We start from the raw sequence: 115,343 nt of genomic DNA on the forward strand, positions 1-115,343 counted from the left end.
ATTAATGTACCTGGATTCCGTAAAGGTAAAGTGCCTCGTCCAATTTTTGAACAACGTTTTGGCGTTGAAGCATTATATCAAGATGCAGTAGACATTTTATTACCAGAAGCTTACGGTGAAGCTATTGATGAAACTGGTATTAATCCAGTTGCTCAACCTGAAGTTAATGTAACTCAAATTGAAAAAGGTAAAGACTTCATTTTTGAAGCTACTGTAACTGTTGAACCAGAAGTTAAATTAGGTGACTACAAAGGTTTAGAAATTGAAAAACAAGATTCTGAACTAACAGATGAAGAATTAGAAGAATCAATTAACCATAGTTTAGGCCACATGGCTGAAATGGTAGTCAAAGAAGACGGCGCTGTTGAAAATGGCGACACAGTTAATATTGACTTCAGTGGTTCAGTTGATGGTGAAGAATTCGAAGGTGGACAAGCTGAAGGTTACGACTTAGAAGTTGGTTCAGGTTCATTCATCCCAGGTTTCGAAGAGCAATTAGAAGGCATGAAAACTGGAGAAGAAAAAGACGTTGTTGTTACATTCCCAGAAGAGTATCATGCTGAAGAATTAGCTGGTAAAGAAGCTACATTCAAAACAAAAGTAAATGAAATCAAATATAAAGATGTTCCAGAATTAAATGATGAAATTGCTAATGAGTTAGATGCAGAAGCTAATTCAGTTGATGAATACAAAGAAAACTTACGCAAACGTCTTGCTGAACAAAAAGCGACTGAAGCTGAAAATACTGAAAAAGAAGAAGCAATTAAAAAAGCAACAGACAATGCTACAATCGACATTCCTCAAGCAATGATCGATACTGAATTAGATCGTATGGTTCAAGAATTTGGTCAAAGAATTCAACAACAAGGATTAGATTTACAAACATATTTCCAAATTTCTGGACAAGATGAGTCTCAATTAAGAGAGCAAATGAAAGACGATGCAGAACAACGTGTTAAAACAAACTTAACATTAACTGCAATTGCTGATGCTGAAAATATCGAAGTTTCTGACGAAGATATTGATAAAGAACTAGAAAAAATGAGTGAACAATTCAACATTTCAGTTGAAGATATCAAAAATACATTAGGTAATACTGATATCGTTAAAAATGATGTTCGCATCCAAAAAGTTATCGATTTATTAAAAGACAATGCTAAATTAGTAGAAGGTAGCAAAGAAGACTAATTATTACTGTTCTATTAAAGCGATAAACAATTTAACATTGTATTGTTTTAGTAATATTGATAGGTAGGATAAATAAGATATATTATCTTGTGGGGTGGGGCCATGAGTTCAATCTGTTATAGTTTGAATTCAGTCCCACTCCTTCCTATTTTCAAGCAAATCAATTGAAATGTGATTATGTTGCATTATAGAATGCTATCTAGTATAGTCTTTATGGAATAGGGGTGTAAAAAAGAATGTTCAAATTCAATGAAGATGAAGAAAATTTAAAATGCTCTTTCTGTGGTAAAGATCAAGACCAAGTTAAGAAATTAGTTGCAGGAAGTGGCGTATATATCTGTAATGAGTGTATTGAATTATGCTCAGAAATCGTTGAAGAAGAGTTAGCACAAAATTCTTCAGAGGAATTAACAGAATTACCAACTCCTAAAGAAATTATGGATCATTTGAATGAATATGTAATCGGTCAAGAAAAAGCTAAAAAAGCTTTATCTGTAGCTGTTTATAATCATTATAAACGTATTCAACAACTAGGTCCTAATGAAGATGATGTAGAATTACAAAAAAGTAATATTGCATTAATCGGACCAACAGGTAGTGGTAAAACATTATTAGCACAAACATTAGCTAAAACTTTAAACGTACCATTTGCAATTGCAGATGCTACAAGTTTAACAGAAGCTGGCTATGTTGGTGATGATGTAGAAAATATCTTATTACGTTTAATTCAAGCGGCAGATTTTGATATTGATAAAGCTGAAAAAGGTATTATTTACGTAGATGAAATTGATAAGATTGCAAGAAAATCTGAAAATACATCTATTACACGTGATGTTTCAGGTGAAGGTGTGCAACAAGCATTACTTAAAATTTTAGAAGGTACTACTGCGAGCGTACCACCTCAAGGTGGACGTAAACATCCTAACCAAGAATTGATACAAATTGATACAACAAATATTTTATTCATCCTTGGTGGTGCTTTTGACGGAATTGATGAAGTTATTAAACGTCGTTTAGGTGAAAAAGTGATTGGTTTCGCTAGTAATGAAGCTGATAAATATGATGAAGAAGCCTTATTAGAACAAATTAGACCAGAAGATTTACAATCTTACGGTTTAATTCCGGAATTCATTGGTCGTGTACCAATTGTAGCTAATTTAGAAACTTTAGATGTTGATGCACTTAAAAATATTCTAACGCAACCTAAAAATGCGCTAGTTAAACAATATACTAAAATGTTAGAGCTAGATAACGTCGAATTAGTATTTAGTGAAGAAGCATTATCTGCTATTAGCGAAAAAGCAATTGCACGTAAGACTGGTGCTAGAGGACTTCGTTCTATTATTGAAGAAGCATTAATCGATATTATGTATGACGTACCTTCATCAGAAGATGTCACTAAGGTTGTTATTACTGAACAAACAATTAATGATGAAGTTGAACCTGAATTATACGATTCAGAAGGAAACTTAATCAACGATAGTAAAACATCTGCATAATTTAATATTTTATGATTTAGGGCCACATATCATTGTGGCTCTTTTTTATGCAGTACTTTTCCTTCAATGTATGTATTTCCTAAAACTAGGATGACATAATGATAAGAGTAATGGTAAAGTGTTAATGTGAGAAATAAGAAAAGTGAGGATCACCAATGAAAATTAATCCTAATAATATAGATTTAATTATAAGTGCTGTACAAGAAGCACAATATCCAGAAACAGATGTACCTGAGGTGGCATTAAGTGGCCGTTCAAACGTAGGTAAATCATCATTTATCAATAGTATGATAGGTCGAAAAAATATGGCTCGTACATCACAACAACCTGGTAAAACACAGACGCTGAATTTCTTTAATATAGATGATCAGCTAGTATTTGTTGATGTGCCAGGTTACGGCTATGCTAAAGTAAGTAAGGTTCAACGAGAAAAGTTTGGTAAAATGATTGAAGAGTATTTAACAACACGTCAAAAATTACAACTAGTCATTCAACTCGTTGATTTGAGACATAATCCAACTGAAGATGATGTGCTCATGTATAATTATTTAAAACATTTTGATATTCCAACTTTAATTATTTGTACTAAAGAAGATAAAATACCTAAAGGTAAAGTTCAAAAGCATTTAAATAACATCAAAAATAAATTAGATTTAGAAGAAGGAGATACTATAGTTAGCTATTCTTCTATAAAAAATAACAAGCAACAACAAATATGGGATATGATAGAGTCTTATTTATAATCATTTTAATTATTCTTAATTATTTTTTGATATTTAGATTAAATCTGCATATTTAAATACAAATTTAACAATTTTGACAAAAAAATGAAGTCAGATTAGAATCATTCTAATTTATTTGAGCAATGAACTTAATAATCAATACAAATGTGTTATACTAAGGTTATTGTAAGTATATGGAGGGCGTTATAAATGCATTTTATTGCAATAAGCATAAATCATCGAACTGCTAATGTAGCACTAAGAGAGCAAGTTGCTTTTAGAGATGATGCCTTACGATTAGCCCATGAAGATTTATACGAAACCAAAGCCATCTTAGAAAACGTCATCTTATCTACATGTAATCGTACCGAAGTATACGCCGTTGTTGATCAAATTCATACTGGACGTTATTACGTTCAAAGATTTTTAGCACGTAAATTTGGATTTGAAGTAGATGACATTAAAGAGATGTCAGAAGTTAAAGTGGGGGACGAAGCTGTAGAACATCTATTGCGTGTCACTTCTGGCTTAGATTCCATAGTACTTGGTGAAACACAAATACTAGGACAAATGCGTGACGCATTTTTCTTAGCACAAGAAACGGGTACAACTGGTACTATCTTTAATCATTTATTCAAGCAGGCAATTACTTTTGCTAAAAGAGCACATAGTGAAACAGATATTGCAGATAATGCAGTTAGTGTTTCATATGCTGCCGTTGAATTAGCTAAAAAGGTATTCGGAAAACTAAAATATAAACAAGCTGTCATTATTGGTGCAGGGGAAATGAGTGAATTATCACTCTTAAATCTGTTAGGGTCAGGTATTACAAATATAACTATTGTTAACAGAACGTTAAGTAAAGCAAAAGTATTAGCTGAAAAACATCAAGTTAAATTCGATTCACTAGATGCATTACCAGCTTTATTAGAACAAACAGATATTGTAATTAGTTCTACAAGTTCAGAGTCATATATCATTACTAATGATTTAATTGATTCAATAGCTAATCAACGTAAATTAGACGCTTTATTATTAGTTGATATCGCAGTTCCAAGAGATATCGAACCTGGTATTGATGCCATCAATAATATATTTAATTACGATGTTGATGACTTAAAAGGACTGGTTGATGCGAACTTAAGAGAACGTCAATTAGCAGCACAGACAATAGCTGATCAAATACCTAGCGAAATAGCTAGTCATAATGATTGGGTTAATATGTTAGGTGTTGTACCAGTTATTAGAGCTTTACGTGAAAAAGCAATGAACATTCAATCTGAAACAATGGATAGTATTGATAGAAAATTACCAGATTTATCAGAGAGAGAAAGAAAGATTATCTCTAAGCATACTAAAAGCATTATCAATCAAATGTTAAAAGACCCTATTAAGCAGGCTAAAGAATTAAGTAGTGATAAGAAAAGTAACGAAAAATTAGAGCTCTTTCAAAGCATTTTTGACATAGAAGCTGATAACCCTTATGAACAGGCGAGACAACATAAAGAAAATAAGGCTAAAGAAATTTCAGCACGTCGAATTTTTAGTTTTGAATAAGCATATTAATATGGTGATGATATGCAAGAAAACCTGTTTATTCGATTTCATGAAATAATATTAATCATATATTTAATTAGCATTGTTTGCTATTTTCTAGATTTTGTACGCAAAAGTCATAAGATTAGAGTATTTGGCATATATACATTGGGGATTGTTTGGGTATTACAAACAATCTCTTTATCTGTTTTTATTATACAAACAAAACATGCTCCATTAGGATCACTGTTTGATGTATTTTTCTCACTTACGTGGATTATAATCTCTTTATCACTCATTTTGAATGTGATAAAAGCATTAAATTTTTCTGTGTTCTTTTTAAATTTAATTGGTTTTGTATTAATGGCAATGAATACATTTCAGCCGGATCGGTATCATAGTCAAGTACAACAAGTGGCAGTTATTAACGAATTGTTACTTGTCCATATTGGTTTGGCTATTTTGAGCTATGCATTCTTTGCTTTAGCTTTCGTAAATTGTTTACTTTATATCATTCAATATCGTAATTTGAAAGAAAAGAATTTTGATCAGAAGTATTTTAGAATAGGCAGTGTAGCTACATTAGAGTCCATTGTCTTTTTCACCACTTTGGCAGGATGGATTATACTTATATTTAGTATTATCCTGGGAGCACAATGGGGTGTATTTTCAGTAGGTCAACAAATATTTATTGATCCAAAAGTTATTTTTTCTTCAGTTATTACACTATTGTATGGTATTTATTTAATATTTAGAGTGAAAAAGATTATCAATCAAAAGAACCTTATATATTTTAATATTATTTTATTCTGTTTATGTATGTTCAACTTATTTTTCACTACACATTTTTCGTAAATTAGCTTGTAGTGTTTATTGATAGGTTGGAAAAGAGAACGAGTGTTTTTCTAGGAGGCAGCAAAACATGCGCAAGTTAGTAGTAGGATCAAGAAGAAGTAAACTAGCTTTAACTCAGAGTCAGCAATTTATTGATAAATTGAAACAGGTACGTCCTGACTTGGATATTGAAATTAAGGAAATAGTTACTAAAGGTGATCGTATTGTAGATAAGCAATTATCTAAGGTTGGTGGTAAAGGTTTATTTGTTAAAGAAATTCAAAATGAATTGTTTGAAAAACAAATTGATATGGCTATTCATTCATTAAAAGATGTACCTAGTGTGATTCCTGAAGGATTAACATTAGGCTGTATACCTGATAGAGAGGTCCCTTTTGATGCTTATATCTCCAAAAATCATACACCTTTAAGAGAATTACCTGAAGGTAGCATTATTGGAACAAGCTCACTAAGAAGAGGCGCTCAAATTTTATCTAAGTATCCTCATCTAGAAATCAAATGGATACGAGGTAACATTGATACAAGATTGCAAAAACTTGAAACAGAAGACTACGATGCTATTATCCTAGCAGCAGCTGGTTTAAGACGAATGGGTTGGTCTGATGATATCGTAACAACCTATTTAGATAAAGATATTTTACTACCAGCTATCGGTCAAGGTGCACTTGGTATTGAATGCAGAAGTGATGATGAAGAATTATTAGAACTATTGAAAGAGGTTCATAATAAAGATGTTGAAAAATGCGTTACAGCAGAAAGAACATTTTTAGCCGAAATGGATGGAAGTTGCCAAGTACCAATTGGTGGATATGCAACAATTAATAGTCAACAGCAAATCGAATTTACTGGACTAATTATGACACCTGATGGAACAGAACGATATGAACATACAGCTATTGGCGAATCTCCAACAGAATTAGGTAAAGAAGTAAGTCGTGTTCTAAAAGAACAAGGCGCATATGAAATTATTAGAAAATTAAATGAAGAACAATAATCTTCGAGGTGACTATTTAAAATGAAACCAGTTGTAGTTATGACGCAAACAAGTAAAATTCAAAGTGATTTGGTTACGATTATTCACAAACCATTTATAGATATAAAACCACTTGAATTTGATTCGCGTTTGTTAAAAGATAACTATGACTGGCTTATTTTTTCGTCTAAAAACGCGGTTAAGTTCTTTTTACCTTATATGCATGTTGTTAATTTCAAAAAAATTGCAGTTGTTGGTGAAAAAACGGCTCAATATTGTCGTGCATTAAAAATTCCTGTAGATTTAATTCCACAAGATTACTCACAAGAAGGGTTGATTAATCAATTTCAAAAATATAATCAAAGAATATTAATACCTTCTAGTAAACAAGCACGGCCTCTATTGAGAGATACATTAGCTCGTAATAATAATGTTGTTAAAATTGATTTGTACGAGCCAGTACCACATTACAAACATATAGATGAAGTTAAATCATTAATTTTTAATAACAAAATTGATGCATTAACATTTTCAAGTTCATCTTCAGTACGTTATTATTTTAATGAAGACCCAATACCTAAGTTTGATTACTATTTTGCAATAGGCAAGCAAACAGCAAATACACTACATTCATATAATCAACCAGCTATTGTTGCAAATAAACAAACGTTAGAGTCATTGATAGACAAAGTAGTAGAAAGTAGGGACTAAAATGAAATTTGATAGACATAGAAGACTTCGTTCTTCTCAAACAATGAGAGACATGGTTCGCGAAACACATGTAAGAAAAGAAGATTTAATTTACCCAATTTTTGTAGTTGAAAAAGATGATGTTAAAACTGAAATCAAATCATTACCTGGCGTATATCAAATCAGTTTAAATTTATTACACAATGAAATTAAAGAAGCGTATGACTTAGGTATTAGAGCAATTATGTTCTTTGGTGTACCAAACGATAAAGATGATGTTGGTTCTGGTGCATATGATCATAATGGAGTAGTGCAAGAAGCAACACGCATTGCTAAAAAAATGTATAGTGACTTATTGATTGTTGCTGACACATGTCTATGTGAATATACTGATCATGGTCACTGTGGTGTGATTGACGACCACACACATGATGTAGATAACGATAAATCATTACCATTACTAGTCAAAACAGCAATTTCTCAAGTAGAAGCAGGTGCAGATATCATTGCACCAAGTAATATGATGGATGGATTTGTTACTGAAATTAGACAAGGACTTGATGATGCCGGTTATCAAAATGTACCAATCATGAGTTATGGTATTAAATATGCTTCAAGTTTCTTTGGGCCATTCAGAGACGCTGCTGATTCAGCGCCTTCTTTCGGCGATCGAAAAACATATCAAATGGATCCTGCCAACCGTTTAGAGGCATTGAGAGAACTTGAAAGTGACTTAAAAGAAGGTTGTGACATGATGATTGTTAAACCTGCTTTAAGTTATTTAGATATCGTTAGAGATGTTAAAAATCATACTAATATTCCTGTTGTTGCATACAATGTTAGTGGTGAATATAGTATGACAAAAGCTGCTGCATTAAATGGTTGGATTGATGAAGAAAAGATTGTGATGGAACAAATGGTTTCAATGAAACGTGCCGGTGCAGATATGATTATTACTTATTTTGCTAAAGATATTTGTCATTATTTAGATAAATAACAAAGAGGATAATAAAGAGGAGGCAACATTTATGGGATATGAAAAATCAATTAAAGCAATGGAAATTGCTGAAGATTTAATGCCTGGCGGTGTAAATAGTCCAGTACGTGCTTTTAAATCAGTGGACACACCTGCAATTTTTATGGATCATGCAGAAGGTTCAAAAATATATGATATTGACGGTAATGAATATATTGATTATGTGTTAAGTTGGGGGCCGCTTATTTTAGGGCATAAAAATAAACAAGTTATCGAAAATCTTCATAAGGCAGTGGATAATGGCACTAGTTTTGGTGCCTCTACATTACAAGAAAATAAACTAGCACAATTAGTAATTGATAGAGTACCTTCAATTGAAAAAGTTAGAATGGTATCTTCAGGCACAGAAGCTACATTAGATACATTAAGATTAGCGCGTGGTTATACTGGACGCAATAAAATTGTTAAATTTGAAGGCTGTTACCACGGACATAGCGATTCATTATTAATTAAAGCTGGCTCAGGTGTGGCAACATTAGGTTTACCTGATTCACCTGGTGTACCTGAAGGCATTGCTAAAAATACAATAACTGTGCCATATAATGATTTAGATTCATTACGTTTGGCTTTTGAAAAATATGGTGATGATATCGCTGGAGTTATTGTTGAACCAGTTGCTGGTAATATGGGTGTAGTGCCACCTGTGGAAGGTTTTTTACAAGGATTAAGAGACATTACTAATGAATACGGTTCTTTATTGATTTTTGATGAAGTTATGACTGGCTTTAGAGTTGGTTATAACTGTGCCCAAGGTTATTTTGGTGTCACACCAGATTTAACATGTTTAGGCAAAGTAATAGGTGGTGGTTTACCTGTTGGAGCGTTTGGCGGTAAAAAAGAGATTATGGACCATATTGCACCAGTAGGCAATATTTATCAAGCAGGTACTTTATCAGGTAATCCATTAGCAATGACAAGTGGATATGAAACACTTAGTCAATTGACACCTGAATCATATGATTATTTTAATGAACTTGGAGATTTACTTGAAAAAGGATTAAAAGAAGTCTTTGCTAAGCATCAAGTTCCTATCACTGTTAATAGAGCTGGCTCAATGATTGGTTATTTCTTAAATGAAGGGCCAGTCACAAACTTTGAACAAGCCAATAAAAGTGACTTGAAATTATTTAGTGAGATGTATAGAGAAATGGCAAAAGAAGGCGTATTCTTACCACCATCTCAATTTGAAGGCACTTTCTTATCAACGGCGCATACTCAAGAAGATATTGAAAAAACAATTCAAGCATTTGATAATTCATTAAGTCGTATTGTAAAATAAAAATTAAATTAATGATATTTTAGCCTGGGATATCTCATTATACCCAGGCTCTTAATTTATATAAGTAAATTTCACATCATTTCACACATTTATAAAAGGTAGTGTGCGTATGAAAATAATAAATAGAAATAACCTAATTATATTAGCATTATCCATTTTTATAAGTTTGCTATTAAAGGTATCACATATATTATTACCTTTTATGTTCGGGCCCATTATAGCGGCTATAATATGTATAAAAATATTTAAATTAAACATTAAATGGCCGTTTTGGATCAGTCAAATTGGGTTGATTTGTTTAGGTGTTCAAATAGGATCAACATTCACTAGAACTGTCATAAAAGATATTCAAGCAAGTTGGTTAACAATTATTCTTGTATCAGTTCTTTTGCTCGTATTAGCACTATTAATCGCATTATTATTTAAGAAGATTGCAGATGTAAATACCGAAACAGCTGTACTAAGTGTCATTCCGGGTGCTTTAAGCCAAATGTTAGTCATGGCAGAGGAAGATAAAAAGGCGAATATTTTAGTTGTTAGTTTAACACAAACATCAAGAATTATTTTCGTTGTTATTTTAGTACCTTTAATTTCATATTTCTTTCAAAATGATCATAGTAGCGGAGAACCAATAGTTAAAGCGAAACCGTTAACTGATATTTTAAACATTTGGCAATTTATATTTCTTGTGTTAGCAATCATTGTAGTTTATTGGATAATGGCTAAGATCAATTTTCCAACAAAACAATTATTGGCACCAATTATAGTCTTAATCATTTGGAATATTACGACTGATATAACATTTGCATTAGATAATTGGTTACTAGCATCAGCACAAGTAGTGTATATGATTCGAATAGGGTTACAGATTGCTCGTTTGCTTTCAGACTTGAAAGGTAGAATAGCCGTAGCGATTGCGTTTCAAAATATAATGCTTATATTAAGTGCTTTCGTAATGGTTTGTATCTTACATTTCTTTACACATGATTCAATCAACGAGTTGTTTTTAGGTGCAGCACCAGGTGGTATGAGTCAAATAGTATTAGTTGCGATTGAAACAGGTGCAGATGTGGCTATGATATCGAGTTATCATATATTTAGAATCTTCTTTATTTTGTTTTTAATCGCACCATTAATTAATTACTTTTTGAAATATAGAGCTAAACGGTCGTAAATATTTAATAGAATTAAAAGACGTATATCAAATGCTTATTGAGAAAGCTATGATATACGTCTTTTAAATTTTAATCATGTTTTGGTTTTTGAGGGCAATCCTTTAAATGCGCATCATATAATCCAGCTGCCTCTAAGAATGAAAATACTGTTACGGGTCCTAGGAATTTAAAACCATATTTTTTTAAATCTTTGGAAATTGCTTTAGCACGGTCATCTACCGTAATACGATCTTCAGGCTTTACATATCCCATGTCGATAGGTTTACCATCAACATAAGACCATAAAAACGTACTGAAACTACCATAATCCTTCTCAATTTCTAAATAACCTTTCGCTTGTGCAATAATAGCTCTAATTTCTTTCTGTGATGGACAATATTAGGAAATGTCATTAAGTTGTCGACATCTTGTTCAGTCATTGCCGCTATCTTTTTAGGTTCAAACTGATAAAATGCCTCTTCATAAGCGGATTTCTTTTTTAGTATCGTAAGCCAAGATAGACCAGCATGTTGAGATTCTAGAGCCAATAGTTTAAATAAATCTTTACTATCGTACATCGGTTGACCCCAAACTTGATCATGATATTCTATATAAATTGGATCTTTGGTACCAAAGGCACAAGGGTTCATAAAATTCCTCCTAATAGATTGACTTATGCGAATTTCCATTATACTATAATTAAGTAAATGAATATAACATTTGGGAAGAGTAGGTTTTAATTATTTTTTAGAGAGTGTATGGTTGGTGAAAATACACAATAATTACTACTGAAGGTAGCCCACTTAGTCCTTTTGCTGATTGAACGAAGAAAAGAGTAGGCAAAAGCGTGTTTGAGCGTTAATCAAATTCTAGAGTGCTCGAAAGTAGAAGGTTGAGACATATACAGACTAACTACTTTCTTGAATATAGGTGGTACCACGGAACATCCGTCCTATGTATATAGGATGGGTGTTTTTTATTTTTGAGGAGGATTTACTTTATGGAAATGAAGCCGAAATATAATCCACGCGAAGTAGAAGCTGGAAGATATGATGAATGGGTAAAAAATGGTTATTTCAAACCATCAGAAGACACTAATAAAGAAACATATACAATCGTTATTCCACCACCAAATGTAACTGGTAAATTACATTTAGGTCATGCTTGGGATACAACATTACAAGATATCATTACACGCATGAAACGTATGCAAGGTTTTGACACTTTATATTTACCTGGTATGGATCACGCTGGTATCGCTACACAAGCTAAAGTAGAAGCTAAACTAAATGAACAAGGTATTTCACGTCATGATATTGGTCGTGAAAAATTCTTAGAACAAGCTTGGGATTGGAAAGAAGAATATGCGTCCTTCATTCGTAAACAATGGGCTAAATTAGGGTTAGGTTTAGATTACAGTAGAGAACGTTTTACTTTGGATGACGGTTTAAGTAAAGCTGTTAAAAAAGTATTTGTTGATCTTTATAACAAAGGTATTATTTATAGAGGCGAACGTATAATCAACTGGGATCCTCAAGCTCGTACGGCTTTATCTGATATTGAAGTGATTCATGAAGATGTACAAGGTGCATTTTATCATTTTAAATATCCATATGCTGATGGAGATGGATATATTGAAATCGCTACAACACGCCCAGAAACGATGTTAGGTGATACAGCTATTGTTGTTAACCCAAATGACGAGAGATACAAAGATGTTATTGGCAAAAAGGTGATATTACCAATTGTTGGTAGAGAATTACCTATATTAGCAGATGAATATGTAGATATCGACTTTGGTTCGGGTGCTATGAAAGTAACGCCGGCACATGACCCTAATGACTTTGAAATTGGTCAACGTCATCAATTAGAAAACATTATCGTTATGGACGAAAAAGGTCACATGAATCATCATGCTGGTAAATATGAGGGACTTGAGCGTTTTGAATGTCGTAAACAATTAGTTGAAGACTTAAAAGAACAAGGTTTGGTTATTAAGATTGAGGAACATATGCATTCTGTTGGTCATTCTGAACGTTCTGGTGCAGTAGTAGAACCTTATTTATCTACACAATGGTTTGTTAAAATGAAACCTTTAGCACAACGTGCTTTAGATAATCAAAAAACCGATGATCGTATTGATTTTTACCCACCTAGATTTGAAAATACATTTAATCGATGGATGGAAGAAATCAGAGATTGGACAATTTCAAGACAACTTTGGTGGGGGCATCAAATTCCTGCTTGGTATCACAATGAAACTGGCGAAGTCTACGTAGGTGAAAATGCACCAGAAGATATAGAAAATTGGACTCAAGATGAAGATGTTTTAGATACTTGGTTCTCAAGTGCTTTATGGCCATTCTCAACTCTAGGTTGGCCAGATGTAGATGCAGAAGATTTCAAACGTTACTTCCCAACTAATGCATTAGTAACAGGCTATGATATTATTTTCTTCTGGGTTGCACGTATGATATTCCAAGGATTAGAGTTCACAGACCGTAGACCATTTAATGATGTTCTGTTACATGGATTAGTTAGAGCGGAAGACGGTAGAAAAATGAGTAAATCTTTAGGTAACGGTGTGGATCCTATGGATGTTATTGATGAATATGGTGCTGATAGTTTAAGATACTTCCTTGCCACAGGTTCTGCACCTGGACAAGATTTACGTTACTCAACTGAAAAGGTTGAATCAGTATGGAATTTCATTAACAAAATATGGAATGCAGCAAGATTTAGTTTAATGAATATTGGGGAAGATTTTAATGTAGAAGATATTGATTTATCAGGAAACTTATCTTTAGCAGATAAATGGATATTAACGCGTCTAAATGAAACAATCGCTACAGTTACAGATTTAAGTGATAAATATGAGTTTGGTGAAGTGGGTCGAGCACTATATAACTTCATTTGGGATGAATTCTGTGATTGGTATATTGAAATGAGTAAAATACCTATGAATGGCGAGGATGAAGACCAAAAACAAACGACACGTTCTGTATTAAGTTATGTGTTAGATCGTATTATGAGAATGTTACATCCATTTATGCCATTTGTAACAGAGAAAATTTGGCAAAGTTTACCTCATGAAGGCGAAACAATTGTTCAAGCATCTTGGCCAACAGTAGATAAGGAACTTATGTTTGATGATAGTAAGCAAACAATGCAACAATTAGTTGAAATTATCAAATCAATTAGACAATCTCGATTAGAAGTTAATACACCATTATCTAAAGCCATTCCTATTATGATTCAGGCTAAAGATAGTAATATTCAATCAACATTAACAGATAATGCTGATTATATTGAACGATTCTGTCATCCTAGTGAATTGACAATCAATGTTGATATAGCCATTCCTGAGAAAGCAATGACATCTGTAGTGTTAGCAGGTAAAGTCATCTTACCTTTAGAAGGTTTAATTGATATGGATAAAGAAATTGCACGTTTAGAAAAAGAATTAGATAAATTACAGAGTGAATTAGACCGTGTGGATAAGAAATTGGCCAATGAAAACTTTGTCAATAAAGCACCTGAAAAAATTATTAATGAAGAAAAAGAAAAACAAAAACATTACAAAGAAAAGTATGATGGTGTTAAAGCAAGAATTGAACAATTAAAAGCATAGGAGTATGTATCATGAATTACCTAGATAGCTTGTATTGGATACATGAAAGAACTAAGTTTGGCATCAAACCAGGCGTTAAACGTGTGGAATGGATGCTAGAAAAACTAAATAACCCACAGCAACATATTAAAGGCATACACGTAGGCGGTACAAATGGAAAAGGATCGACAGTAGCTTATTTAAGAGCCGCATTGGTTGAAAATAACTATGAAGTTGGTACTTTTACCTCTCCATTTATTGAAACTTTTAATGAACGTATTAGTTTAAATGGATATCCCATTTCAAATGATGAAATTGTTGAGTTAGTTTCTCGTGTTAAACCAGTAAGTGAATCGTTAGAAGTTGAAACTGAGTTAGGGAATGCAACAGAGTTTGAAATTATTACTACAATGATGTTTTTATACTTTGGTGAAATACACCCTGTTGACTTTGTTATTATTGAAGCGGGCTTAGGTATTAAAAACGATTCAACCAATGTATTTAATCCAATTATGTCTATTTTAACAAGTATAGGTTTAGATCATACTGATATTTTAGGCAACACCTATTTAGATATAGCCAAAGACAAAGGCGATATCATTAAACCTAATACACCAGTTATTTATTCAGTGAAAAATGAAGATGCTTTAAAATATATTAGAGACTATGCAGTAGAACAAAATGCAACACCTATTGAGTTAGATAGAGAAATTATAGTAGTTTCTCAAGATGATGAATTTACTTATAGATATAAAGATTACGAACTTGAAACAATTATTTTAAATATGTTGGGTGAACATCAAAAAGAAAATGCATCATTAGCTATAACAGCATTAATTGAATTAAACGAAGCTGGAATTATAGAACTTGATTTCAATAAAATGATAGATGGTATTGAGTCAGTCAATTGGATAGGTAGAATTGAACAAGTCAAAGAACATCCATTAATGATAATTGATGGTGCGCATAATAATGAAAGTGTAGACGCATTAATTGATACGATTAAACAATATTATGGTCGTGATCAAATTGATATATTATTCTCTGCAATTAAAGGGAAACCTATTTGTGACATGTTAAACAAATTGGAAGACATTGCGTCTCACTTTTATATCACTGATTTTGATTTTCCAAAAGCCTTATCAAAAGAAGAAATAGCAGAAAATATCAATAGAGATAACGTTGAGCTAGTAGATGATTATGTAGAATTTTTAGAGAATTATGATGGAAAAGGTCTAATTATCACAGGTAGTTTATATTTTATTAGCGAAGTTAAATCTAAAACAAATTTTGATTAACTAATAATATTCAAAAAATAAAGCCAAGGTTTCTAAAAAAATTAGAAATCTTGGCTGTTTTGTTAATTATGGACCTTATTTCACCTATAATCATAAAAAAATGATAATATGTATTTATTTTAATGTTGTGATATAATTCCTTTGAAAGGAGTAGTCATGCTTATTTATACATATGTATCCTCGATATTATTTAGCTTTTTATATCAACTTTCTGCAAATGATCACTTCGATAAGCGATACTTAAAATTAAGATCCAAATGTGATTATTGTAAAAGCAAATTAAAATATTATGATTTCATTCCAATTTTTAGTTTCCTTATTTTAAAAGGTAAGTCGAGATGTTGTAAGCAACCTTTAAAATATAGTTATTTGATAGGTGAGTTACTTGCGATACTTCCAATATTGCTTATTTATTACCAATTAATTAATATCAATCCTCAGTTTTATTTAACGACTTTTCTGTTTTTAATGGTTATGTCAATTAATGATATTGAAGATTATTGTATTAGCTTAATTTTCTTAATGATCTTCACAACTGTTTTATTATTTACGACTCCAATCTTTCTAAATACTTTTCTCCTTACATTTATTATTAGTCACCTATTCTTTATTTTAATGTATCGTTATATCGGTTATGGTGATATCCTTCTATTTAACATTCTATCTTTATTCTTACCAATAAACTTCATGTTTTACCTTTTTCTTTTCACTTTTATGATTGGTGGCATATTAAGCATTATTATTAAAATATTTTTCAACCACAATATTAAATATGTTCCTCTAATTCCATTTATCTTTTTATCTTTTGTTTTTGTTTCATCCTTTTATCCATCATTGACGGAAATAATGGGAGGTGTTCCTTTTTGAGGATTAAAGAAATGGCTAATTCGGAGAAACCACGTGAACGATTAGTGTCCAATGGCGCTGCATCATTATCAAACTCAGAATTATTAGCAATACTTATTAATACAGGTAGAAAGGGATGTTCTAGTATTGAAATTGCCAATGAATTATTAAGTGGTATAACCACGTTGAAAGAATTGAAAAAGTTATCAATTAACGATTTAATCAAAGTCAAAGGTATTGGTTATCATAAAGCTATAACATTAAAGGCTGCATTTGAAATAGGGGAACGGATAAATAGTGTATCTCAACAGGAAGTATTTAAAATTACTTGTCCTGCTGATGTCGCAGATCTGATGATGTCGAAGCTTAAAGATTTACAGCAAGAACATTTTTATGTGCTTTTATTGAATTCCAAAAATATTGTTATCAAACAACAGTGTGTCTTTGTAGGAACATTGAATAGTTCTATCATTCACCCTAGAGAAATTTTTAATGTTGCTATTAAAGAATCTTGTAATTCGATGATTGTTGTTCATAATCATCCATCAGGTGATGTTACGCCTTCAGAAGAAGATATTAATACGACAATTAGATTAAGAGACTGTGGAATGATATTGGGTATTAATGTATTGGATCATATTATTATTGGCGATAATCAGTTTACAAGTTTAGTAGAGTGTGGTTACTTTGATAATGAATAGTTTCCACCTAGAATAAATAGAATTGGAATAGTATAATAGGTGAAAATAGACATCAGGGGGTCATTAAATTGACTATATTTCTAATTATTGGAGTACTCATTCCCATTATTTTTATCATGCGATTAAATGCTAAAAATCAAAAAATGACAATAAAACTTTTTTTATACACTATAGGACTGTCAACTTTAGGGATTGTAGTGACTACTGTCATTGGAACAATAGTATCTCATTCACATGCATCTATTGGTTTAGTTATATTAGGTTCAATAATTGTAGGTGTAATTTGGGGTATTTTACTAGGATTAAGTTATATTTTCTTTAGATTTTTATCTACTACTTTCAAAAAATAAATTTACTAAAAAAGCTATGAGAAATTAACGCATTGTTTTTGCATTGATTCCCATAGCTTTTATATTATTTAATATATGCGATTAATTTATCATAATTATCCATTAGCCAAATAATTCCTTGATAAGCAAGATAAATACATAATAGTATTATACCAACAGATATTAAAAAGCGGATGATAGATATACCTACTCTAAATAGTAAAATAACAAGTAATACAATTAATATAATTGATAATAAACTCATTATGGAAAACCTCCTAACGCCATGAAACTCATATTAATATTATACTAAAGTTGATTATTGAATACATCCGTCTATAGGTACAACTATGATACTTCCTTAGACCTATATATTTTTCACTAATATTTTTATATAATAACTTAAATGGAAAAGGAGGATATATTATGAGGTTCTTATTCAGCATAATAAAAAATATTATAGCAGTTATCGCTATTTTAATCATTATTTATATCGCATTAAAGTATGCGCCTTTTTTAAGAGACCAAGAGTGGAATCCAATTAGCAATCCTCCAAATCAGACTGAGCAAAATATGGACAATCCAAATAACAATACAAAGCAACCACAACATGGAAAAAGATATTCAATAGAAGATAATGATATAATTAAGAACGTACCTACAAGTCAAATTAAAAATGTATTTAATATGATAAATAAAAAAGAATTTATGTCAGTATCAGGAATAGGTAGAATGGGATATAATGATGAATATTTAGCTGGTCAAAGAGGTGATGAATTCATTATTTATAAATTCGGTTCTGATTCAATCAGAGTTTATAATAATGAGTTTGAAATGCAACAGGATTTACATGAACTGGGCCAAAATATTGATTTAAAAAATGAACAGGCATATGAAAATAATTAGATTCACATGTTTGAAATCCTTATTCAAATACGTTAGCCTTTATATATAGAGTAAAATGATAAAGGTTGGTGTGGACAATGGTTGAAAAATCAAAAGAAAAACGTGCCAACGAACAAGCTAAAGCGCAAAATCTATTTGCACGTTGGAGAAAAGAAGAGACACTTTATAGTGAAGATGAGAAAAAAGAGAGAAAGAAACAAGAAAAACTACAAAAAGAGAACGAATAGAGTAACGCACTAAAGACTACCAACTCACGACAAGTTGGTAGTCTTTTACTTATCCTTTATAATATATTAGTAGATCATTACCTTAATAAATATTGATAAATTGCAAGTTGCTTTCTTCAATAGTAAATGATTATGATATAAAATGATTTTATTAAGCGTTAGTGCTTTATTTCATTTCAGCAGTAATATAGAATAGTGAGGAAGAATAAATTTTAAAGTTTTATAAGAGGTGTTCTGGGTGCTTAAATTTTTTAAAAATAACAAACTCATTGTTGTTTTATGTGCAATTATTGTTTTTATTGCATTGATTGGTTTGTCTATTCGCTCTCAAACTCAATCACCTCCCGAGCAATATGTAGGAGATTCTGTTTCATTTGGTCAACGAGTGATGAGTTATCCTGTAAATTTTGTTACTGGAGCAATTGGTAATATTTTTAATATGGGTGAATCGAAAAAAACTAAAAACAAAGTCAAACAATTAGAAGCTAAAAATCAACGTCTAGAGGCTGAAAACAAGAAGTTTAAAAAGGAATTAGATATGAAAGATATATCTAAATATGATCCGATTTCTACTACTGTTATAGCAAGAAATCCAGACCAATGGATGAATACTATAGTGATTGATAAAGGTTCTAAAGCTGGTATCAAAAATAATATGGCTGTTATGACATCTGAAGGGTTAATTGGAAGAACTACTAAAGTAAATCAATTTTCTTCACAAGTCGATTTGATTTCAACGAATACAAGAGCAGGTAAATTATCAGTTAATATACAACATAAATCTAAAAATGTATTTGGTTTAATAGATCATTACGATGCGAAAAACGAAGAATTAGTTATTAGTGATATCAATAATAAAGATAGTATTTCTAAAGGCGATAAAGTTGTAACAAGTGGTTTAGCAGATCAACTTCCAAGTAGTTTATACATAGGTGAAGTGACAAGTGTAGAGAATGATCAATATGGTTTAGCTAAAGAAGTAAGAGTAAAAACAGGTGCAGATTTATCAGATTTAAATCATGTATATGTTGCTAAGCGAGACGCTTCTTCACTTCCTAAAGATGAAAGCGGGGATAACTAATGCGAGGAATATATTATTTCTTGATTGGTATTCTACTTTTTTATATTGATACTATTATTGGTTTAGTCATTCCTATGCACTTTGGTAAAATTTATGTCATTTTTGTACCACACTTAACTTTAATGTATTTGTTAATTTTAACCATTTATCGTAGTTTTGGTGTGGCTTTAGTTCTAGCCATATTTTTGGGTTTAATTACTGATTTATATTATGGAAGCATTTATGGCCTATACATGTTTGGTTATATATTAGCTGTAGTGGTCATGGATAGATGCTTTAAAATATTCTATAAAGATAAAGTCATGATATTTATTATTATTTTGGTAAGTACCATTTTAATAGAAATATATGTGGCGTTAATTTACGGATTGATTGGATTTATACAATTTAACCTAATTGAATTCTTATTGCTTAGATTATTACCAACATTTATAGTTAATTTATTACTGTTAACAATTTTATTTCCTCTCATGTTAAAATTTTTGAGGAAAATACAAATCAAGATTGACAGTAGGATATAAGTAATGGTAAGATGCAGTAGTTGAGTAGTTTCAGGCTACATACAACCGCTCAAATATAGGTCGAAGTACAAATTGTATTTTAATTAATGATGACATTTATTAAAATCACGAATATGTCACCTATATATGGCGTGACTTATTATATAGGAGGTGCAAAGTATGTTTGCTATTATTGAAACAGGTGGAAAACAAATCAAAGTAGAAGAAGGACAAGAAATTTACGTTGAAAAATTAGACGTAAATGAAGGTGATTCTTTCACATTTGATAAAGTATTATTTGTAGGTGGAGATTCAGGTAAAGTTGGTGCGCCAACAGTAGAAGGTGCAACAGTTACTGCAACAGTTAATAAAAACGGTCGTGGTAAAAAAATCACTGTATTCACATACAAACGTCGTAAAGACTCTAAACGTAAAAAAGGCCATCGTCAACCATATACAAAATTAACTATCGATAAAATTAACGCGTAATAATGATTACTGTTGATATTACAGTTAATGATGAAGGCAAAGTAACAGATGTCGTTATGGATGGTCATGCTAATCAAGGTGAATATGGTCATGACATTGTCTGTGCTGGTGCCTCAGCCGTATTATTTGGTAGTGTTAATGCAATTATGGGATTGACGTCAGAAAAGCCGGACATCGATTATAACGATGACGGAGGTCATTTTCATATAAGAAGTGTTGATACAAATAACGATGAAGCTCAATTAATTCTGAAAGCAATGCTTGTATCTTTACAAACTATTGAAGAAGAATATAATGAAAATATCAGATTAAATTATAAGTGAGGTGTCTCCCAATGTTAAAATTAAACTTACAGTTCTTCGCATCTAAAAAAGGGGTAAGTTCTACAAAAAACGGACGTGACTCTGAATCTAAACGTTTAGGTGCTAAACGTGCTGACGGTCAATACGTAACAGGTGGTTCAATTCTTTATCGCCAACGTGGTACTAAAATTTACCCTGGTGAAAATGTAGGTCGTGGTGGCGATGATACATTATTCGCTAAAATCGACGGCGTTGTTAAATTTGAACGCAAAGGTCGCGACAAAAAACAAGTTTCTGTATATGCAGTAGCTGAATAATTTTGTCTAGTTAACACCAGAAGTGAAGGCTTCTGGTGTTTTCTTTTGTTTAAAATCTTATTCTGAAGTAAAAAAGTTATCACATTAAATCATGTTGATTCCTAATGATTCAATTTAAGAACTAAAATTTTTCTACACATAGACTTAATGATATAATTAAACAGATCATGAAAACAAAAATGAGTAAAAGAGGTGAGATATATGTTTGTCGATCAAGTGAAAATATCTCTTAAAGCAGGAGATGGTGGTAATGGTATTACCGCTTACAGAAGAGAAAAATATGTACCATTCGGTGGACCAGCTGGTGGAGATGGTGGCAAAGGTGCATCAGTAATATTTGAAGTAGATGAAGGACTACGTACATTATTAGATTTTAGATACCAAACGCACTTTAAAGCTAAAAAAGGTGAGAATGGTCAAAGTAGTAACATGCATGGAAGAAATGCTGAAGACTTAGTATTAAAAGTACCACCTGGCACAATTGTTAAAAGTGTTGAAACAGAAGAAGTGCTTGCAGACTTAGTAGAAGATGGCCAACGGGCTGTGGTGGCAAAAGGTGGTCGTGGAGGACGTGGCAACTCACGTTTTGCTACACCTAGAAATCCTGCCCCAGACTTCAGTGAAAATGGTGAACCAGGTGAAGAAATTGACGTCACACTTGAATTAAAATTATTAGCAGATGTTGGTTTAGTAGGTTTTCCTAGTGTGGGTAAATCCACTTTGCTTTCAATCGTTTCGAAAGCTAAGCCTAAAATTGGGGCCTATCACTTTACAACAATTAAACCTAACTTAGGTGTTGTATCTACACCTGATAATAGAAGTTTTGTCATGGCTGACCTACCAGGATTAATCGAAGGTGCCTCAGACGGTGTAGGATTAGGTCATCAATTTTTACGACATGTTGAACGTACAAAAGTAATCGTACATATGATTGATATGAGTGGTTCAGAAGGTCGTGACCCTATCGATGACTATCACGTAATTAATAAAGAATTAGTGGCATATAAACAACGTTTAGAAGATCGCCCTCAAATTATAGTGGCAAATAAAATGGATATGCCAGATGCTGAAGATAATTTAGAATTATTCAAAGAGGAAATCGGCGATGACCATATCATAATTCCATTATCAGCTGTCTCAAGAGATAATATCGATCAATTATTATATACGATTGCTGATCAACTTGAAAAAGTTAAAGATATTGATTTCTCTGTTGAAGAAGATGAAAATGTTGGTGTAAACCGTGTTGTGTATAAACATACACCATCTCAAGACACATTCACGATTACAAGAGATGATGATGGTGCATACGTTGTGAGTGGTAATGCTATTGAAAGAACATTCAAGATGACTGATTTCAATAGTGATCCTGCTGTACGTAGGTTCGCAAGGCAAATGCGCTCAATGGGCATTGATGATGCTCTAAGAGCTAGAGGTTGTAGCAATGGAGATATCGTAAGAATTCTTGGTGGAGAATTTGAATTTATAGAATAGGAGTGTGAAAGATGGACAATAAAGAATATAGGAAGTTTTATCTTATACGCGAAGATGTTTTACCTGAATCTGTAATTAAAACTTTGAAAATAAAAGATGCATTAAAAAATAATTCTGAGTTGTCCATCTATGATGCCGTAAAACAATACGGTTTGTCACGTAGCGCTTTTTATAAATATAGAGAAACTATATTTCCTGTAGATGAAAAATTATTAGATCATCGTGAATTCACATTAATTCTATATGTCAATGATATTGTAGGTATGTTGGCACAAGTATTAAATACAATTTCTCAATTACAGTTATCTGTACTTACTATACATCAAAGTGTACCGATGAATGATAAAGCGACAATTACCTTATCGTTAAATGCATCATCTTCAGATTTAATGATAGATGATGTAGTAATTGCTTTACGAGAAATTGAACATGTGTCTAAAGTAGAATTAATAAGCATGAGTATGTAAATGAGGATGTGCTAAAATGTACGCGTATATTAAAGGTAAACTAACGCAATTATTTCCTACTCACGTAGTGGTAGATGTTAATGGCGTTGGTTACGAAATTCAGACACCTAATTCATATCGTTTTCAAAAATATTTGGATAAAGAAGTTCAAATATTTACATCATTAATTGTTAGAGAAGATGCTCAGTTACTCTATGGTTTTATTAATGAAGAAGAGAAAGATATGTTTTTAAGTTTAATAAAAGTAACAGGAATAGGTCCAAAATCAGCATTGGCTATACTTGCAACAAGTACACCTAATGAAGTGAAACAAGCTATTGAGAATGAAAACGATACTTACCTTACTAAATTCCCAGGTATCGGTAAGAAAACTGCAAGACAAATAGTGCTTGATTTAAAAGGCAAAGTTCAAATTACAGAAGAAAATAGTGACACACTATTAAATGTGATGAATGATTCTAATGCTAATGAATCTATGATTAAGGAAGCTATGTTAGCTTTAGAAGCGTTAGGTTATTCAAAACGTGAGTTATCTAAAGTTGAAAAGGTTCTAAAACAATCTAATATGGATTCAGTTGATGAAGCTGTTAAAATCGGATTACAAACATTAGTGTCATAAAAAACCTAACATCAAAATGAAAGGGGGAAATATTATGGATGAAAGAATGGTCGACCAAGCTGCACATAATGAAGAATCTGACTTCGAATTATCTTTACGACCAACTAAATTAAAGCAGTACATTGGTCAATCTTCCATTAAAAATAATTTAGAAGTATTCATTAAAGCAGCTAAATTGAGAGAAGAGCCTTTAGATCACGTTCTCTTATATGGTCCCCCTGGGTTAGGTAAAACAACTTTATCTAATATAATAGCCAATGAAATGGACGTTAACATTAGAACAGTATCTGGCCCTTCATTAGAGCGTCCTGGAGATTTAGCAGCAATTTTATCTGGATTACAACCAGGAGATGTGTTGTTCATTGATGAAATACATCGTTTAAGTAGTGTTGTTGAAGAAGTATTATATCCCGCGATGGAAGACTTTTTCCTAGACATCATTATAGGTAAAGGTGATGAAGCACGTAGTATTCGTATTGATTTACCACCTTTTACACTGGTTGGTGCTACAACACGTGCTGGAAGTTTAACTGGACCTTTAAGGGATCGATTTGGCGTCCACTTACGACTTGAATATTATAATGAAGCAGATTTAAAAGAAATTATAATAAGAACTGCTGAAGTACTAGGAACAGATATAGATGAAGAGAGTGCGATAGAGTTAGCAAAACGATCTAGAGGTACACCACGTGTAGCAAACCGTTTATTAAAAAGAGTGAGAGATTTTCAACAAGTAAATGAAGATGATCAAATCTATATTGAAACTACAAAGCGTGCATTAAAACTATTACAAGTTGACGATTATGGATTAGATTATATTGATCACAAAATGATGAATTGTATATTAAATCAATATAAAGGTGGACCTGTCGGACTTGATACAATTGCAGTGTCTATTGGTGAAGAACGAATAACTATCGAAGATGTTTATGAACCTTTCTTGATTCAAAAAGGTTTCTTAGAACGTACACCTCGAGGTAGAAAAGCAACACCATTGGCGCATGAACATTTTGGCAATTCTAATGAAATGAGGGAGTAAGTTGAATATTGAAGATTTTGACTACGATTTACCTGAATCTCTAATCGCACAAACGCCTTTAAAAAATAGAGACCAAAGTAGATTGTTAGTATTAAATAGAAATAATGGAAATATGGAACATCTACATTTTAAAGATGTGATTAACTATTTTAATCCTGGTGATACGCTTGTTTTAAATGATACTAGAGTTATGCCCGCAAGACTTTTTGGATTAAAAGAAGAAACGGGTGCTAAAGTTGAGATGCTTATGTTGACTCAAATTGAAGGCAATGATTGGGAGGTATTGTTAAAGCCGGCCAAACGTATTAAAGTAGGGAATCAATTGAATTTCGGAGATGGAAAAATTATCGCTGAATGTATTGAAGAGTTAGCCCAAGGTGGTAGAATTATGCGCTTGCATTATGAAGGAATATTGCAAGAACGTCTTGATGAATTAGGTGAGATGCCTTTACCACCATATATTAAAGAAAGACTAGATGATCCTGATCGTTATCAAACAGTTTATGCAAAAGAAAGTGGATCTGCTGCAGCACCTACTGCAGGGTTACATTTTACAGATGAACTTTTAGAGTCAATTAAGGCAAAAGGTGTGAATATCGCCTTTATCACATTGCATGTTGGTCTTGGTACATTTAGACCAGTAAGTGTAGATAATATTGATGATCATGAGATGCATAGTGAGTATTATCAAATGACACAAGAAACTGCAGATTTATTAAATGAAACAAGAAAAAAAGGTCATCGAATTATTTCAGTAGGTACAACATCAACTAGAACACTTGAAACAATACGTAGAGATCATTCAGAATTTGTTGAAAAAAGCGGTTGGACAGATATCTTTATCTATCCAGGTTTTGAATATAAAGCTATTGATGGTTTGATTACTAATTTCCATCTTCCTAAATCAACGCTAGTAATGTTAGTGTCAGCGTTTAGTAGTAGAGAATATATTTTAAATGCATATCAAAAAGCTGTTGAAATGGAATATAGATTCTTTAGTTTTGGAGATGCAATGTTAATTATCTAAAAGAATGTGAGGATTTTAAATATGCCTGCAGTAACATATGAACATATTAAAACTTGTAAACAATCAGGTGCACGTTTAGGAATTGTACATACACCACATGGTTCGTTTGAAACACCAATGTTTATGCCAGTAGGAACTAAAGCAACAGTTAAAACAATGAGCCCAGAAGAATTGCGTCAGATTGAGGCTAAAATTATTTTGGGAAATACATATCATTTGTGGTTACAACCTGGAAATGATATTATCAAACACGCTGGGGGACTGCATAAATTCATGAATTGGAACGGACCTATTCTTACTGATTCAGGTGGGTTCCAAGTTTTTAGTTTAAGTAATCTACGTAAAATCTCAGAAGAAGGTGTCGAATTTAGACATCATACAAATGGTTCAAAATTATTTTTAAGTCCAGAGAAATCAATGGAAATTCAAAATGATTTAGGATCTGACATTATGATGGCATTTGATGAATGTCCGCCTATGCCATCTGAGTATAAATATGTCAAAGATTCAATTGAGAGAACAACACGTTGGGCAGAAAGATGTTTAAAAGCCCATGCTCGCCCTGAAGATCAAGCGTTGTTTGGTATTATTCAAGGTGGCGAATATAAAGATTTACGTGAACAAAGTGCGAAAGAGCTTGTTGAGCTAGATTTTCCTGGCTATGCTATTGGGGGGCTTTCAGTAGGAGAGCCTAAACCTGTGATGTACGAAATGGTAGAACACACTGAACAATTTATGCCAAAAGATAAACCTAGATACTTGATGGGTGTCGGCTCTCCCGATGCATTAATCGAATGTAGCATCCGAGGTATGGATATGTTTGATTGTGTATTACCTACTCGTATAGCTAGAAATGGTACATGTATGACATCCAATGGACGTTTAGTAATCAAAAATGCAAAGTTTGCTGATGATTTAAGACCATTAGATGAAAATTGTGATTGCTATACATGTAAAAATTATTCTAGAGCATACATTAGACACTTAATCAAAGCAGAAGAAACCTTTGGTATCCGTCTTACTACTATTCATAATTTACATTTTCTGCTAAAATTAATGGAAGATATTAGACAAGCCATTCGAGAAGATAGACTTTTAGACTTTAAAGCTGAATTCTTCGAACAGTATGGATTAAATGTAGATAACCCTAAAAACTTTTAAAGAGGAGAATGTAACATGCAATTTACATCATTGATATTACCGATCTTATTGTTGGTTCTAATGTATTTCTTCTTAATTAGACCTCAACAAAAACGTGCTAAAGAGCATCGTGAAATGATAAGTCGTGTAGAAGCTGGACAAAAAATTACTACAATCGGTGGTATTAAAGGTACAGTTAAAGCGGTTGATGAAACAACAGTAGTTGTTACTGTTAATGGTCATGGCACAGAAATGACTTTTGAAAAACCAGCTATTAAACAAGTTGATCCTTCATAATAGTATGTTATTGAAGCCTGGGGCAATATTGTCTCAGGCTTCAATTATATTTACTTGGATTTTTACTTATATGTCTAAACAACTAAAAATTTAAAAATGATGTGATTTAAGCATTAAAGAATTGTTTCCAATAATTAAATGCGGCTAGAGATGAGTTAGTATCTGTATTTAGTTATTATCCATATGCATTAAATTAATTGAAAAAAGTTTTCAATAATTTCACTATAAAGTGTAGTATGTTAATATAGATAGGTCATAGGAGTTATTCTATTGACTCCGACTTGCAAATATAAGGATTAATCGAGTATTCTAGTATCATAAGTAAATAATGAGGTGTTCATGTGAAGAAAAGTAGTAGATTGATTGCATTCTTACTACTGGTGATCCTTCTGTTCGCAGGTATGGGTCTTACGTATAAGAATGTGATTAAGAATGTTAACTTAGGCCTTGATTTACAGGGTGGATTCGAAGTGCTTTATCAAGTTGACCCATTACATAAAGGTGATAAAATTGATAAAAATGCGTTGCAATCTACAGCGCAAACACTAGAAAATCGTGTTAACGTATTAGGGGTTTCTGAGCCTAAAATCCAAGTTGAAGATCCAAATAGAATTAGAGTTCAACTTGCTGGTGTAAAAGATCAGAAAGAAGCAAGAAAGATTTTATCATCACAAGCTAATTTAACGATTCGTGATGCTGACGACAAAGTTAAGTTAAGCGGTGCAGATATTAAGCAAGGATCAGCGAAGCAAGAATTTAAACAGAATACGAATGATCCTACAGTTACATTTAAAGTAAAAGATAAGAATAAATTTAAAAAAGTAACTGAAGAAATATCTAAAAAGCAAAATAACGTTATGGTTGTTTGGTTAGACTTCAAAAAAGGCGATAGCTACAAGAAAGAAGCCGATAAAAAAGATCCTAAGTTCGTATCAGCGGCAAATGTTGATCAACCAATCAATTCAGATAGTGTAGAAATTTCTGGTGGATTCCATGGTCAAGAAGGCGTTAAAAAAGCAAAACAAATTGCTGAATTATTAAATACAGGATCTTTACCGGTAGATCTTAAAGAAATTTATTCAAACTCTGTTGGTGCAGAATTTGGTCAAGATGCGTTAGATAAAACAATCTTTGCATCAGTACTTGGTGTAGCAGTCATTTATCTATTTATGTTAGGATTCTACAGATTACCAGCACTAGTAGCCATCATCGCATTAACAACATATATATATTTAACACTTGTAGCCTTTAACTTTATCTCAGGTGTACTTACATTACCTGGTTTAGCAGCCTTAGTATTAGGTGTGGGTATGGCAGTAGATGCCAATATCATTATGTATGAACGGATTAAAGACGAGTTGAGAATCGGTAGGACGCTTAAACAAGCATACTCAAAAGCCAATAAAAGTTCCTTCTTAACAATCTTTGACTCCAACTTAACAACCGTAATTGCTGCAGCAGTACTGTTCTTCTTTGGTGAAAGTTCAGTAAAAGGTTTCGCAACAATGTTGTTATTAGGTATTTTAATGATATTTGTAACTGCAGTGTTCTTATCTAGATTACTATTATCATTACTAGTTTATTCTAATCTATTTAAGAAAAAATATTGGTTATTTGGTGTTAAAAAAGCAGATAGACATGATATCAGTGAAGGTAAAGATGTCCATGACTTAAAAACATCATTTGAAAAATGGAATTTTGTTAAACTAGCTAAACCATTGATTTCATTAAGTATTTTAATTGTAGTTGTAGGATTAGTTATTCTTTATATTTTCAAATTGAATTTAGGTATAGACTTCTCTGCTGGTACGCGTGTAGACCTACAATCTAAAGAAGCACTTACTCAATCCAAAGTTGAAAAAGTAGTGAAAGATGTTGGTTTAGACCCAGATCAAATTCAAATTAATGGTTCAGGTAATAAAAACGCAACTGTCCAATTTAAACAAGATTTATCACAAGCTAAAGATAACCAATTAAGTGATAAAATGAAATCTGAATTTGGTAACGCACCGCAAATTAATACAGTTTCACCATTAATTGGACAAGAATTAGCTAAAAACGCAATGCTTGCATTAGTTTATGCAGCTGTAGGTATTATTATCTATGTATCATTACGATTCGAATGGAGAATGGGATTATCTTCTGTCTTAGCATTATTACACGACGTATTTATTATCGTCGCTGTGTTCAGTTTACTTCGATTAGAAGTTGATTTAACGTTTATCGCTGCTATCTTAACTATTGTTGGTTATTCTATTAACGATACCATCGTTACATTTGACCGTGTTCGTGAAAACCTTCATAAGATTAAAGTGATTACTTCAGCTGAACAAATTGATGACATTGTTAACAGATCAATTAGACAAACGATGACACGTTCTATTAATACAGTTTTAACAGTTGTTGTCGTAGTTGTTGCAATTCTATTATTTGGTGCACCAACAATTTTCAACTTCTCATTAGCTTTATTAATCGGTTTAATTTCAGGCGTGTTCTCTTCCATCTTCATAGCCGTCCCATTATGGGGAATTATGAAGAAACGTCAATTGAAAAAATCACCTAATCAAAAATTAGTCGTTTATAAAGAGAAAAAATCAAACGATGAAAAAATCGTAGTTTAATCAATTTAAGGTTGAGCATTGATGTTGTATAATCTTTAAAAGATTTTGCAACAAAGTGCTCAACCTTTTTATTTTATTCGATTTTCGATATAATGGCATGTGGAAATGAGGAAGGTTACTTATGATTAAATCTAAATATAATTGGAATTTAAATAACCCAACTGAATATATATCAGATAGTATAGCTAAACGTTTAAAACTATCTCCTATAATCAAGAAAATATTAGAAAGTAAACAAATTATTGAAGAAGAAGACATTCAACAAACTCTAAATGGCATTGATATCAACCATGATATTTCTTTACTTAGTGATATTGATAAAGCGATAGAACGTATCAATCAAGCTATAGATAAAAATGAGCGTATTTTAGTATATGGCGATTACGATGCTGATGGCGTAACTTCTACGACGATATTAGTACATACTTTACAAAAATTAGGAGCCCAAGTTGGATGGTATATACCGAACCGATTTACAGAAGGTTATGGTCCAAATGAAATGGCATTTCAAAATGCTTATGATGAAGGTATTTCATTAATCATCACTGTAGATAATGGTATACAAGGGCATGCTGAAATTAAAATGGCTCAAGAATTAGGTGTAGATGTCATTGTCACAGATCACCACGAAATAGGCAGAACTTTACCTGAAGCATATGCAATCGTACACCCAATGCATCCAGAATTTGATTACCCATTTAAATACTTATGTGGTGCAGGTGTAGCATATAAATTAGCTCAAGCGTTATTAGAAAATGTGCCAAATTATTTTAAAGCATACGCAGCTATAGGCACAATAGCAGATTTAGTTTCATTAACTGATGAAAATCGTTCAATTGTACAACATGGTTTGAAAGTCATGAATGACAGTTGTCCAGTAGCCGTTAAAGCTTTACTTAAACAAGCTGGTTATAACGATGACATTACTGAAGAAACAATAGGATTTATCATAGGTCCTAGATTAAATGCAGTTGGACGTTTAGAAGATGCTTCTTTAGCTGCTGAATTATTAATGTCTGATAGTGAAGATGAAGCTGAATTTTTAGCGGAACAGGTTGAGCATTTCAACCAAGAGCGTAAAGATATAGTTGCTCATATTACAGAAGAAGCATTAGCAATAGCTAAGGATTATGTCTCACAAGGACATCAATTTCTATTATTAGCCAAAGAAGATTGGCATGAAGGTGTTTTAGGTATTGTAGCATCGAAAATAGTGGAGACGTTTAGCTTACCAACATTAATTTTAAATATTGATCATGAACAAAATCATGCTAAAGGTTCAGCAAGATCGATTGAACAAGTATCCATGTTTGAAATTTTAAATGCCCATCAAGATTTAATTAGTAAATTCGGTGGACACCATATGGCAGCAGGGATGACTATGGATATTGATAATGTTGAAGCATTACGAAATGGATTAAATGAATGGATGGCAAAACTAAGTGAAACGACATCTCTTGAACCGAGTAAAAAGGTAGATATTTTACTTGATGAATCAGATATTACAATTAAAAACATTAAAGATATTCAGAAATTAAGCCCCTTTGGCACAGATTTTAATTCACCATTATTTGAAATTCAAAATATGACTATACAATCTTTAAAGGCTATTGGTAAAGAACAAAATCACTTGAAGATGACATTAGGTGATTCTAATTTACCGGCTTTATTTTGGCAAAATGGTGCATATGCTACACAATTAGAAACTGGTCAACCAGTCAACTTAATTGGTAACTTACAAATAAATGAATGGAACGGGAATCAAACACCACAGTTCATTGTTCAAGATATAGCCATGGACACAATGCAAATATTAGATTATCGAAGCAAAAGTAAAAATACTAATTTCTTAAACAATGATCAAACAACAGCGTTTGTAATTCATTCTAAAGTTCAAAAATCTAATGACAATGAGTTCTTCTATGGAGAAGTTATACCAGGGGAATATGATAAAATAGTATTTAGAGATTTACCGAATACGCTTGATGAATTAAAAAACACATTACAACAAACACAAATATCTCAAATTTATCTTGTATTTCAACATAAAACGTCTATTTATTTCGAAGGCATGCCAAGTATCAATTTATTCAAACAATGTTATAAAGCGTTAATTAATAAAAGAAAAATGAATCTAGCGACTGAAGGTATGATGTTGTGTGAATTTCTCAATATTAAAGCTAATTCATTAAAATTTATGCTAAAAGTATTTTTAGAATTAGGATTTATTAACGAAGATGATGGTATAATAACGATTGCGAGTCAACCAAATAAACAAGATATTGAATCTAGCCAATTTTATCAAGCTAGGTTATCAAGAATAGAAGTCGAAAAACTTTTATTATATGATGATTTCAAACATTTAAAACAATGGATTAAAACTCAATTGGGATATAGTAATTAGGAGGAAATAATAAGATGGATTTAAAACAATATGTTTCTGAGGTACAAGATTGGCCAAAACCAGGGGTCAGCTTTAAAGATATCACTACAATTATGGACAATGGTAAAGCATATGGATATGCTACAGACCAAATTGTTGAATATGCAAGAGAAAAAGATGTCGACGTTGTTGTTGGGCCAGAAGCACGAGGATTTATTATTGGTTGTCCAGTAGCATATTCAATGGGCATAGGGTTCGCACCTGTACGTAAAGAAGGTAAATTACCTCGTGAAGTTATTAGATACGAATATAATTTAGAATACGGCACTAATGTTTTAACAATGCATAAAGATGCTATTAAACCAGGTCAACGTGTATTAATCACAGACGATTTATTAGCAACTGGTGGGACAATCGAAGCGGCTATTAAACTTGTTGAAAAGTTAGGCGGTATCGTTGTTGGCATAGCTTTTATTATTGAATTAAAATATTTAAATGGAATTGAAAAGATAAAAGACTATGATGTTATGAGTTTAATTTCTTATGATGAATAATTTACAATTTTAAATTGAGTGAAATAATAATCATGAAGTACTAGTTCTCATTACTGATTAACAATAATGATGTTAATACAGTTTAAGTAGAGAACTAGTTTTTATTTACAAAAAATATTATTGATAGAGTTACAATCTAATTGTGATTCATTTATTTATTCCAAAAGTTGTAGTATCATGTAACTAATATTTAATTTTATTTCATAATCGTTAGCTTATCAGAGTCGTTAAAATTTGATAAACTAATTACAATTAATATTGATTTCACATTGAAACATCAAAAAATATTTTGAAATAATCAAAAGTGATAAAGCTAATCAATTACTATAAACTTTCTTAAGTAATGGGTAATAATACATAACATATGTAAAGAAATTCAAACATGAAAGTATAATCAATGAGTGGGGTGTCATATATTGAACAACGAGTATCCTTATAGTGCTGACGAGGTGCTTTACAAAGCAAAGTCCTATTTAAGCGAAAGCGAATACCAATATGTTTTAAAGAGTTATCATATTGCATATGAAGCGCACCAAGGACAATTTAGGAAGAATGGTTTACCATATATCATGCATCCTATTCAGGTAGCTGGAATTCTAACTGAGATGCGTTTAGACCGTCCCACAATCGTTGCAGGCTTTTTACATGATGTCATAGAAGATACCGCATATACATTTGATGACGTTAAAAATATGTTTAACGAAGAAGTAGCAAGAATCGTAGACGGTGTCACAAAACTTAAAAAAGTGAAGTATCGTTCGAAAGAGGAACAACAAGCTGAAAATCATCGTAAATTATTTATTGCTATTGCTAAAGATGTCCGTGTGATTTTAGTAAAATTAGCTGACCGATTACATAATATGAGAACGTTAAAAGCTATGCCTAGAGAGAAACAAATACGTATTTCTAAAGAAACATTAGAAATATATGCACCTTTAGCACATAGACTTGGTATCAATACTATAAAATGGGAATTAGAAGATACGGCTTTAAGATACATTGATAGTGTGCAATATTTCCGAATTGTCAATTTAATGAAGAAAAAGAGAAGTGAACGTGAAGCTTATATTGACAATGCCATTGGCCAGATAGAAACAGAAATGGATAAAATGAGTATCGTTGGCGAAATAAATGGTCGCCCTAAACACATCTATAGTATTTATAGAAAAATGATGAAACAAAAAAAGCAATTTGATCAAATATTTGATTTACTAGCTATCCGAATCATAGTAAATACAATCAATGATTGCTATGCGATATTAGGTTTGGTCCATACACTATGGAAGCCGATGCCTGGTCGTTTTAAAGATTATATAGCAATGCCAAAACAAAATATGTATCAATCACTTCACACTACTGTTGTAGGCCCTAATGGGGACCCACTAGAAATTCAAATACGTACTTATGAAATGCATGAAATTGCTGAACATGGTGTAGCTGCGCATTGGGCATATAAAGAAGGGAAAACTGTAAACGAAAAAACACAGGATTTCCAAAATAAATTAAATTGGTTAAAAGATTTAGCTGAAACTGATCATACGTCTTCAGATGCACAAGAATTTATGGAATCACTCAAGTATGATTTACAAAGTGATAAAGTATATGCATTTACACCTGTAAGTGATGTCATAGAGTTACCTTATGGTGCTGTGCCTATTGATTTTGCATATGCTATTCATAGTGAAGTTGGTAATAAAATGATAGGTGCTAAAGTCAACGGTAAAATTGTACCAATTGATTATATATTACAAACTGGTGATATCATTGAAATTAGAACGAGTAAACATTCATATGGACCAAGTAGAGATTGGTTGAAAATTGTTAAATCATCTAGTGCGAAAAGTAAAATTAAAAGCTTCTTTAAAAAGCAAGATCGCTCTTCTAATATTGAAAAAGGTAAATTTATGGTTGAAGCTGAAATTAAAGAACAAGGTTTTAGAGTAGACGATATTCTTACCGAAAAAAATATCGATGTAGTGAATGAAAAATATCATTTTGCTAATGAAGATGATCTATATGCTGCAGTTGGTTTCGGTGGCATAACTGCTATCCAAATAGTAAATAAATTAACTGAACGTCAAAGAATTTTGGATAAGCAAAAAGCTTTAAATGAAGCACAAGAAGTGACAAAATCAGTTCCAATCAAAGAAGATATTATTACTGATAGCGGTGTATACGTCGAAGGATTAGAAAATGTACTGATTAAACTATCAAAATGTTGTAATCCTATACCTGGTGATGATATTGTAGGTTATATCACCAAAGGTCATGGTATAAAGGTACATAGAACCGATTGTCCTAATATAAAAAATGAAACAGAACGTTTAATATCAGTTGAATGGGTGAAATCTAAAGACTCAACACAACGTTATCAAGTCGATTTAGAAGTCACTGCATATGATCGCAACGGATTGTTAAACGAAGTATTACAAGCTGTAAATTCTACAGCTGGAAGTCTAATTAAAGTATCAGGTCGATCTGATATTGATAAAAATGCTGTCATTAATATTAGTGTCATGGTAAAAAATGTTAACGATGTATACCGTGTAGTTGAAAAGATCAAACAGTTAGGTGATGTATATACTGTTACAAGAGTTTGGAACTAGAACTTAAGAGGTGCAAAGAAAAATGAGAGTAGTTGTACAAAGAGTTTCAGAAGCTTCTGTTTCAAATAACAACATTCATAATGCTATTCAAAAAGGCTATTGTTTATTAGTAGGAATTGGTAAAAACTCTACAGAAGCAGATGTACAAACAATAGCTAAGAAAATCGCGAATGCAAGATTATTTGAAGACGAAAATGACAAATTGAATTATAATATTCAACAAATTGAAGGAGAAATACTATCAATTTCTCAATTTACATTGTATGCCGATGTAAAAAAAGGTAATCGTCCTGGTTTTTCTGATTCAATGCCACCTGAGGCAGCAAATGAATTATATGAATCGTTTAACGAAGCACTTCGATCATATGGCTTGAACGTTAAAACAGGTGAATTTGGTACTCATATGAATGTAGACATTCAAAATTATGGTCCTGTAACAATCATATATGAGAGTCAGGATGGCAAAATGATATGAATAAAATAAATACATGGTTAACCAAACATGGTCTTATGAATCGACTAACGTTAATCGTTGTTATTTGTTTTGTACTATTTCTCATTTTATTATTTATGTTTTTAAATTATAATGATGAAGATAATGGTACAATCACTATAACTGAAAATGCTGAGTTGAGAACTGGACCTAATGCAGCTTATCCTGTTATTTATAAGATTGAAAAGGGAGATACCTTTGAGAAGATTGATAAATCTGGTAAGTGGATTGAAGTAAAGAATAAAGCTGGAGATGAAAAAGGGTGGGTTGCAGGTTGGCACACCAATTTAAATATCCATGCTGATAATTCTAAAAAATTCGCACCATTAAAAGGTAAAACAATTGTACTTGATCCTGGTCACGGTGGACGTGATCAGGGTGCTTCAAGTAACACGTCCTCAAAGAGTTTAGAAAAAGTATATACATTAAAAACTGCTAAAGAGTTAAAAAGTTTACTTGAAAAAGAAGGTGCTCATGTTAAAATGACGCGTTCTAATGATACATATGTGTCTTTGGATGATAGGAATATCAAAGGAGACGCTTTTATAAGCATACATAATGACTCACTAGATTCCCCAAATGCGAATGGTGTAACTGTGTATTGGTTACAAGATAATCAAGAAGCATTAGCACAAACACTCAGCAGTAGCATCCAAAAGAAATCCCTCCTTACAAATAAAGAAGCCAGACAACAAAATTATCAAGTCTTGAGACAAACAAACATACCAGCAGTATTATTAGAACTAGGTTATATCAGTAATCCTACAGATGAAGTAATGGTACGGGACCAACTACATAGACAAGTTGTAGAGGAAGCTATCGTTGATGGATTAAAACAATATTTCTCATCATAGAACTTGCAAATCAAATGAAAACTCGTTATCATTATAATTGAATTATAAATAGTAAACCGATTGTATTCTTGAAAGAATAGACGAAAGAGGTAGTATATATTTATATACGTAGAAATGTAATCCATGAGGCTGAAAGATTACGCTGAGTAGTTTATTTCTTTGAACACAAGAAGAGGTGCTTTATTTAAAAGTAAAGCCGGCTAACGTACGTTAAACGTTTTGAGTGGATTTGTGACGTTAGTAATGTCCAAATCAATTAGGGTGGCAACACGGATTTTCGTCCCTTGTATAGTATTTAATGCTATGCAAGGGCTTTTTTATTCACATTTTTAAAAAGAAAAAGAAATGAAAACCCTTGAGTATTAGTAAAGGAGATAAAATATGATAAAAATTCCAAGAGGAACGCAAGATATATTACCAGAAGATTCAATCAAGTGGCGATACATTGAAAATAAATTAGACCAATTGATGGAAATTTATAATTATCAAGAAATAAGAACACCTATCTTTGAGAGTACTGAACTTTTTGCTAGAGGTGTTGGTGATTCAACTGATGTTGTACAAAAGGAAATGTACACATTTAAAGATAAAGGTGACCGTAGCCTAACATTAAGACCCGAAGGTACTGCTGGTGTAGTTCGTTCATATATTGAACATAAAATGCAAGGAAATCCTAATCAACCAGTTAAGTTATATTATAATGGTCCAATGTTTAGATATGAACGTAAACAAAAAGGTAGATATCGACAATTTAATCAATTTGGTGTTGAAGCAATTGGTTCTCAAAATCCAAGCATTGATGCTGAGATTTTAGCAATGGTAATGCATATCTATCAATCATTTGGGTTAAAGCACTTAAAATTAGTGATAAATAGTATTGGAGATAGTGACTCTCGTAAAGAATACAATGAAGCATTGGTTAAACACTTTGAACCAGTAATTGATGATTTCTGTCAAGATTGTCAGTCTAGACTACACACTAATCCAATGAGAATCTTGGACTGTAAGGTTGATAGAGACAAAGAAGCTGTCAAAAATGCACCACGTATTACGGACTTCTTAAACGAAGATTCTAAAGCATACTACGAACAAGTAAAAAAACATTTAGATGATTTAGGAATTCCATATGTAGAAGATCCTAATCTTGTTCGTGGTTTAGATTATTACACACATACTGCATTTGAATTGATGATGGATAATCCAAATTATGATGGTGCAATTACAACCTTGTGTGGTGGTGGTCGTTATAATGGCCTACTTGAATTGTTAGATGGACCTAGCCAAACAGGTATCGGTTTTGCATTAAGCATTGAAAGATTATTGTTAGCATTAGAAGAAGAAGGCATTGAATTAGATATAAAAAATGACTTTGACTTATTTATCGTTACTATGGGAGAACAAGCAGATCGTTATGCAGTTAAATTACTTAACGAATTACGAAAAAATGGCGTAAAAGCTGATAAAGATTATCTTAATAGAAAGATTAAAGGTCAAATGAAACAAGCAGATCGTTTAAATGCAAATTATACTATCGTAATTGGTGATCAAGAATTAGAAAACAATCAAATTGATATTAAAAATATGGAAACTGGTGAATCTGAATCAATTCAATTAGACCAAATTGTTGATTATTTTCACAAATAGAGAGGAAGTTTTGAAATGAGTAAAAGAACGACATACTGTGGTTTAGTCACAGAAGATTTATTAAATGAAAAAGTAACATTAAAAGGTTGGGTACACAATCGACGTGACCTTGGTGGATTGATATTCATCGATTTAAGAGATAGAGAAGGCATTGTGCAAATTGTCTTTAATCCAGATTTTTCACAAGAAGCATTAAATATCGCTGAAACTGTAAGACCTGAATATATTGTTGAAGTTCAAGGTGTAGTAACTAAACGTGACGCTGAAACAGTAAATCCTAAAATTAAAACAGGTCAAGTAGAAGTACAAGTTTCAAATATTGAAATTATCAATAAATCAGAAACACCACCATTTTCAATAAATGAAGAAAATACCAACGTAGATGAAAATATAAGATTAAAATATAGATATTTAGATTTACGTCGTCAAGAACTAGCACAAACTTTTAAAATGAGACATCAAACAACACGTTCAATTCGACAATATTTAGATGATAATGGATTTTATGACATTGAAACACCGGTGTTAACTAAATCAACACCAGAAGGTGCCAGAGACTATTTAGTACCTTCACGTGTTCATGATGGAGAATTTTATGCATTACCACAATCACCTCAATTATTTAAACAATTGTTAATGATTAGTGGGTTTGATAAATATTATCAAATCGTTAAATGTTTCCGTGATGAAGACTTACGTGCAGATCGTCAACCAGAATTTACCCAAGTCGATATTGAAATGAGCTTTGTAGACCAAGAAGATGTTATGGCTATGGGTGAAGAAATGTTACGTAAAGTCGTTAAAGATGTCAAAGGTATTGATGTGCCTGGACCATTCCCAAGAATGACTTATGCTGAAGCAATGAGCCGCTATGGTTCTGATAAACCTGATACACGTTTTGACATGGAATTGATTAATGTATCTCAATTAGGTCATGATATGGACTTTAAAGTGTTTAAAGATACTGTTGAGAATAATGGTGAAATTAAAGCAATCGTGGCTAAAGATGCTGCTGATCAATACACACGTAAAGACATGGATGCTTTAACTGAGTTTGTAAATATATATGGTGCGAAAGGTTTAGCATGGGTTAAGGTTACTGATGAAGGTTTAACAGGTCCAATTGCTCGCTTCTTTGAAGATAAAGATACAGAACAATTAAAATCATTAACAGAAGCATCAGCTGGGGATTTAGTCATGTTTGTTGCTGATAAACCAGATGTTGTAGCACAAAGTTTAGGTGCATTACGTATTAAACTAGCTAAAGAGTTAGGCTTAATTGATGAATCAAAATTAAACTTCTTATGGGTAACAGATTGGCCTTTATTAGAATATGATGACGAAAGTAAACGCTATGTAGCTGCACATCATCCTTTCACATCACCTAAAAAAGAAGATATTGAGAAATTAGATTCAGAGCCTGAAAATGCACAAGCGAATGCCTATGATATCGTATTAAATGGTTATGAATTAGGTGGTGGTTCAATCAGAATTCATAATGGAGAATTACAAGAAAAAATGTTTGAAGTACTTGGTTTTACTAAAGAACAAGCACAAGAACAATTTGGTTTCTTATTAGATGCATTCAAATACGGTGCGCCACCACATGGCGGTATCGCATTAGGATTAGACAGATTAGTGATGTTATTAACTAACCGTACAAACTTAAGAGATACAATTGCATTCCCTAAAACTGCATCAGCTACTTGTTTATTAACAGATGCACCTGGTGAAGTTTCAGAAAAACAATTAGAAGAATTATCATTAAGAATTAGACATTAGTGTACCTAAGCGTTAATTTCTTGTGAATATGTCTAAATGTTGTCTGAATAAAAAGGAATTAAAATATACAATGTTGTTTAATTCCTTTCTTTCTAAGTTTGTGATATTATAATGACATAAGATAGTCATCTGTGATGTTCGTATGTTTGCTTTTTATTTGGGCCTAACACTCTTTGATCAGGGAGCCCAATAGGTTTTCATGCAGCGCAAACGCCTCATTAGGAGGACTTGCAAAACATGAAACAGGGCACCCACCTGTATATAGCAGGCCGAATGATCAAGCTATTTATAACTACGGCATCTACGGATTCTATCGGTACGCAAGACTTAGGTCTTGCGTATTTTTATTTTTAAATTAAAATAATACTTAAAATACATATTGATTTGGATTGTTTAGTTAAAGGAGATTAAAATGAAACATCAATTTTCTAGAAATGAGTTAGCAATCGGACAAGGGGGACTTGATTTATTAAAAAGTAAAACTGTAGCTGTGCTTGGTGTCGGTGGCGTCGGATCTTTTGCAGCTGAAGCATTAGCTAGAACGAATATAGGACATATCATTTTAATAGATAAAGACGATGTTGATATTACAAATGTTAACCGTCAAATCCATGCATTAACGTCGACTATCGGACAAAGCAAAGTGACATTAATGGAAGAGAGAATTAAACAAATTAATCCAGACTGTAAAGTAACGTCATTACATATGTTTTATACAGAAGAAACATATGAAGATATATTTAATAACTATGATATTGATTATTTTATCGATGCAAGTGATACCATTATTTATAAAGTTCATTTAATGAAAGAATGCTTAGAACGTGGTATCGATATGATTTCAAGTATGGGTGCAGCTAATAAAATAGATCCTACTCGATTCCAAATTGCAGATATTTCAAAAACACATACAGATCCAATGGCAAAGGTAATTCGTAATAGATTAAAACGTGTAGGTATTCGAAAAGGAGTAAAAGTTGTATTTTCAGATGAAAGTCCAATTGTAATTAGAGAAGATGTAAAAGAAACAGTAGGTGACAAAAACGCTATCAACAGGAAAGGACAAATGCCACCATCTTCCAATGCATATGTCCCTAGTGTGGTCGGTTTAATTTGTTCAAGTTATGTCATCAATGATATTCTTAAAGACATTCCGATTCGTCGAATTAAAGATAAAGGTCAATAATTAAATAGTAAATAAAAAGATAGTTTGTCTATAATGTAATGACTACATTTAGGCAAACTATCTTTTAACTTATTGAGACTTATTCAATAAATTCTCATAAATGGTTTTAAATTGTTGTTCACTTTTAGAGGTCGTTTTAGGTTTATAATAAATACGATTTTTAAGTATATCAGGTAAGTATTGTTGAACTACATGGCCATTTTCATAATTATGTGGATATTTATAACCAATAGCTCGGCCTAATTCTTTCGCACCAGCATAATGACCATCTTTTAAATAGTCAGGTATTTGTCCTACTTTGCCTTGTCTAATGTCACTTAATGCTTTATCGATAGCTGAAATGCCTGAATTGGATTTAGGTGATAAGCACAATTCAATTACTGCTTGGCTTAATGGGATTCTTGCTTCAGGAAAACCTAATCTTTCAGCTGATTGAATAGCTGCTAATGTGCGTTGTCCAGCATTAGGTGAAGCTAAACCTACATCTTCATAGCTAATAACGAGTAAACGTCTGACTATTGTAGGCAAATCACCAGCTTCTATCAATCTGGCTAGATAATGCAATGCCGCATTGACATCACTACCTCGTATAGACTTTTGAAATGCACTCATCACATCATAGTGCATATCTCCATCTTTATCGCTAACGAAAGCGCCTTTTTGCAAGCAATCTTTCGCATCTTGCAACGTAATATGACGTTGTCCATCTTCTTCAGTTGCACTTAAAACAGCAAGTTCTAAGGCATTTAGTGCACTTCTAACATCACCTTGACTTTGAGTTGAGAAATAGGTCATAGCATCATCATCAACTTCAGGTGTATATGATTTAAGACCACGCTGATCGTCTTCTAAAGCGCGATTTAGTGCTAATCTAATATCGTTATCATCGAGTGGATACAATTCAAAGATTTGAGCTCTTGAACGAATTGCCGGATTAATTGCATGATAAGGATTAGAAGTGGTTGCACCTATTAAGACAATTTTTCCATTTTCCAAATGGGGCAATAAAAAGTCTTGTTTCGCTTTATCTAATCGGTGAATTTCATCTAATAACAAGATGACTTGTCCAGACATTTTTGCTTCATCGACAACCATTTGCATATCTTTTTTGGTATTTGTTACAGCATTGAGTTGTCTAAATTTATATTGAGTACTACCAGCAATAGCTTTAGCAATACTTGTTTTACCTATTCCAGGTGGTCCATAAAATATCATTGAGGACAATCTTTTAGTATCTACCATTCTTCTAATAATACCTGTTGGTCCAACCAAATGTTGTTGTGAAATGATTTCATCAATATTAATTGGTCTCATCCTTGACGCTAAAGGTTCAGTATTCACATTTGTCACACCTTTCTAATATTATCTTAACGCAAAAAATGATAGAATGGGAATATATAATTCGAATTAAGTGAGGTTATACAATGAAAATATCAACAAAAGGGAGATATGGCTTAACTTTAATGATTTCTCTTGCTAAAAGAGAAGGCCAGGGTTGCGTATCATTAAAAACAATAGCCGAAGAAAATAATTTAAGTGATTTATATTTAGAACAACTTGTTGGACCCTTAAGAAATGCTGGATTAATTCGAAGCGTTCGAGGCGCAAAGGGTGGGTACCAATTAAGATTGCCTGCTGAAGAAATTACAGCTGGTGATATTATCAGATTATTAGAAGGACCTATTACCTTCGTAGAAAGTATAGAGTCAGAACCACCTGCACAAAAACAATTATGGTTAAGAATGAGAGACGCAGTCAGAGACGTACTCGACAAAACAACACTACAATACCTTGCAGAATACAAAGAAACAGACCAAAACCTAGACGGATACATGTTTTATATATAGGGCCCCAACATTGAAAAATTGGTTCCCCAATTTTTACGGACCATGCAAGTTGGGCGGACCCTTCATAGAGGTTTTCGAAAAGAAAACCTACAAACAATGCAGGAAAGGCAAGGGCCCTTTAAAGAGGTTTAAATCCTAATAACTATAAATTTAAGAAAAAATATGGATTAATTTCCATATTTTTTATTTATTAGCATATCATCTAAAGCTCTGCTATCAAGCCTTTGAATAGTGCTGTGAACAAATCTTAAATTGTATTTTATTTAAAATTTCCTAATTTTATTTGATTGATATGTTTAGTTCCTTGACCAAGTGGTATGAATAGAATATACATCATAACAATTGTTGAATTAATCTTATTCACATGGCAATTGATGTAATAAAGTTAAAATTTAAGTTTTAACAAATACAATTTAGTTTTAAATTTGAAAGGAGCTTATATTTATGGGATTCATGGATAAAGCGAAAGATGCAGCAGAAAAATTCAAAAACAGTGATAACGAGCAAGTAAACAAAGCTAAAGATACAATTAACGAGTACACTGATACTGGTAAAGGCGACAAAGATAAAAAAGAAGATAAAGACGATAAATAATCGTATTCTTATAAGTAATGAGGTAGTGCAATAGCGCTACCTTTTTTTGTATATAAAAAGAACTGAAACGTTAATTTCACGTTTCAGTCTAATATATCAATTCAATTATATTGAATCGATAATGTGTTTAAATTTTTGATATGACTCATGTTGTTTTTGTTGATCATATATATAGCTCACACCCATAATTTCATCGATATCGCCATAATAATCAATAAAAGCTTTAATTTTTTGCTTAACTGTACTTTCAGAGCCGATCATTGATGAGTTGATTCGTTGTTTCGCCATGTCCAATTCCCGTGGTGTTAACACTTGATCTAATTTATCTGTTGGTGGTTGAACAGGTTGCATTTTACCTCTAGTAATACTAACCATAACTTGAGCCATTGAACTTGCTAAATATTTGGCTTCTTTATCTGTGTCTGCAACGATAACATTTAAGCCTATAATAACATAAGGTTCACTTAGAAACTCTGATGGTTCAAATAAATCTTTATATATTTGGATCGCATCTTTCATTTGTTGTGGCGCAAAATGCCCAGCAAAAACATATGGCAAACCACTTCTAGCAGCAACATGTGCCGAATCAGTGGAAGAACCTAATATATATAACGGTACTTGTTTATCCACAGCTGGATAGGCACGAACATAACTTTGTTGATTTGCTGGTCCGAAATATTGTTGTAATTGATCTACTTCATCTGGAAATTGATAAACACCATTATGTTGGTCTCTGCGCAATGCACTTGCTGTCATCATATCTGTACCTGGTGCTCTGCCTAAACCTAAATCTACGCGGTTAGGAAATAAAGTAGCCATTGTACCAAATTGTTCTGCTACTATAAGAGGCGCATGATTGGGTAACATTATTCCTCCAGATCCGACTTTAATCGTTTTTGTATGTTCTAAAGTATGTTGAATTAATAATGCAGTCGCAGAGCTTACTAAATTAGGCGCATTATGGTGCTCAGCAATCCAGTACCTTTCATATCCTACTTGTTCTAAATATTGTGCTAAATCAATCATATCATGTAAAGCGTCGCTATCCTCTTGTCCTTCTCTAATAGGTACTAAATTTAATGCAGATACTTTAAGTTTATTCATATCAATTATTCCTCCATAGTAAAAATAGTATATGAAGTATAACAACGATTAGCAGAAATCAATATTAAATTGCTCATTACACAGAACAATATTACTAATTAAATTTAGAGAAAATAATAGTTAGATTTATAATTCATATTATCAACTATAACAATATAATGTTAAAATTATACTAACTATTTTTGTCAAACAGATAGGTAGAAAAATACGTTTCTAGGTGCTATTATAGGAACATTGATAATTTTGTGAGGAGTGTCAAACATGGAAGTTTATGCAGATTATGCTGCCACAACTCCAGTTAAATCTGAAGTTGTAGAGGCGATGATGGATATATATCAATCTCATTATGGTAACCCATCTTCAATTCATTCAATTGGAAGAGACGCACGTAAATATTTAGATGAATCACGCAGAACTGTAGCCAAATGTTTAGGAGCTAAACCATCTGAAGTCATATTTACAAGTGGTGCTACAGAATCTAACAACACTGCCATTAAAGGTTTAGTTAAAGCTAATGAACATATTGGCAATCATTTAATCACTACTAAAATAGAACATCATTCTGTATTACATGTGTTTGAGCAATTAGAACGTGAAGGTTATGATGTAACATACTTAGATGTAGATGATACGGGTGCCATTGATTTAGATCAATTAGAAGAAGTTATTACAGAAAAAACAATTCTTGTATCTATCATGTTTGTGAACAATGAGGTTGGTACAGTTCAACAAATGTATGATATTGAAGATATCGTTACCTCAACGAATGTATTATTCCATGTTGATGCAGTACAAGCCATTGGTCATTTAGATATAGATTTTGATGATTTTAAATTTGACACTATGAGCGTGACTGGTCATAAATTTGGCGGTCCTAAAGGCATCGGTGCATTACTAGTAAGAGAAAATACACCAATACAATTTACTCAACTTGGTGGTGAACAAGAAACAAAACGTCGAGCAGGAACAGAAAATTTAGCCCAGATTGTTGGTTTTGCTAAGGCGATTGAGTTAGCACAACAACATAGGGATGATAATAATATCCATTTAATGAATTTAAAAGAATTATTTTTAGTGAGTTTGCAAGAACGTGCCATTCCATTTGAGCTTAATGGTTCAATGGTTGATACAACCGGCCACATCATAAATTTATACTTTCCCTTTATTGATGTGGAAACAATGCTAACACTGCTCGACTTAAGTCAAATTTATGTGTCTTCAGGTTCTGCTTGCACAGCAGGGTCAACGACACCTTCACATGTATTAGCAGCTATGTATGAAGACGAAGAAAGAGCGAAACATTCAGTGAGATTTAGTTTTAATGAAATGACTACAGAGCACGAAGTTAAATATATAGTCGCAGAAATTCATAAAATATATCATAAATTTAAGGAGGAATAATCGTGACGAATCAAGATACACGTGTAGTCGTTGGTATGTCAGGTGGTGTCGATAGTTCAGTAACAGCATATCTATTAAAAGAACAAGGCTATGACGTGATTGGCATCTTCATGAAAAATTGGGATGATACTGATGAAAATGGCGTTTGTACAGCTACTGAAGATTATAATGACGTTATAGCTGTTTGTAACCAAATTGGCATTCCATATTACGCAGTTAATTTCGAACAAGAATATTGGGATAAAGTATTTACTTACTTTCTAGATGAATATAAAAAAGGGCGTACACCAAACCCTGATGTAATGTGTAATAAAGAAATTAAATTTAAAGCATTCTTAGAACATGCTTTAAAGTTAGGTGCTGATTACGTAGCAACAGGACATTATGCACGTATTAGAAGACATGAAGACGGTCATGTTGAAATGTTGAGAGGTATTGATAACAATAAAGATCAAACATATTTTTTAAATCAACTTTCACAACAGCAACTTTCTAAAGTTATGTTCCCAATCGGTGATATTGATAAAAAACGTGTTCGTGAAATAGCAGAAGAACAAGATTTAGCTACAGCTAAGAAAAAAGATTCAACAGGCATTTGTTTTATAGGCGAAAGAAACTTCAAGACATTTTTATCTCAATATCTCCCAGCTCAATCAGGTGATATGATAACACTTGATGGTAAAAAAATGGGTGTGCATAGTGGCTTAATGTATTACACAATCGGCCAAAGACATGGTTTAGGTATTGGTGGAGATGGCGACCCGTGGTTTGTAGTCGGTAAAAATTTAGAAGACAATGTATTGTATGTTGAACAAGGATTCCATCATGATGCATTATATAGTGACTATTTAATTGCGTCAGATGTATCGTTTGTTAATGAACAAGATGTTGATTTAGATAAAGGTTTTTATTGCACTGCTAAATTTAGATATCGACAAAAAGATACTAAAGTTTTTGTTCAAAGAGAAGATAATGAAGCAATAAGAGTAACATTTGATGAACCGGTTAGAGCGATTACACCTGGTCAAGCAGTTGTTTTTTATAATGAAGAGGTTTGCCTTGGTGGCGCAACAATCGATGATGTTTATAAAAATTCTGGTCAGTTAAGTTATGTAGTATAAAATTTTGCCGTTAATTCATGGATTTGGTCTTAGGATTAACGGCATTTTTATTTTTTAAATGAAACATCTATAAACAAAAAGCATATACTTTACTTAGTTTGCTTTTAAAAATTAATACATATCATGATAAAATATAATCAAACTAATTTTGAACGATAATCCTCTGTTTTAAATAAGAAAGAATCAAAAGTGATTCAACAAAGATATAAGGAGTTGTCTAAGAAAATATGATTGATCAAAAAACCATATACCAATTTATTAAAGAAGGTCAATTAGAAGAAGCATTGAAGGCTTTATTTGATAATATTGAAGAAGATCCAACAATTACAGAAAATTATATCAATGCTGGAATTGTATTAGCTGATGCAGGTGAAATAGAAAAATCTGAACGTTTTTTTCAAAAAGCAATTACAATCGATCCGGAAAATGGGGCCATTTATTATAATTTAGGAAATGTCTATTATAATCAAGATAGATTTAAAGAAGCGATTAAATTATATCAACAAGCTATGAAATACAATATAGAACCAGTTGATTGCAATTACATGATAGGTATGTCTTTCAATCAATTAAATGCCCATAAAGAAGCGTTACCATTTTTAATGACCGCTGCAGAAAAAGATCAAAATCAGGATACAGAAGTTCAGTTTCAATACGGATTAGTATTATGTCAATTAGAAATGTTTGATCAAGCTATTAAACAATTAAAAATAGTACTATCTATCGATTCAAACCATGTTGACGCAATATATAACTTAGGACTTGCTACATATATGAAAAATGAAGACGTAGATGAAGCAATCGAATATTTCAACCAAGCAATTGAAATTGATTCAGGTCACTTATTGAGTCAACACGCATTAAAAACGTTTACAGCAATTAAAGAAGAGGAGTAATACTATGACTGACCCTACACTATTTGATTATTCAATGATTAAAGGCACTGTCGAAGCTATTTTATTTCAAAATAGTGATAATTTTTATACTGTTTTAAAAGTGGATACGATTGAGACAAATGAATCATTTGATACGATGCCAACAGTTGTAGGGTTTCTTCCAAATGTAGTTGAAGGGGACGTTTATACATTTAAGGGTCAAACAGTAGAACATCCACGTTATGGAAAACAATTAAAGGCAGAAACATTTGAAAAGGAATTACCACAAACTAAGGATGCAATCATCAGTTATTTATCCAGCGACTTATTTAAAGGAATTGGTAAAAAAACTGCGCAAAATATAGTGAATACTTTAGGAGAAAATGCAATAAATGATATATTAAATGACGCGAGTGTACTTGAAAAAGTACCAAGTTTACCTAAAAAGAAACAAAAGCAAATTGCTGAACAAATCGCATCTAATCAAGAATCAGAGAAAGTGATGATACGACTACATGATTTAGGCTTTGGTCCTAAATTGGCAAGTTCAATTTATCAATATTACGGTGCAGAAACGTTAGATGTTCTCGATAAAAATCCATATCAGCTTGTATATGACATCAAAGGGATCGGTTTTAATAAAGCAGACCAACTAGCACAAAAAATTGGTATCCAATTTGATGCACCTGAGCGAATTAAAGCAGGTTTGCTTTTTACATTAGAAGAAGAATGCATTAAACAAGGTCATACATATATTCCACATGATCAAATTATTGAAGCAACTTACAACGTATTAACTCAAAATAGTAACCATGATGATAATCAAATTAAACATGAACAACTTCATACAATGTTGCAAGAATTAAATGAAGAAAAAAGAATCATAGTTGCTAATGAAAAAGTTTCGATACCAAGTTTATATTATTCAGAATTGAAAAGTGTTCAAAATTTGTATCGCATCAAAACGCATACAAACAAATTGAAAGATATAGAACAATCTGATTTACAAATTCATATTGGCGAAATAGAAACAAATAATGAAGTAAGTTATGCAGAATCTCAAAAAGAAGCCTTACAAACAGCGATTAATTCTAAAGTAATGCTATTGACTGGTGGTCCTGGTACAGGTAAAACCACTGTGATTAAAGGCATTGTTGAATTATATGCAGAAGTTCATGGCATTTCCTTAGATTATGATGATTATCAAGAAGATGATTATCCTGTTGTATTAGCAGCACCAACAGGTCGTGCATCAAAACGATTACAAGAGTCAACTGGATTAGAGGCCATGACGATACATCGTCTGATTGGTTGGAATCAAGACACACAACCAGAAGATATATTGGACAATGAAATTAATGCACGTCTCATCATCATTGATGAGATGTCCATGGTAGATACTTGGCTATTTCACCAATTTTTAAGTGCCGTGCCATTGGATGCTCAAATTATTCTAGTGGGTGATGAAGACCAATTGCCTTCAGTTGGTCCTGGTCAGGTGTTTAAAGATTTAATTGATTCTAAAACGATTCCAAGAGTAAATTTAACAGAAGTTTATCGACAACAAGATGGCTCTAGTATTATTGAATTAGCCCATCGAATGAAACTTGGTCAACCTATTGATATAACACAACGATTTCATGATCGAAGTTTTATTAATTGCGGTACAGATCAAATTCCTATTGTTGTTGAGAAAGTAGTAAATAGTGCTGTTAATAAAGGCTATGATATGAGCGATATCCAAGTGCTAGCCCCAATGTATAAAGGGAATGCAGGTATTAAACGATTAAACCAAATATTACAAACCATCTTAAATCCAAAAGAAAAAGATACTAGAGAAATTGAGTTTGGAGATGTTGTATTTAGAAAAGGCGATAAAGTATTACAGTTAGTTAACCGTCCGAATGATAATATATTTAACGGAGATATTGGTGTGATTGTCGGTATATTTTGGGCTAAAGAAAATGCTTTAAATAAAGATGTCTTAGTAGTGGATTTCGAAGGTAATGAAATCACATTTACACGCCAAGATTTACTCGAATTAACACATGCATATTGTACTTCTATCCATAAATCACAAGGTTCAGAGTTTCCGATTGTGATTATGCCTATAGTTAAACAATATTTTAGAATGTTACAGCGTCCTATTTTATATACAGGATTAACACGTGCGAAGCAATCATTAGTATTATTAGGTGATCCACAGGCATTTGATATCGGATTGAATACCAATGGACAAAAGAGGTTAACACAACTGTATGATTTACTTAGCCAATACTTTAAAGAAAGTAAAATTGAAGACAATGAGAATGCAGAACTTCAAGACCAACATCAAGATACTCAAGTTGTACACTTTGAAGATAAGATAAATATTGATAATGATTCAAATACGTCTAATGCATCAATGACTATTGAATTATCTGAAGAAACAATCTATCAAATTGACCCTATGATAAATATGGGAGAAATATCACCATATGACTTTGCTAATCGTTGACAATTAAAACCAATAAAATTAAAATAAAGTTAAGTTCGCATAAAGATGAGTAGACATTTTTTAATTTTAAGAGATGTACTGGTTGGTGAAAAGTACAATTAAAATTGTTGAACGCTACTTTGTGTCAATTTAATCATGAGACTAAAGTGATAAGAAACGGTTAGCATCATATAATTCTGGTTTTGAATTATCAAATTGCTATTTTCTATAAATGCAGTGTTGATTCTAACCCAACATCTTATAACTAGGGTGGTACCGCGACAACGTTCGTCCCTTTTTGAGGATGAGCGTTTTTTGTTTACTTTTAAACAATAAAAACAGTTATACATTATTTGCTATTAGCTCATAAATGAAATTCAGGGAGTGTAAGTGGATGAAAAATTTAAAAGCAAGTGAAATCAGACAAAAGTATTTAGACTTCTTCGTTGAAAAAGGACATATGGTTGAACCATCAGCACCATTAGTACCTATCGATGATGATAGTTTGTTATGGATTAACTCAGGTGTCGCAACGTTAAAAAAATATTTTGATGGTAGAGAAACACCTAAAAAACCAAGAATTGTTAACTCACAAAAAGCGATTCGTACAAATGATATTGAAAATGTTGGTTTTACCGCTAGACACCATACTTTCTTTGAAATGTTAGGTAATTTCTCTATTGGTGACTATTTTAAAAATGAAGCCATTGAATTTGCATGGGAATTCTTAACAAGTGACAAGTGGATGGGAATGGAACCAGAAAAATTATATGTGACGATTCACCCAGAAGATATAGAAGCATATAAAATTTGGAATGAAAAAATCGGCTTAGAAGAAAGTCGCATTATTAGAATAGAAGGAAATTTCTGGGATATCGGTGAAGGACCTTCAGGACCAAATACAGAAATATTCTATGATCGTGGTGAAGACTTCGGCAAAGATGATCCAGAAGAAGAGATGTACCCTGGTGGCGAAAATGAACGCTATTTAGAAGTTTGGAATCTAGTGTTCAGTGAATTTAATCATAATAAAGACCACTCATATACACCATTACCTAATAAAAACATTGATACTGGCATGGGATTAGAACGTATGACGTCTATCTCGCAAAATGTACGTACTAACTATGAAACAGATTTATTTATGCCAATTATCAATGAAGTTGAACAAGTTTCTGGTAAAAATTACTTACAAAATAATGATCAAGATGTAGCATTTAAAGTTATCGCCGATCACATTAGAACGATTTCATTTGCGATTGCTGATGGTGCTTTACCTGCTAATGAAGGACGCGGATATGTTTTACGTCGTTTATTAAGAAGAGCAGTTCGTTTCAGTCAATCATTAGGTATCAATGAACCATTTATGTATAAATTAGTTGATATTGTTGCAGAAATTATGGAACCATATTATCCAAACGTGAAAGAGAAAAGCGATTTCATTAAACGTGTAATCAAGTCCGAAGAAGAAAGATTCCATGAAACTCTTGAAGAAGGCTTATCAATTTTAAATGGCTTCATTAGTCAAGCTAAAGAAGGAAATCAAGAAATCAATGGTAAAGATGCGTTTAAACTTTATGATACGTATGGTTTCCCAATCGAACTTACTGAAGAATTAGCAACTCAAGAAGGATTAACAGTTGATATGACAACCTTTGAAACAGAGATGCAACAACAACGTGACAGAGCGCGCCAAGCACGTCAAAACTCACAATCAATGCAAGTTCAAAGTGAAGTATTAAAGAACATTACTACAGAAAGTCATTTTGTTGGTTATGATACAACTGACTATCAAACAGAATTGATTCATTTAATTCAAAATGGTGAAGAAGTTGATAAAGCAGATGCTGGAGAAACGATTTACTTTATGCTTAAAGATACACCGTTTTACGCAGTAAGTGGTGGACAAATTGCTGATAAAGGTATAGTAAGCAATGACCATTTTGAAATTGCTGTAACTGAGGTAACTAAAGCGCCAAATGGACAAAATCTACACAAAGGTACAGTACAATTTGGTCAAGTAAATAAAGGATCCGAAGTAGATGCTAGTGTCAATAAAGACGAACGTCGTTCTATCCAAAAAAATCATAGTGCAACACACTTATTACATGCAGCATTAAAAGAAGTTCTAGGCGAGCATGTTAATCAAGCTGGCTCATTAGTTGAACCTAATCGTTTGAGATTTGACTTCTCACATTTTGGACAAATGACTCAAGATGAAATCAATCAAGTTGAAAGACGTGTTAATGAAGAGATTTGGAGAGGTATTGATGTTCGAATTCAAGAAATGAATATTGATGAAGCAAAAGCAATGGGTGCAATGGCTTTATTCGGCGAAAAATACGGCGATGTTGTAAGAGTAGTCAATATGGATCCATTTTCTATTGAATTATGTGGTGGTATTCACGTAGAGAATACAGCAGAAATCGGGTTATTCAAAATAGTAAGTGAATCTGGTACTGGTGCTGGAGTGAGACGTATTGAAGCCTTAACTGGTAAAGCTGCATTCTTGTATTTAGAACATATTCAAGAACAATTTAATTTAGTTAAAGACTTAGTAAAAGTCAAAACTGACGATCAAGTTGTAGATAAAATTACACAAATTCAAGATGAAGAAAAATCTTTAATCAAACAACTCGAGCAAAGAGATAAAGAAATCACATCACTTAAAATGGGCAATATCGAAGACCAAGTTGAAACAATTAATGGTTTAAAAGTACTAGCAACAGAAGTAGATGTGCCAAACGCTAAAGCGATTCGCTCAACAATGGATGACTTTAAGTCAAAATTACAAGATACAGTGATTATTCTTGCAAGTAATGTAGATGACAAAGTATCTATCATCGCGACAGTACCTAAAGATCAGACAGACAAAATCAAAGCTGGTGACATCATTAAAAATATGGCACCAATTGTAGGTGGTAAAGGTGGTGGCCGTCCAGATATGGCACAAGGTGGCGGTACACAACCAGAGAACATCACAGAATCATTACGCTTTATTAAAGATTACATTAAAAATATATAATTTAATCAGAACTTCGTGTAGAATAAAATAGAATCAATTTATGAATTGAAGGAGTGACGAGATGGAAAACTTTGATAAAACAATGAAATTCAAATATGAAGATATTCCAGAAGAAGATGTCAAATCAGTATTAGAAAATGTCCACCGAACTTTAGAAGAAAGAGGCTATAATGCCGTTAATCAAATCGTAGGATATCTACTATCTGGTGATCCGGCCTATATTCCACGTCAAAATGAAGCTAGAAATCAAATACGTCACATTGACAGAGATGTGATTATGGAAGAACTTGTTTCAAATTATTTATCTGAGTCTAAAGAATAACCATATATGTTAAAACATAAAATACTCGGATTAGACGTTGGTAGTAAAACTGTAGGTATAGCGATTAGTGATTTAATGGGTTGGACTGCTCAAGGTTTAGACACACTCCGTATCGATGAAAATAATAATGAATTAGGTATCGAGCAACTCGCAGAAATCATTAAGCAACATGGTGTTGGTACAGTAGTTATTGGATTACCTAAAAACATGAACAATTCTATTGGATTTCGTGGAGAAGCTTCGTTACAATACAAAGAGAAACTACAAGAAGCGTTACCATCTATTGAAATTATTATGTGGGACGAGCGATTAAGCACAATGGCTGCTGAAAAGTCATTACTTGAAGCAGATGTTTCAAGACAAAAAAGAAAAAAAGTAATAGATAAGATGGCTGCAGTATTTATATTACAAGGCTATTTGGATTCTATTTCATAAAGGAGAAATAAAATGACTGAACATAATCACGATACAGAATTAAATATTAATAATGAAGAGGAACTTTTAACATTATATGATGAAGAAGGTAATGAAGTACTTTATCGTAAAATGCTTGAATTTTATCACCCTGAATTTAAAAAAGAATATGTTGTGTTAGCTGAAGAAGGTGCACAAACTGATGAAGATGATATGATTGAACTAGTTCCAATGATTAATGAACCTGACGAATCAGGAGACGGTGGTAAATTAGTTCCTATCGAAACAGACGAAGAATGGGATATGATTGAAGAAGTAGTTAATACTGAAATTGATGAATAAGTATTAGAATAATAAATTAAAACATACGCCTTATGTGAAGACATCAATATGTCAAAGCATAAGGCGTTTTTAACATGAATAGCTATATTGTAAAATTTTAACTTTGCGTTGTATCATTAAGATTTATACTTATAATCCCAATGAAATTATGGTAAAATATTTAGAGTTAAATATTATAGCCATCGTTTTAATATACAGCGATTATATATTTGTGCGTTGTTATAATCAGTCAAATTCATTGATTTGTACATTAAATCAATACATAGGCTGATTTATTTTTATTGTCTAATAAACTTGTAGTTATTTTACACAAAGGAAGTCGTTTTATAATGGATACAAATCATTCATATATTCTCAATTTACATAAAACTAATGACAATCATATAGAAGCCTTAAGAGAATATGCTGTTAATCATCAAGTGCCTATCGTCGATCGTAATACGCTAGAAATGATTAAACAAATTATTCGTATAAACCATACAACTCGTATTCTTGAAATTGGTACAGCAATTGGATATAGTGCCATGCAATTCGCTTCGGTATCTGATGATATTCTTGTAACTACAATCGAAAGAAACTCAGAAATGATTAGTCAAGCTAAAGCTAATATTTCAGATAACCATTATTCTGATCAGATACGTCTACTTGAGGGAGATGCTTTAGAGCAATTCGATAAAATTAAAGATCAAACATTTGATATGCTATTCATTGATGCAGCAAAAGCACAATCAAAGAAATTTTTTGAGTTATACACACCACTACTTAGAGAAGGTGGCATTGTTATTACTGATAATGTCCTTTATCATGGATTTGTTTCAGATATAGATATTGTTAGATCAAGAAACGTACGCCAAATGGTAAAAAAAGTTCAACAATTCAATGAATGGTTAATGCAACAAGAAGGATATACGACAAACTTTTTAAATATGGATGATGGATTAGCAATTTCAATTAAAGGAGAATGACTATGCCAGAATTACTAGTTACTCCTAAGTCACTAACACATATGGAAACACTAATAGACATAGGTGCGGATGCATTTGTTATTGGTGAACAAAAATTTGGTTTACGACTTCCAGGAGAATTTAATCGTGAAGATATGACAAAAGCTGTTACGTTAGCACATAATAATCACAAAAAAGTCTACGCTGCAGTGAATGGTTTATTCCATAATTATCATTTAGCAGCATTAGAAGATTATATTCAATTTTTACATGAAATACAGGTAGATAGAATTATATTTGGTGATCCAGCTGTTGTGATGTATGTTAAGCAACAGACAAATCCAATACCATTACATTGGGATGCTGAAACATTAGTGACTAACTATTTCCAATGTAATTATTGGGGGAAAAAGGGTGCATCTAGAGCAGTTTTAGCAAGAGAATTAAGTCTAGAAGAAATTATCAATATCAAATCGCATGCCGACGTTGAGATAGAAGTTCAAGTGCACGGTATGACTTGCATGTTTCAATCTAAAAGAATGTTACTAGGTAATTATTACACATTCCAAGATAGACAAATGAAAATTCAACGTAGTGATAATCAAAATGATTTATTACTATATGATGAAGAACGTGAAAATAAATATCCAGTATTTGAAGATTACAATGGTACGCATATTATGTCTCCAAATGACATATGCCTAATTGAGGAATTAGAACCATTTTTTGAAGCAGACATTGATGCATTTAAAATAGATGGCATTTTACAAACAGAAGAATATATTAATATTGTCACACAACAATATCGTGAAGCCATTGATCTTTATAATGAAGACCCTGAAACATACGAAGATGAAAAATTTATGCTAGTAGACCCAATCGAAGAGATTCAACCAGAACATCGTCCATTTGATGAAGGTTTCTTATTTAAGCATACGGTATATTAGGAGGCTGAATCATGAAAACAATAGAAGACATAAAAGGTGCTTCAAAAACTAAAATGAAGAAGCCAGAATTACTTGCTCCAGCTGGTAACTTAGAAAAATTAAAAATTGCAGTACATTATGGCGCAGATGCAGTATTTTTAGGCGGCCAAGAATATGGTTTAAGATCAAATGCTGATAATTTTACTATGGAAGAAATAGCTGAAGGTGTAGAATTTGCAAATCGATATGGTGCAAAGATCTATGTTACAACCAATATTATCGCACATGATGATAATATGGATGGTTTAGATGAATATTTAATTAACCTTGAAGCTACAGGTGCTACAGGGATTATAGTTGCCGATCCACTTATTATTGAAACATGTAAAAAAGTAGCGCCTAAGTTAGAAATTCACTTATCTACACAACAGTCATTATCTAACTACAAAGCAGTAGAGTTTTGGAAAGAAGAAGGCCTTGACCGTGTTGTTTTAGCACGTGAAACAGGTGCAATGGAAATGAAAGAGATGAAAGAAAAAGTAGATATTGAAATAGAAGCGTTTATTCATGGTGCTATGTGTATTGCGTACTCAGGAAGATGTACATTGAGTAATCATATGACTGCACGTGATTCTAATAGAGGTGGATGTTGCCAAAGTTGTCGTTGGGATTATGATTTATTACAAGTAGACGAAGATGGTGAATTAGATTTATTTTATGAAGATGGTGAAGTAGTTCCGTTTGCCATGAGTCCTAAAGATTTAAAATTAATCGAATCAATTCCACAAATGATGGACTTAGGTATCGATTCATTAAAAATAGAAGGTCGAATGAAATCAATTCATTATATTGCAACAGTTGTTTCTGTATATCGTAAAGTCATTGATGCTTATGCTGAAGACCCAGAACATTTCACTATTAATCCAGAATGGTTAATCGAACTAGATAAATGTGCAAATAGAGATACAGCACCTGCCTTTTTTGAAGGTACACCAGGTTATGAAGAGCAAATGTTTGGAGAACAACAATCTAAAAAATCACCATATGATTTTTGTGGTCTAGTATTAGATTATGATGAAGAAACACAAATTGCTACGATACAACAAAGAAATAATTTTAAGCCAGGTCAAGAAATTGAATTCTTTGGACCTGAAATAGAAAGCTTTAAACAAATTGTAGATACAATTTATGATGAAGAAGGTAATCAACTTGATGCCGCACGTCATCCATTGCAAATTGTACAAATTAAAGTCGATCGTCCAATCTTTGCGAACAACATGATGAGAAAGGAAATCGGGTAATGACACAAACGACGATTATAGGTATTGCTGGAGGCTCTGGTTCTGGTAAAACAACTGTCACAAATGAAATTATGAAAAATCTTGAAGGTCATAGTATTGCATTATTAGCGCAAGACTATTATTATAAAGACCAATCACATTTAACTTTTGAAGAGCGTTTGGAGACAAATTATGATCATCCATTTGCATTTGATAACGATTTGTTAATTCAAAATCTAAAAGATTTACGAAATGGTAAAGCAGTTGAAGTACCAACTTATGATTATGCAAGTCATACTAGAAGTGAACGAACAATTGCATTTGAACCTAAAGATGTTATTATCGTAGAAGGTATCTTCGCTTTAGAAAACAAGACGTTACGTGATATGATGGATGTTAAAATATATGTCGATACGGATGCAGATTTAAGAATATTACGTCGATTGAAAAGAGACACTCATGAACGTGGACGATCTATGGATTCAGTTATCAATCAATACTTAAATGTGGTGCGCCCTATGCACGAACAATTTATTGAACCAACTAAGAAACATGCTGACATCATTATTCCAGAAGGTGGCAGTAACAAAGTAGCCATTGATATCATGACTACAAAGATTCAATCTTTAGTTAGTAAACAATAGTATTAAAAGTAAAGGAAGATGACATAATGGAAAATCAAAAACAGTATCCAATGACACAAGAAGGATTCGAAAAGTTAGAACAAGAATTAGAAGAATTAAAAACAGTTAAAAGACCAGAAGTGGTAGAAAAAATTAAGGTTGCACGTTCATTTGGTGACTTATCTGAGAACTCCGAATATGATGCAGCTAAAGATGAGCAAGGTTTTATTGAGCAAGATATACAACGTATTGAACATATGATTAGAAACGCTTTAATCATCGAAGATACTGGCGACAATAATACAGTTCAAATTGGTAAAACTGTAACTTTTGTAGAGTTACCAGGTGGTGAAGAAGAAAGTTATCAGATTGTAGGTTCTGCTGAAGCAGACGCTTTCAAAGGTAAAATTTCAAATGAATCTCCAATGGCATCAGCATTAATTGGTAAATCATTAGATGATGAAGTTCGTGTACCATTACCAAATGGTGGCGAAATGAACGTTAAAATTGTTGATATTAAATAATTATAAGTGTTGCAGGCATTGTTATCTTACAATGCCTGCTTTTTTAATAGAAAGAATTACTAAGCTATATTTCGATTTTAGTATGAGCAATAGAAAATGACACAATAAATAGCGACAAATGAAATTGATTATGATTAAATAGAATATAGAAAATTTTGTATAAATTGTTTTATTGTTGAAACGAGCAAATTTTTGTGTATCATGACAAATTGGTTATTAACAATAATTCGAATTACTTATTAAACATATATACAATGAAAATGATACAATAGAATGGTACAACAACTAAGTCCTATAAAAAGGGGAGGAATTGGTAAGTTGGAAACAAGATTGATTAATGAACAATCACTAATGATTTATTTTAAAAATGAAATTAGTGAAAATACATATGAAAAAGTTAATAAGACAGTACAATATATTCAGAATCAAAAGCACAAGGATATTATTGATATTGTCCCGTCTTACAGAGCCATTCTAATCACATTCGATAATATGAATATCGATGGCACTGAATTAATTGAAAATTTAGAACTCAGTCAAATTTCAGACACAAAACTTAATAATCAAAATCAACGTAAGATAATTACCATACCAGTTGTATATGGTGGAGATTTTGGTCCAGATTTAGATGAAGTTGCGTCTTACAATAATTTGTCAAATGACGAAGTGATAGATATACACACACAACAAGCTTATTTGATTTATATGCTAGGCTTTATGCCAGGTTTCCCATATTTAGGTGGATTAGATAAGCGCATTCATACACCACGTCGTTCTGAACCAAGAGTTAAGATTGACGCTGGCTCAGTAGGTATTGCTAATAATCAAACAGGCTTATATCCATTAGATTCGCCTGGAGGTTGGCAAATCATTGGACGAACACCATTAAAAGTTTTTGATTTAAACAGAGATCCAATGACGATTTATGAGGCTGGTGATTACATTCAATTTAAGGCAATAACACAAGATGAATATGACCAAATTGTATCAGATATTAATAATGAACATTTTGACATAGATAAGTGGGTGACTTACGAAAATGAGTATTAAAATTTTGAAACCAGGTTTATTTACTACGGTTCAAGATATTGGTCGTAAAGGTTATATGAACGTTGGGTTTTCAGAGGCAGGTGCACTTGATCTAAATCATTATCAAATTGCATCTCATCTCATTGGTAATGATGGCCCAGCACTGGAATTTACAATTATTGGCCCATCGATTCAGTTTCTAAAAGAGAATTCATTTACCATTGCAGGTGGTCGTTTCAATGCGTTACTCAATGGTGAAGCTATTGAATCTCAAATTATATACGGTGTGAAGCCAGGTGATATATTAGAGATTGGTAATGCCATAAAAGGTGCTAGAGGGTATATTACCTTTGGACAACCTTTAGATATACCAATCATTGCAGATAGTTATTCAACACACACAAGAAGTAATATGGGTGGTTATAAAGGTCGATCATTGAAGAAAGATGATATTATTCAAACAAATGATGACCCTTCGTATAAGAATAACATTGGGCGTGCATCACAAATTAATCTTGCCAATAAAGATAATGTGATACACATCATTGAAGGACCACAGATTGAATCATTCTCTGAAGATGCTAAAGCAAAGTTAACAGATAATGAATATGTTATTTCAGAGATATCTGATCGTATGGGTTTCCGTCTTAAAGGAGAAAATATTGTACCTGAAGAAAGTGCAGATATCATTTCAGAGCCTGTAGCATTAGGTAGTATTCAAGTACCGAATGATGGTAACCCTATCATTTTACTAAATGATAAACAGACTGTTGGTGGTTATACAAAAATTGCTACGGTTACACAATTAGGATTAAGTCAATTAGTCCAATTTCAACCAGGAGAATCTATTCGATTTAAGTGGATATCTGTAGAAGATGCTATAAATGAATCAAAGCAATTTAATAAACAATTCCAAGAAGAATTAAAAAAATAAAAAGTCAGCCGCTATATGACATGAAAAATATGAGAAGAACATCTAGAAAATTAGCGAATCTGATGAAAGGAGAATTTTAACAAATGAATACCAAAAAAATAGAAGAGATTATTAAATTAGTAAAAGCAAATGATGTTAAAAAATTTAAATATAAAGATTTTGAGAATGAAATAGAGTTAGATTTCACAGAAGGTCAAGTTATTTCACAAGCGCCTTCCGTTTCACAAGGTCCAAGCAGTACTTCAAATAATAATGCTCAACAAGATTCTCAAAGTACTGATACTCAAAATGAAGAGAATGCTATTAAATCACCTATGGTTGGCACGTTCTTTTTACAAGATAGTAAAGAATTAACTGAACCACAAATTAAAGTTGGAGACAAAATTGAAAAAGGTGACGTTATAGGTTTTATTGAGGCAATGAAAGTAATGAATGAAGTGACGAGTGATATTGCTGGAGAAGTGGCTAATATTGCTGTAGAACATGGTACAAATGTTGAATATGACCAAGTATTAGTGACTTTGAAGTAAGGAGGCTTACATAATGTATCGATGTTTAATTGCAAACAGAGGGGAAATTGCTGTAAGGATTATTCGTGCCTGTAGAGAAATGGGTATCGAAACCGTAGCAATTTATGCTAAAGGAGATGAAGATAGTCTCCATGTAGGGTTAGCAGATCAAGCTATATGTATTGGTGAAGCGAACCCTCTTGATAGCTATTTAAATATTCCAAGAATAATTGGAGCCGCTGAGGTAAGTGGTGCAAACGCTATACACCCAGGGTATGGTTTTTTATCAGAATCAACTTCATTTGCTGAAGCTGTTGAAGATAATAATATTCATTTTATAGGACCTAATAAAACTACTATGGAAATGATGGGAGATAAAATAACAGCTAGACAAACAGTAGATGGCGCTGGTGTACCAGTGATACCTGGATCTACCGACGAAGTAAAATCAGTAGAGGAAATTGAAGAACTTGCTAAAGATATCGGTTTTCCTGTCGTATTAAAAGCCGCTAGTGGTGGCGGTGGAAAAGGTATACGAATTGTTAAAGAACCAGAACAATTAGCTAAGGCATTTAAAGAAGCAAAAAGTGAAGGTCAAAAATATTTCAACGATGATCGTGTATATGTTGAAGCATTTATACCAGTAGCCAAACATGTTGAAGTACAAATTATTGGCGATGGTAAAGATAACTTTGTGCATTTAGGTGAACGTGACTGCTCAGTACAAAGAAAGAATCAAAAATTAATTGAAGAATCTCCATGTGCCGCACTTACGGAAGAAAGACGAGCACGAATTTGTGAAGATGCAGTTAAAGTAGCAAAAGCATCACAGTACAGAAGTGCAGGAACAATTGAATTTTTAGTTACTGAAGATGCACATTATTTTATTGAAATGAATGCTAGAATTCAAGTCGAACATACAGTAACCGAAATGCGTGCGGATAGAGATTTATTAGTCGCACAACTATATTTACTACAACATGATGAGTTACCGTTTAAACAAGAAGATATCCAATTTAATGGTCACGTCATTGAAGCTAGAATAAATGCTGAAAATCCGGAAAAACAATTCCAGCCTACACCAGGTAAAGTTAACGGTTTGCATTTACCACAAGGTTTTAATGTCAGAGTAGATTCACTTCTTTATCCAGGCTATAAGGTTTCACCTTACTATGACTCATTAGTAGCCAAAGTAATTGTTAAAGGGTCAGATAGAAGTAGTGCAATCCAAAAATTAAAAGTGACGTTAGATGAAATGGTTATTGATGGCTTTACAACGACAGCGGATTTCCTATATGCAGTACTCAATTATCCTGCTTATGCCGATGGAGATGCCAGAAATGTTGATATAAAATTCCTTGAAAAATATCAAATTATTAAAGGGGTGACTTTATAATGCAAGTCGATTTAAATTGTGACTTAGGTGAAGCATTTGGTAACTATTCTTTTGGTGGAGATAAAGACATACTACCATTAATCACATCAGCCAATATCGCGTGTGGATTTCATGCTGGAGATGCCAATGTGATGAACGAAACAATACAATTAGCAAAAAAACACAACATAGGCATTGGTGCACATCCTGGATTACCTGATCTACAAGGTTTTGGTCGCCGTAAATTAGATATGTCACCTGAAGAAATATATAACATCGTAGTTTACCAACTTGGGGCGCTAAATGGCTTTTGTCAAATTCATGATGTGAAGATGAATCATGTAAAACCACATGGGGCACTGTATCAAATGGGCGCCAAAGATAAGACGATTGCAAGTGCAATTGCACAAGCAGTATATGACTTTGATAAAACATTGGTATTTGTTGGTTTAGCTAATACATTACTCATTTCAGAAGCTGAAAAAATAGGTTTAAAAACTGCATCTGAGGTTTTTGCTGATCGTCGATATGAAGATGACGGACAACTCGTTAGTCGTAAAGAACCTGATGCTGTAATATCCGACTCTGAGGAAGCATTAAATCAAGTTATTAAAATGGTAACAGAAAATAAAGTTGTATCTAAAAACAATAAAGAAATCACACTTCAAGCAGATACGATATGTGTACACGGTGACGGCGCACATGCATTAGAATTTGTAACTAAAATTAGGGAAAAATTAACGAAAGAAGGCATTGATATTCAATCCTTATAGGGGGTTCTAACATGGGAGAAAAATTAACATCAAACAATAATGGGAAAGCAACATTCACTAGAAATCATAAAAGATTATTGCTAGGATCAGTCTTTTTAATGGCAACGTCAGCAATCGGACCTGCCTTTTTAACTCAAACAGCAGTATTTACTGCACAATTTTATGCTAGTTTCGCGTTTGCGATTTTAATTTCTATATTAATAGATATAGGTGCACAAATTAATATCTGGAGAGTTCTTGTAGTTACTGGCTTAAGAGGACAAGAGGTATCCAATAAAATTGTTCCTGGGCTTGGAACAGTTATCTCTGTTTTAATTGCATTTGGTGGATTAGCATTTAATATTGGTAATATTGCCGGTGCAGGTCTTGGGTTAAACGCTATGTTTGGTATAGATGTAAAATGGGGTGCAGCGATTACTGCTATCTTTTCAATTTTGATTTTTGTTAGTAAAAGTGGTCAAAAAATTATGGATGTAGTATCTATGATTTTAGGTGTCATTATGATATTGATCGTCGCATATGTCATGGTTGTATCTAATCCACCATATGGAGATGCTTTGGTACATACCTTTGCACCTGAACATCCAATCAAATTAATTTTACCTATTATTACATTAGTGGGTGGAACAGTTGGCGGATATATAACATTTGCTGGAGCTCACAGAATTTTGGATTCTGGTATCAAAGGTAAAGAATTTTTACCATTTGTTAACCATTCAGCCATTGCAGGTATTTTAACTACGGGTGTTATGCGTACATTACTATTCCTAGCAGTATTAGGTGTTGTTGTAACAGGAGTAACGCTTAGTTCTGAAAATCCACCAGCATCAGTGTTCGAACATGCTATAGGACCTATTGGTAAAAATATATTTGGTGTGGTGATTTTTGCAGCAGCAATGTCTTCAGTAATTGGTTCAGCCTATACTAGTGCGACTTTCTTAAAAACGATGCACAAATCACTCTTTAATAAGAATAATTTAATTGTTATCACATTTATTGTTATTTCAACAATTATTTTCTTATTCATCGGTAAACCTGTAAGTTTACTTATTATCGCAGGTGTGATTAATGGTTGGATCTTACCAATTACACTTTCTGTCATTTTAATTGCAAGTAGAAAAAAATCGATTGTTGGTGATTATAAACACCCAACATGGATGCTAATATTCGGTATTGTAGCTGTAATCGTTACAATTTTAACTGGTATCTTTTCACTACAAGATTTAGCAAGTTTATGGAAAGGTTAAATCATAGTTTTAATTTAATAAAATAATAATAATTAAAGGGCGTTAATACATTGAGGTCCTGATAAAAGTAAATAGGATTATAGATAATTTACAATCCAATGTTAAGAGATTAACTTTGTAAAGTTATTATATAATTCTAGTTTCGAAGAACTGTTTTGATTCAGTTCAAGTGGTTAATTACTTTTTCATATTTCCTCATTGTATTAGCGCTTTATTTTTAATAGTACATAGTGATTTTAATACTCGTAGTGTCGTTGAAATTATGAAAATGTGATAGAATAACTAATGCTAGTATAATATAAGTAAGGTGGGACAATAATGATTGGTATTATTGGTGCAATGGAAGAAGAAGTTTCCATTTTAAAAGATAAATTAGTGAATTTAAGTGAAATTACAGTTGCACATGTTAAATTTTATACAGGGCAACTTAATCATAAAGAGGTTGTTATTACTCAAAGCGGTATAGGTAAAGTCAATGCAGCAATATCAACTACATTACTCATCGAAAAATTTAATCCTAAATTCATTATCAATACAGGTTCTGCTGGTGCATTAGATGAAAGCCTAGAAATTGGAGATGTATTGATCAGTAATGATGTGACTTATCACGATGCTGATGCGACTGCATTTGGATATGCATTAGGACAAATTCCACAAATGCCTGAAAAATATGAAGCTAATCAACAATTATTAAAAGAAACTGTTGAAGTGGTACAACAACAACATTTAAATGCTAAAACAGGCTTGATAGTGAGTGGCGATAGCTTCATAGGTAGTGCAGAACAACGTAAATTAATAAAATCTCGTTTTGCAGACGCTATGGCTGTTGAAATGGAAGCAACAGCAATTGCACAAGTATGTTATCAATTTAAAGTTCCTTTTATAATCACAAGAGCGGTATCTGATTTAGCAAATGGTGAAGCGGATATGACTTTTGAGGAATTTTTAGGTAAGGCTGCAGTTTCTTCAAGTGAAATGGTAGAATTATTAGTAAAAAAATTATAATAAATGAGTAAAGGTGACAGACTAATGGGTATTATTAAACATTATTTTATGCCTAATGCATATGTTAAATCAGTTTTCGAAATTAATATCGATAAATTAGCAGATACAGGTGTAAAAGGTATTATTACAGATTTAGATAACACACTAGTAGGTTGGGATGTTGTTGCGCCTACTGAACAAATAAAACAGTGGTTCAAAGAAGCGAGAGAAAAAGGAATTCAAATTACGATCGTTTCAAATAATAATGAACAACGTGTTGGTGAATTTTCAAAAGATTTAAATGTAGATTTTATTTGTAAAGCAAGAAAACCAATGGGTAAAGCATTTAAAAAAGCAATTAAACAAATGAATATAAAGCCGAATGAAACTGTTGTCATTGGTGATCAAATGTTAACTGACGTTTTCGGTGGTAATCGTAATGGTTTATATACAATTATGGTAGTACCTGTTAAAAGAACAGATGGATTTATCACTAAATTTAATCGACTTATTGAAAGAAGATTGTTAAATCACTTTAGAAAAAAAGGTTATATCAAGTGGGAGGAAAATTGATTGAGTGAAGAATTAAAATGTATTGGTTGTGGAGCGCCTTTGCAATCTGAGGATAAGAATGCACCTGGTTATGTTCCAGAACACAATTTATTTAGAGAAGATGTTATCTGTAAACGATGTTTTCGTCTGAAAAATTATAATGAAGTTCAAGATGTGGGCATGGATAGTGAAGACTTCTTAAATTTACTAACAGGTTTGTCTGACAAAAGTGGCATAGTAGTAAATGTAGTTGATGTTTTTGATTTTGAGGGTTCATTTATCAATGCCATTAAACGAATTGTAGGTAATAAAAAAATCATCTTAGTTGCTAACAAAATGGATTTACTACCTAAACAGATTAATCACCGTCGCGTAAAAGAGTGGTTGAAACGCGCCGCTAAAAAATATGGACTTGAAGCGGAAGATGTAGTACTTATTTCTGCAGAAAAAGGGCAAGACATCGAAGACTTATTAGATTCAATCAATAAGTATCGTGATCAAGAAGATGTATATATTGTCGGTACAACTAATGTAGGTAAATCCACATTAATAAATAAACTTATAGAACTAAGTGTGGGTGAAAAAGATGTTGTTACAACATCAAGATTCCCAGGTACTACATTAGATATGATTGATATACCTTTAGATGAAAAATCCTTTATGTTTGATACGCCAGGAATAATACAGTCTCATCAAATGACTCATTTTGTAACTGAAAAAGAATTAAAATTAGTTATGCCTAAAAAAGAAATTAAACAACGTGTTTATCAATTAAATGAAGGCCAAACTCTGTTCTTTGGTGGTTTAGCACGAATCGATTATGTCTCAGGTGGTAAAAGACCTTTAGTATGTTTCTTCTCTAATGAACTAAATATACATCGAACTAAAACAGAAAAAGCAAATGAATTATGGAAGAATCATATAGGCGATTTATTAACACCACCGCATGATCCTAGCCAATTTAATATGAGTGAAATGAAAGCTGTTCGTTTAGAAACTGGTAAAGAGAAAAGAGATGTAATGATTTCTGGTTTAGGTTTTATAACGATTGATTCTGGTGCAAAAGTGATTGTTAGAGTCCCTAAAAATGTAGATGTCATCTTAAGAAATTCAATATTATAGGAGGGATAAACGTGAAATTTGCAGTAATTGGAGATCCAATTTCACATTCTTTATCACCGCTAATGCATAATAAAAATTTTGAGTCGTTAGATTTAAAATACACTTATGAAGCAGTTAACATTTCAATTGAAGATTTTGATCATATCAAAGAGATTATTGAAGGTAAAAGTTTAGATGGTTTTAATATCACTATTCCACATAAAGAACGTATTATACCTTATTTAGATGAAATTGATCATCAGTCATCATCTGTTGGTGCAGTAAATACTGTATTAATTCGTGACGGTAAATGGATAGGTTATAATACAGATGGGATAGGCTATGTTACGGGCTTAAGACAAGTATACAATGATTTAGAAAATGCTTATATTTTAATATTAGGTGCTGGTGGTGCTAGTAAAGGTATAGCAAATGAACTCAATAAGTTTGTTCAACCTAAACTAACTGTAGCCAATCGTACGATGAAACGTTTTGAGTCATGGGATCTAGATGTCAATCAAATTTCACTCGACCAAGCGGAATCACATTTGGATGAGTTTGATATTATTATCAATACTACTCCTGCAGGAATGGATAATAATCAAGATATACCCATTGATTTAAAATACTTAAACCCAGAAACTTTAGTGAGTGATATTGTATATATACCTTATAAAACGCCTATTTTAATAGCAGCAGAGAAAAAAGGTAATCCAATATATAATGGATTAGATATGTTTGTATATCAAGGGGCAGAAAGTTTTAAAATATGGACTGGATTACAAGCTGATATCAAGACAATGAAAAATTCAGTTTTAAACGAACTAAAAGGAGTTAAATAATGTTAACAGGAAAACAAAAGAGATATTTACGTAGTTTAGCACACAATACTGATCCCACTTTCCAAATTGGTAAAGGTGGTATTAATGAAAATATGGTAAATCAAATTGATGAAACACTTGAAAAACGTGAGCTAATTAAAATACATGTTTTACAAAATAATTTTGATGATAAAAATGAACTTGCGACTACATTAGGAGAAGCTACAAACAGTGAAGCTGTTCAAGTAATCGGGTCTATGATTGTTTTATATAGAGAATCACAGGAAAATAAAGAAATCACGCTACCATAATGTCAAAAAAAATAGTTTTGTATGGTGGACAATTCAACCCGATTCATACTGCTCACATGATGGTAGCAAGTGAAGTCTTTCATAAAATTAAACCTGATGAGTTTTATTTTTTACCTAGTTATATGGCGCCTTTGAAAGACCACAAAGATTTCTTGGAAGCTCCACAACGTCTTAATATGATTGAACTAGCCATTGATACACTGGGTTTTGGTAAAATTAGTTATGAAGAGTTAGAAAGAAAAGGACAAAGTTATACGTATGATACACTTTTATCTCTAACACATTCACAACCCGATTCAGAATTTTATTTCATAATAGGTACAGACCAATATAATCAATTGGATCGTTGGTATAACATTGATGAATTAAAACAATTGATTACGTTTATTGTTGTTAACAGAGAAAAAGAAGTACAACATGTTGAGGATGATATGATATCTATTACAATTCCACGTATGGATATTAGTTCATCAATGATACGAGAACGTATTAAATCAAAACAATCTATTCAAATATTAGTTCCTCAAAGTGTTGAGCATTATATTCGAGAGGAAGGGTTATATGAACATTGAAAATGCTAAGGAATTAGTTAAAGAAAAATTACCTGAAAAACGATATAAACATTCACTTAGAGTAGCCGAAACAGCTGTAAAACTAGCAGAAATATATGATGGAGATAAAGATAAAGCAGAGTTAGCCGGTGTCTTACATGACTACTGTAAATATGATGATTTGAGTACAATGTATCAAGTGGTTAGACAATATGAATTAGAAACTGATTTATTAAGCTATGGTGGCGAAATTCTCCATGGTCCTGTTTGTTCTGCAATAATGGAAAACGATTTTGATGTTAAAGATGAGGAAGTGCTGTTAGCAATCAAATATCACACTACTGGTCGTCAACAAATGACTAAAACAGAGAAATTAGTATTTATTGCTGATTATATTGAACCAGGGCGTAAAACCCCAGGAGTTGAAGAAATAAGAGATATGGCATACAATCAAGGTAGCTTAGATAAAACAATTTACGAAATTTCTAAGCGAACAGTGTTATTTTTAATTCAAAAAGATATTACGGTTTATGGCGCTACGATTGCTTGTTTAAATTATTATAATTATAGTGATGAAAGAATAAAGGATGATTAAATGAACTCAGACAAATTGTTAAACATTGCTGTAGATGCAGCAGAAAACAAAAAAGCAGAAGATATTATTTCTCTTAATATGCAAGGTATTAGTGATATGACAGATTACTTTGTGGTTTGTCATGGAAACAATGAACGCCAAGTTCAATCGATTGCAAAGGCTGTAAAAGAAGCAGTTCATGAACAAGATATTGATGTGAAACGTATGGAAGGCTATCAAGACGCAAGATGGATTCTTCTCGACTTAGCTAATGTAGTTGTACATATTTTCCATAAAGACGAGCGTCCTTATTATAATATTGAGAAATTATATCAAGATGCACCAATTGAATCATACGGTCAGGTTGTTCACTAATTATGTCTCAATATGAAGAAATGAGCCTAGTGTATGATCAACTAACTCAAGATCAACCTTATCATTTATGGTTCGATATAGTTCAATATTATGCACACAATCATCCCAATATACTAGATATAGGTTGTGGAACAGGCACACTTACATGCATGTTAAATGAATTAGGTCATATCAATGGTATGGATATTAGTGCTGATATGTTGGCAATCGCTTCTCAAAAGTCTAATCAAATAACTTGGATAGAGGGCGATATGACTCGCTTTAAATTAGACTACCAATTTGATATCATAACTATATTTTGTGACTCTTTAAACTATTTACCTACTATTGAAGATGTTGAAAATACTTTCATAAATGTTCATTCTCATTTGAACAAGGGAGGATTATTAATCTTTGATGTTCATACTGTAGAAAAAATGAACACGCTATTTAATAATCAAAGTTATATCGACGAAACTGAACATGTATATTTAGGTTGGGATGCAATTAAAGGTGATGAACCTTTAAGCGTATATCATCAAATGTCCTTCTTTATTGAACATGAGGATGGATTATATCAACGATTTGATGAAGAACATTACCAAAGAACATTTGAAAAAGATGTATATTTAAATTTATTGGAACAATGTGGTTTCAACGTAATTAAAACGTTTACTGATTTTGATATGAATAATGAAAGTGAACAAGCAGATCGCTTATTTTTTGTAGCTCAAAAACAATTTTAAATAAAGTAAAATCACTCTGGCATACGTTAATTAGTATGAAAGGGTGATTTTTTTGCATTCTAAATTCAATCAAGTTAAATCATATTTGAGTGATCACAAAATGTATTTTATCATGGGTGCACTCTTCATATTTTTGATGATATTTTATGTTATGAATTCAAATCAATCGGAAGATAAATCAGCTTATATAGAATCTACAACACACAATTATGCTGATAAAGACAATCAAAATGAGAAAAATGGAAATAAAACAACTCCGACTAGTCAAGAAGTAGGAAAAAAAGATAACCAAATTATATATGTAGATATCAAAGGTGCAGTGAAACATCCTAATGTATATAAAATGAATAGTTCAGATAGGATGATCGATATACTGAATAAAGCGCAATTATTAAAAACCGCCGACACAAAGCAACTCAATTTTTCAGAAAAACTCATAGACCAAAAGCTAATATACGTACCTGAAAAAGGGGAAAACAGTGTTCAGCAAGTACAAAGTCAATCTAATCAATTTAATGGTACTGGTAATGTAGATAAAGCACCTATAAATTTAAATTTAGCCACAGAAGAACAATTAATGAAAGTACCTGGCATTGGGCCATCTAAAGCAAAAGAAATCATCGAATATAAAACTCAAAAAGGTTCATTTAATAGCATTGATGATTTGAAAAATATCAAAGGTTTTGGTTCAAAAACATTTGAAAAACTTAAAGAATATTTTACCGTATAATGATAAATGCATTTGCAATATCATTTTAAAATGATTAAGCTATAATTACTATTTTAATTATGTACGATGGAGGCAAAGAACATCATGGAGAGAATTAAATGGGAAGAATACTTTATGGCACAAAGCCACTTGTTAGCCTTAAGATCAACTTGTCAAAGATTATCAGTTGGCGCAACTATTGTGAAAGATAATCGTATTATCGCGGGAGGCTACAATGGTTCAGTTGCTGGTGAAGTTCATTGTATAGATGAAGGTTGTTTAATTGAAGATGGACATTGTATTCGTACAATACATGCTGAAATGAATGCATTACTACAATGTGCAAAGCAAGGTGTTTCAACAGAAGGTGCAACAATTTATGTTACACATTTTCCGTGTTTAAATTGCACTAAATCAATTATTCAGGCTGGTATTAAAACTATCTACTATGCTGAAGATTACCATAATCATGAATATGCTATGAAGTTATTAGATCAATCGGGCATAGAGTATAAAAAAATACCATTTTCACCTGAATATGTAGCTCAGTATTTAACACAAGGCTAAATCATTGTTTTATATTGCACTATCTTGTTTAGTAGGGATTCTATGGTTATCTAACCGTATACTCTCTACTTTTATATTATGTTGTCTACTGTTTATACTCATGCGTAAAAATTTATTGAAACGATACGTGTTGAGTGTATTGATATTCTTTATACTAAGTATGGTTATATTAAACACATCAAATGATAAAAAAGACAAAGAAGAACGACATTTAAATAAAAATAGATACATCATTGATATGGTATCTATAATTAAGTTAAATAAAGGATTGGAATCATATAAGGGTATTCTTAACTGGAAAGGAAACGAATATAAGTTTTTATACAAAGTTAAAGATATTAATAAACCCATGAGTATTGAAAATCAAACATGTTTAATCAAAGGTGAATTCTCATTAAACAATACTTCTCAACCATACATATTTATTAGACAAATCGATTTGAGTAGTTGTCAATCCAACAAACGTTTTTCTTTTATGACGAATTATCAAAGTTATATTCGTGAGCAAATGCAAAACTCTCATAATATTTATTTTGATAGAATGTTAGCTTTGATATCTGGAGATACTAGTTCTTTAAATCCAATGTTTATAGAAGATGTAAAGGAAATTGGTATCTATCATTTACTTGCAGTAAGTGGTTCACACGTAGCAGCATTGATTTACTTGGTATATCAAATTTTTGTTAGATTCAATACACCCACTATTATCATTAAATTAGTACTTCTTATACTTTTACCGGTTTATGCTTTATATACCGATTTTGCTCCAAGTGCAGTTAGAGCTATTTTGGCTGCTATTATTTTACTTTTACTCCCCAAATCATTAAAAATAAATCCACTTGAATTATTGTCTATTGTTTTTATTTTAATGTTTTTTATTAATCCTCAAATAATCTACGATATTGGATTTCAATTTTCATTTCTCATTTCATTATTTCTAATTATTTCATCGCCGTTATTAAAACATTTAACTGGATTAAAGCTTATCGTTGCAGTTACATTTATTGCACAACTAGGTGCCTTACTCATAAGTATTTATCATTTTAATCAAATCCAATGGATTGGCTTAATTTCTAATTTAGTTTTTGTACCATTTTATAGTTTTTTAATATTTCCTTTAGCTATTCTTTTCTTTGTCTTATCACATTTTACAATTCATTTAGATATCTTAAATTCTGTTATTGCTGCTATTTTTAATTTCCATGATGATTTAGTATCTATATTTTTAAAGTTAAAGTATCTAAGAATTTTTGTGCCAGAACTTAGTTCAAATAGCTTGTTATTGATTTTGATATTCACATTTCTGTCTTTGTATTTATTTGTTAAAAAGCATTTTTTTAAAGCGACATTTGTTATCAGTATGGGTATTCTCATTATCATTCATTATACTAGTGATAACGAAGGGCAGTTAACAATGTTAGATGTTGGTCAAGGTGACAGCGTATTATTCCAAACTGGTAGTAAACAAAATATTATGATTGATACTGGAGGTAAACGAACAGAAAATCATAAGCAACTTAACTTTAATATTTCGAAATACAAAACGATACCAAGTTTAAAATCAAAAGGTGTTTCTAAAGTCGATTATCTTATAATATCTCATCCTCATCTCGATCACATGGGTGAATTGCCTTATTTAGCATCTCACATTAATATAAAGAACATTGTGTTATTAAAAGACAGTTTTTCTAAAGCAGAATTGTATAATATAGAAAAAATTTGTAAATCCAATCGTATTAATTTAATAGATGTTAATAATTTACATACACTTACTTTAAAAAAAGCAACCCTTCGTTTTATGGATACGTATATAAAAGATAGTGATGATAAAAATGAACAATCTATTGTTATCCTTATATCATATAAACATAAAAAAATATTGCTAACCGGTGACATGAGTATTAAAAATGAAGAATTGCTTTTACAACGTTATCAATTACCTAGGATAGATATATTAAAAGTGGCACACCATGGAAGTAAAACTAGTAGTTCACATAATTTAATTAAATTAATAAAACCAAAAATCAGTCTCATATCGAGTGGAAAAGGTAATAAATATAAACTACCTAATCAAGAAGTGATTCAACGATTACAAGGATTTGGGAGTAAAGTATTGGATACACAAGTGAATGGAGAAATAACAGTTAAATTGAATTCGAATTTAACGATTACTACGAATCAACCTAACTAAATGACTAGAGGTTCATTAATATATCATGATATAATTTCTTAATGTGAACTAATTTGAAAGGGTGTAATATATGTCTGATAATATCGTTACGGTATACGGAGAAGTGGCAGACCTAGTTGAGAAAAAAAGTTCGGAAATAATCAATAAATATTTACAGACAGAAAAAGATGACTTTAATTTCATAAAGTTTAATTTATACGAAACAGAAATTACACCAATCATTGAAGAAACTTTGACTATGCCGTTTTTTTCAGACAAAAAGGCAATTTTAGTTAAGAACGCTTACGTATTTACTGGAGAAAAAGTAACTAAAGAATTAAATCAAAATACTGACCAATTAATGGAGTTTCTCGAGAAATATGATGGTGATAATCTTATCATATTTGAAGTTTACCAAAATAAATTAGATGAACGAAAGAAACTGACTAAAACACTTAAAAAAAATGGTCAACTTAAAAAAGTTGAGCAGATGTCTGAAGAGGAAATAAAAAAATGGATACAATCTAAACTGAACGAGAATTTTAAAGATATTAAGCAAGATGCACTTAATATGTTTATTGAATTAACTGGTGTTAATTTTAATATCGTCTCTCAAGAATTAGATAAGCTAATGTTATTTTTAGGTGATAGACCTACAATTAATAAAGATGATGTTAACCAAATTATTAATCGTAGTTTAGAACAAAATGTATTTCTATTAACTGAATATATTCAAAAGCGCCAAAAAAACAAAGCGATTCAATTAGTTAAAGATTTAATAAACATGAAAGAAGAACCAATTAAATTACTAGCTCTTATTACAAGTAACTATAGATTGTATTATCAATGCAAAATTTTAAGTCAAAAAGGCTATAGTGGACAACAAATCGCAAAAACAGTAAATGTTCATCCATATAGGGTTAAGTTAGCATTAGGTCAGGTTCGTCACTATCAATTGGAAGATCTTTTGAATATCATTGATTCTTGTGCTGAAACAGATTATAAACTGAAATCTTCGTATATGGATAAACAACTTATATTAGAATTATTTATTTTATCGTTATAAATAGATGTATTAGTACTTAGATACAAAAATAAAAGCTAGTTCGACCAAACAGGCGAACTAGCTTTTATTTATTATTATTTGTTAGCGCTCATCAATTGTGATTTTACGCGATCAGCTTTGTTTGAGTGGATTAAGTTGCTTTGAGCAGCTTTATCTAATTGCTTAATTGCAAAGCTTACTAATTCATTTTTGTTATCGGCATTTGTCTCAATAGCTGATTTCGCACGTTTAACTGCTGTACGCATAGTATTTTTCTTAGAAATATTACGCTCTTCAGCTGTTTGAGTTGTTTTAACACGTTTAACTGCAGATTTAATGTTTGGCATTACTGTCACCTCCTAAAAGTGAACTAACTTATCAAATTAATTTTATTTGATTACAACAAGAAATATTTTATCAAATGTACTACCTTTGTGCAATCATTTATTTAATACGTATATTAATGAATGAATATCACATTATAGTATTGGAATTAAGTTCGTAACACTTTATAATAAAGTATGCATTAATAATACTTAAACCAATATAAGTATTAGTTTATCAAAGTAATTGATTTATTTAAACGTTTAATTAGAAGTTTGCATTTGCAATTTAAAAACGTTATCATATCAAAGATATACAAATACGGGTTACTAATATGAAAGTGAGAAGGATACAATGGATAAGCAAGAACGTTTTAATAGAAGAGAGAAAATTAGAAATTTCTCCATTATTGCTCATATAGACCACGGTAAATCTACTCTAGCAGATAGAATCCTTGAAAATACCAAATCAGTTGAAACAAGAGATATGCAAGATCAATTGTTAGACTCAATGGATTTAGAAAGAGAACGTGGTATTACAATCAAATTAAATGCTGTACGTTTAAAATACGAAGCTAAAGATGGAGAAACATATACATTCCACTTAATTGATACACCAGGACACGTCGATTTTACATATGAAGTATCTCGTTCATTAGCAGCATGTGAAGGAGCTATTTTAGTTGTAGATGCCGCACAAGGTATAGAAGCACAAACTTTAGCTAATGTTTATTTAGCTTTAGATAATAATTTAGAGCTATTACCTGTAGTTAATAAAATTGACTTGCCAGCTGCTGAACCTGACAGAGTTAAACAAGAGTTAGAAGATGTTATTGGTTTAGATCAAGACGATGTTGTGCTTGCTAGTGCCAAATCTAATATCGGTATTGAAGAAATTCTTGAAAAGATTGTTGAGGTTGTACCAGCACCAGACGGTGATCCAGATGCACCACTGAAAGCTTTAATTTTTGACTCTGAATATGATCCTTATAGAGGCGTTATTTCATCTATCCGAGTAATAGATGGGGTAGTAAAAGCTGGCGATAAGATTAAAATGATGGCTACCGGTAAAGAGTTTGATGTTACTGAGGTCGGAATTAATACTCCTAAGCAATTACCTGTTGATGAATTAACTGTTGGCGATGTTGGTTATATTATTGCTAGTATTAAAAACGTAGATGATTCACGTGTCGGTGATACAATTACACTTGCGAATCGACCTGCAGAACAACCATTACAAGGGTATAAAAAAATGAACCCAATGGTTTATTGTGGACTCTTCCCAATCGATAATAAAAATTATAATGATTTACGTGAAGCACTTGAAAAACTACAATTAAATGATGCTTCATTAGAATTCGAACCTGAGTCATCTCAAGCACTTGGATTTGGTTATAGAACTGGATTTTTAGGTATGTTACACATGGAAATAATTCAAGAAAGAATCGAAAGAGAATTTGGAATTGAATTGATTGCGACAGCACCATCAGTAATTTACCAATGTATCTTAAAAGATGGATCAGAAGTTACAGTAGATAACCCAGCGCAAATGCCTGAACGTGATAGAATCGAAAAAATATACGAACCGTACGTTCGTGCAACTATGATGGTGCCGAACGATTATGTTGGTGCCGTTATGGAGCTATGTCAACGTAAGCGTGGACAATTCGTTAATATGGACTATTTAGATGACATTCGAGTTAACATTGTCTATGAAATTCCACTATCTGAAGTAGTATTTGATTTCTTTGATCAACTTAAATCCAATACAAAAGGGTATGCTTCATTTGACTATGAATTCATTGAAAATAAAGAAAGTGACCTAGTTAAAATGGACATATTGCTTAATGGTGAAAAAGTAGATGCATTAAGCTTCATCGTGCATAAAGAATTTGCTTACGATCGAGGAAAAGCATTAGTTGAAAAACTTAAAACATTAATCCCAAGACAGCAATTTGAAGTTCCAGTACAAGCAGCTATTGGTCAAAAAATTGTTGCACGAACAAATATTAAATCTATGGGTAAAAATGTACTTTCTAAATGTTATGGTGGAGATATTAGCCGTAAACGTAAATTATTAGAAAAACAAAAAGCTGGTAAAGCAAAAATGAAAGCTGTAGGTAACGTAGAAATTCCACAAGATGCATTCCTTGCAGTACTAAAAATGGACGAAGAATAATTTTGAAATAGTAATACACTTATTTAAATGTGTGTTAGATATAAAAGCTAAACAGTTGAACTGAGGTGGGAAAAGAATGATGTTTTTGAAACTAATTCTATCCCGCCTCTAATTTTTTATGATTTTAAGCCATAATTATGGAGGAGTTAATGTGTCAATACAAAGCGCATATATTCATATACCTTTTTGCGTTCGCATATGTACTTACTGTGACTTCAACAAGTATTTTATTGATAAACAACCAGTTGATGAATATTTAGATTCATTAATATTAGAAATGGAACGCCGTACTCTAAATGATAATACGACATTAAACACAATGTATGTAGGTGGTGGTACACCTACAGCTTTAAATATAGAACAACTCAATAAACTATTATCAGCAATTAATAGAATTTTCACTATTGAAGGTGAATTTAGTTTTGAAGCAAACCCTGATGAATTAACATTCGAAAAAGTAAAATTACTTAAATCATATGGTGTGAACCGAATATCAATGGGCGTACAAACATTTAAACCAGAATTATTAGAAATTCTTGGTAGAACACACAAAACAGAAGATATATATCAAGCTGTAAACAATGCTAGAAAGGCTGGTATTGAATCTATTAGTTTAGACTTAATGTATCACCTTCCTAAGCAAACTTTAGAGGATTTTGAAGATAGTCTGAATTTAGCTATGCAAATGGATATCGACCATATTTCAAGTTATGGATTAATTCTAGAGCCAAAAACTCAATTTTATAATATGTATAGAAAAGGTCATTTAAAATTGCCTAATGAAGATTTAGGCGCAGAAATGTATCAAACATTGATGCACAAAATCGAGGACTCAAGATTCCATCAATATGAAATTTCAAATTTCTCTATAGAAGGTCACGAATCAGAGCATAATAAGGTTTACTGGTTAAATGAAGAATACTATGGTTTCGGGGCAGGTGCTAGTGGCTATACAAATGGCGTACGTTATACAAATGTGAATCCTGTCAATCATTACATAAAAGCTATTGCTAATCAGGAAGAACCCATTTTAACACAAACACGTCCAACTGCCACCGAGCAAATGGAAGAGGAAATGTTTTTAGGATTAAGGTTAAATAATGGCGTAAACAAAAATAAATTTAACAAAAAATTCAATGTATCAATTGAACATATATTTGGTCAAACAATTATTGATTTAAAAAATAGAAAGTTAATTGAAGAAAGTCAAGATTATATTTATCTAACAGAAAGAGGAAAAGTCATTGGTAATGAGGTTTTTGAAGCATTTTTATTAAATAGTTAAAATAAATTTAAAATTCTAGTGCTTTAACATTGACTTACTTTGACCAATTTGATAAATTATAATTAGCACTTGAGATAAAAGAGTGCTAATGAGGTGAAAACATGATAACAGATAGACAATTAAGCATTTTAAATGCAATTGTTGAAGATTATGTTGATTATGGACAACCCATTGGTTCTAAAACACTAATTGATCGTCACAACTTAAATGTAAGTCCTGCGACGATACGAAATGAAATGAAACAACTGGAGGATATGAATTTTATTGAGAAAGTTCATACATCCTCAGGGCGTTCACCATCTGAATTAGGTTTTAGATATTATGTTAATCAATTATTAGAACAAACATCTCATCAAAATTCAAACAAAATCCAACGTTTAAATCAGTTAATGGTTGAGAATCATTATGATACTTCATCTGCATTGTCTTATTTCGCAAATGAATTATCAATGATGTCTCAATATGCAACGTTGGTTGTTCGTCCTAATCATAATCAAGATATTATAAATAATATTCATTTGATTCGTGCTAATACACATTTAGTAATTATGGTTATTGTATTTTCATCAGGTCATGTTGAAAATGTCCATCTAACTTCTGAACTACCTTTAACTAATGATGAATTAAATAAAATATCAAACTTCTTATCACAACAATACGATGAGATAGTTAAAGGACAAATTGACGAAATAGATAGATTTGCACAAGACCAAAATGAAGCTCATTTTATCAAGCAATTAATTAAAATGATGAATTTACACATTTCCAATCAAAGTAATAGCATTTACATGGGTGGAAAGGTTAAACTGATTGATGCATTGAATGAATCTAATGTATCTTCAATTCAACCAATCCTACAATATATTGAATCAAATCGAATTGTAGAGCTATTAGATGATATATCTACATCTCATATCAATGTAAAAATTGGTAAAGAGATAGATGAAAATTTAAGCGATATATCAATCGTAACAACTCAGTATCACTTTGATGAGAAACTCAAAGGTCAAATTGCGGTTATTGGACCAACTGCGATGCATTATCAAAATGTAATTCAATTACTTAACCAAATTTGGTAATGTAATTAGAATTGTATTGGAGGGCACAAAATGACAGAAAAAGACGAATCAGTGAAACAAAATGCTGAATCACAAACAGAAGAAACAACAGAAAATAATTCTGAAGAAACATCTAATTCAGTAGAAAACACTGAATCTAATAATTCGCAAGATGTTGAAACTAATGAAGAAGCAGCTAATAAGGATGCTTCCAATGAAGAAGATGAAAATGTAGATCCAAAAGATCAAGAAATTGAACGTTTGCAACAATTAGCAAATGACAATGAAGAAAAATATTTAAGATTATATGCAGAATTCGAAAATTACAAACGTCGAATTCAAAATGAAAACAAAATTAATAAAACATATCAAGCTCAAGGCGTCTTAACTGACATTTTACCAACTATTGATAACATTGAACGCGCACTTCAAATTGAAGGAGATGATGATTCATTTAAATCACTTCAAAAAGGTGTTCAAATGGTACATGAAAGTCTATTAAGAGCTCTGAAAGATAATGGTCTTGAAGAAATTGAATCTGAAGGTCAAGCTTTTGACCCAAATGTACATCAAGCTGTAGTTCAAGATGATAATCCTGAATATGAATCAGGTGTTATCACACAAGAATTACAAAAAGGGTACAAATTAAAAGATAGAGTATTAAGACCATCAATGGTTAAAGTAAACCAATAAAAATTGGCGAAAAAACATTGAACAAAATTATTAATCAAAATGGAGGAATTTTACTATGAGTAAAGTAATCGGTATTGACTTAGGAACAACAAACTCTTGTGTATCAGTATTAGAAGGAGACGAACCAAAAGTAATTCAAAACCCTGAAGGTGCACGTACTACACCATCAGTTGTTGCATTTAAAAATGGTGAAACTCAAGTTGGTGAAGTAGCTAAAAGACAAGCAATCACTAACCCAAATACTGTACAATCAATCAAACGTCATATGGGTACAGAATATAAAGTAGATATTGAAGGTAAATCATATACACCTCAAGAAATTTCAGCAATGATTTTACAAAACTTAAAAAATACTGCTGAAAGTTATTTAGGCGATAAAGTAGAAAAAGCTGTAATTACAGTTCCTGCTTATTTCAATGACGCTGAACGTCAAGCAACTAAAGATGCTGGTAAAATTGCTGGATTAGAAGTAGAACGTATCATTAACGAACCTACTGCAGCTGCACTAGCATATGGTTTAGATAAAACTGAACAAGATCAAAAAGTACTTGTATTCGACTTAGGTGGCGGTACTTTCGACGTATCTATCTTAGAATTAGGTGACGGTGTATTCGAAGTACTTTCAACTGCAGGTGACAACAAACTAGGTGGGGATGACTTTGACCAAGTGATCATCGACTATTTAGTTTCTGAATTCAAAAAAGAAAACGGCGTTGATTTATCACAAGATAAAATGGCATTACAACGTCTTAAAGATGCAGCAGAAAAAGCTAAAAAAGACTTATCAGGTGTATCTCAAACACAAATTTCATTACCATTCATTTCAGCAGGAGAAAGTGGTCCACTACACTTAGAAATCAACTTAACTCGTTTAAAATTTGAAGAATTAGCAGATTCATTAATTAAACGTACAATGGAACCAACTCGTCAAGCTATGAAAGATGCTGGATTATCAAATTCAGATATCGACGAAGTAATCTTAGTTGGTGGTTCAACTCGTATTCCTGCAGTTCAAGATGCAGTTAAAAAAGAAATTGGCAAAGATCCACACAAAGGTGTTAACCCTGATGAAGTTGTTGCAATGGGTGCAGCAATTCAAGGTGGCGTAATCACTGGTGATGTTAAAGACGTAGTATTATTAGACGTTACGCCATTATCATTAGGTATTGAAATCATGGGTGGTCGTATGAATACGTTAATTGAACGTAATACAACAATCCCAACTTCAAAATCACAAGTATATTCTACAGCAGCTGATAATCAACCAGCGGTAGATATCCATGTATTACAAGGTGAACGTCCAATGGCGTCAGACAATAAAACACTTGGTAGATTCCAATTAACTGATATTCCACCAGCACCACGTGGTGTACCTCAAATCGAAGTAACTTTCGATATCGATAAAAACGGTATTGTGAATGTAACAGCTAAAGACTTAGGTACTAATAAAGAGCAAAATATTACAATCCAATCTAGTTCTTCATTATCAGACGATGAAATCGATCGTATGGTTAAAGACGCAGAAGAAAACGCTGAAGCAGATAAAAAACGTCGTGAAGAAGTAGACTTAAGAAATGAAGCAGATAGTTTAGTATTCCAAGTAGAAAAAACAATCAATGATTTAGGCGAAAATATCGGTGAAGATGATAAGAAAAATGCTGAAGATAAAAAAGATGCATTAAAATCAGCACTTGAAGGTGAAGACATCGACGATATTAAAGCTAAAAAAGAAGAGCTTGAAAAAGTTGTTCGAGATTTATCAGCTAAAGTATATCAACAAGCTCAACAACAAGCTCAAGGTGCAACTGGTGAACAAAACCAAGATAGCACTGTAGAAGATGCAGAATTTAAAGAAGTTAAAGATGACGAAGATAAAAAATAATATCTAACCCAATTGAATTAACTTCTTGCACAGCTATTAAAAAAGTCAAAGTCAATTGTACATTGGCTTTGGCTTTTTATTTGGATAGTTAATATGAATTAGTTAAACTAATCTTGTTAGTATAAAAAGGAGAGGTTACTGTGGCCAAAAGAGATTATTATGAGGTCTTAGGAGTAAGTAAAGGTGCTTCTAAAGATGAAATTAAAAAAGCTTACAGAAAATTATCGAAAAAATATCATCCTGATATCAACAAAGAAGAAGGCGCAGATGAAAAATTCAAAGAAATATCTGAAGCATATGAAGTATTAAGTGATGATAATAAAAGAGCAAACTATGATCAATTCGGACACGCTGGTGCTCAAGGTGGTTTCGGTAGCCAAGGCTTTGGCGGTGGCGACTTTGGCGGATTTAGCGGAGGTGGCTTCGAAGATATTTTCAGTTCATTCTTCGGTGGTGCCTCAAGACAACGTGATCCTAATGCACCACGTAAAGGTGATGACCTACAATATACAATGACTATCACATTTGATGAAGCGGTATTTGGCGGTAAAAAAGAAATTTCTATTAGAAAAGATGTAACATGTCATACATGTAATGGTGAAGGTGCTAAACCAGGAACTAATAAGAAAACATGTAGCTATTGTAATGGAGCAGGATCAGTTTCAGTAGAACAAAATACAATTCTAGGTAGAGTTAGAACAGAACAAGTTTGTCCTAAATGTGAAGGTAGCGGTCAAGAGTTTGAAGAACCATGTCCAACATGTCATGGTAAAGGAACTGAAAATAAAACAGTTAAGCTAGAAGTGACTATTCCTGAAGGTGTTGATAATGAACAACAAATTCGACTTGCAGGCGAGGGTTCTCCTGGTGTTAACGGAGGTCCAAGTGGCGACCTATATGTTGTTTTCAGAGTTAAACCTTCTGAAGTATTTAAACGAGATGGCGATGACATTTATTATGATTTAAATATTAGTTTCCCTCAAGCCGCATTAGGTGATGAAGTGAAAATCCCTACATTAAACAGTAATGTCGTATTGACAATTCCTGCAGGTACTCAAACTGGAAAACAGTTCCGTCTCAAAGACAAAGGTATTAAAAATGTTCACGGATATGGACATGGTGACTTATTTGTTAATATTAAGGTTCTAACACCAACTAAAATGACTGAACGTCAAAAAGAATTAATGAAAGAATTTGCTGACATAAATGGTGAAGATTTAACTGAGCAACCATCTAATTTTAAAGATAAAGCAAAAAGATTCTTTAAAGGAGAATAAAAAATAATGAATTGGACGGAACTATCAATCGTAGTAAACCATGATGTTGAATATTTGGTTACAGATATACTAGAAAATTATGGATCAAATGGCGTAGTTATAGAAGATTCCAACGACCTTGTGAATCCACCAGAAGATAAATTTGGTGAGATTTATGAGTTAAATAGCGATGATTATCCTTCAGAAGGCGTTAGATTAAAAGCTTACTTTAATGAAATGACTTATGATAATACATTGCTATCTAACATAGAACAAGCAATTTTATCACTACAAGATATCGACCAAGATATTTTAAATATTTCACATCAAACAATAGCTGAAGCAGATTGGGAAAATGAATGGAAAAATTATTTCCATCCTTTCAGAGCATCTGAAACATTTACGATTGTTCCCAGTTGGGAAACCTATACTAAAGAATCGGCAAATGAACTTTGTATAGAATTAGACCCTGGAATGGCTTTTGGTACAGGTGATCATCCTACAACAAGTATGTGTTTAAAGGCAATTGAGAACTTTGTGAAGCCTCAACATTCTGTGATTGATGTAGGTACAGGGTCTGGTATTTTAAGTATTGCAAGTCACTTGATTGGTGTTAAACGAATTAAAGCTTTAGATATTGATGAAATGGCTGTCAATGTAGCCAAAGAAAATTTCGAAAAGAATCATTGTTTAAACGCGATTGAAGCAGTTCCTGGCAATTTATTAAAAGATGAAAAAGAACATTTTGATATTGTTATTGCAAATATTTTAGCTCATATTATTGATGAAATGATAGAAGACGCTTATAATACAGTCAATGAAGACGGTTATTTTATAACATCTGGTATTATTGAAGAAAAATACGAAGATATTGAATCACATATGAAGCGTGTAGGTTTTAAAATTATTTCAGTTCAACATGACAACGGTTGGGTTTGTATCGTTGGTCAGAAAGTGAGTGACTAATTTGCAAAGATATTTTATCAATCAAAACGCTGATGAAAGTCAGCGTTTTTTTATTACAAATAAAGAAGATATACATCATATTAAGAATGTGATGAGACAGAGTGAAGGTCAACAAATAGTAACCACATTTAATGATCAAAATGTCTATACATGTGAGATCATCCATATAGGAGATCAAGAAATAGAAATTGAATTAATCGAAAAACAAGATATTGATACAGAGTTGCCCCAGCATATTACGATATGTAGTGGGTTAATCAAAGCAGATAAGTATGAATGGATGATTCAAAAGGCAACTGAACTAGGTGCTAGTGAATTTATTGCTGTTGAAATGCAACGTTCTATTGTTAAATTAAATTCTACAAAGGCGTCAAAAAAGCTTGAAAGATGGCAAAAAATTATCAAAGAAGCCGCTGAACAAAGTTATCGATTAACCATTCCACACATCAGTTATCTATCGAATTCAAAGTCAATTTGTGATATTATAAATCAGTATGATTATGTCCTTGTTGCTTATGAAGAAGAAGCTAAACATGGTGAAATTAGTCATTTTAAACATATGTTAAAGCAATTTAAGCCACAAGATCGTGTATTACTTATATTTGGCCCTGAAGGTGGACTATCTGATGAGGAAGTGTCAATGTTAAAACCTCATTCACAGTTAGTTGGTTTAGGACCTAGAATATTACGGGCAGAAACAGCGCCACTATATACATTAGGCGCATTAAGTTACGAAAAAGAATTAATGGGGTGAACAATATGTCCACAGTTGCGTTTCACACTTTAGGTTGTAAAGTTAACCACTATGAAACAGAAGCAATTTGGCAATTATTTAAGGAAGCAGATTACGAGCGAGTCGATTTTGAAACAAATGCAGATGTATTTGTTATCAATACTTGCACAGTAACGAATACAGGCGATAAAAAAAGTCGACAAATAATTAGAAGAGCGATTAGAAAAAATCCAGACGCAGTTGTTTGTGTAACAGGTTGTTATGCACAAACGTCTTCAGCAGAAATTATGGAAATTCCTGGCGTAGATGTCGTAGTAGGAACACAAGATAGACATAAATTACTTGATTATATAGATGAGTTCCAAAAGGAACGTCAACCAATTAATGGTGTAGGTAACATCATGAAAAACCGTAAATACGAAGAATTAGATGTTCCTTACTTTACAGATAGAACAAGAGCATCGTTAAAAATACAAGAAGGTTGTAACAACTTTTGTACTTTCTGCATTATTCCATGGGCACGTGGTTTAATGAGATCAAGAGACCCTGAAAAAGTTGTAGAACAAGCTACAACATTAGTTAATGCTGGTTATAAAGAAATTGTTTTAACTGGTATCCATACAGGTGGTTATGGTCAAGACCTTAAGAACTATAACTTAGCGCAATTATTAAGAGATTTAGATCAAGTGGATGGTTTAGAACGTATTCGTATTTCTTCTATCGAAGCAAGTCAATTAACCGATGAAGTTATTGACGTATTAGAACGTTCAAACAAAATCGTAAGACATTTACATGTACCATTACAGTCTGGTTCTGATACAGTTCTTAAACGTATGAGACGTAAATACACTATGGAACATTTCTCTGAACGAATTACCAAACTACATGAAGCATTACCAGACGTTGCAATAACTAGTGATGTTATCGTAGGCTTCCCGGGTGAAACTGAAGAAGAATTCCAAGAAACGTATGACTTTATCGTCAAACATCAATTCTCTGAATTACACGTATTCCCATATTCATCTAGAATTGGTACACCTGCAGCAAGAATGGACGATCAAATTGATGAAGATATCAAAAACGAACGTGTTCACAAATTAATTGCATTAAGTGATCAATTAGCAAAAGAGTATGCTTCAAAATTCGAAAATGAAGTGCTAGAAGTTATCCCTGAAGAAAAAGGTGAAAAACCAAATACTTTAGTGGGATATGCAGATAACTATATGAAAGTAGAATTTGAAGGTACTGAGGATTTAATTGGCCAAATTATTAAAGTGAAAATTCAAAAAGCTGATTATCCTTTAAACTACGGGAAAGCAATCCGTATTGTAGAACATGCCACAAATAAATCAGAACATGAAGTGCTAGTTTAATTATTTTAAAAATATAAATATTAGTAATTGACCGGATATTGGAGATATATTATACTAATTAAAGCATAGTTTTACTATGCAGTTGAATATATAAATTTCCGTTGATATTTGGAGGGAGGGAAATACAGATGTCTAAAACAGTAGTACGTAAAAATGAATCACTTGAAGATGCTTTACGTCGATTTAAGCGTTCAGTTTCAAAAAGTGGTACTATCCAAGAAGTACGTAAACGTGAATTTTACGAAAAACCTAGTGTTAAACGTAAAAAGAAATCTGAAGCTGCACGTAAACGTAAATTCAAATAATTAATAACTCTGTTGACTCCCTCAACAAGAATGTTAATTATAAATATAAAACACCTCAGTTTATAAACTGAGATGTTTTTGTGTGCTTTTTATGGAAAATTAAATTCATTGTTTATAACAAATTAGTCTGTAATTACTATTATTTTTGATAAATTATTTTTTTATATATTAGTGAATCACTATAATATGACTGCGTTTTCATGTATAATTATTATGAGAGCGAGGTGAAACAATGGGATATTTAAATGAAATACATAGGTTAGTTTTAACACAATTTTCATCAGAGAATAATTGGGTCAATGACATTGCTAATATCATTGTTCATCCATTGGTATCACTTATTCTTACCTGTATTATATTTTTAGGCTTTTTATATCAATTGTATTCTAAAAGAATCAATTTTGTTGGTATTATCGCTTCATTAGCCTTATTAATTATGTTTTTAGGCTTTCTAATGCAAGGTGATGTCAATATATTATCAGTCATCTTATTTACCGTGGGTGTTATTTTCGTCATTATTGAATTGTTCGTCGTTGGAGCAGTCATTGGTATTATTGGTATGATTTTAATAACAATAAGCATAGTCATGTTAGGAAATAACTTGTTACTTATGCTAGGTAATGTCATCGTAGCCTTAATATTATCAATCATTGAATGGGTGATTTTAGTTAAATTATTCAAACGAAAAATTCCATTTTTGGATAAGGTCATTTTAAAAGATTCAACAAATGCTGAATCAGGATATACATCACATGATGATCGCTCTCATTTAGTTGGTAAAACAGCTCGCACCATCACCGATTTAAGACCAGCAGGTATTATTTCTTGTGAGGATGATCGTATCGATGCAGTTTCTGACGGTACATTCATATTAAGAAATAGACAAGTTAAAATACTTGAGGTTGAAGGTACACGAGTTGTTGTAAGAGAAATAGAATAATAAAAAAGGAGAGATACGATGTTTAGTATAGGATTTATTATAATTGCAGTAGTAATTATTGTAGCCTTATTAATACTATTTTCATTTGTACCAGTAGGTCTTTGGATTTCTGCATTAGCTGCTGGTGTACATGTTGGTATTGGTACCTTAGTAGGTATGCGATTAAGAAGGGTTTCACCGAGAAAAGTGATTGGCCCATTAATTAAAGCGCACAAAGCAGGTTTAAATCTAAAAACAAATCAACTTGAATCACATTATCTTGCTGGAGGTAATGTAGATAGAGTTGTTGATGCTAATATCGCTGCGCAACGTGCAGATATTGATTTACCATTTGAACGAGGTGCAGCAATCGATTTAGCAGGTAGAGATGTTTTAGAAGCAGTTCAAATGTCAGTTAACCCTAAAGTTATTGAAACACCATTTATTGCCGGTGTAGCTATGAACGGTATAGAAGTTAAAGCGAAAGCCCGTATTACTGTTCGTGCCAATATTGCTCGTTTAGTCGGTGGTGCTGGTGAAGAAACAATTATTGCCCGTGTAGGTGAAGGTATTGTTTCAACAATAGGTTCAAGTAAACATCATACAGAAGTTCTTGAAAATCCTGACAGCATTTCTAAAACAGTATTAAGTAAAGGATTAGACTCAGGAACAGCTTTTGAAATACTTTCTATTGATATAGCCGATGTTGATATTAGTAAGAATATTGGTGCAGATTTACAAACTGAACAAGCACTTGCTGATAAAAATATTGCACAAGCTAAAGCTGAGGAACGTCGTGCAATGGCTGTAGCTTCTGAACAAGAAATGAAAGCTCGAGTACAAGAAATGCGTGCTAAAGTTGTAGAGGCTGAGTCAGAGGTACCTTTAGCAATGGCAGAAGCTTTACGATCAGGAAATATTGGCGTCAAAGATTACTACAATCTTAAAAATATAGAAGCCGATACTGGTATGAGAAATGCTATTAATAAACGTACTGATCAAAATGATGACGAATCACCAGAACAATAACTGTGGGGTGATTAAATGAGTATTGGGGTAATTATTTTTGTCATATCTGTGATAGCGACAATCATTAGTACCATACGTGATAATAGTCATAAAGAAAGACAGAATCAAAAGCCACCTCAATCACCTAAAGATAATCAACAACCTAAAACAGGTGGTTTCTTTGAAGAAATTGAAAAAACATTTAGAGAAATTAATGATGAGATTAATGGAGAAACAACAACTGACAAGAAAAAGAAATATGAAGATACATTACCACCCATTAATCAAAACCTAGAGAAAACTGAACAGACAACAGAAGAAATGCATAGAAGACCAACAGATTATGATGATTCAATACCTAAACCAGACCCGACACCTTATCATAATGAAAAAGATATACGCGAACCAGTTAAACAAACTCCATCAAGGGATGAAAATTCTGAGAATTTACCTAAATCATTAGAGAAAAAACTTCAACAAGATCTTAAAAATGTTAGAAGTGAAATCGATAGGGAGAAAGAAAAGCAACTTGCTCTTATTGAGAAGAAAGCGCAGGATATTATTAATGACAAATATTTATCTGAACGTACTAAACAATTAAGATTAAAACAATTACTTAATTCTCAAAATATAGAACGTAATATGTCTAAATCAGCATTTCAATTTGACAATGATGAAGTCGTTAATGGTATCATCTGGTCTGAAATTTTGGCCAAACCTAAACAATTATAATATTCAGCCTATTGGATTATTTCCAATAGGTTTTTTTATTGCGAATGATTGAAGTCAAAGATGATTAAAGGATGATTTGAGTCACTTTACAGAATTTAGTAATATTTAGATAAGAATGATTATACGATCAAAATCAACATATAAAAGACTTGATTGAATTATTTAAATTAAAACGAAATAGAATCAATATAGCCATAACAATGGTATAATATAAGTATATTAACCCAAATATGGGTATAGTGAATTATAAAAATGTATTTTGAAAAGGAGCGCGTTTATGCCTGGTATAATTCAAATCGACGACATTAATCAATCCCAAGCTTTAATAGGTAACAATGATGAACATTTAAAAGCTATAGAAGATAGTTTTGATGTCGTAATACATGCTCGTGGTCAAGAAATTGCGGTTAAAGGTGAAAAAATTGAGCATGTAGAAAAAGCCGAATTAGTGTTAACCAATTTATTAAAAGTGATTGAATTGGGAAATAATATAACGTTAAAAGATGTTGAAGCTGCTATTAAAATGGCAGAAAATGGCACAATCCAACAACTTTTAGACTTATATGATGAAGAAATTACTAAAGATGCTTTTGGCAAAACCATCCGCGCTAAAACTATGGGTCAGCGAATGTATATAAATGCTATGTATCGAAATGACTTAGTCTTTGGTATAGGTCCTGCAGGAACTGGTAAAACATTTTTAGCAGTTGTCTATGCTGCTAAACAATTACGTAAAGGAAACGTTAAACGAATCGTATTAACACGTCCGGCAGTTGAAGCGGGTGAATCATTAGGATTTTTACCTGGTGATTTAAAAGAGAAAGTTGATCCGTATTTGAGACCATTATATGATGGATTAAATACCGTGCTAGGTAGAGAACAAACTGCACGATTTATAGAACGTGGTATTATAGAAATTGCTCCATTAGCATACATGCGTGGTCGAACATTAGACGATGCATTTGTGATTTTAGATGAAGCACAAAATACAACTCATGCTCAAATGAAAATGTTTTTAACTCGTTTAGGATTTGGTTCTAAAATGGTAGTCACAGGTGACCAAACACAAGTCGACTTACCAAAAGGTGTTAAAAGCGGGTTGAAAGAAGCGGTCAAAAAGTTACATGGTGTTAAAGGGATTAATATTATGAAACTTGATCAAAGTGATGTAGTGAGACATCCACTTGTAAGTAAAATTATAGATAGATACGAGGGAGAGGACTAAATGTTTACAATAGATTTTAGTGATCATACTGAGTTAGTTAAAGATGAATGGTATGAACAAATTGAAAAGCTACTTAATTTTGCTAAGCAGCAAGAAGAAATTAGTGAAGATGCTGAATTATCTATTACCTTCGTAGATAAATCTGAAATTCAAGAGATTAATAAGATGTATAGAGACAAAGACAAAGTTACGGATGTCATATCATTTGCACTTGAAGAAGATGAACCGGACATTGATATGAGTGAATTTGATATACCTAGAGTATTAGGTGACATCATTATTTGTACAGATGTTGCTCAAGAACAATCAGAATCTTACGGACATTCTTTTGAAAGAGAATTAGGCTTTTTAGCATTACATGGATTTCTTCACTTACTAGGCTATGATCATATGAATGAAGAAGATGAGAAAGAAATGTTTGGTCGTCAAGATGCTATATTAAACGCCTATGGATTGACGAGAGACTAATAATGAGTCGTTTTAAATATGCACTAAATGGTTTGAAAACACTTTTAATCAAAGATCAAAAATTCTCACTTCATATATATGCGAGTATCATAGCAATTGTTTTTGGATTTTTACTTCATATTAATCGTTCTGAGTGGATATTTATATTATTAGCAATTAGTTTAGTTTTAGCATTTGAAGCTATTAATACAGCCGTTGAATATGTGGTTGACTTAGTTACTACTGAGTATCATGATTACGCTAAATATGCGAAAGATATTGCTGCTTTTAGTGTGATGATTGTTTCCGTCTTAGCATTAATCATTGGCCTCATTGTCTTTATTCCACATTTAATTAATTTAATATAGGAGGCGGAATCAATGAGTTATCAATCTCATTATTTTAAAGAAGTTAGAGAAGCACAACGAAGATCTTATTCACCATATAGTAACTTTAAAGTTGGTGCCTATTTGAAAGCTAAAGATGGACGAACATTTTATGGAACTAATGTAGAAAACGCAGCATATTCAATGTGTATTTGTGCAGAACGCGCAAGTTTAGTTGCTGCGATATCTGCTGGATATCAGCCTGGAGATTTTGAATCTATCACTGTTACTGTAGATGCTGAAGTACCATCATCACCTTGTGGTGAATGTCGACAAGTATTAAAAGAGTTATGTGACGATGATATGCCAGTTTATATGACTAATCATAAAGGCGATATGATCGAATCAACAGTTAAAGAATTACTACCATACGGATTTTCTGGAAAGGATTTAAATAAATGACAGAACATAAATCAGGATTTGTTTCAATTATAGGAAGACCCAATGTAGGTAAATCTACATTTGTAAATAGAGTTATCGGACATAAAATTGCGATTATGTCTGATAAAGCACAAACAACACGTAACAAAATTCAAGGTGTTATGACAAGAGACGATGCCCAAATTATATTTATTGACACACCTGGTATCCATAAACCTAAACATAAGCTTGGAGATTACATGATGAAAGTTGCCACAAATACACTTTCTGAAATAGATGCGATTATGTTTATGGTTAATGTAAACGAAGACATTGGTCGTGGCGATGAATATATTATGGATATGCTAAAGGATTTAAAAACACCCGTATTTTTAGTATTAAATAAAATAGATTTAGTACATCCTGATGCATTAATGCCTAAAATAGAAAAGTATCAAGAATATATGGACTTCACTGAAATCGTACCTATTTCTGCACTAGAAGGTTTGAATGTCGATCATTTTATAGATGTATTAAAGTCATACTTACCTGAAGGACCAAAATATTATCCAGATGATCAAATTTCGGACCATCCTGAACAGTTTGTGGTCGGTGAAATTATTCGTGAAAAAATATTACACTTAACAAGTGAAGAAATTCCACATGCTATTGGCGTTAATGTTGATCGTATGATTAAAGAAGATGAAGATAGAGTTCGAATCGAAGCTACGATATATGTTGAACGTGATTCTCAAAAAGGAATCGTCATTGGTAAAGGTGGCAAGAAACTAAAAGAAGTCGGAAAGAGGGCAAGACACGATATAGAAATGCTTCTAGGTTCTAAAGTATATCTTGAACTATGGGTTAAGGTGCAAAAAGATTGGAGAAATAAAGTTAACTTTATTCGTCAAATTGGTTATATTGAAGATCAAGATTAACTCAGAGAGATGGTGAGTTAGTATGCTAATGAAACAAAAAGGCATCATAATTAAATCAGTGGAGTACGGCGAATCAGATAAAATAATTACAATTTTAAATGAATATGGTAGCAAAGTTCCATTGATGGCTAGAAGGGCCAAGAAAATTAAATCAGGTTTACAAGCGCATACACAAATGTTTGTGTATGGCTTATTTATTTATAATAAATGGCGAGGTATGGGTACGCTTAATTCTGTAGATGTCATTAACCAACATTATGAATTACAACTCGATTTGTATGAAAGTAGTTTCGCAACTTTATGTGCCGAAACCATTGATCGTTCAATGGAAGAAGATGAAATTTCAAAATATAATTATGATTTACTAAACTTTGTTCTAACCAAGATATCATCTGGTCAGTCAGCTCAATTAATGTCAATCATTGTATTACTTAAGTGTATGAATAAGTTTGGTTTTTCTGCTTTATTTAATCAATGCGTAATAAGCGGTAATACCGATCAATCAAAATTAGTTGGATATAGTTTCAAATTTGATGGTGCTATTTCTCAAGCTGTAGCATACCAAGATCCACATGCATTACAATTATCCAATAAAACATTATATTTATTAGATGTCTTGTACAAACTCCCCATTGAAAAAATGAATGAATTAAATATCCATCAAGATATTTTAGACGAAATGTCAGAATTGATGATCATGCTATATAGAGAATATGCAGGTATGTTCTTTAAAAGTCAAAAGTTAATCAACCAGTTAAAGAGGTTAGAAATGAAAGACTAGTCTTTAACAAACACAAAATACCGAACCACATTATTATGTGATTCGGTATTTTTATAGATTATTTATAATAGATGAATTAGAATTTAACTTTTTCGGCTAAGAATGCTTCTAATTCTGAGATTGGCATACGAACTTGTTCCATAGAATCTCTGTCACGTACAGTAACTTGATTATCCTCTAAAGAATCAAAGTCGAATGTAATACAATAAGGCGTACCAATTTCATCTTGTCGACGGTAACGTTTACCAATAGATTGTGATTCATCAAAATCTATTGAGAAACTTTGACTTAATTGTTCAAAGATTTTAATTGCTTCACTTGATAATTTCTTACTTAATGGTAAGATAGCCGCTTTGTATGGTGCTAAAGCAGGGTGGAATTTAAGTACAGTACGTTCGTCCTTACTTCCTTCAACACCTTCTTGTGAATATGCATCACATAAGAACGCTAGTGTTACACGGTCAGCACCTAATGACGGTTCGATACAATATGGAATATACTTTTCATTTGTTTCTGGGTCATGATATTTAAAGTCTTCACCAGAATGTTCACTATGTTTTTTCAAGTCAAAGTCAGTACGACTTGCGATTCCCCATAGTTCACCCCAACCAAATGGGAATTTATATTCGATATCAGTTGTAGCATTTGAATAGTGAGATAATTCATCTGCATCATGGTCACGTAAACGCATGTTTTCTTCGCTAATATTTAAGTCTTTTAACCATTGGCTAGCAAATGTCTTCCAGTAGTTTTGCCATTCAATTTCTTCACCAGGTTTACAGAAGAATTCAAGTTCCATTTGTTCGAATTCACGTGTTCTGAAAATGAAGTTACCAGGCGTAATCTCGTTACGGAAAGATTTACCAACCTGACCAATACCGAATGGTAATTTTTTACGCATTGATCTTTGAACGTTTTTGTAGTTAACGAAAATACCTTGCGCTGTTTCTGGACGTAAGAAAAGTTCATTTGTTGAATCTTCAGTTACACCTTGGAATGTTTTGAACATTAAATTAAATTGACGAATATCAGTCCAATTTGCGGTACCACTTACTGGACAAACAATGCCTTCATCATCAATAATTTTTTTCATTTCATCGAAGCTTAAACCATCAGCAATAAAGTTTTCATCGCCTTTTTCTTGCTGCATGTAATCTTCAATTAATTTATCAGCACGATAACGAATTTTACTGTCTTTGTTATCAATCATTGGATCATTAAAGTTACCTAAGTGTCCTGATGCTTCCCAAGTTTTTGGGTTCATTAAAATCGCAGCATCTAGACCTACGTTATAAGGTGATTGAGTAATAAATTTTTGCCACCATGCTTTTTTTACATTATTTTTTAATTCAACACCAAGCGGACCATAATCCCATGTATTAGATAATCCACCATAAATGTCACTACCTGGGAATACAAAACCTCTGTGTTTTGCTAATTGTACAATTTGTTCCATATCATTTGCCATAATTTTTCTCTCCTTACACATAAAAACGCCCCAAGACAACAAAGCATCATAAATATACTTTATTATCTTGGGACGAGTTAGTCATTTTTATTTAGTATAAATCATATACATTAAAATATCATTTAACCCGCGGTTCCACCCAAATTAGTGTAGCCACTCACTTTTAAATTAATTAAATTTTTATGCCAAAATTTGTCTGCTAAGCTCACACCGTCCTTAGCTCGCTTTATAATTATTCTAATTGATTAAATATTTAATAGCAAGCGTTTATATGTGTTTGTGGCAAATAAAAATAACAGTTATAATATGTAATGTATATAAGAGGGGTGAGGACCTATAGAATTAAATCAAAGACAAGAACAAATTATAGAAATCGTTAAGCAACATGGACCTATAACTGGTGAGCATATTGCTGATCAATTAAATTTAACACGGGCTACATTACGACCTGACTTAGCTATTTTAACAATGTCTGGCTTTTTAGAAGCGCGTCCACGAGTTGGTTATTATTATTCAGGTAAATCAAAAAATAAAATTATACATGAACAATTAAGACAATATGTTGTTAAAGATTATATGTCTCAACCTGTTGTGGTTAAAGAAGATATGTCAGTCTACGACGCAATTTGTACTATATTTTTAGAAGACGCTGGAACATTATTTATTACAAATAAAGATAATGACTTTATCGGTGTTTGTTCTCGTAAAGACCTATTAAGAGCATCAATGATTGGAAATGATATTCATACGATGCCCATAAGCGTCAATATGACTCGAATGCCAAATTTAACTTATCTTGAAGAAAGTGAACTAATAATCTATGCTGCGAATCAAATGATAGATAAAGAAATAGATGCAATACCCATAGTTAGATTGAAAGATAATCAAAAATTCGAAGTGGTTGGTAGAATATCTAAAACGACAATCACAAAATTGTTTGTATCATTATTTAAAGAATAGGTGGTTAATAGATGGATAATATAAATATTATTGTTGCTTCTGATTCAATCGGAGAAACAGCAGAATTAGTAGCTAGAGCCGGTGTTTCTCAATTTAATCCTAAGCAATGTAAACATGAATTTTTACGTTACCCATACATAGAATCCTTTGAAAATGTGGATGAAGTGATTCAAGTTGCTGAAGATACAGACGCAATAATTGTATATACTTTAGTTAAACCAGAAATCAAAAAATACATGGTGGCTAAAGTTAAAGAACATCAACTTAAGTCAGTTGATATTATGGGGCCACTTATGGACTTATTATCAGGTTCAATAGAAGAAACACCATACTATGAACCAGGTATTGTGCATAGACTAGATGATGCTTATTTTAAGAAAATAGACGCTATAGAGTTTGCTGTTAAATATGATGATGGTAAAGACCCTAAAGGTTTACCAAAAGCCGATATTGTTTTATTAGGTATTTCAAGAACATCTAAAACACCTTTATCACAGTACTTAGCACATAAAAGTTATAAAGTGATGAATATACCGATTGTTCCAGAAGTGACGCCACCAGATGCATTGTTTGATATTGATCCTTCAAAATGTATCGCTTTAAAAATTAGCGAAGAAAAATTAAATCGTATTCGTAAGGAAAGACTTAAACAATTAGGATTAGGCGACTCTGCGAGATATGCTACAGAAACTAGAATTAAAGAGGAATTAGAATACTTTGAATCATTAGTAGAAAAAGTAGGTTGTCCAGTTATAGATGTAACTGATAAAGCAATAGAAGAAACAGCAAATGATATCATTTATTTTATCGAAAATAATCAAACAAAATAATTTCAATTAATGCATAAAAAAGGTATAATATTAAGACTAATATGTCATAGGTGATCTAATTTGCGTATAGAACAATCAGTTATAAATGAAATAAAAGATAAGACAGATATACTCGACTTGGTAAGTGAATATGTAAAGCTAGAAAAGAGAGGACGCAATTATATAGGTTTGTGTCCTTTTCATGATGAAAAAACACCTTCGTTCACAGTTTCTGAAGATAAACAAATATGTCATTGCTTCGGATGTAAAAAGGGTGGTAATGTATTTCAATTTACTCAAGAAATAAAGGATGTTTCATTTACAGAAGCAGTTAAAGAACTAGGGGAACGTGTTGATATTACGGTTGATGTTGGAAATAGCCAATATCAGAATACGAATACTCAAATTGCTTCAGAAGATTTGCAAATGATTGAAATGCATGAGCTAATGCAAGAATATTATCACTATGCACTTATGAAAACAGTAGAAGGTGAGAAGGCACTTACTTATTTAAAAGAAAGAGATTTCCCAGAACAGCTGATCAAAGAAAGAGGGATAGGTTACGCACCTAATTCATCACATTTCTGTCATGATTTCTTAGAGAAAAAAGGATATGATATTGAATTAGCATATGAAGCTGGACTTTTATCTAGAAATGAAGAGAATTTTAGTTATTATGATCGCTTTAGAGATAGAATTATGTTCCCATTAAAAAATGCTCAAGGGCGAATTGTTGGATATTCTGCAAGGACGTATACCAACCAAGAACCTAAGTATTTAAATAGCCCGGAAACACCTATATTCCAAAAAAGAAAATTGTTATATAATCTCGACAAAGCACGTAAAAGCATTAGAAAAAATGACGAAATCATATTACTTGAAGGTTTTATGGATGTTATAAAATCAGATCATGCTGGTTTAAAAACAGTAGTTGCTAGTTTGGGTACTCAACTTTCAAGCGAACATATTACTTTTATTAAAAAATTAACGTCTAATATTACACTAATGTTTGATGGCGACTTTGCTGGTAGAGAAGCAACCTTAAAAACTGGTCAAACGCTATTAGAACAAGGGTTAAATGTATTCGTTGTGCAATTACCTTCAGATATGGACCCTGATGAATATGTTAGAAAGTATGGTAATGATGCGTTTCTAGACTTTGTACAAAAAGACAAAAAATCATTTGTAATGTTTAAAGTCAATACACATAAAGATGAATTTCAAAATAATGATCTAGCATATGAAAAATATCTGAAAGAAGTGACTCAAGATATTGCTGCAATGACTTCGCCCATACTTCAGAAAAAAGTATTGCAAGACGTTGCAGAATTGTTTAAAGTAAGTTTTGAGACTTTAGACTATGAAGTGGGGTTACGTCAGCAATCTCAAGGCAATATCCCTTCGTATCCAGATGATGCATACGCATATGAAGGACAACCTCAACAAGTCATTCAATTTAACCAGTTGACTCGTCACGAAAAAGCTGAACGAGCACTCTTAAAACATTTCATGCAAGATAAAGATACATTCCTAAACTATCATCAACAGATAGAAGTAGATGACTTTACAAATGCCTATTTCAAGCGTATATTTAATATTTTGCATGATTATTATTCGAATAACGATATGTATCAGCTCAGTTCTATGATTCAATACATTGATTCTGATGATTTGAGAGAAGCGTTAATATCTTTAGACTCATATGTTTTAAATGAAGAACCATTTGAACATGAATTAGAAGATTACATCAACATATTGAATGAGAATAAAAATGAAGATTCACTAGAAGTCCTAAACCATAAACTGCGTGAAGCAACGAGAATAGGGGATATTGAACTTCAAAAGTATTACTTGCAATTAATAGTAAATAAAAACAAAAGTAGAATGTAATATTATAAAAATTTATGGTATTGTTATACTTTAGGCATTCAATAATGGTTATTACACTCATACAATGGGTAAATATGTAATATCGAATATTGTCATAATATGACTTAACCATTAAAATATCAGGGAGTTTAGAATACAAACTTATTTGATTGGTTTCAAATTAAAAATAATTAGGCCACATCTTATACAATAAGTTATGATGAACGCGTTATTTTTATAACAAATGATATATTGAATTTTTAATCATAATACGTGTCATCAATTGAAACGAAATAATCACACATAATAAAAATGAATAAATTGAAAGTTTATATTAATACCAGGAGGCCTTTTCATGTCTGATAAAGTTAAAATTAAAAAGCAAACAATTGATCCGACTTTAACATTGGAAGATGTTAAAAAACAATTAATTGAAAAAGGTAAAAAGGAAGGTCACTTAAGTCACGAAGAAATAGCTGAAAAATTACAGAATTTCGAAATGGATTCTGACATGATGGATGATTTCTTCGATCAATTAAATGATAATGATATCACATTAGTAAATGAAAAAGACCATTCAGATACAGATGCTAAATTAAATCCTAATGATTTAAGTGCACCTCCAGGCGTTAAAATTAACGACCCTGTGCGTATGTATCTAAAAGAAATTGGTCGTGTGGATTTATTAAGTGCCCAAGAAGAAATTGAACTTGCTAAAAGAATTGAGCAAGGTGATGAGATCGCCAAATCAAGACTAGCAGAGGCCAATTTACGTTTGGTTGTAAGTATCGCTAAAAGATATGTCGGAAGAGGAATGTTATTCCTTGATTTAATTCAAGAAGGTAACATGGGTCTTATTAAAGCCGTAGAAAAATTCGATTTCAATAAAGGATTTAAATTTTCTACTTATGCAACATGGTGGATACGTCAAGCAATCACACGTGCAATCGCTGACCAAGCACGTACAATTCGTATACCAGTTCACATGGTTGAAACAATCAACAAATTAATCCGTGTTCAACGTCAGTTATTACAGGATTTAGGACGTGATCCAGCACCTGAAGAGATTGGTGAAGAAATGGATTTACCTCCTGAAAAGGTAAGAGAAATTCTTAAAATTGCACAAGAACCTGTTTCATTAGAAACGCCAATAGGCGAAGAAGATGACAGTCACTTAGGTGACTTCATTGAAGACCAAGAAGCACAAAGTCCTTCAGATCATGCTGCCTATGAACTGCTAAAAGAACAACTTGAAGATGTTTTAGATACTTTAACTGACCGTGAAGAAAACGTTCTTCGTTTAAGATTTGGACTTGATGATGGAAGAACTAGAACATTAGAAGAAGTTGGTAAAGTATTTGGTGTAACTAGAGAACGTATTCGTCAAATCGAAGCAAAAGCATTAAGAAAATTAAGACATCCAAGTAGAAGTAAACGTCTAAAAGACTTTATGGATTAATATATTTAGGCTGGGGCATAATGGTTGTCCCAGCCTTTATTTCATTTATAATTGATATCATACATACAATCAATTATTTTAAATACTTGTAAAAAAGGGAGACCATTTTAATGATTACGATAAATCATAGATTACGAACTGTATCAGAATTTATTAAACCTGGGACACTTGCTGATATTGGTTCAGATCATGCTTATTTACCTATCTACGCTATTCAAACCAATTTAATATCGCAAGCAATCGCTGGTGAAGTTATTAAAGGTCCTTATGAAGCTGCAAGAAATAATGTCCAAGAATATGAACTAAGTAACCAAATTGATGTGCGACTTGGAGATGGTTTAGAGGTAATAAATCACCATGAACATATAGACAATATTACTATTTGTGGCATGGGAGGTCCTTTGATAGCTAAAATATTAAAAGAAGGACAACAAAAACTTCAATCAAAACCTAGACTTATCCTCCAAAGTAATATACAAACACAAAGTTTAAGAACATTATTACAAGACATCAACTATCAAATTATTGATGAACGCATTATGGAAGAAAAAGGACATATTTATGAAATAGTTGTAGCTGAATATCAATCAAAGAGCTGCCATTATACTGAATTTGAACTTAAATTTGGCCCAGTATTACTAGAAAACAAAAATGAATGTTTTTATAATAAATGGGAAAGAGAATTACATGCGTTAGAAAAGATAAATCAACAACTTAATCCAGACATTCATCAACATCGATATCAAGAGATTGAAGCAGAAATAGTAATGATTAAAGAGGTGCTTAAAAAATGAAAATTAACGAATTAATGGCAATGTTAGATGAACATGTGCCTTTTAACACTGCAGAATCATGGGATAACGTTGGGCTACTTATAGGTGATGAATCACAAGAAGTTACTGGGATTTTAACAGCCTTGGATTGTACGTTAGAAATCGTAGAACAAGCAATAGATAAAAATATCAATACTATTATTAGTCACCACCCATTAATTTTTAAAGGTGTTCAATCAATTACTAATCAAGGCTATGGTGAAATAATCAGATTACTAATTCAAAATAATATCAATTTAATAGCAATGCATACGAATCTAGACGTTAATCCTAGAGGTGTCAATGCTATGTTAGCCACTAAAATTGGCCTAAAAAATACTAACTTGATTAATAAAGAACCTGAAAAATATTTCAAAGTTCAAACCTTTATCCCCGAAAGCCATGTCGAAACATTTAAACAACAACTTAATGATATTGGATTAGCTAAAGAAGGTAATTATGAATACTGCTTCTTTGAAAGTAAAGGTCAAGGACAATTTAAACCTGTAGATGATGCCAATCCTTATTTAGGTGAAATCGGTGAAGTTGAATACGTAGATGAAGTGAAATTAGAGTTTATGATTTCATATTCACAACGACAATTAACTGAGAAAGCGATTCACCAATATCATCCTTATGAAACCCCAGTTTATGATTTTATTGAATTATCAAAAGAAGGTTCATATGGTTTGGGTATTATTGGAGAATTAAACGAACCAATGAATATAGATGATTTTGTTTCTTATGTTAAATCTCAATTACAAATTCCTAGTGTCCGATACGTTGGTTGTTCAAATACTACGATTAATAAAGTAGCAATGATTGGTGGTTCTGGTATTGGATTTGAATATGAAGCTTCACAATTAGGTGCAGACATATTTATAACTGGCGATATTAAACATCATGATGCACTTGATGCCAAAATTGCGGGCGTCAACTTATTAGATATCAATCATTATAGTGAATATGTGATGAAGGAAGGATTAAAACAATTACTAGAAGAGTGGTTAGTAGAAGAAAATGAAAGTAATATCAAAATACTAGCGTCAGATATTAACACAGATCCATTCACATATATTTAATATATCGTTATATTTTTGATAAACATTAATTTAAACGAATATATCCGATATCAAAGGTGAATTATATTTAAAAACACTATCAATTACTTTATAATAGTAAAGATGAACTTATAAGGAGGCCATACAATGGCAAAACATCCATTTGAACACTTCGGTTTAAACTCTAGTATGATCGAAGCTGTAAAAGATTTAAGATTTGAGAAACCAACTGAAATTCAAAATAGAATTATTCCTAGAATATTAAAAGGAACTAACATCATTGGACAATCACAAACAGGTACAGGTAAATCCCATTCATTTTTATTACCATTAGTTAATGAAATTGATACTGAAATTCATGAACCTCAAGCAATCGTTGTTGCACCTACAAGAGAACTAGCGCAACAACTTTATCAAGCAGCTAACCATTTAAGTAGTTTTAAAGAAGGTGTCAATGCCAAATTATTTATCGGTGGTACAGATATTGAAAAAGACAGACAACGTTGCAATCAACAACCACAATTAGTCATTGGTACACCAACAAGAATCAATGATTTATCTAAAAGTGGGCATTTACACACACATTTAGCCTCATATTTAATCATAGATGAAGCTGATTTAATGATAGATTTAGGTTTAATAGAAGATGTAGACTATATTGCATCACGATTAGAAGAACATTCAAATATAGCTGTATTCAGTGCAACAATCCCTAAATCTTTACAGCCATTTTTAAATAAATATTTAGAACAACCTGATTTTGTAGAAGTAGATAACCAATCACAAAATAAAAAGAATATCGAATTTTATTTAATTCCTACTAAAGGAACTGCAAAAGTTGAAAAAACACTTAAATTAATTGATATATTGAACCCTTATTTATGTATCATTTTCTGTAATAGTAGAGATAGTGCCGATGAATTAGCACGTACACTCAATGAGGCCGGTATCAAAGTAGGTATGATTCATGGTGGATTAACTCCTCGTGAACGTAAGCAACAAATGAAACGTATTAGAAATCTTGACTTCCAATTTGTGATTGCAAGTGATTTAGCATCAAGAGGTATCGATATTGAGGGTGTAAGTCATGTCATCAATTTCGATGTACCAAATGATATCGATTTCTTTACTCATAGAGTAGGTCGAACTGGTCGAGGAAACTATCGTGGTGTTGCAATCACATTATATAGTCCAGATGAAGAGGATAATATTTCTGCAATTGAAGATAGAGGTTATGTCTTTGAAAATGTGGATATTAAGAACGATGAGCTTACGCCTATCAAAGCACACAATACTAGACGTACTAGACAACATAAAGACGACCATCTAACAAATGAGGTTAAAAATAAAGTACGTAGTAAAACAAAACGCAAAGTTAAACCAGGTTATAAAAAGAAATTTAAACAAGAAGTTGAAAGAATGAAGCGACAAGAACGTAAACAATTTAGTAAACGTCAAAACCGTCAAAATAGAAAGAGTAGAAAAGGATAGGTGAAGTAAATGTTACTTGGATCACATGTATCAATGAGTGGTAAAAAAATGTTAGAAGGATCTGCAGAAGAAGCACACAAATTCGGTGAATCTACATTTATGATTTACACAGGTGCACCTCAAAATACACGACGAAAAAGCATTGAAGATTTAAATATCACTAAAGGTCATGAAGCAATGGAAAAATATGGATTATCTAATATCGTTGTTCATGCGCCTTATATTATTAACATTGCAAATACCACTAAACCTGAAGTTTTCGAATTAGGCGTTAACTTTTTACAAAATGAAATCGAACGTACCCAAGCTATAGGAGCTAAAGATATCGTCTTACACCCAGGGTCACACGTAGGTGCTGGTGCGGATGTAGGTATTAAAAAAATTATAGATGGATTAAATGAAGTATTAACAAATGACAATAATGTGAGAATTGCATTAGAAACAATGGCTGGAAAAGGGTCAGAAGTAGGTCGTACATTCGAAGAAATTGCACAAATTATTGATGGCGTAACACATAATGAGCGTTTATCAATTTGCTTTGATACTTGTCATACTCATGATGCTGGCTATAACATTAAAGAAGATTTTGATGGGGTATTAAATGAATTTGACAAAATTATTGGTGTAGATAGAATTAAAGTCGTTCACGTCAATGATAGTAAAAACGAACAGGGTGCTCATAAAGATAGACATGAGAATATCGGATTTGGTCACATCGGCTTTGATGCACTCAATTATGTAGTACATCATGATACATTTAAAGATATACCTAAAATTTTAGAAACACCATATGTTGGTGAAGATAAAAAAAATAAAAAGCCTCCATATAAACATGAAATTGAAATGTTAAAATCACAAACATTTGAACCAAATTTAAAAGATAAAATTTTAAATCAATAAATATCTAAACTGGCGTTACAGATTATTCTGTAGCGCCAGTTTAGTCGTAAACATTACTATTTACATTAGGTATATCAAGATGTATAGTATAAAATGAGGTGAAAAAATGACAACACCAGTATTTGAACTCAAAAACATTGATTATTATTTTGATCATAAACAAGTACTTGAAAATATAAATATTAAAATTAATAAAGGCGAGTTTTTAGCAATAGTAGGCCCAAATGGTGCCGGAAAATCCACTCTTTTAAAAATCATTTTAGGTTTATTACCTTTACAATCTGGAGAAATCTTTATTGATGGACATCCAATAAAAAATAATAAATCTTCGTTGAAAATTAGTTATGTTTCACAAAAGGCTTCTTCATTTACTGCCGGTTTTCCAGCAAGCGTTAAAGAAGTGGTTCTTAGTGGACTAACTAAAACAAAAAAACTCTTCCAACGTTTTAACCAAAATGATGTAAAACAAGTTGAACATGTATTAGAACGATTGAATATTTCACATTTAATTCATAAAAATATTGCAGAGCTATCAGGTGGTCAACAACAGCGTGTTCTCATTGCACGTGCTTTAATTTCTAATCCTAGTGTGTTGGTTTTGGATGAACCTACTAATGGAATTGATGCTAAACACGTAAATGAGTTTTATGAAACACTAGATCGCTTAAAAAAAGAAGGCATCACTATAATTTTAGTCACTCATGATATTGGTGTAGTTGCTGATACAGCTACTGAAGTGGCATGTTTAAATAAACATTTGCATTTTCATGGTACAACAGAAGATTTTAAATCTCTGGACGAAGTTGAAATTTCTAAAATATATGGTCATCCGATTCAATTTGTTGATCATCAACACAATAGAGAATGTTGTAATTAATATTAGTTTTACTATCTATATATCTAATCAGAAATAATTTTGAGGAGTGTAACTCATGATAGATGCATTATTAAATTTTGATTTTATGAGATACTCCTTAATTAGTGGTATCTTAATAGGTTTTATTGCACCTTTAATTGGTGCTTTTATAGTAGTACGAAGGCTTTCACTAATTGCTGATGCTTTGAGCCATGTTACATTAGGTGGAATATCATTTGGCATGTTTGTGATTACAGTAATACCTGCATTAACTTTAATTAACCCAATGTGGTTTGGTATATTATTTGCTATTATAGGTGCATTATTAATTGAAAAATTGCGCACATCTTATACAAATTATCAGGAAATCGCAATTCCAATTATTATGAGTGCAGGTATCGCATTAAGTGCTATTTTTATCTCATTGGCTGATGGATTTAACCAAGAAATTGTAGGCTTATTATTTGGCTCTATCAGTGCAGTAAACTTAAGTGATTTAACAACTATCATTTTCATTACTATTTTAGTATTATTATTTATTTCATTATTTTACAAAGAATTATTTATTTTATCTTTCGATGAAGAATATAGTAAAGTGATAGATATTCCAAAATGGATCCAGTTTTTATTTATTGTCGTAGTTGCAATGGTTATTTCTGCGTCTATGAGAGTAGTTGGAATATTATTAGTCAGTGCTTTAATCACATTACCTGTAGCAATTGCAATGCGTTGGACTAAAGGATTTAAACAATTAATTGTACTAAGTATTATTATTGGTGAACTTTCAGTCATATTAGGACTTGTTGTAGCTTTTTATATCAATATTTCGCCTGGTGGCGTGATTGTAGTACTATTAGTCATTATGCTAATGATAACGATGACTTATCAAAAATTAAAATCAAAGTCACAAAAGGGAGATCGTAAATATGAATACTAGTGATGCAATTAAAATTTTAAAAGAAAACGGTTTGAAATATACAGATAAACGTAACGATATGCTCAATATTTTTGTTAAAGAAGATAAATACATTAACGCTAAATATATACAACAAGTAATGGATAAAGATTATCCAGGTATTTCATTTGATACTATTTATCGAAATCTTCATTTATTTAAAGATTTAGCCATTATTGAAAGTACTGAATTAGATGGCGAAATGAAGTTTAGAATTGCTTGTACTAATCATCACCATCATCACTTTATCTGTGAAAAATGTGGTGATACAAAAGTCATCGACTTTTGTCCAATTGATCAAGTAAAACAATATTTACCGAATGTCGATATTCATACACATAAACTTGAAGTTTATGGTATTTGTGAAAAATGTCAAAAGATAGCTAAATAAATGATATCTTAATTTTAAGATGGAATGACAAATGGGCTAAAGAGTTAAGTCTAAGTGATTCCATCTTTTTATTTAATGTGAAAGTACACAAATTTTCTCAAAAAGTATACTCCATTAGTATGAAATAGATTAATATGTCTGTTTTATTCCGGTTTAATGTTTAAATAAAGCTATTTTGAGATATATAATAATTGTAAAGATAATTAGTAGCACATAAGTAAGCACATTTATTGTCGAAAATGTGACTGCTTGTTATGATAAAATTACAGACATTTTAGGAGGATGATTATTTATGGCATTTGAATTACCAAAATTACCATATGCATTTGACGCATTAGAACCACACATCGATAAAGAAACTATGGAGATTCACCATGATAAACACCACAACACTTATGTAACAAAATTAAACGCAGCAGTAGAAGGTACTGACTTAGAAGCTAAATCAATTGAAGAAATTGTAGCTAACTTAGATAGTGTACCTTCAGATATTCAAACTGCAGTTAGAAATAACGGTGGCGGTCACTTAAACCACTCATTATTCTGGGAATTATTAACACCTAATTCAGAAGAAAAAGGTGAAGTAGTAGATAAAATTAAAGAACAATGGGGTTCTTTAGATGAATTCAAAAAAGAATTCGCTGACAAAGCTGCAGCTCGCTTTGGCTCAGGTTGGGCTTGGTTAGTTGTTAATAATGGTCAATTAGAAATCGTTACAACTCCAAACCAAGATAACCCATTAACTGAAGGTAAAACACCTATCCTAGGCTTAGATGTTTGGGAACATGCTTATTACCTTAAATATCAAAACAAACGTCCAGATTATATCAGTGCTTTCTGGAATGTTGTTAACTGGGAAAAAGTTGACGAATTATACAACGCTGCTAAATAATTTAACAGTATTTTATCGAGTCTGGAACTTTAATAGTTTTCCAGACTCTTTTTTTTATCAAAATGATAGAAAAATTTTTGATTTTCATATATCATTTTAAAGAGATACTTTGAATAGAGGTAGGTTGTTTTGCTTAAAAGATTAAAGGAAAAATCAAATGATGAAAAAGTAAGAAACACCATGAATCGAAGAATAAATTTTATCTTTGGATTAGTTGTGTTTATTTTTGCAATTATGGTATTAAGACTTGGTTATCTACAGATTGCACAAGGTTCACATTATAAACAATTAATTAAAAATGATGAAAATATTACCGTGAATGAATCTGTACCTAGAGGACGCATTGTAGACCGTAATGGTAAGGTCTTAGTAGACAATGCATCTAAGATGGCTATTACATATACAAGAGGGCGTAAAACATCACAAAAAGAGATGCTCGAAACCGCTAAAAAGTTATCTTCATTAATTAATATGGATACAGACAAAATTACTGATAGAGATAAAAAAGATTTTTGGGTTACTTTACATCCCCAAAAAGCGAAAGACTTAATGAAAAAAGAGCAGTCTATGTTAGAAGATGGCAGCATTTCTCAGGAACAATATGATGAACAACAACGAAAAAAAATTGGTAAAAAGCAATTAAGTGAATTATCAAAAAAAGATTTACAAATATTAGCTATTTACCGTGAAATGAATGCGGGGAGTACATTAGACCCTCAAATAATTAAAAATGAAGATGTTACAGAAAAAGAATATGCAGCAGTGTCACAACAATTATCTAAACTACCAGGTGTTAATACATCTATGGATTGGGATAGAAAATATCCTTATAAAGACACACTTAGAGGTATATTTGGTGATGTTTCTACGTCAACAGAAGGTTTACCAAAAGAACTAACTGAGCAATATTTATCTAAAGGTTATTCACGAAATGACCGAGTAGGTAAATCATACCTAGAATATCAATATGAAGATGTACTTCGTGGTAAAAAGAAACAAATGAAGTATACAACAGATAAATCTGGTAAAGTCATCAATTCTGAAGTCATTAATCCAGGTTCAAGAGGTCATGATTTACAATTAACAATTGATATTGACTTACAGAAAAAAGTTGAGTCTCTTTTAGATAAACAAATTGCAAAATTGCGTAGTCAAGGTGCTAAAGACATGGACAATGCAATGATTGTTGTTCAAGACCCTAAAAATGGGGATATATTAGCTATGGCAGGCAAACAAATTAGTAAAAATGGTAAATTAACGGATTATGATATCGGAAACTTCACAGCACAATTTGCTGTAGGTTCCTCTGTTAAAGGCGGAACGTTACTTGCTGGTTATCAAAATAATGCTATTAAAGTTGGAGAACAAATGGTCGATGAACCATTAAAATTCCAAGGTGGATTAACAAAACGTTCTTACTTTAACAAAAACGGACGTGTAACTATTAACGATAAAGAAGCGTTAATGCATTCATCTAACGTTTATATGTTTAAAACAGCGTTGAAATTAGCAGGAGATCCATATTATTCAGGTATGCCATTACCAAGTGATATCTCAATGGCAGGTCAAAAACTTCGTAAAGGGTTAAATCAAGTTGGACTAGGTGTTAAAACAGGTATCGATTTACCAAATGAAACAAATGGTCAAATTGCACCATTAACAAATAATCCAGGGAATTACCTAGACCTATCAATTGGTCAATATGATACGTATACACCTTTACAACTATCACAATATGTTTCAACTATTGCTAATAATGGCTATAGAATTCAGCCTCATATTGGACTATCTATACATGATGCAACAAATAAAGATGAATTAGGTCCAGTAAAACGAAAAGTTAAAGGAAATGTATTAAATAAAGTCAATAATTCTCAAAAAGAAATTGATGAAGTTCAAGATGGCTTTAAAATGGCCTTTAATGAAAAAGATGGGACAGGATATGCTAGTTTCAAAGATACCGTAGTACCATCAGCAGGTAAGACAGGAACAGCAGAGGTCTTCCAAGATGGAGAACCAAGAGTAAATTCAACGTATGTTGGTTATGCACCAATTAAAGATCCAAAACTGGCTTTCTCAATCGTATATACGAATCAACCTGTACCACCACCTTGGTTAAATGGTGGAGATTTAGGAAGAGATGTCATTAATTATTACTTTAAAGATAAAGATAAAAATGGTGATAGTACAGAAAAATAGTCGTTACATTTAATTCTATTTAGTAATAATTTCAAAAGTATTACTATTGATTCATAAAATTTACTTTGCATTTAATCAACTAATTGGTATAATGTAAAGGTCGTATTTAGAAAAGGTAAGGAGGAATAATCATGCGCGTTAACGTTACATTAGCTTGTACAGAATGTGGTGAAAGAAACTACATCTCTACAAAAAACAAAAGAACAAACCCAGAACGTATTGAAATGAAAAAATACTGTGCACGTGATAATAAACAAACTTTACACCGTGAAACTAAATAATTAAATTATTTAACTAAACAAATATTCAATACAAAAAGACGGAAATCTAAATTTAGATTCCGTCTTTTATTTTTTAAATCGATTCTTAAACATGATTTTAATTTTGACAATCATTCTACAGAATTTTGAACAATAGTTTCAATATAATAATTGTAATTACTATTATACGATTCAACTTAATGACATAAAATTACATAAACGTTATAATATGGGATAGTAAAAGTAGGTGAAAAAATGAATAAAAAAGAGATTAGATCGTCTATTTTAACCACAATGAAAAAACATTCTAATACTGAAAAAGATATTGCTGATGATTGGTTAGCTAATCAGTTTTTTAAATCTCAATCATATCAAGAGGCAACATCTATTGGTATAGTACTATCCTTACCACATGAAGTGAATACATATAAAATCATTCAACAATCACTGATAGATCATAAAAAAATATTTGTTCCTGAAGTAGACTACAAATCCAAAATCATGACTTTTAAACAACTACTAGATTTGAATGAAATAGAACGTGATGAAAAAGGTATCTATCATTCTATATCAAATACTGATACATCAAATCAATTAGATTTAGTTGTCGTCCCTGGTGTCGGATTTAAAAGCGATGGATACAGAATAGGATACGGGGGCGGTTTCTATGATCGTTTTCTTTCTAAATTTAAACCGAATACAATTAGCTTATTATATGATTTTCAATTAATTGATTTTAAACCAGATGAACACGATCAACCTGTAGATGAGTTAATTATTTATAATGGCCACAAGTGGAGGCAAAAATGAACATAAAAAAGCAATTTTGGAAAACCATTTATTACTGGATCAGATATTTAAATTATGATGTTATAAGTAGAGAAAAAGATGATCAAGAAATATGGTTAAGTAATAAAAAAAAGAAGAGTATAGTCATATTTTCAAATTATGTTACCTCAACACAAGAAATACGTTTTGATAAAAGTAAAATTATTGAAAATCAAGAACAGATTGAGGTGCTTGTTGGATATAAACCTACATCATTTCAATTTTATTATTTTACAGACAAAACGTTAACAACAGATTCATTAGAAGAAACATATCCTTTAAAGTTAAAATTTAAGATTATTAAAGAGGATAGAGATTTAGAACGTGTATTGCCAAATGTTATTTTAACTAAATTATTTAAGCGTAATGATTCTAAAAAAACGTCAGTCTCATATAGAAATAAAGTACTCTCAAACAATATTTTAGATAAACATATGCAACGTTTTTCACCCATTACATATATATTAATTATATCGAATGTTGCCTTATGGTTATGTATGATACTTTATTTCAACCGCTTTTCTGATATAAAATTACTAGATGTAGGTGGCTTAGTACATTTTAATGTAGTTCATGGTGAATGGTATCGATTAGTCACATCAATGTTTCTACACTATAATTTTGAACATATTTTGATGAATATGTTATCACTTTACATTTTTGGTAAAATATTAGAATCAGTGTTAGGATCCTGGAAGATGTTAGCTATTTATTTATTTGCTGGCATTTTCGGTAATTTCGTATCATTGTCTTTTAATACAACAACGATTTCAGTTGGTGCTAGTGGCGCAATTTTCGGACTAATAGGTTCGATTTTTGCCATTTTATATTTAAGTAAAACATTTGATAAAAAAGTAATTGGTCAATTATTAATTGCTTTAGTCATTTTGATTGGTCTATCATTATTCATGTCAAATATTAATGTCATGGCTCACTTAGGTGGATTTGTTGGTGGACTATTAATCACTTTAATTGGCTATTATTTCAACGTAAACCGTAATATATTTTGGATATTATTGATTACTTTACTAGTTCTTTTTGTGGCAATGCAAATTAGAATATTTAGTATTAAAGAAGATAATATCTATGACAAATTAATACGTGATCAAATGTTATCGGGGCATTATGATGAAGCCAAAAAAATTGTTAACCAATCTATTAAAAAAGATTATGCAGATGATCAAACATATTACTTAAGTGGATTAATCACTGCTACTAAAAGTTCTAAAGCTGAGGCTATGGCAGACTGGGAACGCGGATTAAGATACTTTCCTAATTCCGGTATATTAAATTATGAAATGGCAATTGCCAATCGTTCATTAAAAGATAATGATAAGGCTATAAAATATATTAAGAAAGCAGTAAAAGCTAATCCTAATAATTCTCAATATAAAAATTTAGAAAAAGAGTTGAGTAAAAAAAGTGACTCGTAAACTTAATAATTTCTATGATGTTTTACAGTTATTAAAAAAATATGGATATATCATCTATTTCAAAGATCCACAAGATATGTATGAAATGATGTTACAAGAAATCAAATCTTTATACCATTTTGAGTTATTAACAAAAGATGAATATCTTAAATGTATAATGATAATAAACCAAAGAAGGAATGAACATAAATGACGAAAATTATTTTAGCTGCAGATATTGGTGGGACTACTTGTAAATTAGGTATATTTAATACTAATCTCGACCGTATTGAAAAATGGTCAATCCATACAGATACAACTGATCATACAGGAAAATTACTTTTAAAAAATATACATGAATCATTTAAAGAAAAGGTAGCTGAACTAGGTTATGAAATGTCAAATGTGATTGGTGTGGGAATCGGTGTCCCTGGCCCAGTTGACTTTGAAACTGGTGTTGTCAATGGTGCGGTAAATTTACACTGGGAAGATAGCGTAAACGTAACTGAAATTTATCAAAGTTTCATAGATTGTCCAGTTTATGTAGATAACGACGCTAACGTTGCAGCATTAGGTGAAAAGCATAAAGGTGCAGGTAAAGGTGCTGATGATGTTGTTACAATCACATTAGGTACAGGCCTTGGTGGCGGAATTATTTCTAATGGAGAGTTGGTACATGGTCATAATGGTTCAGGTGCTGAAATAGGACACTTCAGAGCTGACTTTGATCAACGATTCAAATGTAATTGTGGTAAATCCGGTTGTATAGAAACAGTTGCCTCAGCTACAGGCGTTGTTAATCTAGTTAATTTCTATTATCCAAAATTAACTTTTAAATCATCAATCCTACAACTCATTAAGGATAATAAAGTAACAGCTAAAGCAGTATTTGACGCAGCTAAAGAAGGAGACCAATTCTGTATTTTCATTACTGAAAAAGTAGCTAATTATATTGCATACTTATGTAGTATTTTAAGTGTTACTAGTAATCCAAAATACATTGTTTTAGGTGGTGGCATGTCTACAGCAGGCTTAATCTTAGTAGAAAATATCAAAACTGAATATAGAAACTTAACATTTACACCTGCACAACAAGATACTGAAATTGTTCAAGCAGAGTTAGGAAATGATGCAGGTATCACTGGCGCAGCTGGCTTAATTAAAACATACATTTTAGATAAAGAGGATGTGAAATAATGGCAATTGTTGACGTTGTAGTCATTCCAGTAGGTACTGAGGGACCAAGTGTTAGTAAGTACATTGCTGAGATTCAAACAAAATTAAAAGAATATAAAGAACAAGGCAAAATAGATTACCAATTAACACCTATGAACACACTTATCGAAGGCGATTTAAAAGATTTATTTGAAGTAGTACAAGCGATTCATGAATTACCATTTGATAAAGGTTTAGATAGAGTTTGTACGAATATCAGAATTGACGATCGCAGAGATAAATCAAGAAAAATGAATGATAAGTTAAAATCTGTACAAAAACATTTAGATAATGGTGGGGAGTAAATTATGAGAATCTCTAGTTTAACTTTGGGGTTAGTAGATACTAATACGTACTTTATAGAAAATGACAAAAAGGTATTACTTGTGGATCCATCTAGTGAAACAGATAAAATTGTTAAAAAATTAAATCAAATCAATAAACCTTTAGAAGCAATCATACTTACTCATGCACATTATGATCATATTGGTGCTTTAGACGATATTATAAACAAATACAACGTACCAGTATATATGCATAAAGAAGAGTTTGACTTCTTAAATGATCCTGAAAAAAATGGTGCATCAAAATTTAAACAATATGGTATGCCACAAGTAATTAGTCAAGCTAAACCTGAAGCCCTTAATGAAGGCCCAGCACAAATTGGGGATTTTACATTTAATGTATTGCATACTCCGGGACATTCACCAGGAAGTTTATCATTTGTATTTGATGAATTTGCA

At 31.9% G+C, this 115,343-nt stretch carries 115 protein-coding genes, 1 other RNA gene, 2 pseudogenes and 2 other annotated features (2 of these 120 cut by a window edge); of the genes and pseudogenes, 112 read left to right on the plus strand and 6 right to left on the minus strand.

Annotated elements, in window-relative coordinates; translation table 11 throughout:
* From tig to ssp1_RS05725, 10 genes are all read left to right on the plus strand, one after another.
* Positions 1–1,188: the 3' portion of a trigger factor gene (gene tig, locus ssp1_RS05680; RefSeq protein WP_023372838.1), read on the plus strand. Its footprint begins 114 nt before the window's first position; the window shows 1,188 of its 1,302 coding nt (coding positions 115–1,302); its start codon lies off the left edge, out of view; its stop codon occupies positions 1,186–1,188.
* 236 nt (positions 1,189–1,424) lie between these two features.
* Positions 1,425–2,687: an ATP-dependent Clp protease ATP-binding subunit ClpX gene (clpX, locus tag ssp1_RS05685; RefSeq protein ID WP_002451774.1), complete on the plus strand. Its 1,263-nt coding sequence runs from the start codon at positions 1,425–1,427 to the stop codon at positions 2,685–2,687.
* Positions 2,688–2,842: 155 nt separating this feature from the next.
* Positions 2,843–3,430, plus strand: coding sequence for a ribosome biogenesis GTP-binding protein YihA/YsxC (yihA, locus tag ssp1_RS05690; RefSeq protein WP_002451775.1), 588 nt, complete (start codon positions 2,843–2,845; stop codon positions 3,428–3,430).
* Positions 3,431–3,619: 189 nt separating this feature from the next.
* A complete protein-coding gene (hemA, locus tag ssp1_RS05695) occupies positions 3,620–4,966 on the plus strand; it encodes a glutamyl-tRNA reductase (RefSeq protein ID WP_002451776.1) in 1,347 nt (448 codons plus the stop codon).
* 21 nt (positions 4,967–4,987) lie between these two features.
* Positions 4,988–5,800 carry a cytochrome C assembly family protein gene (locus tag ssp1_RS05700; protein WP_002451777.1) on the plus strand — a complete coding sequence of 271 codons (813 nt, stop codon included), beginning with the start codon at positions 4,988–4,990 and terminating at the stop codon, positions 5,798–5,800.
* 67 nt (positions 5,801–5,867) lie between these two features.
* Positions 5,868–6,794, plus strand: coding sequence for a hydroxymethylbilane synthase (hemC, locus tag ssp1_RS05705; RefSeq protein ID WP_002451778.1), 927 nt, complete (start codon positions 5,868–5,870; stop codon positions 6,792–6,794).
* Between the two features lie 21 nt (positions 6,795–6,815).
* The gene (locus ssp1_RS05710; RefSeq protein ID WP_075778018.1) at positions 6,816–7,484 is read left to right on the plus strand and encodes a uroporphyrinogen-III synthase; all 669 of its coding nucleotides are present in this window, start codon (positions 6,816–6,818) and stop codon (positions 7,482–7,484) included.
* A gap of 1 nt (position 7,485) precedes the next feature.
* Positions 7,486–8,460, plus strand: a complete 975-nt coding sequence (gene hemB / locus ssp1_RS05715; RefSeq protein ID WP_107536241.1) for a porphobilinogen synthase — start codon at positions 7,486–7,488, stop codon at positions 8,458–8,460.
* Positions 8,461–8,491: 31 nt separating this feature from the next.
* A complete protein-coding gene (gene hemL / locus ssp1_RS05720; RefSeq protein WP_002451781.1) occupies positions 8,492–9,778 on the plus strand; it encodes a glutamate-1-semialdehyde 2,1-aminomutase in 1,287 nt (428 codons plus the stop codon).
* Between the two features lie 109 nt (positions 9,779–9,887).
* Complete coding sequence (locus ssp1_RS05725) at positions 9,888–10,952, plus strand: AbrB family transcriptional regulator (protein ID WP_049425117.1); 1,065 nt, start codon at positions 9,888–9,890, stop codon at positions 10,950–10,952.
* Between the two features lie 70 nt (positions 10,953–11,022).
* Here ssp1_RS05725 and ssp1_RS05730 read toward each other — a convergent pair.
* Positions 11,023–11,582, minus strand: a pseudogene (locus ssp1_RS05730) (DNA-3-methyladenine glycosylase I).
* A gap of 57 nt (positions 11,583–11,639) precedes the next feature.
* Positions 11,640–11,890 (plus strand) — a binding site (T-box leader).
* 42 nt (positions 11,891–11,932) lie between these two features.
* On the opposite strand from ssp1_RS05730, the gene ssp1_RS05735 reads away from it, so the two are divergent.
* The 5 genes from ssp1_RS05735 (at position 11,933) to ssp1_RS05755 (ending at position 17,737) form a co-directional block, all read left to right on the plus strand.
* Entirely contained in the window at positions 11,933–14,563 is a 2,631-nt protein-coding gene (locus tag ssp1_RS05735; protein WP_107536240.1) for a valine--tRNA ligase, read from the plus strand.
* A gap of 11 nt (positions 14,564–14,574) precedes the next feature.
* Positions 14,575–15,840, plus strand: a complete 1,266-nt coding sequence (locus tag ssp1_RS05740; RefSeq protein WP_002451785.1) for a bifunctional folylpolyglutamate synthase/dihydrofolate synthase — start codon at positions 14,575–14,577, stop codon at positions 15,838–15,840.
* A gap of 156 nt (positions 15,841–15,996) precedes the next feature.
* On the plus strand, positions 15,997–16,707 hold the full coding sequence (locus ssp1_RS05745) for a prepilin peptidase (protein ID WP_107536329.1): 711 nt from the start codon (positions 15,997–15,999) through the stop codon (positions 16,705–16,707).
* Positions 16,704–17,387, plus strand: a complete 684-nt coding sequence (gene radC, locus ssp1_RS05750; RefSeq protein ID WP_075778024.1) for a RadC family protein — start codon at positions 16,704–16,706, stop codon at positions 17,385–17,387. The genes ssp1_RS05745 and radC overlap by 4 nt, the downstream gene beginning before the upstream one ends.
* A gap of 68 nt (positions 17,388–17,455) precedes the next feature.
* Positions 17,456–17,737 (plus strand): hypothetical protein, encoded by a 282-nt coding sequence (locus tag ssp1_RS05755; RefSeq protein ID WP_037552445.1) that lies wholly within the window; start codon positions 17,456–17,458, stop codon positions 17,735–17,737.
* Between the two features lie 64 nt (positions 17,738–17,801).
* Here ssp1_RS05755 and ssp1_RS05760 read toward each other — a convergent pair whose 3' ends face one another.
* Entirely contained in the window at positions 17,802–17,981 is a 180-nt protein-coding gene (locus tag ssp1_RS05760) for a hypothetical protein (protein ID WP_075778025.1), read from the minus strand.
* Between the two features lie 161 nt (positions 17,982–18,142).
* On the opposite strand from ssp1_RS05760, the gene ssp1_RS05765 reads away from it, so the two are divergent.
* From ssp1_RS05765 to ssp1_RS05880, 24 genes are all read left to right on the plus strand, one after another.
* Positions 18,143–18,622, plus strand: coding sequence for a DUF4930 family protein (locus ssp1_RS05765; protein WP_002451790.1), 480 nt, complete (start codon positions 18,143–18,145; stop codon positions 18,620–18,622).
* A gap of 77 nt (positions 18,623–18,699) precedes the next feature.
* Positions 18,700–18,849: a hypothetical protein gene (locus ssp1_RS05770; protein WP_107536325.1), complete on the plus strand. Its 150-nt coding sequence runs from the start codon at positions 18,700–18,702 to the stop codon at positions 18,847–18,849.
* 238 nt (positions 18,850–19,087) lie between these two features.
* Positions 19,088–19,930, plus strand: coding sequence for a rod shape-determining protein MreC (gene mreC, locus ssp1_RS05775; RefSeq protein ID WP_107536324.1), 843 nt, complete (start codon positions 19,088–19,090; stop codon positions 19,928–19,930).
* Positions 19,930–20,451 carry a rod shape-determining protein MreD gene (gene mreD, locus ssp1_RS05780; RefSeq protein ID WP_075778028.1) on the plus strand — a complete coding sequence of 174 codons (522 nt, stop codon included), beginning with the start codon at positions 19,930–19,932 and terminating at the stop codon, positions 20,449–20,451. The genes mreC and mreD overlap by 1 nt, the downstream gene beginning before the upstream one ends.
* Positions 20,452–20,484: 33 nt before the next feature.
* Positions 20,485–20,598 (plus strand) — a sequence feature (ribosomal protein L21 leader region).
* A gap of 12 nt (positions 20,599–20,610) precedes the next feature.
* On the plus strand, positions 20,611–20,919 hold the full coding sequence (gene rplU, locus ssp1_RS05785) for a 50S ribosomal protein L21 (RefSeq protein WP_118828147.1): 309 nt from the start codon (positions 20,611–20,613) through the stop codon (positions 20,917–20,919).
* Between the two features lie 2 nt (positions 20,920–20,921).
* Entirely contained in the window at positions 20,922–21,242 is a 321-nt protein-coding gene (locus ssp1_RS05790; protein WP_002451795.1) for a ribosomal-processing cysteine protease Prp, read from the plus strand.
* A gap of 11 nt (positions 21,243–21,253) precedes the next feature.
* Entirely contained in the window at positions 21,254–21,538 is a 285-nt protein-coding gene (gene rpmA, locus ssp1_RS05795) for a 50S ribosomal protein L27 (RefSeq protein WP_002451796.1), read from the plus strand.
* A 201-nt stretch (positions 21,539–21,739) separates the two neighbouring features.
* Positions 21,740–23,032, plus strand: a complete 1,293-nt coding sequence (gene obgE / locus ssp1_RS05800; RefSeq protein ID WP_075778029.1) for a GTPase ObgE — start codon at positions 21,740–21,742, stop codon at positions 23,030–23,032.
* 11 nt (positions 23,033–23,043) lie between these two features.
* A complete protein-coding gene (locus ssp1_RS05805) occupies positions 23,044–23,499 on the plus strand; it encodes an ACT domain-containing protein (protein WP_075778030.1) in 456 nt (151 codons plus the stop codon).
* A 16-nt stretch (positions 23,500–23,515) separates the two neighbouring features.
* Complete coding sequence (gene ruvA / locus ssp1_RS05810; RefSeq protein ID WP_002451799.1) at positions 23,516–24,118, plus strand: Holliday junction branch migration protein RuvA; 603 nt, start codon at positions 23,516–23,518, stop codon at positions 24,116–24,118.
* Between the two features lie 34 nt (positions 24,119–24,152).
* Positions 24,153–25,157: a Holliday junction branch migration DNA helicase RuvB gene (ruvB, locus tag ssp1_RS05815; RefSeq protein ID WP_075778031.1), complete on the plus strand. Its 1,005-nt coding sequence runs from the start codon at positions 24,153–24,155 to the stop codon at positions 25,155–25,157.
* A gap of 1 nt (position 25,158) precedes the next feature.
* The gene (gene queA, locus ssp1_RS05820; RefSeq protein WP_075778032.1) at positions 25,159–26,184 is read left to right on the plus strand and encodes a tRNA preQ1(34) S-adenosylmethionine ribosyltransferase-isomerase QueA; all 1,026 of its coding nucleotides are present in this window, start codon (positions 25,159–25,161) and stop codon (positions 26,182–26,184) included.
* 21 nt (positions 26,185–26,205) lie between these two features.
* Entirely contained in the window at positions 26,206–27,345 is a 1,140-nt protein-coding gene (tgt, locus tag ssp1_RS05825; protein WP_002451802.1) for a tRNA guanosine(34) transglycosylase Tgt, read from the plus strand.
* A gap of 15 nt (positions 27,346–27,360) precedes the next feature.
* Positions 27,361–27,621 carry a preprotein translocase subunit YajC gene (yajC, locus tag ssp1_RS05830; RefSeq protein ID WP_002451803.1) on the plus strand — a complete coding sequence of 87 codons (261 nt, stop codon included), beginning with the start codon at positions 27,361–27,363 and terminating at the stop codon, positions 27,619–27,621.
* Positions 27,622–27,962: 341 nt separating this feature from the next.
* A complete protein-coding gene (secDF, locus tag ssp1_RS05835; RefSeq protein WP_107536238.1) occupies positions 27,963–30,242 on the plus strand; it encodes a protein translocase subunit SecDF in 2,280 nt (759 codons plus the stop codon).
* 121 nt (positions 30,243–30,363) lie between these two features.
* Positions 30,364–32,646, plus strand: a complete 2,283-nt coding sequence (gene recJ / locus ssp1_RS05840) for a single-stranded-DNA-specific exonuclease RecJ (RefSeq protein ID WP_075778403.1) — start codon at positions 30,364–30,366, stop codon at positions 32,644–32,646.
* Positions 32,647–32,660: 14 nt separating this feature from the next.
* Positions 32,661–33,179 carry an adenine phosphoribosyltransferase gene (locus ssp1_RS05845; RefSeq protein ID WP_002451806.1) on the plus strand — a complete coding sequence of 173 codons (519 nt, stop codon included), beginning with the start codon at positions 32,661–32,663 and terminating at the stop codon, positions 33,177–33,179.
* A 416-nt stretch (positions 33,180–33,595) separates the two neighbouring features.
* Complete coding sequence (locus ssp1_RS05850; RefSeq protein WP_118828148.1) at positions 33,596–35,785, plus strand: RelA/SpoT family protein; 2,190 nt, start codon at positions 33,596–33,598, stop codon at positions 35,783–35,785.
* Positions 35,786–35,807: 22 nt separating this feature from the next.
* Positions 35,808–36,260: a D-aminoacyl-tRNA deacylase gene (gene dtd, locus ssp1_RS05855; RefSeq protein WP_075778401.1), complete on the plus strand. Its 453-nt coding sequence runs from the start codon at positions 35,808–35,810 to the stop codon at positions 36,258–36,260.
* Positions 36,257–37,132 (plus strand): N-acetylmuramoyl-L-alanine amidase family protein, encoded by an 876-nt coding sequence (locus ssp1_RS05860; protein ID WP_075778400.1) that lies wholly within the window; start codon positions 36,257–36,259, stop codon positions 37,130–37,132. Before dtd ends, ssp1_RS05860 begins: the two co-directional genes overlap by 4 nt.
* A 381-nt stretch (positions 37,133–37,513) precedes the next feature.
* Positions 37,514–38,776, plus strand: coding sequence for a histidine--tRNA ligase (gene hisS / locus ssp1_RS05865; RefSeq protein ID WP_075778399.1), 1,263 nt, complete (start codon positions 37,514–37,516; stop codon positions 38,774–38,776).
* A gap of 15 nt (positions 38,777–38,791) precedes the next feature.
* A complete protein-coding gene (aspS, locus tag ssp1_RS05870; protein ID WP_075778398.1) occupies positions 38,792–40,558 on the plus strand; it encodes an aspartate--tRNA ligase in 1,767 nt (588 codons plus the stop codon).
* A gap of 123 nt (positions 40,559–40,681) precedes the next feature.
* A non-coding RNA gene (ssrS, locus tag ssp1_RS05875) (6S RNA) lies at positions 40,682–40,872 on the plus strand.
* Positions 40,873–40,970: 98 nt separating this feature from the next.
* Complete coding sequence (locus ssp1_RS05880; RefSeq protein ID WP_075778397.1) at positions 40,971–41,744, plus strand: tRNA threonylcarbamoyladenosine dehydratase; 774 nt, start codon at positions 40,971–40,973, stop codon at positions 41,742–41,744.
* Between the two features lie 69 nt (positions 41,745–41,813).
* Here ssp1_RS05880 and ssp1_RS05885 read toward each other — a convergent pair whose 3' ends face one another.
* Positions 41,814–43,085, minus strand: coding sequence for a replication-associated recombination protein A (locus ssp1_RS05885; RefSeq protein WP_075778396.1), 1,272 nt, complete (start codon positions 43,083–43,085; stop codon positions 41,814–41,816).
* A gap of 83 nt (positions 43,086–43,168) precedes the next feature.
* Here ssp1_RS05885 and cymR point away from each other — a divergent pair, with 83 nt between their 5' ends.
* Entirely contained in the window at positions 43,169–43,591 is a 423-nt protein-coding gene (gene cymR, locus ssp1_RS05890) for a cysteine metabolism transcriptional regulator CymR (protein ID WP_002451814.1), read from the plus strand.
* A gap of 444 nt (positions 43,592–44,035) precedes the next feature.
* The gene (locus ssp1_RS05895) at positions 44,036–44,185 is read left to right on the plus strand and encodes an SAS049 family protein (RefSeq protein WP_002451815.1); all 150 of its coding nucleotides are present in this window, start codon (positions 44,036–44,038) and stop codon (positions 44,183–44,185) included.
* 105 nt (positions 44,186–44,290) lie between these two features.
* Here ssp1_RS05895 and ssp1_RS05900 read toward each other — a convergent pair whose 3' ends face one another.
* Positions 44,291–45,289, minus strand: coding sequence for an LLM class flavin-dependent oxidoreductase (locus ssp1_RS05900; protein WP_075778395.1), 999 nt, complete (start codon positions 45,287–45,289; stop codon positions 44,291–44,293).
* Positions 45,290–45,550: 261 nt separating this feature from the next.
* On the opposite strand from ssp1_RS05900, the gene ssp1_RS05905 reads away from it, so the two are divergent.
* From ssp1_RS05905 to holA, 32 genes and pseudogenes are all read left to right on the plus strand, one after another.
* Positions 45,551–46,690: a cysteine desulfurase family protein gene (locus ssp1_RS05905; protein WP_075778394.1), complete on the plus strand. Its 1,140-nt coding sequence runs from the start codon at positions 45,551–45,553 to the stop codon at positions 46,688–46,690.
* 2 nt (positions 46,691–46,692) lie between these two features.
* Positions 46,693–47,811: a tRNA 2-thiouridine(34) synthase MnmA gene (mnmA, locus tag ssp1_RS05910; RefSeq protein ID WP_002451818.1), complete on the plus strand. Its 1,119-nt coding sequence runs from the start codon at positions 46,693–46,695 to the stop codon at positions 47,809–47,811.
* A 227-nt stretch (positions 47,812–48,038) separates the two neighbouring features.
* Positions 48,039–48,707, plus strand: coding sequence for a tetratricopeptide repeat protein (locus ssp1_RS05915; RefSeq protein ID WP_002451819.1), 669 nt, complete (start codon positions 48,039–48,041; stop codon positions 48,705–48,707).
* A 4-nt stretch (positions 48,708–48,711) separates the two neighbouring features.
* Positions 48,712–51,183, plus strand: coding sequence for an SF1B family DNA helicase RecD2 (gene recD2, locus ssp1_RS05920; RefSeq protein WP_107536285.1), 2,472 nt, complete (start codon positions 48,712–48,714; stop codon positions 51,181–51,183).
* 373 nt (positions 51,184–51,556) lie between these two features.
* Positions 51,557–54,187 (plus strand): alanine--tRNA ligase, encoded by a 2,631-nt coding sequence (gene alaS, locus ssp1_RS05925; RefSeq protein WP_075778392.1) that lies wholly within the window; start codon positions 51,557–51,559, stop codon positions 54,185–54,187.
* A gap of 61 nt (positions 54,188–54,248) precedes the next feature.
* Positions 54,249–54,509, plus strand: a complete 261-nt coding sequence (locus ssp1_RS05930; protein ID WP_002451822.1) for an IreB family regulatory phosphoprotein — start codon at positions 54,249–54,251, stop codon at positions 54,507–54,509.
* A 6-nt stretch (positions 54,510–54,515) separates the two neighbouring features.
* Positions 54,516–54,944, plus strand: coding sequence for a Holliday junction resolvase RuvX (ruvX, locus tag ssp1_RS05935; protein ID WP_075778391.1), 429 nt, complete (start codon positions 54,516–54,518; stop codon positions 54,942–54,944).
* A gap of 12 nt (positions 54,945–54,956) precedes the next feature.
* Positions 54,957–55,265: a DUF1292 domain-containing protein gene (locus ssp1_RS05940; RefSeq protein WP_002466733.1), complete on the plus strand. Its 309-nt coding sequence runs from the start codon at positions 54,957–54,959 to the stop codon at positions 55,263–55,265.
* A gap of 326 nt (positions 55,266–55,591) precedes the next feature.
* Positions 55,592–56,230, plus strand: coding sequence for an O-methyltransferase (locus ssp1_RS05945; protein WP_398575057.1), 639 nt, complete (start codon positions 55,592–55,594; stop codon positions 56,228–56,230).
* A 2-nt stretch (positions 56,231–56,232) separates the two neighbouring features.
* Positions 56,233–57,156 (plus strand): peptidase U32 family protein, encoded by a 924-nt coding sequence (locus tag ssp1_RS05950; protein ID WP_107536197.1) that lies wholly within the window; start codon positions 56,233–56,235, stop codon positions 57,154–57,156.
* Between the two features lie 11 nt (positions 57,157–57,167).
* Entirely contained in the window at positions 57,168–58,436 is a 1,269-nt protein-coding gene (locus ssp1_RS05955) for a peptidase U32 family protein (protein WP_075778388.1), read from the plus strand.
* Complete coding sequence (gene udk / locus ssp1_RS05960; protein WP_002451828.1) at positions 58,436–59,059, plus strand: uridine kinase; 624 nt, start codon at positions 58,436–58,438, stop codon at positions 59,057–59,059. The genes ssp1_RS05955 and udk overlap by 1 nt, the downstream gene beginning before the upstream one ends.
* A 26-nt stretch (positions 59,060–59,085) precedes the next feature.
* Entirely contained in the window at positions 59,086–59,562 is a 477-nt protein-coding gene (greA, locus tag ssp1_RS05965; protein WP_075778387.1) for a transcription elongation factor GreA, read from the plus strand.
* Positions 59,563–59,880: 318 nt separating this feature from the next.
* Positions 59,881–60,612, plus strand: coding sequence for a 5-oxoprolinase subunit PxpB (pxpB, locus tag ssp1_RS05970; RefSeq protein ID WP_075778386.1), 732 nt, complete (start codon positions 59,881–59,883; stop codon positions 60,610–60,612).
* A pseudogene (locus ssp1_RS05975) lies at positions 60,602–61,605 on the plus strand (5-oxoprolinase subunit C family protein). The gene pxpB and the pseudogene ssp1_RS05975 overlap by 11 nt, the downstream one beginning before the upstream one ends.
* A 3-nt stretch (positions 61,606–61,608) precedes the next feature.
* Positions 61,609–62,055 carry an acetyl-CoA carboxylase biotin carboxyl carrier protein gene (locus ssp1_RS05980; protein ID WP_002451832.1) on the plus strand — a complete coding sequence of 149 codons (447 nt, stop codon included), beginning with the start codon at positions 61,609–61,611 and terminating at the stop codon, positions 62,053–62,055.
* A gap of 13 nt (positions 62,056–62,068) precedes the next feature.
* Entirely contained in the window at positions 62,069–63,430 is a 1,362-nt protein-coding gene (locus ssp1_RS05985) for an acetyl-CoA carboxylase biotin carboxylase subunit (RefSeq protein ID WP_075778384.1), read from the plus strand.
* Positions 63,430–64,182 (plus strand): 5-oxoprolinase subunit PxpA, encoded by a 753-nt coding sequence (pxpA, locus tag ssp1_RS05990; protein WP_002451834.1) that lies wholly within the window; start codon positions 63,430–63,432, stop codon positions 64,180–64,182. Before ssp1_RS05985 ends, pxpA begins: the two co-directional genes overlap by 1 nt.
* Before the next feature lie 11 nt (positions 64,183–64,193).
* On the plus strand, positions 64,194–65,429 hold the full coding sequence (locus ssp1_RS05995) for an NRAMP family divalent metal transporter (RefSeq protein ID WP_002451835.1): 1,236 nt from the start codon (positions 64,194–64,196) through the stop codon (positions 65,427–65,429).
* Positions 65,430–65,747: 318 nt separating this feature from the next.
* Entirely contained in the window at positions 65,748–66,434 is a 687-nt protein-coding gene (mtnN, locus tag ssp1_RS06000; protein ID WP_075778383.1) for a 5'-methylthioadenosine/S-adenosylhomocysteine nucleosidase, read from the plus strand.
* A 24-nt stretch (positions 66,435–66,458) separates the two neighbouring features.
* Positions 66,459–66,986 (plus strand): YqeG family HAD IIIA-type phosphatase, encoded by a 528-nt coding sequence (locus tag ssp1_RS06005; protein WP_049424302.1) that lies wholly within the window; start codon positions 66,459–66,461, stop codon positions 66,984–66,986.
* On the plus strand, positions 66,987–68,087 hold the full coding sequence (yqeH, locus tag ssp1_RS06010; RefSeq protein ID WP_075778382.1) for a ribosome biogenesis GTPase YqeH: 1,101 nt from the start codon (positions 66,987–66,989) through the stop codon (positions 68,085–68,087).
* Positions 68,088–68,098: 11 nt separating this feature from the next.
* Positions 68,099–68,908: a shikimate dehydrogenase gene (gene aroE / locus ssp1_RS06015; RefSeq protein ID WP_037552461.1), complete on the plus strand. Its 810-nt coding sequence runs from the start codon at positions 68,099–68,101 to the stop codon at positions 68,906–68,908.
* Entirely contained in the window at positions 68,908–69,198 is a 291-nt protein-coding gene (yhbY, locus tag ssp1_RS06020; protein WP_118828149.1) for a ribosome assembly RNA-binding protein YhbY, read from the plus strand. The genes aroE and yhbY overlap by 1 nt, the downstream gene beginning before the upstream one ends.
* Positions 69,195–69,770, plus strand: coding sequence for a nicotinate-nucleotide adenylyltransferase (locus tag ssp1_RS06025; protein WP_171970123.1), 576 nt, complete (start codon positions 69,195–69,197; stop codon positions 69,768–69,770). Before yhbY ends, ssp1_RS06025 begins: the two co-directional genes overlap by 4 nt.
* On the plus strand, positions 69,760–70,344 hold the full coding sequence (gene yqeK, locus ssp1_RS06030; protein WP_075778379.1) for a bis(5'-nucleosyl)-tetraphosphatase (symmetrical) YqeK: 585 nt from the start codon (positions 69,760–69,762) through the stop codon (positions 70,342–70,344). Before ssp1_RS06025 ends, yqeK begins: the two co-directional genes overlap by 11 nt.
* Positions 70,345–70,698: a ribosome silencing factor gene (rsfS, locus tag ssp1_RS06035; protein WP_002451843.1), complete on the plus strand. Its 354-nt coding sequence runs from the start codon at positions 70,345–70,347 to the stop codon at positions 70,696–70,698. It abuts the gene before it with no gap.
* Positions 70,699–70,700: 2 nt separating this feature from the next.
* Positions 70,701–71,423 carry a class I SAM-dependent DNA methyltransferase gene (locus ssp1_RS06040; RefSeq protein ID WP_075778378.1) on the plus strand — a complete coding sequence of 241 codons (723 nt, stop codon included), beginning with the start codon at positions 70,701–70,703 and terminating at the stop codon, positions 71,421–71,423.
* Between the two features lie 100 nt (positions 71,424–71,523).
* A complete protein-coding gene (locus ssp1_RS06045) occupies positions 71,524–72,153 on the plus strand; it encodes a helix-hairpin-helix domain-containing protein (RefSeq protein ID WP_398577569.1) in 630 nt (209 codons plus the stop codon).
* Positions 72,154–72,237: 84 nt separating this feature from the next.
* A complete protein-coding gene (locus tag ssp1_RS06050) occupies positions 72,238–72,699 on the plus strand; it encodes a ComE operon protein 2 (protein ID WP_002451846.1) in 462 nt (153 codons plus the stop codon).
* 139 nt (positions 72,700–72,838) lie between these two features.
* Complete coding sequence (locus tag ssp1_RS06055; protein ID WP_240328882.1) at positions 72,839–74,890, plus strand: DNA internalization-related competence protein ComEC/Rec2; 2,052 nt, start codon at positions 72,839–72,841, stop codon at positions 74,888–74,890.
* 70 nt (positions 74,891–74,960) lie between these two features.
* A complete protein-coding gene (holA, locus tag ssp1_RS06060; RefSeq protein WP_075778375.1) occupies positions 74,961–75,935 on the plus strand; it encodes a DNA polymerase III subunit delta in 975 nt (324 codons plus the stop codon).
* 74 nt (positions 75,936–76,009) lie between these two features.
* On the opposite strand, the gene rpsT is transcribed toward holA, so the two are convergent.
* Positions 76,010–76,261 carry a 30S ribosomal protein S20 gene (gene rpsT, locus ssp1_RS06065; protein ID WP_002451849.1) on the minus strand — a complete coding sequence of 84 codons (252 nt, stop codon included), beginning with the start codon at positions 76,259–76,261 and terminating at the stop codon, positions 76,010–76,012.
* A gap of 331 nt (positions 76,262–76,592) precedes the next feature.
* On the opposite strand from rpsT, the gene lepA reads away from it, so the two are divergent.
* From lepA to recO, 19 genes are all read left to right on the plus strand, one after another.
* The gene (gene lepA, locus ssp1_RS06070) at positions 76,593–78,416 is read left to right on the plus strand and encodes a translation elongation factor 4 (RefSeq protein WP_075778374.1); all 1,824 of its coding nucleotides are present in this window, start codon (positions 76,593–76,595) and stop codon (positions 78,414–78,416) included.
* A gap of 151 nt (positions 78,417–78,567) precedes the next feature.
* Positions 78,568–79,701 (plus strand): radical SAM family heme chaperone HemW, encoded by a 1,134-nt coding sequence (gene hemW, locus ssp1_RS06075; RefSeq protein ID WP_075778373.1) that lies wholly within the window; start codon positions 78,568–78,570, stop codon positions 79,699–79,701.
* Between the two features lie 101 nt (positions 79,702–79,802).
* The gene (gene hrcA / locus ssp1_RS06080) at positions 79,803–80,780 is read left to right on the plus strand and encodes a heat-inducible transcriptional repressor HrcA (protein WP_002451852.1); all 978 of its coding nucleotides are present in this window, start codon (positions 79,803–79,805) and stop codon (positions 80,778–80,780) included.
* 30 nt (positions 80,781–80,810) lie between these two features.
* Positions 80,811–81,452: a nucleotide exchange factor GrpE gene (gene grpE, locus ssp1_RS06085; RefSeq protein WP_107532547.1), complete on the plus strand. Its 642-nt coding sequence runs from the start codon at positions 80,811–80,813 to the stop codon at positions 81,450–81,452.
* A gap of 55 nt (positions 81,453–81,507) precedes the next feature.
* Complete coding sequence (dnaK, locus tag ssp1_RS06090) at positions 81,508–83,334, plus strand: molecular chaperone DnaK (RefSeq protein ID WP_118828150.1); 1,827 nt, start codon at positions 81,508–81,510, stop codon at positions 83,332–83,334.
* Between the two features lie 140 nt (positions 83,335–83,474).
* Positions 83,475–84,611 (plus strand): molecular chaperone DnaJ, encoded by a 1,137-nt coding sequence (gene dnaJ, locus ssp1_RS06095; RefSeq protein ID WP_002451855.1) that lies wholly within the window; start codon positions 83,475–83,477, stop codon positions 84,609–84,611.
* Positions 84,612–84,617: 6 nt separating this feature from the next.
* Positions 84,618–85,556: a 50S ribosomal protein L11 methyltransferase gene (gene prmA, locus ssp1_RS06100; RefSeq protein WP_107536287.1), complete on the plus strand. Its 939-nt coding sequence runs from the start codon at positions 84,618–84,620 to the stop codon at positions 85,554–85,556.
* 1 nt (position 85,557) lies between these two features.
* A complete protein-coding gene (locus ssp1_RS06105) occupies positions 85,558–86,310 on the plus strand; it encodes a 16S rRNA (uracil(1498)-N(3))-methyltransferase (protein WP_075778370.1) in 753 nt (250 codons plus the stop codon).
* Positions 86,311–86,315: 5 nt separating this feature from the next.
* Positions 86,316–87,662, plus strand: coding sequence for a tRNA (N(6)-L-threonylcarbamoyladenosine(37)-C(2))-methylthiotransferase MtaB (gene mtaB, locus ssp1_RS06110; RefSeq protein ID WP_075778369.1), 1,347 nt, complete (start codon positions 86,316–86,318; stop codon positions 87,660–87,662).
* 128 nt (positions 87,663–87,790) lie between these two features.
* Positions 87,791–87,967 carry a 30S ribosomal protein S21 gene (gene rpsU / locus ssp1_RS06115; RefSeq protein WP_000048060.1) on the plus strand — a complete coding sequence of 59 codons (177 nt, stop codon included), beginning with the start codon at positions 87,791–87,793 and terminating at the stop codon, positions 87,965–87,967.
* 232 nt (positions 87,968–88,199) lie between these two features.
* Positions 88,200–88,907 (plus strand): NfeD family protein, encoded by a 708-nt coding sequence (locus ssp1_RS06120; protein WP_002451859.1) that lies wholly within the window; start codon positions 88,200–88,202, stop codon positions 88,905–88,907.
* An 18-nt stretch (positions 88,908–88,925) separates the two neighbouring features.
* Complete coding sequence (floA, locus tag ssp1_RS06125) at positions 88,926–89,915, plus strand: flotillin-like protein FloA (protein ID WP_002451860.1); 990 nt, start codon at positions 88,926–88,928, stop codon at positions 89,913–89,915.
* A 15-nt stretch (positions 89,916–89,930) separates the two neighbouring features.
* A complete protein-coding gene (locus ssp1_RS06130) occupies positions 89,931–90,626 on the plus strand; it encodes an iron transporter (RefSeq protein ID WP_118828151.1) in 696 nt (231 codons plus the stop codon).
* Positions 90,627–90,903: 277 nt separating this feature from the next.
* Positions 90,904–91,851, plus strand: a complete 948-nt coding sequence (locus ssp1_RS06135) for a PhoH family protein (protein ID WP_002451862.1) — start codon at positions 90,904–90,906, stop codon at positions 91,849–91,851.
* Positions 91,852–92,319 (plus strand): rRNA maturation RNase YbeY, encoded by a 468-nt coding sequence (gene ybeY, locus ssp1_RS06140; protein ID WP_002451863.1) that lies wholly within the window; start codon positions 91,852–91,854, stop codon positions 92,317–92,319. It begins immediately after the preceding gene.
* 2 nt (positions 92,320–92,321) lie between these two features.
* Positions 92,322–92,666, plus strand: a complete 345-nt coding sequence (locus ssp1_RS06145; protein ID WP_002451864.1) for a diacylglycerol kinase family protein — start codon at positions 92,322–92,324, stop codon at positions 92,664–92,666.
* Between the two features lie 12 nt (positions 92,667–92,678).
* A complete protein-coding gene (gene cdd, locus ssp1_RS06150; RefSeq protein WP_075778367.1) occupies positions 92,679–93,086 on the plus strand; it encodes a cytidine deaminase in 408 nt (135 codons plus the stop codon).
* Positions 93,083–93,982: a GTPase Era gene (gene era, locus ssp1_RS06155; RefSeq protein WP_002451866.1), complete on the plus strand. Its 900-nt coding sequence runs from the start codon at positions 93,083–93,085 to the stop codon at positions 93,980–93,982. Before cdd ends, era begins: the two co-directional genes overlap by 4 nt.
* A 28-nt stretch (positions 93,983–94,010) precedes the next feature.
* The gene (gene recO, locus ssp1_RS06160; protein WP_171970122.1) at positions 94,011–94,763 is read left to right on the plus strand and encodes a DNA repair protein RecO; all 753 of its coding nucleotides are present in this window, start codon (positions 94,011–94,013) and stop codon (positions 94,761–94,763) included.
* A 76-nt stretch (positions 94,764–94,839) separates the two neighbouring features.
* Here the strand turns inward: recO and ssp1_RS06165 are convergent, their stop codons facing one another.
* A complete protein-coding gene (locus tag ssp1_RS06165; RefSeq protein WP_049424344.1) occupies positions 94,840–96,231 on the minus strand; it encodes a glycine--tRNA ligase in 1,392 nt (463 codons plus the stop codon).
* A 336-nt stretch (positions 96,232–96,567) separates the two neighbouring features.
* Between ssp1_RS06165 and ccpN the strand changes: the two genes are divergently transcribed.
* The 20 genes from ccpN to ssp1_RS06265 all read left to right on the plus strand — a co-directional run.
* The gene (ccpN, locus tag ssp1_RS06170) at positions 96,568–97,191 is read left to right on the plus strand and encodes a transcriptional regulator CcpN (protein WP_075778365.1); all 624 of its coding nucleotides are present in this window, start codon (positions 96,568–96,570) and stop codon (positions 97,189–97,191) included.
* Positions 97,192–97,202: 11 nt separating this feature from the next.
* Complete coding sequence (locus ssp1_RS06175) at positions 97,203–98,021, plus strand: pyruvate, water dikinase regulatory protein (RefSeq protein ID WP_002451870.1); 819 nt, start codon at positions 97,203–97,205, stop codon at positions 98,019–98,021.
* Positions 98,022–98,081: 60 nt separating this feature from the next.
* Positions 98,082–99,890: a DNA primase gene (dnaG, locus tag ssp1_RS06180; protein ID WP_118828152.1), complete on the plus strand. Its 1,809-nt coding sequence runs from the start codon at positions 98,082–98,084 to the stop codon at positions 99,888–99,890.
* Positions 99,891–100,224: 334 nt separating this feature from the next.
* On the plus strand, positions 100,225–101,328 hold the full coding sequence (gene rpoD / locus ssp1_RS06185; RefSeq protein WP_002451872.1) for an RNA polymerase sigma factor RpoD: 1,104 nt from the start codon (positions 100,225–100,227) through the stop codon (positions 101,326–101,328).
* Positions 101,329–101,438: 110 nt separating this feature from the next.
* Entirely contained in the window at positions 101,439–102,122 is a 684-nt protein-coding gene (locus ssp1_RS06190; RefSeq protein ID WP_118828153.1) for a tRNA (adenine(22)-N(1))-methyltransferase, read from the plus strand.
* Positions 102,119–103,222, plus strand: coding sequence for a Nif3-like dinuclear metal center hexameric protein (locus ssp1_RS06195; protein ID WP_002451874.1), 1,104 nt, complete (start codon positions 102,119–102,121; stop codon positions 103,220–103,222). The genes ssp1_RS06190 and ssp1_RS06195 overlap by 4 nt, the downstream gene beginning before the upstream one ends.
* A 126-nt stretch (positions 103,223–103,348) precedes the next feature.
* Entirely contained in the window at positions 103,349–104,692 is a 1,344-nt protein-coding gene (locus tag ssp1_RS06200; protein WP_002451875.1) for a DEAD/DEAH box helicase, read from the plus strand.
* A 9-nt stretch (positions 104,693–104,701) separates the two neighbouring features.
* The gene (locus tag ssp1_RS06205) at positions 104,702–105,592 is read left to right on the plus strand and encodes a deoxyribonuclease IV (protein WP_075778362.1); all 891 of its coding nucleotides are present in this window, start codon (positions 104,702–104,704) and stop codon (positions 105,590–105,592) included.
* A gap of 106 nt (positions 105,593–105,698) precedes the next feature.
* On the plus strand, positions 105,699–106,469 hold the full coding sequence (locus tag ssp1_RS06210; protein ID WP_002465755.1) for a metal ABC transporter ATP-binding protein: 771 nt from the start codon (positions 105,699–105,701) through the stop codon (positions 106,467–106,469).
* Between the two features lie 55 nt (positions 106,470–106,524).
* Complete coding sequence (locus ssp1_RS06215) at positions 106,525–107,385, plus strand: metal ABC transporter permease (protein ID WP_075778361.1); 861 nt, start codon at positions 106,525–106,527, stop codon at positions 107,383–107,385.
* A complete protein-coding gene (locus ssp1_RS06220; RefSeq protein ID WP_002451879.1) occupies positions 107,375–107,794 on the plus strand; it encodes a Fur family transcriptional regulator in 420 nt (139 codons plus the stop codon). The genes ssp1_RS06215 and ssp1_RS06220 overlap by 11 nt, the downstream gene beginning before the upstream one ends.
* A gap of 292 nt (positions 107,795–108,086) precedes the next feature.
* Entirely contained in the window at positions 108,087–108,686 is a 600-nt protein-coding gene (locus ssp1_RS06225) for a superoxide dismutase (protein ID WP_002451880.1), read from the plus strand.
* Between the two features lie 129 nt (positions 108,687–108,815).
* Entirely contained in the window at positions 108,816–110,885 is a 2,070-nt protein-coding gene (locus ssp1_RS06230) for a peptidoglycan D,D-transpeptidase FtsI family protein (RefSeq protein ID WP_075778359.1), read from the plus strand.
* Positions 110,886–111,016: 131 nt separating this feature from the next.
* Complete coding sequence (rpmG, locus tag ssp1_RS06235; protein WP_002451882.1) at positions 111,017–111,166, plus strand: 50S ribosomal protein L33; 150 nt, start codon at positions 111,017–111,019, stop codon at positions 111,164–111,166.
* Positions 111,167–111,400: 234 nt separating this feature from the next.
* On the plus strand, positions 111,401–111,955 hold the full coding sequence (locus tag ssp1_RS06240; protein ID WP_075778358.1) for a 5-formyltetrahydrofolate cyclo-ligase: 555 nt from the start codon (positions 111,401–111,403) through the stop codon (positions 111,953–111,955).
* Positions 111,952–113,406, plus strand: a complete 1,455-nt coding sequence (locus tag ssp1_RS06245; protein ID WP_118828154.1) for a rhomboid family protein — start codon at positions 111,952–111,954, stop codon at positions 113,404–113,406. Before ssp1_RS06240 ends, ssp1_RS06245 begins: the two co-directional genes overlap by 4 nt.
* A complete protein-coding gene (locus ssp1_RS06250) occupies positions 113,396–113,599 on the plus strand; it encodes a YqgQ family protein (RefSeq protein WP_002451885.1) in 204 nt (67 codons plus the stop codon). Before ssp1_RS06245 ends, ssp1_RS06250 begins: the two co-directional genes overlap by 11 nt.
* The gene (locus tag ssp1_RS06255; RefSeq protein WP_002451886.1) at positions 113,596–114,582 is read left to right on the plus strand and encodes an ROK family glucokinase; all 987 of its coding nucleotides are present in this window, start codon (positions 113,596–113,598) and stop codon (positions 114,580–114,582) included. The genes ssp1_RS06250 and ssp1_RS06255 overlap by 4 nt, the downstream gene beginning before the upstream one ends.
* Positions 114,582–114,905, plus strand: coding sequence for an MTH1187 family thiamine-binding protein (locus ssp1_RS06260; RefSeq protein WP_002451887.1), 324 nt, complete (start codon positions 114,582–114,584; stop codon positions 114,903–114,905). Before ssp1_RS06255 ends, ssp1_RS06260 begins: the two co-directional genes overlap by 1 nt.
* A gap of 3 nt (positions 114,906–114,908) precedes the next feature.
* Positions 114,909–115,343, plus strand: the 5' portion of a protein-coding gene (locus ssp1_RS06265) for an MBL fold metallo-hydrolase (protein ID WP_075778355.1). The gene runs 189 nt beyond the window's last position; the window shows 435 of its 624 coding nt (coding positions 1–435); its start codon is at positions 114,909–114,911; the stop codon falls past the right edge of the window.

The sequence above is a fragment of the Staphylococcus sp. M0911 genome (assembly GCF_003491325.1).
Classification (GTDB): Bacteria; Bacillota; Bacilli; order Staphylococcales; family Staphylococcaceae; genus Staphylococcus; species Staphylococcus warneri_A.

What these genes read in the sequence shown, in the direction of transcription:
- era (WP_002451866.1), top strand. Translation starts at nt 93,083, where the DNA reads ATGACAGAACATAAATCAGGATTTGTTTCAATTATAGGAAGACCCAAT.
- ssp1_RS06050 (WP_002451846.1), top strand. Translation starts at nt 72,238, where the DNA reads ATGGAGAGAATTAAATGGGAAGAATACTTTATGGCACAAAGCCACTTG.
- rpsT (WP_002451849.1), bottom strand. Translation starts at nt 76,261, where the DNA reads ATGCCAAACATTAAATCTGCAGTTAAACGTGTTAAAACAACTCAAACA.
- ssp1_RS06200 (WP_002451875.1), top strand. Translation starts at nt 103,349, where the DNA reads ATGGCAAAACATCCATTTGAACACTTCGGTTTAAACTCTAGTATGATC.
- ssp1_RS06130 (WP_118828151.1), top strand. Translation starts at nt 89,931, where the DNA reads ATGAGTATTGGGGTAATTATTTTTGTCATATCTGTGATAGCGACAATC.
- hemA (WP_002451776.1), top strand. Translation starts at nt 3,620, where the DNA reads ATGCATTTTATTGCAATAAGCATAAATCATCGAACTGCTAATGTAGCA.
- ssp1_RS06045 (WP_398577569.1), top strand. Translation starts at nt 71,524, where the DNA reads ATGTATTTTATCATGGGTGCACTCTTCATATTTTTGATGATATTTTAT.
- ssp1_RS06165 (WP_049424344.1), bottom strand. Translation starts at nt 96,231, where the DNA reads ATGGCAAATGATATGGAACAAATTGTACAATTAGCAAAACACAGAGGT.
- tgt (WP_002451802.1), top strand. Translation starts at nt 26,206, where the DNA reads ATGCCTGCAGTAACATATGAACATATTAAAACTTGTAAACAATCAGGT.
- obgE (WP_075778029.1), top strand. Translation starts at nt 21,740, where the DNA reads ATGTTTGTCGATCAAGTGAAAATATCTCTTAAAGCAGGAGATGGTGGT.
- ssp1_RS05760 (WP_075778025.1), bottom strand. Translation starts at nt 17,981, where the DNA reads ATGAGTTTATTATCAATTATATTAATTGTATTACTTGTTATTTTACTA.
- hemL (WP_002451781.1), top strand. Translation starts at nt 8,492, where the DNA reads ATGGGATATGAAAAATCAATTAAAGCAATGGAAATTGCTGAAGATTTA.
- yhbY (WP_118828149.1), top strand. Translation starts at nt 68,908, where the DNA reads ATGTTAACAGGAAAACAAAAGAGATATTTACGTAGTTTAGCACACAAT.
- ssp1_RS05700 (WP_002451777.1), top strand. Translation starts at nt 4,988, where the DNA reads ATGCAAGAAAACCTGTTTATTCGATTTCATGAAATAATATTAATCATA.
- ssp1_RS06040 (WP_075778378.1), top strand. Translation starts at nt 70,701, where the DNA reads ATGTCTCAATATGAAGAAATGAGCCTAGTGTATGATCAACTAACTCAA.
- ssp1_RS06225 (WP_002451880.1), top strand. Translation starts at nt 108,087, where the DNA reads ATGGCATTTGAATTACCAAAATTACCATATGCATTTGACGCATTAGAA.
- clpX (WP_002451774.1), top strand. Translation starts at nt 1,425, where the DNA reads ATGTTCAAATTCAATGAAGATGAAGAAAATTTAAAATGCTCTTTCTGT.
- recD2 (WP_107536285.1), top strand. Translation starts at nt 48,712, where the DNA reads ATGACTGACCCTACACTATTTGATTATTCAATGATTAAAGGCACTGTC.
- ssp1_RS05860 (WP_075778400.1), top strand. Translation starts at nt 36,257, where the DNA reads ATGAATAAAATAAATACATGGTTAACCAAACATGGTCTTATGAATCGA.
- recO (WP_171970122.1), top strand. Translation starts at nt 94,011, where the DNA reads ATGAAACAAAAAGGCATCATAATTAAATCAGTGGAGTACGGCGAATCA.
- ybeY (WP_002451863.1), top strand. Translation starts at nt 91,852, where the DNA reads ATGTTTACAATAGATTTTAGTGATCATACTGAGTTAGTTAAAGATGAA.
- ssp1_RS06195 (WP_002451874.1), top strand. Translation starts at nt 102,119, where the DNA reads ATGAAAATTAACGAATTAATGGCAATGTTAGATGAACATGTGCCTTTT.
- mtaB (WP_075778369.1), top strand. Translation starts at nt 86,316, where the DNA reads ATGTCCACAGTTGCGTTTCACACTTTAGGTTGTAAAGTTAACCACTAT.
- ssp1_RS05980 (WP_002451832.1), top strand. Translation starts at nt 61,609, where the DNA reads ATGAATACCAAAAAAATAGAAGAGATTATTAAATTAGTAAAAGCAAAT.
- pxpA (WP_002451834.1), top strand. Translation starts at nt 63,430, where the DNA reads ATGCAAGTCGATTTAAATTGTGACTTAGGTGAAGCATTTGGTAACTAT.
- yqeK (WP_075778379.1), top strand. Translation starts at nt 69,760, where the DNA reads ATGAACATTGAAAATGCTAAGGAATTAGTTAAAGAAAAATTACCTGAA.
- rpmG (WP_002451882.1), top strand. Translation starts at nt 111,017, where the DNA reads ATGCGCGTTAACGTTACATTAGCTTGTACAGAATGTGGTGAAAGAAAC.
- rpsU (WP_000048060.1), top strand. Translation starts at nt 87,791, where the DNA reads ATGTCTAAAACAGTAGTACGTAAAAATGAATCACTTGAAGATGCTTTA.
- ssp1_RS05770 (WP_107536325.1), top strand. Translation starts at nt 18,700, where the DNA reads ATGGTTGAAAAATCAAAAGAAAAACGTGCCAACGAACAAGCTAAAGCG.
- rplU (WP_118828147.1), top strand. Translation starts at nt 20,611, where the DNA reads ATGTTTGCTATTATTGAAACAGGTGGAAAACAAATCAAAGTAGAAGAA.
- rsfS (WP_002451843.1), top strand. Translation starts at nt 70,345, where the DNA reads ATGAACTCAGACAAATTGTTAAACATTGCTGTAGATGCAGCAGAAAAC.
- ssp1_RS06255 (WP_002451886.1), top strand. Translation starts at nt 113,596, where the DNA reads ATGACGAAAATTATTTTAGCTGCAGATATTGGTGGGACTACTTGTAAA.
- ssp1_RS06135 (WP_002451862.1), top strand. Translation starts at nt 90,904, where the DNA reads ATGCCTGGTATAATTCAAATCGACGACATTAATCAATCCCAAGCTTTA.
- yihA (WP_002451775.1), top strand. Translation starts at nt 2,843, where the DNA reads ATGAAAATTAATCCTAATAATATAGATTTAATTATAAGTGCTGTACAA.
- greA (WP_075778387.1), top strand. Translation starts at nt 59,086, where the DNA reads ATGGAAAATCAAAAACAGTATCCAATGACACAAGAAGGATTCGAAAAG.
- ssp1_RS06205 (WP_075778362.1), top strand. Translation starts at nt 104,702, where the DNA reads ATGTTACTTGGATCACATGTATCAATGAGTGGTAAAAAAATGTTAGAA.
- hrcA (WP_002451852.1), top strand. Translation starts at nt 79,803, where the DNA reads ATGATAACAGATAGACAATTAAGCATTTTAAATGCAATTGTTGAAGAT.
- ssp1_RS05805 (WP_075778030.1), top strand. Translation starts at nt 23,044, where the DNA reads ATGGACAATAAAGAATATAGGAAGTTTTATCTTATACGCGAAGATGTT.
- aspS (WP_075778398.1), top strand. Translation starts at nt 38,792, where the DNA reads ATGAGTAAAAGAACGACATACTGTGGTTTAGTCACAGAAGATTTATTA.
- ssp1_RS05995 (WP_002451835.1), top strand. Translation starts at nt 64,194, where the DNA reads ATGGGAGAAAAATTAACATCAAACAATAATGGGAAAGCAACATTCACT.
- ssp1_RS05735 (WP_107536240.1), top strand. Translation starts at nt 11,933, where the DNA reads ATGGAAATGAAGCCGAAATATAATCCACGCGAAGTAGAAGCTGGAAGA.
- rpmA (WP_002451796.1), top strand. Translation starts at nt 21,254, where the DNA reads ATGTTAAAATTAAACTTACAGTTCTTCGCATCTAAAAAAGGGGTAAGT.
- ssp1_RS05895 (WP_002451815.1), top strand. Translation starts at nt 44,036, where the DNA reads ATGGGATTCATGGATAAAGCGAAAGATGCAGCAGAAAAATTCAAAAAC.
- ssp1_RS05900 (WP_075778395.1), bottom strand. Translation starts at nt 45,289, where the DNA reads ATGAATAAACTTAAAGTATCTGCATTAAATTTAGTACCTATTAGAGAA.
- ssp1_RS06190 (WP_118828153.1), top strand. Translation starts at nt 101,439, where the DNA reads ATGATTACGATAAATCATAGATTACGAACTGTATCAGAATTTATTAAA.
- hemC (WP_002451778.1), top strand. Translation starts at nt 5,868, where the DNA reads ATGCGCAAGTTAGTAGTAGGATCAAGAAGAAGTAAACTAGCTTTAACT.
- ssp1_RS06005 (WP_049424302.1), top strand. Translation starts at nt 66,459, where the DNA reads ATGGGTATTATTAAACATTATTTTATGCCTAATGCATATGTTAAATCA.
- ssp1_RS05955 (WP_075778388.1), top strand. Translation starts at nt 57,168, where the DNA reads ATGAAAACAATAGAAGACATAAAAGGTGCTTCAAAAACTAAAATGAAG.
- ssp1_RS06245 (WP_118828154.1), top strand. Translation starts at nt 111,952, where the DNA reads ATGAACATAAAAAAGCAATTTTGGAAAACCATTTATTACTGGATCAGA.
- ssp1_RS06215 (WP_075778361.1), top strand. Translation starts at nt 106,525, where the DNA reads ATGATAGATGCATTATTAAATTTTGATTTTATGAGATACTCCTTAATT.
- udk (WP_002451828.1), top strand. Translation starts at nt 58,436, where the DNA reads ATGACACAAACGACGATTATAGGTATTGCTGGAGGCTCTGGTTCTGGT.
- floA (WP_002451860.1), top strand. Translation starts at nt 88,926, where the DNA reads ATGTTTAGTATAGGATTTATTATAATTGCAGTAGTAATTATTGTAGCC.
- ssp1_RS06220 (WP_002451879.1), top strand. Translation starts at nt 107,375, where the DNA reads ATGAATACTAGTGATGCAATTAAAATTTTAAAAGAAAACGGTTTGAAA.
- dtd (WP_075778401.1), top strand. Translation starts at nt 35,808, where the DNA reads ATGAGAGTAGTTGTACAAAGAGTTTCAGAAGCTTCTGTTTCAAATAAC.
- grpE (WP_107532547.1), top strand. Translation starts at nt 80,811, where the DNA reads ATGACAGAAAAAGACGAATCAGTGAAACAAAATGCTGAATCACAAACA.
- ssp1_RS06260 (WP_002451887.1), top strand. Translation starts at nt 114,582, where the DNA reads ATGGCAATTGTTGACGTTGTAGTCATTCCAGTAGGTACTGAGGGACCA.
- ssp1_RS05710 (WP_075778018.1), top strand. Translation starts at nt 6,816, where the DNA reads ATGAAACCAGTTGTAGTTATGACGCAAACAAGTAAAATTCAAAGTGAT.
- ssp1_RS05740 (WP_002451785.1), top strand. Translation starts at nt 14,575, where the DNA reads ATGAATTACCTAGATAGCTTGTATTGGATACATGAAAGAACTAAGTTT.
- dnaK (WP_118828150.1), top strand. Translation starts at nt 81,508, where the DNA reads ATGAGTAAAGTAATCGGTATTGACTTAGGAACAACAAACTCTTGTGTA.
- ssp1_RS05845 (WP_002451806.1), top strand. Translation starts at nt 32,661, where the DNA reads ATGGATTTAAAACAATATGTTTCTGAGGTACAAGATTGGCCAAAACCA.
- ssp1_RS06120 (WP_002451859.1), top strand. Translation starts at nt 88,200, where the DNA reads ATGGGATATTTAAATGAAATACATAGGTTAGTTTTAACACAATTTTCA.
- prmA (WP_107536287.1), top strand. Translation starts at nt 84,618, where the DNA reads ATGAATTGGACGGAACTATCAATCGTAGTAAACCATGATGTTGAATAT.
- ssp1_RS06145 (WP_002451864.1), top strand. Translation starts at nt 92,322, where the DNA reads ATGAGTCGTTTTAAATATGCACTAAATGGTTTGAAAACACTTTTAATC.
- ssp1_RS06210 (WP_002465755.1), top strand. Translation starts at nt 105,699, where the DNA reads ATGACAACACCAGTATTTGAACTCAAAAACATTGATTATTATTTTGAT.
- lepA (WP_075778374.1), top strand. Translation starts at nt 76,593, where the DNA reads ATGGATAAGCAAGAACGTTTTAATAGAAGAGAGAAAATTAGAAATTTC.
- ssp1_RS05725 (WP_049425117.1), top strand. Translation starts at nt 9,888, where the DNA reads ATGAAAATAATAAATAGAAATAACCTAATTATATTAGCATTATCCATT.
- ssp1_RS05940 (WP_002466733.1), top strand. Translation starts at nt 54,957, where the DNA reads ATGACTGAACATAATCACGATACAGAATTAAATATTAATAATGAAGAG.
- hisS (WP_075778399.1), top strand. Translation starts at nt 37,514, where the DNA reads ATGATAAAAATTCCAAGAGGAACGCAAGATATATTACCAGAAGATTCA.
- ssp1_RS06240 (WP_075778358.1), top strand. Translation starts at nt 111,401, where the DNA reads ATGAATAAAAAAGAGATTAGATCGTCTATTTTAACCACAATGAAAAAA.
- ssp1_RS06175 (WP_002451870.1), top strand. Translation starts at nt 97,203, where the DNA reads ATGGATAATATAAATATTATTGTTGCTTCTGATTCAATCGGAGAAACA.
- mreD (WP_075778028.1), top strand. Translation starts at nt 19,930, where the DNA reads ATGCGAGGAATATATTATTTCTTGATTGGTATTCTACTTTTTTATATT.
- ssp1_RS05950 (WP_107536197.1), top strand. Translation starts at nt 56,233, where the DNA reads ATGCCAGAATTACTAGTTACTCCTAAGTCACTAACACATATGGAAACA.
- cymR (WP_002451814.1), top strand. Translation starts at nt 43,169, where the DNA reads ATGAAAATATCAACAAAAGGGAGATATGGCTTAACTTTAATGATTTCT.
- rpoD (WP_002451872.1), top strand. Translation starts at nt 100,225, where the DNA reads ATGTCTGATAAAGTTAAAATTAAAAAGCAAACAATTGATCCGACTTTA.
- alaS (WP_075778392.1), top strand. Translation starts at nt 51,557, where the DNA reads ATGAAAAATTTAAAAGCAAGTGAAATCAGACAAAAGTATTTAGACTTC.
- holA (WP_075778375.1), top strand. Translation starts at nt 74,961, where the DNA reads ATGTCTGATAATATCGTTACGGTATACGGAGAAGTGGCAGACCTAGTT.
- ruvB (WP_075778031.1), top strand. Translation starts at nt 24,153, where the DNA reads ATGGATGAAAGAATGGTCGACCAAGCTGCACATAATGAAGAATCTGAC.
- ssp1_RS05905 (WP_075778394.1), top strand. Translation starts at nt 45,551, where the DNA reads ATGGAAGTTTATGCAGATTATGCTGCCACAACTCCAGTTAAATCTGAA.
- ruvA (WP_002451799.1), top strand. Translation starts at nt 23,516, where the DNA reads ATGTACGCGTATATTAAAGGTAAACTAACGCAATTATTTCCTACTCAC.
- ssp1_RS05930 (WP_002451822.1), top strand. Translation starts at nt 54,249, where the DNA reads ATGGAAAACTTTGATAAAACAATGAAATTCAAATATGAAGATATTCCA.
- ruvX (WP_075778391.1), top strand. Translation starts at nt 54,516, where the DNA reads ATGTTAAAACATAAAATACTCGGATTAGACGTTGGTAGTAAAACTGTA.
- ssp1_RS05985 (WP_075778384.1), top strand. Translation starts at nt 62,069, where the DNA reads ATGTATCGATGTTTAATTGCAAACAGAGGGGAAATTGCTGTAAGGATT.
- hemB (WP_107536241.1), top strand. Translation starts at nt 7,486, where the DNA reads ATGAAATTTGATAGACATAGAAGACTTCGTTCTTCTCAAACAATGAGA.
- recJ (WP_075778403.1), top strand. Translation starts at nt 30,364, where the DNA reads ATGATTAAATCTAAATATAATTGGAATTTAAATAACCCAACTGAATAT.
- yajC (WP_002451803.1), top strand. Translation starts at nt 27,361, where the DNA reads ATGCAATTTACATCATTGATATTACCGATCTTATTGTTGGTTCTAATG.
- ssp1_RS05790 (WP_002451795.1), top strand. Translation starts at nt 20,922, where the DNA reads ATGATTACTGTTGATATTACAGTTAATGATGAAGGCAAAGTAACAGAT.
- ssp1_RS05880 (WP_075778397.1), top strand. Translation starts at nt 40,971, where the DNA reads ATGAAACATCAATTTTCTAGAAATGAGTTAGCAATCGGACAAGGGGGA.
- ssp1_RS05765 (WP_002451790.1), top strand. Translation starts at nt 18,143, where the DNA reads ATGAGGTTCTTATTCAGCATAATAAAAAATATTATAGCAGTTATCGCT.
- cdd (WP_075778367.1), top strand. Translation starts at nt 92,679, where the DNA reads ATGAGTTATCAATCTCATTATTTTAAAGAAGTTAGAGAAGCACAACGA.
- ssp1_RS05915 (WP_002451819.1), top strand. Translation starts at nt 48,039, where the DNA reads ATGATTGATCAAAAAACCATATACCAATTTATTAAAGAAGGTCAATTA.
- ssp1_RS05745 (WP_107536329.1), top strand. Translation starts at nt 15,997, where the DNA reads ATGCTTATTTATACATATGTATCCTCGATATTATTTAGCTTTTTATAT.
- mtnN (WP_075778383.1), top strand. Translation starts at nt 65,748, where the DNA reads ATGATTGGTATTATTGGTGCAATGGAAGAAGAAGTTTCCATTTTAAAA.